Source organism: Streptomyces sp. NRRL WC-3626, from assembly GCF_000718785.1.
In the GTDB taxonomy this organism is placed as follows: domain Bacteria; phylum Actinomycetota; class Actinomycetes; order Streptomycetales; family Streptomycetaceae; genus Streptomyces; species Streptomyces edwardsiae.
Window position 1 is genome coordinate 55,598 of sequence record NZ_JOCA01000020.1, and the last position, 95,817, is coordinate 151,414.

92 protein-coding genes, 2 tRNA genes and 1 pseudogene (1 of these 95 running past the window's edge) are annotated in these 95,817 nt (G+C 71.9%); 40 read left to right on the forward strand and 55 right to left on the reverse strand.

Annotated features, from left to right (window positions below; all coding sequences use genetic code 11):
* The 4 genes from IF28_RS0126390 to IF28_RS0126405 form a co-directional block, all read right to left on the reverse strand.
* Positions 1 to 279 carry the 5' portion of an ABC transporter ATP-binding protein gene (locus tag IF28_RS0126390; protein WP_037894053.1) on the reverse strand. Its footprint begins 609 nt before the window's first position, so the window shows 279 of its 888 coding nt (coding positions 1-279); it begins with the start codon at positions 277 to 279; its stop codon lies off the left edge, out of view.
* Positions 276 to 611 carry a transcriptional regulator gene (locus IF28_RS0126395; RefSeq protein ID WP_030225029.1) on the reverse strand — a complete coding sequence of 112 codons (336 nt, stop codon included), beginning with the start codon at positions 609 to 611 and terminating at the stop codon, positions 276 to 278. The genes IF28_RS0126390 and IF28_RS0126395 overlap by 4 nt, the downstream gene beginning before the upstream one ends.
* Complete coding sequence (locus IF28_RS0126400; protein ID WP_030225031.1) at positions 608 to 1,090, reverse strand: hypothetical protein; 483 nt, start codon at positions 1,088 to 1,090, stop codon at positions 608 to 610. Before IF28_RS0126400 ends, IF28_RS0126395 begins: the two co-directional genes overlap by 4 nt.
* A gap of 99 nt (positions 1,091 to 1,189) precedes the next feature.
* Positions 1,190 to 1,702 (reverse strand): PadR family transcriptional regulator, encoded by a 513-nt coding sequence (locus tag IF28_RS0126405; RefSeq protein WP_030225033.1) that lies wholly within the window; start codon positions 1,700 to 1,702, stop codon positions 1,190 to 1,192.
* Between the two features lie 55 nt (positions 1,703 to 1,757).
* On the opposite strand from IF28_RS0126405, the gene IF28_RS0126410 reads away from it, so the two are divergent.
* Positions 1,758 to 2,417 (forward strand): cysteine hydrolase family protein, encoded by a 660-nt coding sequence (locus IF28_RS0126410; protein WP_030225034.1) that lies wholly within the window; start codon positions 1,758 to 1,760, stop codon positions 2,415 to 2,417.
* Positions 2,418 to 2,536: 119 nt separating this feature from the next.
* On the opposite strand, the gene IF28_RS0126415 is transcribed toward IF28_RS0126410, so the two are convergent.
* The 11 genes from IF28_RS0126415 to bldG all read right to left on the reverse strand — a co-directional run bounded on the left by IF28_RS0126415 (position 2,537) and on the right by bldG (position 18,647).
* A tRNA-Thr gene (locus IF28_RS0126415) sits at positions 2,537 to 2,610 on the reverse strand.
* Between the two features lie 117 nt (positions 2,611 to 2,727).
* Entirely contained in the window at positions 2,728 to 4,311 is a 1,584-nt protein-coding gene (locus tag IF28_RS0126420) for an alpha/beta hydrolase (protein WP_030225035.1), read from the reverse strand.
* A gap of 96 nt (positions 4,312 to 4,407) precedes the next feature.
* Complete coding sequence (locus IF28_RS0126425; RefSeq protein ID WP_030225036.1) at positions 4,408 to 5,613, reverse strand: DNA polymerase III subunit delta'; 1,206 nt, start codon at positions 5,611 to 5,613, stop codon at positions 4,408 to 4,410.
* Positions 5,614 to 5,702: 89 nt separating this feature from the next.
* Positions 5,703 to 8,945: a dTMP kinase gene (tmk, locus tag IF28_RS0126430; protein WP_030225038.1), complete on the reverse strand. Its 3,243-nt coding sequence runs from the start codon at positions 8,943 to 8,945 to the stop codon at positions 5,703 to 5,705.
* Positions 8,946 to 9,094: 149 nt separating this feature from the next.
* Positions 9,095 to 11,908, reverse strand: a complete 2,814-nt coding sequence (gene topA, locus IF28_RS0126435; RefSeq protein ID WP_030225040.1) for a type I DNA topoisomerase — start codon at positions 11,906 to 11,908, stop codon at positions 9,095 to 9,097.
* Positions 11,909 to 12,153: 245 nt separating this feature from the next.
* On the reverse strand, positions 12,154 to 12,351 hold the full coding sequence (locus IF28_RS0126440) for a hypothetical protein (protein WP_030225043.1): 198 nt from the start codon (positions 12,349 to 12,351) through the stop codon (positions 12,154 to 12,156).
* 319 nt (positions 12,352 to 12,670) lie between these two features.
* Positions 12,671 to 14,200 carry a DUF7059 domain-containing protein gene (locus IF28_RS0126445; RefSeq protein ID WP_030225046.1) on the reverse strand — a complete coding sequence of 510 codons (1,530 nt, stop codon included), beginning with the start codon at positions 14,198 to 14,200 and terminating at the stop codon, positions 12,671 to 12,673.
* Positions 14,201 to 14,249: 49 nt separating this feature from the next.
* Positions 14,250 to 14,840: a hypothetical protein gene (locus tag IF28_RS0126450; RefSeq protein ID WP_030225048.1), complete on the reverse strand. Its 591-nt coding sequence runs from the start codon at positions 14,838 to 14,840 to the stop codon at positions 14,250 to 14,252.
* Positions 14,841 to 15,032: 192 nt separating this feature from the next.
* Positions 15,033 to 17,438: a sodium-translocating pyrophosphatase gene (locus tag IF28_RS0126455; RefSeq protein ID WP_037894060.1), complete on the reverse strand. Its 2,406-nt coding sequence runs from the start codon at positions 17,436 to 17,438 to the stop codon at positions 15,033 to 15,035.
* A gap of 319 nt (positions 17,439 to 17,757) precedes the next feature.
* A complete protein-coding gene (locus tag IF28_RS0126460) occupies positions 17,758 to 18,195 on the reverse strand; it encodes an ATP-binding protein (RefSeq protein WP_030225052.1) in 438 nt (145 codons plus the stop codon).
* Positions 18,196 to 18,305: 110 nt separating this feature from the next.
* Positions 18,306 to 18,647: an anti-sigma factor antagonist BldG gene (gene bldG / locus IF28_RS0126465; protein ID WP_003991900.1), complete on the reverse strand. Its 342-nt coding sequence runs from the start codon at positions 18,645 to 18,647 to the stop codon at positions 18,306 to 18,308.
* 79 nt (positions 18,648 to 18,726) lie between these two features.
* On the opposite strand from bldG, the gene IF28_RS0126470 reads away from it, so the two are divergent.
* Complete coding sequence (locus IF28_RS0126470; RefSeq protein WP_078621434.1) at positions 18,727 to 21,234, forward strand: DEAD/DEAH box helicase; 2,508 nt, start codon at positions 18,727 to 18,729, stop codon at positions 21,232 to 21,234.
* Positions 21,235 to 21,258: 24 nt separating this feature from the next.
* On the opposite strand, the gene IF28_RS0126475 is transcribed toward IF28_RS0126470, so the two are convergent.
* The 7 genes from IF28_RS0126475 to ssd all read right to left on the reverse strand — a co-directional run bounded on the left by IF28_RS0126475 (position 21,259) and on the right by ssd (position 26,294).
* Entirely contained in the window at positions 21,259 to 21,627 is a 369-nt protein-coding gene (locus IF28_RS0126475; RefSeq protein ID WP_420713796.1) for an Rv3654c family TadE-like protein, read from the reverse strand.
* A gap of 68 nt (positions 21,628 to 21,695) precedes the next feature.
* Entirely contained in the window at positions 21,696 to 22,061 is a 366-nt protein-coding gene (locus IF28_RS0126480; protein ID WP_030225060.1) for a TadE family type IV pilus minor pilin, read from the reverse strand.
* A complete protein-coding gene (locus tag IF28_RS0126485; protein WP_030225062.1) occupies positions 22,048 to 22,257 on the reverse strand; it encodes a DUF4244 domain-containing protein in 210 nt (69 codons plus the stop codon). The genes IF28_RS0126480 and IF28_RS0126485 overlap by 14 nt, the downstream gene beginning before the upstream one ends.
* 68 nt (positions 22,258 to 22,325) lie before the next feature.
* A complete protein-coding gene (locus tag IF28_RS0126490) occupies positions 22,326 to 23,114 on the reverse strand; it encodes a type II secretion system F family protein (protein ID WP_030225064.1) in 789 nt (262 codons plus the stop codon).
* Positions 23,111 to 23,989, reverse strand: a complete 879-nt coding sequence (locus IF28_RS0126495; RefSeq protein WP_030225066.1) for a type II secretion system F family protein — start codon at positions 23,987 to 23,989, stop codon at positions 23,111 to 23,113. The genes IF28_RS0126490 and IF28_RS0126495 overlap by 4 nt, the downstream gene beginning before the upstream one ends.
* Positions 23,986 to 25,188 (reverse strand): TadA family conjugal transfer-associated ATPase, encoded by a 1,203-nt coding sequence (locus IF28_RS0126500; RefSeq protein ID WP_037894063.1) that lies wholly within the window; start codon positions 25,186 to 25,188, stop codon positions 23,986 to 23,988. The genes IF28_RS0126495 and IF28_RS0126500 overlap by 4 nt, the downstream gene beginning before the upstream one ends.
* Positions 25,185 to 26,294 carry a septum site-determining protein Ssd gene (gene ssd / locus IF28_RS0126505; RefSeq protein WP_030225068.1) on the reverse strand — a complete coding sequence of 370 codons (1,110 nt, stop codon included), beginning with the start codon at positions 26,292 to 26,294 and terminating at the stop codon, positions 25,185 to 25,187. The genes IF28_RS0126500 and ssd overlap by 4 nt, the downstream gene beginning before the upstream one ends.
* Positions 26,295 to 26,876: 582 nt before the next feature.
* Between ssd and IF28_RS0126510 the strand changes: the two genes are divergently transcribed.
* Positions 26,877 to 27,710, forward strand: a complete 834-nt coding sequence (locus IF28_RS0126510) for an HAD family hydrolase (RefSeq protein WP_030225070.1) — start codon at positions 26,877 to 26,879, stop codon at positions 27,708 to 27,710.
* A 413-nt stretch (positions 27,711 to 28,123) separates the two neighbouring features.
* On the opposite strand, the gene IF28_RS0126515 is transcribed toward IF28_RS0126510, so the two are convergent.
* Positions 28,124 to 28,948: a hypothetical protein gene (locus IF28_RS0126515; RefSeq protein ID WP_030225072.1), complete on the reverse strand. Its 825-nt coding sequence runs from the start codon at positions 28,946 to 28,948 to the stop codon at positions 28,124 to 28,126.
* A gap of 101 nt (positions 28,949 to 29,049) precedes the next feature.
* On the opposite strand from IF28_RS0126515, the gene IF28_RS0126520 reads away from it, so the two are divergent.
* Positions 29,050 to 30,030: an ATP-binding protein gene (locus tag IF28_RS0126520; RefSeq protein ID WP_030225074.1), complete on the forward strand. Its 981-nt coding sequence runs from the start codon at positions 29,050 to 29,052 to the stop codon at positions 30,028 to 30,030.
* A 3-nt stretch (positions 30,031 to 30,033) separates the two neighbouring features.
* On the opposite strand, the gene IF28_RS0126525 is transcribed toward IF28_RS0126520, so the two are convergent.
* Positions 30,034 to 31,296 carry a hypothetical protein gene (locus IF28_RS0126525; RefSeq protein WP_030225075.1) on the reverse strand — a complete coding sequence of 421 codons (1,263 nt, stop codon included), beginning with the start codon at positions 31,294 to 31,296 and terminating at the stop codon, positions 30,034 to 30,036.
* A gap of 248 nt (positions 31,297 to 31,544) precedes the next feature.
* Between IF28_RS0126525 and IF28_RS0126530 the strand changes: the two genes are divergently transcribed.
* From IF28_RS0126530 to IF28_RS39965, 6 genes are all read left to right on the forward strand, one after another.
* Positions 31,545 to 33,977, forward strand: coding sequence for a SulP family inorganic anion transporter (locus tag IF28_RS0126530; protein ID WP_030225076.1), 2,433 nt, complete (start codon positions 31,545 to 31,547; stop codon positions 33,975 to 33,977).
* A gap of 198 nt (positions 33,978 to 34,175) precedes the next feature.
* Positions 34,176 to 36,131, forward strand: a complete 1,956-nt coding sequence (acs, locus tag IF28_RS0126535; protein ID WP_030225077.1) for an acetate--CoA ligase — start codon at positions 34,176 to 34,178, stop codon at positions 36,129 to 36,131.
* 191 nt (positions 36,132 to 36,322) lie between these two features.
* Positions 36,323 to 37,759, forward strand: coding sequence for a Na+/H+ antiporter NhaA (nhaA, locus tag IF28_RS0126540; protein ID WP_030225078.1), 1,437 nt, complete (start codon positions 36,323 to 36,325; stop codon positions 37,757 to 37,759).
* An 84-nt stretch (positions 37,760 to 37,843) separates the two neighbouring features.
* Entirely contained in the window at positions 37,844 to 38,332 is a 489-nt protein-coding gene (locus tag IF28_RS0126545; RefSeq protein WP_030225080.1) for a phage holin family protein, read from the forward strand.
* Positions 38,329 to 39,279: an alpha/beta fold hydrolase gene (locus IF28_RS0126550; RefSeq protein ID WP_030225082.1), complete on the forward strand. Its 951-nt coding sequence runs from the start codon at positions 38,329 to 38,331 to the stop codon at positions 39,277 to 39,279. Before IF28_RS0126545 ends, IF28_RS0126550 begins: the two co-directional genes overlap by 4 nt.
* A gap of 105 nt (positions 39,280 to 39,384) precedes the next feature.
* Complete coding sequence (locus tag IF28_RS39965; RefSeq protein ID WP_078621436.1) at positions 39,385 to 39,567, forward strand: hypothetical protein; 183 nt, start codon at positions 39,385 to 39,387, stop codon at positions 39,565 to 39,567.
* 36 nt (positions 39,568 to 39,603) lie between these two features.
* Here the strand turns inward: IF28_RS39965 and IF28_RS0126555 are convergent, their stop codons facing one another.
* The 3 genes from IF28_RS0126555 to nth form a co-directional block, all read right to left on the reverse strand.
* Positions 39,604 to 40,803 carry a MarP family serine protease gene (locus IF28_RS0126555; protein WP_030225084.1) on the reverse strand — a complete coding sequence of 400 codons (1,200 nt, stop codon included), beginning with the start codon at positions 40,801 to 40,803 and terminating at the stop codon, positions 39,604 to 39,606.
* Positions 40,804 to 40,848: 45 nt separating this feature from the next.
* A complete protein-coding gene (locus IF28_RS0126560; protein ID WP_030225087.1) occupies positions 40,849 to 41,550 on the reverse strand; it encodes an NUDIX hydrolase in 702 nt (233 codons plus the stop codon).
* An 88-nt stretch (positions 41,551 to 41,638) separates the two neighbouring features.
* Entirely contained in the window at positions 41,639 to 42,601 is a 963-nt protein-coding gene (nth, locus tag IF28_RS0126565; RefSeq protein WP_051713887.1) for an endonuclease III, read from the reverse strand.
* Between the two features lie 395 nt (positions 42,602 to 42,996).
* Here nth and IF28_RS0126570 point away from each other — a divergent pair, with 395 nt between their 5' ends.
* On the forward strand, positions 42,997 to 43,671 hold the full coding sequence (locus IF28_RS0126570) for a Crp/Fnr family transcriptional regulator (RefSeq protein WP_004928297.1): 675 nt from the start codon (positions 42,997 to 42,999) through the stop codon (positions 43,669 to 43,671).
* Positions 43,672 to 43,731: 60 nt separating this feature from the next.
* Here IF28_RS0126570 and IF28_RS0126575 read toward each other — a convergent pair whose 3' ends face one another.
* The 4 genes from IF28_RS0126575 to IF28_RS38825 all read right to left on the reverse strand — a co-directional run bounded on the left by IF28_RS0126575 (position 43,732) and on the right by IF28_RS38825 (position 46,299).
* On the reverse strand, positions 43,732 to 44,562 hold the full coding sequence (locus tag IF28_RS0126575) for an MBL fold metallo-hydrolase (RefSeq protein WP_030225092.1): 831 nt from the start codon (positions 44,560 to 44,562) through the stop codon (positions 43,732 to 43,734).
* Entirely contained in the window at positions 44,559 to 45,440 is an 882-nt protein-coding gene (locus tag IF28_RS0126580) for an NUDIX hydrolase (protein WP_030225094.1), read from the reverse strand. Before IF28_RS0126580 ends, IF28_RS0126575 begins: the two co-directional genes overlap by 4 nt.
* A 236-nt stretch (positions 45,441 to 45,676) precedes the next feature.
* Positions 45,677 to 46,144 (reverse strand): RidA family protein, encoded by a 468-nt coding sequence (locus tag IF28_RS0126585; protein WP_030225095.1) that lies wholly within the window; start codon positions 46,142 to 46,144, stop codon positions 45,677 to 45,679.
* Positions 46,141 to 46,299, reverse strand: a complete 159-nt coding sequence (locus tag IF28_RS38825) for a DUF4177 domain-containing protein (RefSeq protein WP_073947089.1) — start codon at positions 46,297 to 46,299, stop codon at positions 46,141 to 46,143. The genes IF28_RS0126585 and IF28_RS38825 overlap by 4 nt, the downstream gene beginning before the upstream one ends.
* An 82-nt stretch (positions 46,300 to 46,381) precedes the next feature.
* Between IF28_RS38825 and IF28_RS0126595 the strand changes: the two genes are divergently transcribed.
* Both IF28_RS0126595 and IF28_RS0126600 read left to right on the forward strand, forming a co-directional pair.
* The gene (locus IF28_RS0126595; protein ID WP_030225097.1) at positions 46,382 to 47,359 is read left to right on the forward strand and encodes an ArsA family ATPase; all 978 of its coding nucleotides are present in this window, start codon (positions 46,382 to 46,384) and stop codon (positions 47,357 to 47,359) included.
* Positions 47,360 to 47,471: 112 nt separating this feature from the next.
* A complete protein-coding gene (locus IF28_RS0126600; protein ID WP_030225099.1) occupies positions 47,472 to 48,899 on the forward strand; it encodes an ArsA family ATPase in 1,428 nt (475 codons plus the stop codon).
* 71 nt (positions 48,900 to 48,970) lie between these two features.
* On the opposite strand, the gene wblA is transcribed toward IF28_RS0126600, so the two are convergent.
* Entirely contained in the window at positions 48,971 to 49,309 is a 339-nt protein-coding gene (wblA, locus tag IF28_RS0126605) for a transcriptional regulator WblA (protein ID WP_030225101.1), read from the reverse strand.
* 430 nt (positions 49,310 to 49,739) lie between these two features.
* On the opposite strand from wblA, the gene IF28_RS0126610 reads away from it, so the two are divergent.
* The 5 genes from IF28_RS0126610 to IF28_RS0126630 all read left to right on the forward strand — a co-directional run bounded on the left by IF28_RS0126610 (position 49,740) and on the right by IF28_RS0126630 (position 54,372).
* Complete coding sequence (locus tag IF28_RS0126610) at positions 49,740 to 52,031, forward strand: transglycosylase domain-containing protein (protein WP_030225104.1); 2,292 nt, start codon at positions 49,740 to 49,742, stop codon at positions 52,029 to 52,031.
* Positions 52,032 to 52,298: 267 nt separating this feature from the next.
* Positions 52,299 to 52,754 carry a transposase gene (locus IF28_RS36545; protein ID WP_037894085.1) on the forward strand — a complete coding sequence of 152 codons (456 nt, stop codon included), beginning with the start codon at positions 52,299 to 52,301 and terminating at the stop codon, positions 52,752 to 52,754.
* A gap of 253 nt (positions 52,755 to 53,007) precedes the next feature.
* Positions 53,008 to 53,433 (forward strand): PASTA domain-containing protein, encoded by a 426-nt coding sequence (locus IF28_RS0126620; protein WP_158713717.1) that lies wholly within the window; start codon positions 53,008 to 53,010, stop codon positions 53,431 to 53,433.
* 46 nt (positions 53,434 to 53,479) lie between these two features.
* Positions 53,480 to 53,875: a hypothetical protein gene (locus IF28_RS0126625; RefSeq protein WP_030225111.1), complete on the forward strand. Its 396-nt coding sequence runs from the start codon at positions 53,480 to 53,482 to the stop codon at positions 53,873 to 53,875.
* 62 nt (positions 53,876 to 53,937) lie between these two features.
* A complete protein-coding gene (locus IF28_RS0126630; RefSeq protein ID WP_158713718.1) occupies positions 53,938 to 54,372 on the forward strand; it encodes a hypothetical protein in 435 nt (144 codons plus the stop codon).
* Positions 54,373 to 54,475: 103 nt separating this feature from the next.
* On the opposite strand, the gene IF28_RS0126635 is transcribed toward IF28_RS0126630, so the two are convergent.
* Positions 54,476 to 54,727, reverse strand: coding sequence for a response regulator transcription factor (locus IF28_RS0126635; RefSeq protein WP_051713897.1), 252 nt, complete (start codon positions 54,725 to 54,727; stop codon positions 54,476 to 54,478).
* 138 nt (positions 54,728 to 54,865) lie between these two features.
* Positions 54,866 to 55,330: a GatB/YqeY domain-containing protein gene (locus IF28_RS0126640; RefSeq protein ID WP_030225117.1), complete on the reverse strand. Its 465-nt coding sequence runs from the start codon at positions 55,328 to 55,330 to the stop codon at positions 54,866 to 54,868.
* 103 nt (positions 55,331 to 55,433) lie between these two features.
* On the opposite strand from IF28_RS0126640, the gene IF28_RS0126645 reads away from it, so the two are divergent.
* The 3 genes from IF28_RS0126645 to IF28_RS0126655 all read left to right on the forward strand — a co-directional run bounded on the left by IF28_RS0126645 (position 55,434) and on the right by IF28_RS0126655 (position 57,368).
* Entirely contained in the window at positions 55,434 to 56,360 is a 927-nt protein-coding gene (locus IF28_RS0126645) for a metallophosphoesterase (RefSeq protein WP_030225119.1), read from the forward strand.
* A 160-nt stretch (positions 56,361 to 56,520) separates the two neighbouring features.
* A complete protein-coding gene (locus IF28_RS0126650; protein WP_030225120.1) occupies positions 56,521 to 57,261 on the forward strand; it encodes a Pr6Pr family membrane protein in 741 nt (246 codons plus the stop codon).
* A 33-nt stretch (positions 57,262 to 57,294) separates the two neighbouring features.
* Positions 57,295 to 57,368: transfer RNA gene (locus IF28_RS0126655), tRNA-Pro, on the forward strand.
* Between the two features lie 96 nt (positions 57,369 to 57,464).
* Here the strand turns inward: IF28_RS0126655 and IF28_RS38120 are convergent.
* The 6 genes and pseudogenes from IF28_RS38120 to IF28_RS0126685 form a co-directional block, all read right to left on the reverse strand.
* A pseudogene (locus IF28_RS38120) lies at positions 57,465 to 57,617 on the reverse strand (site-specific integrase); the annotation flags it as partial.
* A 38-nt stretch (positions 57,618 to 57,655) separates the two neighbouring features.
* On the reverse strand, positions 57,656 to 58,243 hold the full coding sequence (locus tag IF28_RS0126665; RefSeq protein ID WP_030225121.1) for a class IV adenylate cyclase: 588 nt from the start codon (positions 58,241 to 58,243) through the stop codon (positions 57,656 to 57,658).
* A gap of 12 nt (positions 58,244 to 58,255) precedes the next feature.
* Complete coding sequence (locus IF28_RS0126670) at positions 58,256 to 58,918, reverse strand: class I SAM-dependent methyltransferase (protein ID WP_030225122.1); 663 nt, start codon at positions 58,916 to 58,918, stop codon at positions 58,256 to 58,258.
* 145 nt (positions 58,919 to 59,063) lie between these two features.
* The gene (locus IF28_RS39970; RefSeq protein ID WP_234325347.1) at positions 59,064 to 59,477 is read right to left on the reverse strand and encodes an AAA family ATPase; all 414 of its coding nucleotides are present in this window, start codon (positions 59,475 to 59,477) and stop codon (positions 59,064 to 59,066) included.
* A complete protein-coding gene (locus IF28_RS0126680) occupies positions 59,470 to 60,372 on the reverse strand; it encodes a radical SAM protein (protein ID WP_030225123.1) in 903 nt (300 codons plus the stop codon). Before IF28_RS0126680 ends, IF28_RS39970 begins: the two co-directional genes overlap by 8 nt.
* Positions 60,373 to 60,444: 72 nt before the next feature.
* The gene (locus IF28_RS0126685; RefSeq protein WP_051713889.1) at positions 60,445 to 61,170 is read right to left on the reverse strand and encodes an HAD family hydrolase; all 726 of its coding nucleotides are present in this window, start codon (positions 61,168 to 61,170) and stop codon (positions 60,445 to 60,447) included.
* 98 nt (positions 61,171 to 61,268) lie between these two features.
* Between IF28_RS0126685 and IF28_RS0126690 the strand changes: the two genes are divergently transcribed.
* A complete protein-coding gene (locus IF28_RS0126690; RefSeq protein ID WP_030225125.1) occupies positions 61,269 to 62,042 on the forward strand; it encodes a hypothetical protein in 774 nt (257 codons plus the stop codon).
* Positions 62,029 to 62,496: an NUDIX hydrolase gene (locus tag IF28_RS0126695; RefSeq protein ID WP_030225126.1), complete on the forward strand. Its 468-nt coding sequence runs from the start codon at positions 62,029 to 62,031 to the stop codon at positions 62,494 to 62,496. Before IF28_RS0126690 ends, IF28_RS0126695 begins: the two co-directional genes overlap by 14 nt.
* Here IF28_RS0126695 and IF28_RS0126700 read toward each other — a convergent pair.
* Both IF28_RS0126700 and IF28_RS0126705 read right to left on the reverse strand, forming a co-directional pair.
* Complete coding sequence (locus tag IF28_RS0126700) at positions 62,484 to 63,047, reverse strand: HD domain-containing protein (RefSeq protein ID WP_030225127.1); 564 nt, start codon at positions 63,045 to 63,047, stop codon at positions 62,484 to 62,486. The genes IF28_RS0126695 and IF28_RS0126700 overlap by 13 nt on opposite strands.
* 570 nt (positions 63,048 to 63,617) lie before the next feature.
* Entirely contained in the window at positions 63,618 to 64,601 is a 984-nt protein-coding gene (locus tag IF28_RS0126705) for an LLM class flavin-dependent oxidoreductase (RefSeq protein WP_199809043.1), read from the reverse strand.
* A 77-nt stretch (positions 64,602 to 64,678) separates the two neighbouring features.
* Between IF28_RS0126705 and IF28_RS0126710 the strand changes: the two genes are divergently transcribed.
* Entirely contained in the window at positions 64,679 to 65,458 is a 780-nt protein-coding gene (locus IF28_RS0126710) for a helix-turn-helix domain-containing protein (RefSeq protein ID WP_030225132.1), read from the forward strand.
* On the opposite strand, the gene IF28_RS0126715 is transcribed toward IF28_RS0126710, so the two are convergent.
* A complete protein-coding gene (locus IF28_RS0126715) occupies positions 65,437 to 65,859 on the reverse strand; it encodes a hypothetical protein (protein WP_030225137.1) in 423 nt (140 codons plus the stop codon). The genes IF28_RS0126710 and IF28_RS0126715 overlap by 22 nt on opposite strands.
* 377 nt (positions 65,860 to 66,236) lie before the next feature.
* Between IF28_RS0126715 and IF28_RS0126720 the strand changes: the two genes are divergently transcribed.
* Positions 66,237 to 66,935, forward strand: a complete 699-nt coding sequence (locus IF28_RS0126720) for a hypothetical protein (RefSeq protein ID WP_030225139.1) — start codon at positions 66,237 to 66,239, stop codon at positions 66,933 to 66,935.
* Positions 66,936 to 66,955: 20 nt separating this feature from the next.
* Here the strand turns inward: IF28_RS0126720 and IF28_RS0126725 are convergent, their stop codons facing one another.
* From IF28_RS0126725 to IF28_RS0126735, 3 genes are all read right to left on the reverse strand, one after another.
* A complete protein-coding gene (locus tag IF28_RS0126725) occupies positions 66,956 to 67,501 on the reverse strand; it encodes a sigma-70 family RNA polymerase sigma factor (protein ID WP_030225141.1) in 546 nt (181 codons plus the stop codon).
* A 108-nt stretch (positions 67,502 to 67,609) separates the two neighbouring features.
* Positions 67,610 to 68,416 (reverse strand): hypothetical protein, encoded by an 807-nt coding sequence (locus IF28_RS37155; RefSeq protein WP_051713890.1) that lies wholly within the window; start codon positions 68,414 to 68,416, stop codon positions 67,610 to 67,612.
* A gap of 20 nt (positions 68,417 to 68,436) precedes the next feature.
* A complete protein-coding gene (locus tag IF28_RS0126735; RefSeq protein WP_030225145.1) occupies positions 68,437 to 69,255 on the reverse strand; it encodes a lytic transglycosylase domain-containing protein in 819 nt (272 codons plus the stop codon).
* Between the two features lie 219 nt (positions 69,256 to 69,474).
* Here IF28_RS0126735 and IF28_RS37160 point away from each other — a divergent pair, with 219 nt between their 5' ends.
* The 8 genes from IF28_RS37160 to IF28_RS0126775 all read left to right on the forward strand — a co-directional run bounded on the left by IF28_RS37160 (position 69,475) and on the right by IF28_RS0126775 (position 78,067).
* On the forward strand, positions 69,475 to 70,149 hold the full coding sequence (locus IF28_RS37160; RefSeq protein ID WP_051713891.1) for a DUF6668 family protein: 675 nt from the start codon (positions 69,475 to 69,477) through the stop codon (positions 70,147 to 70,149).
* Positions 70,146 to 70,436, forward strand: coding sequence for a hypothetical protein (locus tag IF28_RS0126745; RefSeq protein WP_030225150.1), 291 nt, complete (start codon positions 70,146 to 70,148; stop codon positions 70,434 to 70,436). Before IF28_RS37160 ends, IF28_RS0126745 begins: the two co-directional genes overlap by 4 nt.
* A 141-nt stretch (positions 70,437 to 70,577) precedes the next feature.
* Positions 70,578 to 70,862 carry a hypothetical protein gene (locus IF28_RS0126750; RefSeq protein WP_030225152.1) on the forward strand — a complete coding sequence of 95 codons (285 nt, stop codon included), beginning with the start codon at positions 70,578 to 70,580 and terminating at the stop codon, positions 70,860 to 70,862.
* A 22-nt stretch (positions 70,863 to 70,884) separates the two neighbouring features.
* Complete coding sequence (locus tag IF28_RS0126755; protein WP_030225154.1) at positions 70,885 to 71,661, forward strand: hypothetical protein; 777 nt, start codon at positions 70,885 to 70,887, stop codon at positions 71,659 to 71,661.
* 1 nt (position 71,662) lies between these two features.
* A complete protein-coding gene (locus IF28_RS0126760; protein WP_030225156.1) occupies positions 71,663 to 72,892 on the forward strand; it encodes a hypothetical protein in 1,230 nt (409 codons plus the stop codon).
* A 131-nt stretch (positions 72,893 to 73,023) separates the two neighbouring features.
* Positions 73,024 to 74,517, forward strand: a complete 1,494-nt coding sequence (locus IF28_RS0126765) for an SCO6880 family protein (RefSeq protein WP_030225157.1) — start codon at positions 73,024 to 73,026, stop codon at positions 74,515 to 74,517.
* Positions 74,514 to 76,283, forward strand: a complete 1,770-nt coding sequence (locus IF28_RS0126770) for an ATP/GTP-binding protein (protein WP_030225158.1) — start codon at positions 74,514 to 74,516, stop codon at positions 76,281 to 76,283. Before IF28_RS0126765 ends, IF28_RS0126770 begins: the two co-directional genes overlap by 4 nt.
* Entirely contained in the window at positions 76,271 to 78,067 is a 1,797-nt protein-coding gene (locus tag IF28_RS0126775) for a type IV secretory system conjugative DNA transfer family protein (protein ID WP_030225160.1), read from the forward strand. Before IF28_RS0126770 ends, IF28_RS0126775 begins: the two co-directional genes overlap by 13 nt.
* Here the strand turns inward: IF28_RS0126775 and IF28_RS0126780 are convergent.
* Both IF28_RS0126780 and IF28_RS0126785 read right to left on the reverse strand, forming a co-directional pair.
* Positions 77,991 to 79,253 (reverse strand): DUF418 domain-containing protein, encoded by a 1,263-nt coding sequence (locus tag IF28_RS0126780; protein ID WP_051713892.1) that lies wholly within the window; start codon positions 79,251 to 79,253, stop codon positions 77,991 to 77,993. The genes IF28_RS0126775 and IF28_RS0126780 overlap by 77 nt on opposite strands.
* Positions 79,250 to 79,642, reverse strand: coding sequence for a hypothetical protein (locus IF28_RS0126785; RefSeq protein WP_030225165.1), 393 nt, complete (start codon positions 79,640 to 79,642; stop codon positions 79,250 to 79,252). The genes IF28_RS0126780 and IF28_RS0126785 overlap by 4 nt, the downstream gene beginning before the upstream one ends.
* Positions 79,643 to 79,813: 171 nt before the next feature.
* Here IF28_RS0126785 and IF28_RS0126790 point away from each other — a divergent pair, with 171 nt between their 5' ends.
* Positions 79,814 to 80,848 (forward strand): C40 family peptidase, encoded by a 1,035-nt coding sequence (locus IF28_RS0126790; RefSeq protein ID WP_030225167.1) that lies wholly within the window; start codon positions 79,814 to 79,816, stop codon positions 80,846 to 80,848.
* A gap of 54 nt (positions 80,849 to 80,902) precedes the next feature.
* Here IF28_RS0126790 and IF28_RS0126795 read toward each other — a convergent pair whose 3' ends face one another.
* Entirely contained in the window at positions 80,903 to 81,802 is a 900-nt protein-coding gene (locus tag IF28_RS0126795; protein WP_158713719.1) for a hypothetical protein, read from the reverse strand.
* 171 nt (positions 81,803 to 81,973) lie between these two features.
* On the opposite strand from IF28_RS0126795, the gene IF28_RS36560 reads away from it, so the two are divergent.
* Together IF28_RS36560 and IF28_RS0126805 are read left to right on the forward strand one after the other, a co-directional pair.
* Positions 81,974 to 82,408 carry a DUF4913 domain-containing protein gene (locus IF28_RS36560; protein ID WP_051713893.1) on the forward strand — a complete coding sequence of 145 codons (435 nt, stop codon included), beginning with the start codon at positions 81,974 to 81,976 and terminating at the stop codon, positions 82,406 to 82,408.
* 86 nt (positions 82,409 to 82,494) lie between these two features.
* Positions 82,495 to 84,087: a glycosyl hydrolase gene (locus IF28_RS0126805; protein ID WP_030225171.1), complete on the forward strand. Its 1,593-nt coding sequence runs from the start codon at positions 82,495 to 82,497 to the stop codon at positions 84,085 to 84,087.
* A gap of 121 nt (positions 84,088 to 84,208) precedes the next feature.
* Here IF28_RS0126805 and IF28_RS0126810 read toward each other — a convergent pair whose 3' ends face one another.
* Entirely contained in the window at positions 84,209 to 87,208 is a 3,000-nt protein-coding gene (locus IF28_RS0126810; protein ID WP_030225172.1) for an AfsR/SARP family transcriptional regulator, read from the reverse strand.
* A 204-nt stretch (positions 87,209 to 87,412) separates the two neighbouring features.
* On the opposite strand from IF28_RS0126810, the gene IF28_RS37165 reads away from it, so the two are divergent.
* Positions 87,413 to 88,852: a hypothetical protein gene (locus tag IF28_RS37165; protein WP_051713894.1), complete on the forward strand. Its 1,440-nt coding sequence runs from the start codon at positions 87,413 to 87,415 to the stop codon at positions 88,850 to 88,852.
* 16 nt (positions 88,853 to 88,868) lie between these two features.
* On the opposite strand, the gene IF28_RS0126820 is transcribed toward IF28_RS37165, so the two are convergent.
* Entirely contained in the window at positions 88,869 to 89,858 is a 990-nt protein-coding gene (locus IF28_RS0126820; protein ID WP_030225174.1) for an NAD(P)-dependent alcohol dehydrogenase, read from the reverse strand.
* A gap of 92 nt (positions 89,859 to 89,950) precedes the next feature.
* Positions 89,951 to 90,646 (reverse strand): TetR/AcrR family transcriptional regulator, encoded by a 696-nt coding sequence (locus IF28_RS0126825; RefSeq protein ID WP_030225179.1) that lies wholly within the window; start codon positions 90,644 to 90,646, stop codon positions 89,951 to 89,953.
* Positions 90,647 to 90,836: 190 nt separating this feature from the next.
* Between IF28_RS0126825 and IF28_RS36565 the strand changes: the two genes are divergently transcribed.
* A complete protein-coding gene (locus tag IF28_RS36565; RefSeq protein WP_037894074.1) occupies positions 90,837 to 91,184 on the forward strand; it encodes a hypothetical protein in 348 nt (115 codons plus the stop codon).
* A gap of 9 nt (positions 91,185 to 91,193) precedes the next feature.
* Here the strand turns inward: IF28_RS36565 and IF28_RS0126835 are convergent, their stop codons facing one another.
* Positions 91,194 to 91,559, reverse strand: a complete 366-nt coding sequence (locus IF28_RS0126835) for a VOC family protein (protein ID WP_030225181.1) — start codon at positions 91,557 to 91,559, stop codon at positions 91,194 to 91,196.
* 243 nt (positions 91,560 to 91,802) lie between these two features.
* Between IF28_RS0126835 and IF28_RS0126840 the strand changes: the two genes are divergently transcribed.
* The gene (locus tag IF28_RS0126840; protein ID WP_030225182.1) at positions 91,803 to 92,099 is read left to right on the forward strand and encodes a zinc-ribbon domain-containing protein; all 297 of its coding nucleotides are present in this window, start codon (positions 91,803 to 91,805) and stop codon (positions 92,097 to 92,099) included.
* Positions 92,100 to 92,110: 11 nt separating this feature from the next.
* Here IF28_RS0126840 and IF28_RS0126845 read toward each other — a convergent pair whose 3' ends face one another.
* Both IF28_RS0126845 and IF28_RS0126850 read right to left on the reverse strand, forming a co-directional pair.
* The gene (locus IF28_RS0126845; RefSeq protein ID WP_030225183.1) at positions 92,111 to 92,827 is read right to left on the reverse strand and encodes a TIGR03943 family putative permease subunit; all 717 of its coding nucleotides are present in this window, start codon (positions 92,825 to 92,827) and stop codon (positions 92,111 to 92,113) included.
* 62 nt (positions 92,828 to 92,889) lie between these two features.
* Positions 92,890 to 93,918 (reverse strand): permease, encoded by a 1,029-nt coding sequence (locus IF28_RS0126850; RefSeq protein ID WP_051713895.1) that lies wholly within the window; start codon positions 93,916 to 93,918, stop codon positions 92,890 to 92,892.
* A gap of 188 nt (positions 93,919 to 94,106) precedes the next feature.
* On the opposite strand from IF28_RS0126850, the gene IF28_RS0126855 reads away from it, so the two are divergent.
* The coding region (locus IF28_RS0126855; protein ID WP_030225185.1) for an NAD-binding protein at positions 94,107 to 95,817 on the forward strand (1,711 nt) is incomplete at its 3' end.

Here is a 95,817-nt window from a genome sequence, read left to right on the forward strand (position 1 = left end):
CCAGGACTGCAGCACCAGTCCGATCCGGCCCCGCCAGACGTCGTCGCCCCGCTCGGGGTCCACGCCGAGGACGCGCACCTCGCCGGCGGACCGCCGCCGGAAGCCCTCCAGGATCTCCACGGTGGTGGTCTTCCCGGCCCCGTTGGGCCCGAGCAGCGCGAACACCTCGCCCCGGTGGATGTCCAGATCGACACCGTGGAGCACGGCGACATCGCCGTACGCCATGGTCAGATCCCGTACCTCTATGACGGGTCGGGTCGCGGAACCGGCCGCCGTCATCGCGCCGCCTCCGCCTGCTGCCGCCGCCCGTGCCCGGCCGCCGCGCCCTCGACGATCGCCCGGAGCGCCGCCACGTGCCCGTCGAAGGCGGTACGCCCCCGGTCCGTCAGCCGGACCGTCGTACGCCGCTTGCGGCCGCCGCCCTCCTTGCGGATCTCCAGATATCCGGCCTCTTCCAGGGTGTGCAGTTGTTTGGAGAGCGCGGAGTCACTGAGGGAGAGGCTGTCGCGGATGAACGCGAACTCCGCCCACTCGGTGGTGGCGAGCAGCGCGACGACCGACAGCCGGGTGGCGGGATGGATCAGCTCGTCGAAGCCGGCGGGGGTGCTCATCGGCCCGCCCGCAGCGAGCCGACCGCCCAGCGGTTGGCCGGTCCGACGCACAGGACGAACACGCCCGACGTGACGGTGGCCTGGATCAGACCGACGGCCATGGGCTCTCCGGTCAGCGACTCGGCCAGCCGTCCGGACAGGAGAACGGTCCCGCCGGTGACCACCATCCCCCCGAGGAAGGTGACGGACGTCCGCCAGTCGTAGCGGGAGTGATGCAGCCGCACCCGGTTCCCGCGGTTGAGGAACGCGACCAGCCCGACCAGCAGCACGGCGTACACCACGACGGCCACCCAGACACCCCACGTGGGCGGCTCGAGCCCCAGGCCGGCCAGAAAGATCCACATGCTCGCGGCCGTGGCGTAGGTGGCGCCCGGCTCGCCGGACGCACTCCGCTCGACCTCGTCGTACACCCGCTCCTGCGGCACCCGGATCCGCTGCAGATCCTGCCAGGCCCGCTCGGCATCGACCGACGTACTCACGTCATCGCCTCCCCCACGCTTACTTTCCTCCCGGGAAAGCTAACGCTCGACTTTCCCGGAAGGCAAGTCGACGTGCCGGCATCACGCCCCGGCGGCGTGTCAGCCCAGCACCTCCCGGAGCCAGACCCGTTCCGCGTGGCTGGTGGCGCGGGCGATCGTGAGCATGCCGCGCCGATAGGGGTCGCCGGTCTCCTCGGCGCCGAGCGGGCGGTCACCGTCGTGGAAGAAGCTCGCGGGCTGTCGCAGGAAATCCAGACGGCGGCGCAGCACCGCGTGCTGGTCGGCGATGTCCGGCAGCCGGGAGAGGAAGGCGAGCACCGTGAAGTACCGGGTGCTGTCACTGATGTCCAGACCGTCGGCATCCCGCAGCCTGCGCAGCAGCTCACGGCGGCCGGCGTCGGTCAGGCTCAGGGTGTGCCGCTGCGCGGCCGAGGCGCCCGGTTCGGTCTTCCGGCCGAGCAGTTCGGCCTCGACCAGCCGGCTGATCGCCGGATAGAGGCTGCCGTCGCTGACCGGTCGGGCATGACCGGACAAGTGGGCTATCCGGTGCCGCAGTTGGTAGCCGTGCAGGGGCCCCTCGGCCAGGAATCCCAGGATCGCGAGTTCGAGCATGCTGCTACTGTCGCACATCGAATCGAGGTACCTCGAAACGAGATGGGGGCAGGGCATGACGTACACCGAGGAATGGGTGACCGAGCGGGCGCGCGACGCCTACGAGCAGGGCCGGGCGTCGTTCGGCATACGGCCCGAACGGACGGCTCTGCTGGTCGTCGACATGCAGGACGAGTTCGTCCGCCCCGGCTGGAGTCCCCACTGGGTGCCCGCGGCCACCCGGATGGCGCCCCGGCTGCGGCGACTGGCCGAGGACTGCCGGGACGCCTCGGTCCCGGTGATCTGGACCATCTTCGACGACACCCATCTCGGTCTGGACCGGCCGCGCACCCTGCGCTCCTTCCCGCACGCCCACAGCGACTGGCACCGGCCGGGCCCCGCCGGGGTGTGGGACGCGATGGGCCGCCGCCCCGACGAGGTCCTGATCCGCAAGCCCTCCTACGGGGCGTTCTACGACACCCCGCTCGACACCGTCCTGCGCAACCTCGACCGCGACACCGTCATCGTCACGGGCACCCTCACCAACTACTGCTGCGGCACCACGGCCCGCCAGGCATACGAACGCGGATACAAGGTCGTCTTCGGCTCCGACGTCACGGCCACCGACGACGAGTCACGCCAGGAACCCGAACTCGCCGTCCTGCGCAAGGGCTTCGCACTCGTGCTGCCCGCCGAGGAGATCACCGCCCGTCTGACCACGACGAACGCCGCCTGACGGGCCACCGGGGCCGGTCCGCGGAACCGCTCGGCACCGATCACCCCGGAGCAGCCACCCGCGTCCCGAACCGGACACGAAAGAACCCCGGATCGAATCCGACCCGGGGTTCATCAATGAGCCGCCTTCGGGATTCGAACCCGAGACCTACGCATTACGAGTGCGTTGCTCTGGCCATCTGAGCTAAGGCGGCGCGCCGCGCACCTATGGTGCGATCAGCAACGTCGGTAAGTCTACACAGTTTCGGGGGGTGCTTCGTACCGGCCCCGGAGGCGGCGCGGAGGGGCCGCCTCCGGGGCGGGGGTACCGGCTAGGAGCAGCGCTTTCCGTCCGCCGACGGGGTGCCGTCGAGCAGGTAGGTGTTGATCGCGGAGTCGATGCAGGCGCTGCCGCGGCCGTAGGCGGTGTGGCCGTCGCCCTCGTAGGTGAGGAGGCGGCCCGAGGAGAGCTGGCCGGACAGGGCCTCGGCCCAGCGGTACGGGGTGGCCGGGTCCCGGGTCGTGCCGACGACGACGATCGGCGCGGCGCCCTTCGCCTCGATGCGCTGGGCCCCACCGGTCGCCTTCGCCGGCCAGTACGCGCAGTTCAGCGAGGCCCACGCGAGGCCCTCGCCGAAGACGGGGGACGCCTTCTCGAAGGCGGGGAGCGCCCGTGCCACCTCGTCCGGGGTGTCGAAGGCGGGCGGGAGGTCGAGGCAGTTCACGGCCGCGTTGGCGAACATCAGATTGCTGTACTCGCCGTCCGCGTCCCGCTCGTAGTAGCTGTCGGAGAGGACGAGGAGTCCCGCGCCGTCGCTCTCCTTCATCGCGGCCGTCAGTGCCTCGCGCAACCGCTGCCACGCGCCCTCGTCGTACATCGCGGCGATCACGCCGATCGTGGCCTGTGACTCGGTGAGCCGGCGGCCGTCGGCGTCGCCGGTGGGGATCGGGCGGGCGTCGAGCCGGTCGAAGAACGCCTTGAGGTTCCTGCCGACCTGCTCGGGGCCGGTGTCCCGGCCGCCGAGCGGGCAGTCGTCGTGCCGGACGCAGTCCTTCGCGAAGGCGGTGAACGCCGTGTCGAAGCCCTCCGTCTGTTCGAGGTTGAGCCGCCGCGCCGACAGAGAGGGGTCCATCGCCCCGTCCAGCACCAGCCGTCCCACCCGGTCCGGGTACAGCCCGGCGTAGGTGGCGCCGAGGAAGGTGCCGTACGAGGCGCCGACGTAGTGCAGCTTCGCGTCGCCCAGCGCGGCCCGCACGATGTCCATGTCACGGGCCGCCTCGACGGTGGACACATGGCGCAGCAGCTTCGGCGCGTCCGCCCCGCAGCCCTCGGCGAACTTCTTGTACGCCGCGACCAGCGTGCCGGTCTCCTTCGTGTCGTCCGGGGTGATGTCGGTCCGCGTGTACGCGTCCATCGCGGGCCCGTCCAGGCACTCGACGGGTTCGCTGCGGGCCACGCCGCGCGGGTCGACGCCCACGATGTCGTAGCGGGCGCGCACCTCGGCGGGGTAGCCGATGCCGGCGTACGCCTGGACGTAGCCGATCGCCGAGCCGCCGGGGCCGCCCGGATTCACCAGGAGGGAGCCCAGCCGCTTGCCCGGACCCGTGGCCTTCTTGCGGGTGACGGCGAGGCGGACGTCACCGGCGGACGGTTCGGTGTAGTCGAGCGGGGCCTTCAGCGTGGCGCACTGGAAGCCGGGGACGCCGCAGTCGCGCCAGGCCGGTTCCTGCTCGTAGTACGGAGTGAGAGCGGCGGGTGTGGAGCGGGGCAGGGGGGCGAGGGCTGCCGCCGCCTCCGCCGCCGAACTGGCCGTACTCGTCGAGCTCCCGGAGGAGCAGCCCGAGATCAGCAGTGCGGTGGCGGCGAGCAGGGTGGCTGCGGTGCGGGTCCCGCGGTGGGTGCGCCATGTGTGCATGCTGCGAGCGTAACTGTGTGCAATGACATGAGTGCTCTGCGCGCACGCCGTGCCTCGTACGAGTTACCGCGTCGAGCCGCCGGACGGGCGGGGCGGTCAGCCCGCTCTGAGGGCCATCGTCATCGCCTCGACCGCCAGCAGCGGGGCCACATTGCGGTCGAGGGCCTCGCCGCACGCCGCGATCGCCTCGATACGGCGCAGCGTGGACTCGGGGGAACCGGCGCGGGCCAGGCGCTGCAGTACGTCCTCCGAGTCCGCGTTGGCGATGGCGACGCGGGAGCCGAGCTGGAGGGCGAGGACGTCGCGGTAGAAGCCGGTCAGGTCGCTGAGCGCGATGTCGAGGGTGTTGCGCTGCGTACGGCGTCTGCGGCGCTTCTGGTCCTCCTCGAGTTCCTTCATCACGCCCGCCGTGCCGCGTGGCAGCCGGCCGCCCTGGGCCGCGCCCAGTGCCGCCTTCAGCTCCTCCGTCTCCTTGGTGTCCGTCTCCTCGGCGAGCTGCTTGGCGTCCTCGGCCGCCGTGTCGACGAGTTCCTGGGCCGCCTTGAGCGCGCTGCCGACGTCGTCGACCCGCAGCGGCAGCTTGAGCACGGCGGCCCGGCGGGCGCGGGCGGCCGGGTCGGTGGCGAGGCGGCGGGCCCGGTCGACATGGCCCTGGGTGGCGCGGGCCACGGAGGCGGCGACGTCCGGTTCGATGCCCTCGCGCCGGACGAGCATGTCGGCGACGGCGGCCACCGAGGGCGTGCTCAGGTTGAGGTGGCGGCAGCGGGAGCGGATCGTCGGCAGGACGTCCTCGATGGAGGGGGCGCAGAGCAGCCAGACGGTGCGGGGCGCCGGCTCCTCGACGGCCTTGAGGACGGCGTTGCCGGACTTCTCGTTCAGCCGCTCGGCCTCCTCGACGAGGATGATCTGCCAGCGGCCGTTCGCCGGTGAGGTGAACGACTTGCGGACGGTCTCCTTCATGTCCTTGAACAGGATCTCCGCGCCCATCGCGACCACCGTGCTGACGTCCGCGTGGGTGCCGACGAGCGCCGTGTGGCAGCCGTCGCAGAAGCCGCACCCGGGGGCCCCGCCGAGGGCCCGGTCCGGGCTCACGCACTGCAGGGAGGCGGCGAAGGCACGCGCCGTCCGGGTCACCCCCGCGCCGGGCGGGCCGGTGAACAGCCAGGCGTGCGTCATGCTCGACGCTCCGGGAGGCGGCCCCGCTGCCCCGACGGCGGTGACGAACGCGTCCGCGTCCCGGGCCGCGCCGGCGAGCTGTTCGCTCACCCGCTCCTGCCCGACCAGGTCGTCCCACACGGTCATGGGTCAGCCCGCCCTTCCGTCACGTCTGCCTCACCGGATCCATTGTGCGGGTGACCACTGACATCACCCGCACCCGTGGACCCCACCGGTCAGCGCCGGCGGCCCCGGCGGCCGTCCCCCTCGTCGTCCTCGTCCTCGCCGTCGCGCGCGCCCAGCAGTTCGTCGGCCAGGGTCGGCAGATCGTCCAGCGGGGTCTCCTCGGCCCAGTCGGGGCGCGGGCGGTGCCGCGCCGCGTCCTCGGGGTCGATCTGCGGCAGCTCACGCGTGCGGTCGTCGGGCGCCTCCGGGCGTTCGTCCCGGAAGTAGCCGGACGGCACCCGCCGGTCTGCCGGGCCCTGAGCGTCGCCCCGTACGGGAGGCAGTACGGCGGTGTCGTCGGCGGCGCCCGGCGGCACGGGAGGCAGCACCGCCGTCTCGTCGGCCGCGCCCGGCGGAACCGGGGGCTTCGGCAGCTCGGTCGTCACCTCTGCCTCGGACACCGGGGTCCGACCGGGCCGCCGCCCGGCGGCCTCGTCCGGCACCCGGGGCAGCACGGCCGTCTCGTCGACCGGGCCGCCCGGCGCGTCGGCCGGCTTCACCACGGGCGTCGGCACGGTCGCCGCCTCGTCGACGGGGCGCCGGCGCGCCGCCCCGGAGCCGCCGGTCGTCGCCGAGCCGGTCGCCGTCGAGCCGGTTGTCGTCGTTCCGGTCGCCGTCGGGCCGGTCGTCGCCGGGCCCGCCTCGGCGGCGGCCGCCGCCTGTTCGGCCAGCCGCCGGGCCTGCTCCGCGCGCAGCAACGCCTCCTCGGCCTTGCGCTGCTTCTCCAGGCGCAGCGCCTCGGCCTCGGCGCGCAGCCGCGCCTCCTCCTCGGCCTGCTTGCGGCGGCGCTCCTCCTCCGCCTTGCGGCGGGCCTCCTCCTCGGCGCGCGCCTTCTCCTCGGCGAGCAGCCGCTGCCGCTCCTCCTCCGCGCGCCGGTGTGCTTCCTCGGCCCGCTGCCGGGCCTCCTCCGCCTGCCGTTCGGCCTCGCGCCGCTGCGCCTCCTCCAGCTCGCGGCGCTTGCGCTCCTCCTCCTCGGCGCGCAGCCGGGCGAGCTGCTCCTGGCGCTCGCGCTCGAGTCGCTCCTCCTCGGCCTTGCGGGCCGCCTCCTCCTCCGCCTTGCGGCGGGCCTCCTCCTCGGCCTTGCGGCGGGCTTCCTCGCGGGCCTGGATCTCGGCCTCGGACAGCGGCAGCACCTGGTCGAGCCGGTGCCGGACCACCGTGGTCACGGCCTCCGGTTCCTGGCCGGCGTCGACCACCAGGTAGCGGCCGGGGTCGGCGGCGGCCAGGGTGAGGAAACCGGTCCGCACGCGCGCGTGGAACTCGGCCGGCTCGGACTCCAGCCGGTCCGGTGCCTCGGTGAAGCGCTCCCGCGCGGTCTCCGGGGCGACGTCGAGCAGCACCGTCAGATGCGGGACCAGCCCGTCGGTCGCCCACCGGTTGATGCGGGCGATCTCGGTCGGCGACAGATCGCGTCCGGCGCCCTGGTAGGCGACGGAGGAGTCGATGTACCGGTCGGTGATGACGACGGCGCCGCGCTCCAGGGCGGGCCGTACGACGGTGTCGATGTGCTCCGCGCGGTCGGCGGCGTACAGCAGTGCCTCCGCGCGGTGCGAGAGTCCGGCGCTGGAGACGTCCAGCAGGATGGACCGCAGCCGCTTGCCGACCGGGGTCGCGCCGGGCTCACGGGTGAGGACGACTTCGTGGCCCTTGGCCCGGATCCACTCGGCGAGGGCTTCGGCCTGGGTGGACTTGCCCGCGCCGTCGCCGCCCTCCAGGGCGATGAAGAAGCCGGCCCCGGCGAGCGCCGGGGCGGGATCGTCGCCGCGGAGGAGCGCGTCGCGCAGATCCTGCCGCAGCGGCACGCCGGAGCGGTCGTCGACCTTGGCCAGCACCAGCGCGGCCAACGGCAGCAGCAGCGCGCCGACCAGCATCAGGGTGAAGGCGGCTCCGCCGTGCGCGAACACGAACCGGCCGTTCTCCAGCCGGTGCGGTCCGATGCCCGCCGCGACCAGCGGGGCGATCACCGCGCCGAGCGCCACGAAGACCCGCACCACGGCGTGCAGGTGCTCGGTCGTACGGGCCCGCCGCTGGTCCTCGGTCTCCTGGTCGAGCAGGGTGTGCCCGGTGTTGGCGGCGAGTCCGGCGCCGACACCGGCCAGCGTCATGAGCAGCACCACGCTGGTGACGTCCGGCACAAGTCCGGCGGCCAGCAGCGCCACGCCTGTGAACGCGAGGGCGAGCGCGAGCAGCCGGCGCCGGGACAGGGCGGGCAGCAGGGCCGGCGCCGTACGGATGCCGACGACGACACCACCGGTCAGCGCGCCCACCAGCAGGCCGTAGAGCACGGGGCCGCCGCCGAGGTCCTTGGCGTGCAGCACCGACACGGCGACCGCGGCCGCCACGGCGGCGGCGACGGACGCGGAGGCGAGCACCAGCAGCGGCAGCGCGCCGGTGCGGCCCCGGTCGGAGCCGGCGGCGCTCTTCGGACGGCGCAGTCCCTCCAGCGGCGACCGGGCGCGCGGGGTGCGGGTTCCGGGGAGCTCCAGGAAGGTCAGCACGGACAGCGACGCGGCGAACAGTCCGGCCGCGACGTACGAGGCGAGGGCCGCCCGGTGCTCGCCGAACCAGTCGATGCCCGTGGCGAGCAGGTTGTTGAGGAGGGCCGCGACGACGAGTGTGACGGCCGCGAGCGGTATCGCGACGAAGCTCGTACGCAGTGTCAGCCGGCGCAGCGCGTCCATGTGGTCGGGCAGCGGCCGGACGGTGGCGCCCTCCGGGGGCGGGGTGGGCAGCAGCGCGGGGGCGGCGCTCTCGCGGCACACCGTCCAGAACCGCTCGGCGACACCCGTCACGAAGGCGGTGACGAGGAGCACGGCGAGCGCGTTGTCCGGCGTCCAGTCGATCCACAGCGGCGCCACGATGAGGAGCGCGGCCCGCAGTCCGTCCGCACCGACCATGGTCCAGCGGCGGTCCAGCGGGCCGTCCTGCGAGGTGAGCGACGTGAGCGGGCCGAGGAGTACGGCGCCGAACAGCAGGGTCGCCAGGATGCGCACCCCGAAAACGATCGCCACTGCGAACGCCGCGCCCCGGTAGCCGCCGCCGAAGGACTGCTCGGCGACCGCCGTCTGGAGGGTGAGGAGGACCAGCACCAGAAGGGCGAGGACATCGCCGACCCCGCCCACGAGCTGCGCACTCCACAGCCGTTTCAGCTGCGGTCGGCGCAGCAGGGCGCGGACGGCACGCTCGCGTGAGTCCGCGACAAGTGCGTCGTCGGGGGCCGTTGGTGGGGCCGTTGGCTGCTCGGCTCGCGTCATGCGTTCAGCCTATCGGCCCGCGCCGACAGCCCGGGCACGACGCGCCTGACATGCACACGCCCCGACACCGAAGTGTTGCCGGGGCGTTCGCATTCCGAACCCCCGGTGAAGATCCGTACGGACCTTTCACCGAGGGCCGACGGGCAGGCTCAGTCGTCCGCGCCGTTCGAGGCGGCCGCCTTCTTGGCCACCGTCTTCTTCGCGGTCGTGGTCTTCTTCGCCGCGGTCTTCTTCGCGGCCGCCGTCTTCTTGGCCGGGGCCTTCTTGGCCGCCGTCTTCTTGGCGGTCTTCTTTGCCGTCTTCTTGGCCGGGCCCTTCGCCCGCTTCTCGGCGAGCAGCTCGAAACCGCGCTCCGGGGTGATGTCCTCGACGCTGTCGCCGGAGCGCAGCGTCGCGTTGGTCTCCCCGTCGGTGACGTACGGACCGAAGCGGCCGTCCTTCACCACGACCGGCTTCTCGCTCACCGGGTCGGTGCCCAGCTCCTTCAGCGGCGGCTTGGCCGCGGCCCGGCCACGCTGCTTGGGCTGGGCGTAGATCGCCAGCGCCTCCTCCAGCGTGATCGTGAAGAGCTGCTCCTCGGCCTGCAGGGACCGCGAGTCGGTGCCCTTCTTCAGATACGGCCCGTAACGGCCGTTCTGCGCGGTGATCTCCTGGCCCTCGGCGTCCGCGCCGACCACGCGCGGCAGCGACATCAGCCGCAGCGCGTCGTCGAGGGTCACCGTGTCCAGCGACATCGACTTGAAGAGGGAGGCCGTACGCGGCTTGACCGCGTTCTTGCCCGTCTTCGGGGTGCCCTCCGGGAGCACCTCCGTGACGTACGGGCCGTAGCGGCCGGCCTTGGCGACGATCGCGTGCCCCGTCACCGGGTCGGCGCCCAGCTCGAAGTCGCCGCTCGGCTTGGCGAGCAGCTCCTCGGCGAACTCCACGGACAGCTCGTCCGGCGCCAGGTCGTCGGGGATGTCGGCGCGCTGGTGCTCCTCGGTGTCCTTCTCGCCGCGCTCGATGTAGGGGCCGTAGCGCCCGACCCGCAGCACGATTCCGTTGCCCACGGGGAACGACGACACCTCGCGCGCGTCGATCGCGCCCAGGTCGGTCACCAGCTCCTTGAGACCTCCGAGGTGGTCCCCGTCGCCGTTGCCCGCCTCGGCCGCGTCGCCGTTGCTCGTTCCCTCGCCGAAGTAGAACCGCTTCAGCCACGGCACGGCACGCGCCTCGCCCCGCGCGATGCGGTCGAGGTCGTCCTCCATCCGCGCGGTGAAGTCGTAGTCGACGAGCCGGCCGAAGTGCTTCTCCAGCAGGTTGACCACGGCGAAGGAGAGGAACGACGGCACCAGGGCCGTGCCCTTCTTGAACACGTAGCCGCGGTCGAGGATCGTGCCGATGATCGACGCGTACGTCGACGGACGGCCGATCTCCCGCTCCTCCAGCTCCTTGACCAGCGACGCCTCGGTGTAGCGGGCCGGGGGCTTGGTGGCGTGCCCGTCGACCGTGATCTCGTCGGCGGTCAGGGCGTCGCCCTCGGCGACCTGCGGCAGCCGGCGCTCGCGGTCGTCCAGCTCCGCGTTCGGGTCGTCGGCGCCTTCGACGTACGCCTTCAGGAAGCCGTGGAAGGTGATCGTCTTGCCGGACGCGCTGAACTCGACGTCCCGGCCGTCGGCCGCCGTGCCGCCGATCTTCACGGTGACGGAGTTACCGGTGGCGTCCTTCATCTGCGAGGCAACGGTCCGCTTCCAGATCAGCTCGTACAGCCTGAACTGGTCGCCGGTCAGCCCGGTCTCGGCGGGCGTACGGAAACGGTCGCCCGAGGGACGGATCGCCTCGTGCGCCTCCTGCGCGTTCTTCACCTTGCCCGCGTACGTACGCGGCTGCGGGGGCAGGTAGTCGGCGCCGTACAGCTGCGTGACCTGGGCGCGGGCGGCGGCGACCGCCGTCTCGCTCAGCGTCGTCGAGTCCGTACGCATGTAGGTGATGTAGCCGTTCTCGTACAGCTTCTGGGCGACCTGCATGGTCGCCTTGGCGCCGAAGCCGAGCTTCCTCGAGGCTTCCTGCTGCATCGTCGTCGTACGGAACGGGGCGTACGGCGAGCGGCGGTACGGCTTGGACTCGACGGAACGCACGGCGAACCGCGTGTTCTCCAGGGCGGCGGCGAGCGCGCGGGCGTTCGCCTCGTCGAGGTGGAGCGTGTTCGCGCTCTTCAGCTGTCCCAGGGAGTCGAAGTCGCGGCCCTGCGCGACCCGCCTGCCGTCGACGGTCTGAAGGCGGGCGACCAGCGACGACGGGTCCGAAGCGTCCCCCGCGCGGCCCGTCGCGAAGGTGCCCGTCAGGTCCCAGTACTCGGCCGAACGGAACGCGATGCGCTCGCGTTCCCGCTCCACCACGAGCCGTGTGGCGACGGACTGCACGCGGCCGGCGGACAGCCGGGGCATGACCTTCTTCCACAGGACCGGCGACACCTCGTAGCCGTAGAGACGGTCGAGGATGCGGCGGGTCTCCTGGGCGTCGACCAGCTTCTGGTTGAGCTCGCGAGGATTGGCCACGGCCGCGCGGATCGCGTCCTTGGTGATCTCGTGGAAGACCATCCGCTTGACCGGGATCTTCGGCTTGAGCACTTCCTGCAGATGCCAGGCGATGGCCTCGCCCTCGCGGTCCTCATCGGTCGCGAGGAAGAGTTCGTCGGACTCCTTCAGCAGGTCCTTGAGCTTCTTGACCTGGGCCCGCTTGTCCGCGTTGACCACATAGATCGGCTGGAAGTCGTGGTCGACGTCCACACCGAGGCGACGCACCTCGCCGGTGTACTTCTCCGGCACCTCGGCGGCACCGTTGGGAAGATCGCGAATGTGCCCGACGCTCGCCTCGACGATGTAGCCGGGGCCCAGGTAGCCCTTGATCGTCTTCGCCTTGGCAGGCGACTCGACGATGACGAGTCGGCGGCCGCCCTTCGCGGTCTCGCTGGTCGGGGACAACTTCGCTCTTCTCTCCGGTCGGCGCTCGGGGTTCCCCGGACGGTCTCCCCGGGGTCGGGTCATGGTGACGCTGCGGAGTGTGACGGTACATCCCGCCCCCGTGTCAAACGGGAAAAGCCCGCAACGGCCACTCGAACGGTAACCCGACTACCACCGTTCCTGCCGCCCGGAGTGTCCAGACTGCGCCCGCACACATGCGGAGCGCGACCTACCGGTTACCGGGAGCGGTCAGGATCACGCGCCCCTCACAGACGGGTGAGACACCACGCGCCGAGGGCCAGGAAGATCGTCGCGGCGAGTCCGGCGACGGTGGCCGACGCGACGGGGCTCACACCCTGGGCGACGGGGCGGTGCTGTCGCGCGCGGGTCACGGTCCAGGCCAGCAAACCGCCTCCGAACAGGCAGAACACCATCCCCGCGAAGATCGCCGGTCCGCTCTCCATGGTCGCCCGTCGCCCTCTTTCCCGTCCGCTGTGGCCAGCCTCCGGGTGACGCTGCCACGCCCGGGCGGCGGGCAGGCGAAGCGGAGGTGAACGCGAGGGCCACGGGGGCGGAGCGGGCGTCCGCGGGACGGCCGGATGGCCGTTCCGCGGACATTCCGGATCGGCGGGGAAAGGGCCGGGAGCGTCTGTGGCGGGGGTGCCTGATGTGACGTACGAGACCGGTGATGAGGAGGTGACGCGCGAGGCCGGCCCTCCGTGATGCCCACGGGACCGCTGTCGCCCGAACCGGCCGGGACCGGCTCCGAACCCGCCGCCCGCCTCAGCCGACGGGCTCCAGGAACCCCTGTTCCACGAGCAGCCGGATCTGGGCCGGCGTGCGGTCGCGCAGCAGGACGGGGTCCTCGCCGAGGAGCTGGGCGATGGCGTCCAGGATCCGGCCCGCGCCCATGGTGCCGTCGCAGACGCCCGCGAAGCCCGCGCCGATCGTGTCCACCCTGGTGGCGCGGCGCATCCCGCGGTTCTGCCGCAGCACGACGTGCTCCGGGTCCTCGGCGCCGGGCAGCCCGACCTGTTCCTGCACGACCTCGGCGGCCAGCGCGAAGCGCGCCTCGAGGAGCGCCGCGTCGTCGTGCGTGCGCAGATAGTCGAGCCGGTCGAAGTGCGCCCGGACCGTCTCGCCGAGCGGCTGCTCGACCGGGTGCGGCCATTCCTCCACCGTGATCGACTCCGCGGCCGAGCCCGACTTGCGCAGGGTGATCCAGCCGAAGCCGACCGCCTTCACCTTGCGCGCCTCGAACTCGTCCAGCCACGCGTCGTAGCGCGCCCGGTACTCGGCCTCGTCGCCGCGGTGGTCGCCCGCGTCCCTGAGCCACAGCTCGGCGTACTGGGTGATGTCCTGCACCTCGCGCTGCACGATCCACGCGTCGCATCCGCGGGGCACCCATGACCTGAGTCTGTCCTGCCAGTCCTCCCCTTCGACGTGCTGCCAGTTGGCGAGGAACTGTGCGAACCCGCCCGTGTTCAGACGCTCCCCCGCCTCCTGAACGATCGTGCGGCACAGATCGTCCCCGCCCATCCCGCCGTCGCGGTAGGTGAGGCGGGCACCCGGTGAGATCACGAACGGCGGGTTGGACACGATCAGGTCGTACGTCTCGTCGTCCCGGACCGGCGTGAACAGCGACCCCTCGCGCAACTCGGCGGCGGGGGCGCCGGAGAGGGCCAGGGTCAGCGCGGTGATGTGCAGCGCGCGCGGGTTCACGTCGGTGGCCGTCACGCGCGTGGCGTGCCGGGCGGCGTGCAGCGCCTGGATGCCGGAGCCGGTCCCGACATCCAGGGCAGAGGCCACGGGCGTACGGACGGTGATGCCGGCCAGGGTGGTGGACGCGCCGCCGACGCCGAGCACGACGCCCTCGTCGCGGCTGCCGATGCCCCCGGCGCCGCCGACCGCGCATCCGAGGTCGGACACGATGAACCAGTCCTCCCCACCCGGCCCGCCGTACGGCCGTACGTCCACGGTCGCGGTGAGCGCGTCCGCGCCGGCGCGCGTCAGCCACCCGCTCTCCAGACAGACGTCCACGGGCAGTACGGCGGCCGCACGCGCGTGCGGCACGGGCTGCTGCAGCAGGAACAGCCGTACGAGCGCCTCCAGCGGTGTGTCTCCGCTGGTGGCCCGCAGGGCGGGCACCGTCTCGCTGCGGGCCAGTGCCGCGTAGGCGGGGGCGCCGAGCAGTTCGAGCAGTCCGTCGGCGGTGAAGGAGGCTCCGAGCAGCGCGTCCCTCAGCCGGGCGGCGGCGTCGGGGCGGTCGGACGAGGGCAGGGGCGGCAGGCTGGCGTCACTCACGCCCTCCATTGTGGCCGCCGCCCTCACCCGGCGCGTCCCCGCGGCCGCTGCCTCCGCGTCAGCTCTTGGCCGTACCGGCCGTCGCGGTGGCCGTCTGGCAGCTCTCCTGGCGGGACATGGCCTCGCCGACCTCGCCCTCCTCCAGCGTGCTGAGGGCGTCGCTGCCGCTCTTGCCGAGCTTGTCCAGCTCGGCGGCGATGTCCTTCAGCCCGTCGGCGAACTCCGCCTGGTCGTCCGTGTCGAGACCGTCCACCTGCTTCTTCAGGGAGGCGTACGACGCGGAGATGCCGTTGAGCTCCTTGACCGCGTCGGTCTGCTTCTTCTCCCCGTTGTCGACGTCCGGCGCCCCGGCCTTGCTCACGGCGGCGCCGATCGCCTTGTAGGCGTCGGACATGTCCTGGAAGGCCTTCGAGTCGGCCTTCTGGACCTCTTCCGGGGTGCTGTTGTCCGAGGTCTCCTTCTGGATCGCGGCGTTGGCCGATTTGATCTTCGCGGCCTGTGGCTGCACGGCGTCGCAGACCTGCTTCGCCCAGGCGTCCAGCTTCTCGTTGTTGTCGTCGCCGCCGCATCCCGTCAGCGCCAGTACCAGTACCGCACCGCCGGACAGTGCGACCGCGAGCTTCTTGTTCACCGGATTGGTCCCTTCCATGGCCTTCGGCCCCGGAACATACACGCCAGATGGCCTACACCCACTCGCCGAACGTCCGGTAAGACACTTTTGAAGCCATTTGCACCAGGCGAGAGAAGGCTCACGGCGCGGCACCGGGCGCAGGGAGAGGGCGGGCGGCGCGTCAATACGCGCTGCCCGCCCGCACCTTGATCCGGTGTCCGCTCCCAGCCGCTAGGAAACCACCGCCGCACCGGCCGACTTGGGTTCCGGTTCCGAGTTGTCCTCGTCCTCCACCGCGATGCCGCGCCGCTTGGACACGTACACGGCGACGACGATGACGAGCAGCGCCAGGGCCGCGATGAGCACCCGCATCCCGACGCTCCTGTCCGCGCCGTAGGAGAACTTGATGACCGCGGGCGCGATGAGCAGCGCCACCAGGTTCATCACCTTCAGCAGGGGGTTGATGGCGGGTCCGGCCGTGTCCTTGAAGGGGTCGCCGACGGTGTCGCCGATGACGGTGGCCGCGTGGGCCTCACTGCCCTTGCCGCCGTGATGGCCGTCCTCCACGAGCTTCTTCGCGTTGTCCCACGCGCCACCGGAGTTGGCGAGGAACACCGCCATCAGGGTGCCCGCGCCGATCGCGCCCGCGAGGAACGCGCCCAGGGCGCCCACGCCGAGCGTGAACCCGATGAAGACGGGCGCCATCACGGCGAGCAGACCGGGCGTGGCGAGCTCGCGCAGGGCGTCCTTGGTACAGATGTCGACGACCTTGCCGTACTCCGGCTCCTCGCTGTAGTCCATGATCCCGGGCTTCTCGCGGAACTGCCGCCGCACCTCGAAGACGACCGAACCCGCCGACCGCGACACCGCGTTGATCGCCAGCCCCGAGAAGAGGAAGACGACCGCCGCGCCCGCGATCAGGCCGACGAGGTTGTTGGGCTGGGAGATGTCCATCATCAGGCTCATCGGCGCGCCCTCGCCGCTGAGCTTCTCGCCCACGTCCCTCGCGCCGGTGGTGATGGCGTCGCGGTACGAGCCGAACAGCGCTGCCGCCGCCAGAACGGCCGTGGCGATCGCGATGCCCTTGGTGATGGCCTTGGTCGTGTTGCCGACGGCGTCCAGGTCGGTGAGCACCTGGGCGCCCGCGCCCTCGACGTCGCCGGACATCTCGGCGATGCCCTGCGCGTTGTCGGAGACCGGGCCGAAGGTGTCCATCGCGACGATCACACCGACCGTGGTGAGCAGTCCGGTGCCGGCCAGCGCCACCGCGAACAGCGCCAGCATGATCGACGTACCGCCCAGCAGGAACGCCCCGTACACGCCGAGGCCGATCAACAGGGCCGTGTAGACCGCCGACTCGAGACCGAGGGAGACACCGGACAGGACGACGGTGGCCGGGCCGGTGAGCGAGGTCTTGCCGATGTCCCGCACGGGACGCCGGGTGGTCTCGGTGAAGTAGCCGGTGAGCTGCTGGATGAGGGCGGCGAGCACGATGCCGATGGCCACCGCGACGAGCGCGAGGATCCGCGGGTCGCCGTCCCTGCCGAGGATCGCCTCGTCGGTGACGCCGTCGAGATCGGCGTACGACGACGGCAGATAGACGTAGACGGCGATCGCGACCAGGACGAGCGAGATCAGCGCGGAGATGAAGAATCCCCGGTTGATCGCGCTCATGCCGCTGCGGTCGGTGCGCCGCGGGGCCACCGCGAAGATGCCGGCCATCGCGGTGAGGACACCGATGGCGGGCACCAGCAGCGGGAAGGCGAGCCCGGCGTCGCCGAACGCCGCCGAGCCGAGGATCAGCGCGGCCACCAGGGTCACGGCGTACGACTCGAACAGGTCGGCCGCCATGCCCGCGCAGTCGCCGACGTTGTCGCCCACGTTGTCGGCGATGGTCGCGGCATTGCGCGGATCGTCCTCCGGAATGCCCTGTTCGACCTTGCCGACCAGGTCGGCGCCGACGTCGGCGGCCTTGGTGAAGATGCCGCCGCCGACCCGCATGAACATCGCGATCAGGGCGGCCCCGAGGCCGAACCCCTCGAGCACCTTCGGGGCGTCGGCCGCGTACACCAGCACCACGCAGGAGGCGCCCAGCAGGCCGAGGCCGACGGTGAACATGCCGACGACGCCGCCCGTACGGAAAGCGATCTTCATCGCTTTGTGCGAGACGGCGGTGAGATCCTTTTCCGGCTCTCCCTCGGCCGGAGTCGCTTCACGCGCCGCCGCGGCGACCCGCACATTACTGCGTACGGCGAGCCACATACCGATATAACCGGTGGCCGCCGAGAACGCCGCTCCGATCAAGAAGAACACCGACCGCCCGGCACGCTGATTCCAGTCGTCCGCGGGCAGCAGCATGAGCAAGAAGAACACGAGAACGGCGAATACGCCGAGGGTGCGCAGCTGGCGGGCCAGATAGGCGTTCGCGCCCTCCTGGACCGCTGCCGCGATCTTCTTCATGCCGTCGGTGCCCTCGCCGGCCGCGAGAACCTGGCGCACCAGGACTCCCGCGACCGCCAGCGCCGCCAGCGCGACGACGCCGATGGCCACCACGAGCAGGCGGTTGTCATCGGTCAGCACGGCGGCTGCGAGGGATGTGGGTTGTCCCGACTCTTGTGCGATGGAAAGCCCCGCCATTCGTCCTCCTTGACGCTTGGGCTGAGCTCAAGATGTGGACGGGATTGTAGGTACCGGAACCTGATCAAAACAGAGTGCGCGAAATGTAAATATCGTGGACGCGCACATACCTAATGATCGCCGGGCGTCCTGCGGCCGGAATCGGTAATGCCTTTGGAGCATTCACGTGATCGCATTTCCATGTCGCGGCTCCGGTCGTGAACGAATTCACGCGATCAACCGCACGAGACCACTGTAAGCGCGGGCACCGACACCCGCACATGACGAAGGGCCCCACGAGGGGGCCCTTCGAAAAAACGTCGCCGTCCGGGTGAACGGGTCAGTCGAGGAGACCGGCCGGCGGCACGATGGGCCACCGCATACGGATCGATCCGCCGCTCTCGCCCGCGCTGACCTCGACGTCGTCGACGAGTCCGCTGATGACCGCGAGGCCCATCTCGTCCTCCTCGGTCTCCGCGTCGGTGTCGCCCGGCGTGTCACCGGGTGCCCGGCCGCCGGAAGCGGCGTGCGGCGCCTCGTCGCCGACCTCGATGGAGAACTGCTTCTCCTCCTCGATCAGCAGCACCTTCACGGGTGCCGAGATTCCGCCGTTCTGATGCAGTCCCACGGCGCGGGAGCACGCCTCACCGACGGCGAGGCGGACCTCGTCGAGGACGGCCTCGTCCACTCCGGCCCTGCGCGCCACCGCCGCCGCCACGAGCCGGGCGGTCCTGACGTGCTCGGGCAGCGCGCTGAAGCGAAGTTCGACGGTGGCCATGCATCCCCCTCGCGACTACGGGCGTGCGGTGGAAGGGCCGGGCCGCCGAAGGCCCGGCCCTCCTGGTTCACTTCCGCCGCCCGGGCGCGGTGGCCCGGGCGGCGGGGCGGTCAGTCGGTCGCCGCCACCGCTTCCTCGACCGAGGTGTGGATCGGGAACACCTTGGTGAGGCCGGTAATGCGGAAGATCTTGAGAATACGCTCCTGGTTGCAGACCAGTCGCAGTGAGCCCTCATGGGCACGGACGCGCTTCAGGCCGCCGACCAGCACGCCGAGTCCGGTGGAGTCGAGGAAGTCCACGCCCTCCATGTCGACGACAAGGTGGAAACTGCCGTCGTTCACCAGCTCGACCAACTGCTCGCGCAGCTTGGGCGCGGTATATACGTCGATTTCGCCACCGACCCTGACGATCGTGCGATCGCCCATGGTCTCGGTCGACAGGGACAGGTCCACGGATCCTCCAGCACCTAGCTATCGAGCGGTCGCCCTTGGGGCATCTCGGCTCAGCCCCCTGGACGGTTCGCCAGCCGCGATGGCATTCAATCACTTACCGGCAGGCGTGCACGACGCCTTGGCTCCATTGTCCGTCACGCCGGTGACACACTCGGTGCCAATGGCCAAGAATCACCGATCCGATCGACCCCCGGTGGACCGCCCTCCGGGACCGGCCCCGGGCGCGGTCCTGGACCGGCTCGCGTCCGGACCCAGCCGGGCTTCGCGCATCACTCATACGGAGCACTTGCCCCCGCGCGAGGGCCGCCATGCGCTCTGGCCGGACCGGATCCGCCCGGAGGTCCTCGCCGCCGTGCGGGCAGCGGGGATCGAACACCCCTGGGCCCACCAGGCACGCGCCGCCGAGCACGCGCTGGACGGCGAATCCGTGATCGTCGCCACCGGCACCGCGTCCGGCAAGTCCCTGGCGTACCTCATGCCGGTCCTGTCCGCACTCCTGGACGGCTCCGAGGCCCCGAACGGCCGCGGCGCGACCGCCCTCTACCTCGCCCCGACGAAGGCCCTGGCGGCGGACCAGTGCCGGTCCGTGAAGGAACTTTCACAACCACTGGGCCATTCGGTGCGCGCGGCCGTCCACGACGGCGACACTCCGTTCGAGGAACGCGAGTGGATCCGGCAGTACGCCAACTACGTACTGACCAACCCGGACATGCTGCACCGGAGCGTCCTGCCGGCTCACTCCCGCTGGTCCTCCTTCCTCAAATCGCTGAAGTACGTCGTCGTCGACGAATGCCACACCTACCGGGGCGTCTTCGGCTCCCACGTCGCCCAGGTGCTGCGCAGGCTGCGGCGGCTGTGTGCCCGCTACGGCGCCTCGCCCGTGTTCCTGCTGGCCTCCGCGACCGCCGCCGACCCCGCGGTCGCCGCCCGCCGCCTCACCGGCCTGCCGGTGGTGGAGGTGGCGGACGACGCCTCACCGCGCGGTGAACTGGTGTTCGCCCTCTGGGAACCGCCCCTGACGGAACTGCACGGCGAGAAGGGCGCGCCGGTCCGCCGTACGGCCACCGCCGAGGCCGCCGACCTGCTGACCGATCTCACCGTGCAGGGCGTGCGCTCGGTCACCTTCGTACGCTCCCGGCGTGGCGCGGAGCTGATCTCCGTGATCGCCCAGGAACGCCTCGGCGAGGTCGACCGCTCACTGGCCCGGCGTGTCGCGGCGTACCGGGGCGGCTATCTCCCCGAGGAGCGCCGCGCCCTGGAACGCGCCCTGCACTCCGGCGAACTCCTCGGCCTCGCCGCGACGAACGCGCTCGAACTGGGCGTGGACATCTCCGGTCTGGACGCCGTGGTGATCGCCGGCTATCCGGGCACCCGCGCGTCGCTGTGGCAGCAGGCCGGGCGCGCGGGCCGGTCGGGGCAGGGCGCCCTCGCCGTCCTGGTCGCCCGCGACGACCCCCTGGACACCTTCCTCGTCCACCACCCCGAGGCCCTCTTCGACCGGCCCGTGGAGTCCACCGTCCTCGACCCCGACAACCCCTACGTGCTCGCCCCGCACCTGTGCGCGGCGGCCGAGGAACTGCCGCTGACCGAGGAGGACCTGGCCCTGTTCGGCCCGGCCACCGAGGAGCTGCTTCCGCAGCTGGAGGCCGCGAAGCTGCTGCGCCGGCGGACGAGGGCCTGGCACTGGACCCGCCGGGAGCGGGCCGCCGACCTGACCGACATCCGGGGACAGGGCGGCCAGCCGGTCCAGGTCGTCGAGGCCGGTACCGGCAGACTGCTCGGCACGGTGGACGCGGGCGCCGCGCACACGAGCGTCCACGAGGGCGCCGTCCATCTGCACCAGGGCCAGACGTATCTCGTCCGCTCCCTCGACCTGGAGGACTCCGTCGCCCTGGTCGAGCGGGCGACGCCGACGTACACGACGGTGGCCAGGGACACGACGTCGATCTCCGTGCTGGAGACGGACACCGAGATCCCGTGGGGCGACGGACGCCTGTGCTACGGCTCCGTCGAGGTCACCAACCAAGTGGTCTCCTTCCTGCGCCGGCGGGTCATCACCGGCGAAGTGCTCGGCGAGACGAAACTCGACCTCCCTCCTCGTACGCTGCGCACCCGCGCGGTGTGGTGGACGGTCACCGAGGACCAGCTGGACCGGGCCCGGATCAACCCGGAGATCCTCGGCGGCGCCCTGCACGCCGCCGAGCACGCCTCGATCGGCATGCTGCCGCTCTTCGCGACCTGCGACCGCTGGGACATCGGCGGTGTCTCCGTCCCGCTGCACCCCGACACGCTGCTGCCCACGGTCTTCGTCTACGACGGCCATCCGGGCGGCGCGGGCTTCGCGGAACGGGCCTTCCACACCGCCCGGGCCTGGCTCACCGCCACCCGCCAGGCCATCGCCTCCTGCGAGTGCGACGCCGGCTGCCCTTCCTGCATCCAGTCCCCCAAGTGCGGCAACGGCAACGACCCTCTGCACAAGCGGGGCGCCGTGCGCCTCCTCACGGTGCTGCTGGAGGGGGCACCGGCGGAGAAGCCGGGGGGTGAGGAGGGCACGGACGCCGGGGCGGCGAGGGGCACCGAGGGGTAGCCGTGCCGGGGCCGCCGGCGGACCTCAGCCGGATCCGGGGGGCGGGTGGTCCCCGGCCGTCGGCGGAGCCGAAGCCGCGGGCGGAGGTCCCGCGGGTCCCGCCCGGGCCCTGATCTCCGCCGCGAACGGTCCCCGGCCCGACGCCACCGACACGTCCGACACCTCGCCGGTGAGCTCGCACCGTATGAGCCGCGTGTCCTGCGCCCGCGCCACCCGGTCCGCCCGCGCGCAGGCCGCCGTACCGCCCGCCGCCCAGTGGTCCGCCGCCGCGAGCGCGGCCAGATCCGCGCCCCCTGCCGCCCTGTGCCGGATCACGACGGCCTGCCCGAGGGCCAGGACGACGGCGAACACCACACACAGCACGGCGATCGCCCCGAGGCTCCAGACGGTCACCGACCCGCGGTCGGAGGGCCGGACCCGCCACCGGCAGAGTGCCGTCCACCGCTGCCGGCACCGGGACCTCACGTCGCCACCTCCACCGTCTCCTCGTCCGCGGCCACGGCCTCCTCCCGCAGCTCGAAGGGCAGTCCGTGCAGGACGGGCGGCCTGGCCGCCACGACCACCCGGACCTGCCCGGCCTCCCGGCTCACCGTGATCTCCGCACCGGGCGGTGCCGCCTCGCGGGCCACCTGTACGACGGCGTCGGCGGGATCCTGCCGGGCCGCCGCGCGGGCACCCGCGCGGGCCGCGTCCACGCACCGGATCTGCGCGCCCACCACCAGCAGACCCCAGACCAGCGCCATCGCGAACATCACCAGCACGGGCAGCACCATGGCCGACTCCGCCGTCACGAACCCGCGGTCCGCACGCCGCTCACATCCGGCCATCGAGTGCCTGCTGCACGATGTTCCGCAGCGCCGTACTGACCGGCCCGCTGGTGACCACCTTGTAGAGCACGACGGAGAACGCCACCGCCGCCACGATGCCCATCGCGTACTCCGAGGTCACCATTCCGGCGTCCCTCCGTGCCTTGCGCGTCCCGCACACCAGGGCACGCAGCCGTGCCCGTACCGCCTGATACATCTCAACCTCCGTATGGAGTAAATCGTCTTGATCTTGTGGGTGCCGCCGCTGCCGCGGGCCGTCTCCGGTCAGGGACCACCTCCCCCCAGGACCCCGCCGGCCAGCCCGATCACCACGGGCAGCACGCCGACCGCGATGAAGGCGGGCAGGAAGCACAGCCCGACCGGCGCGCTGACCATGACGGCCGCCCGCCGGGCGCGTGCCGTCGCCGCCCGGGCCCACTCCGCGCGGGCGTCGGCCGCGAGCCGGGCCACGGGAACGGCCAGGGGGAGCCCGGAGACATCGGCGCGTTCCAGCAGCCGGGCCAGGGGTCCGGCGCCCGGCACCGACGCCAGCCGGCGCCATGCCTCGGCCGGTTCACCGCCGAGCCGCACCTCCGCCGCGCCCCGCGCCAGCGCCTCCCCCACGGGTCCGCCCAAGGTCTCCCCGACGGCCTGCGCGGCGGGTACGGGTCCTGCCCCGGCCGCGACGCAGGCGGAGAGCAGGTCGGCGGCGAGCGGCAGTTGCCGTTCCGCTCCGGCGGTGTCGGTCCCCTGCGGGTGGGGAGCGGCGGCCGTCTGCCGCTGTCGCCACCACCACAGTCCTGCGGCGACGGCCGGGCCCGCCACCGTTCCGGCGAGTCCGCCGACCAGCACCCACCCGGCGCCCGCCACGCCCGCGTACGGCAGCCAGCGCCGCGCGCCGCGCAGCAGCGGCAGGTGTGCTGCGGCCGCCGGGCGTTCCAGGGCCAGCACCTCGGCCGCTCGCCGCCGTGCTCCGCGCTCGCGCCGCGTCCGGCTCCACCATCCCGCCAGCAGGGCGAGCGCGGACACCGTCCCCACCACCGCCCCCAGCCTGTGGACGACGTCCCCGTTCATGCCGTCGTCCCCTTCTCCGCGCCCCGCATGATCCACAGCGCCCACCACAGCCCCAGGCCCTCCAGCACCGCGCCGGCCGCCAGACAGACCAGCCCCGACGGTGTGTGCAGCAGGATGTGCAGCGGGTCGGCACCGAGCGCCGCACCGAGTCCGAGGCCCACGACGGGGAGCCCCGCGAGCAGTACCGCCGTCGCACGGGCCCCGGCCAGCTGGGCGCGCAGGTCGGCCCGCTGGTCGCGTTCGGCCCGCAGTGCCGCTTCCAGCCGGTCGAGCCCGGCCGCTAGCCCGGCTCCCTGGTCCACCGCCACCCGCCAGCAGGCGGCGAGTCCCCGCAGCCCTTCGGCGCCCGGCTGCCGTGCCGCCTGCGCGAGCGCGTCGGGCACGTCCCCGCCGAATCGCGCCGCCGCCAGTACCGCCGCCTGCAGTTCGCCGAGCCCGCCGGAGTCCCGCGCGGCCGGCAGCAGCGCCTCGCCCGGCTGCCGCCCGGCGCGCACCTCTCCGGCGAGGGCACCGCACAGCGCGATCACCGCGTCGCCGCGTCCTTCCCGGGCCCGGCGCTCGGCGGCAGCCCGCCGCACCCGTCGCAGCAGGGGCACCCCGGCCGCCCCCGCGGCGACCGGCAGCAACGACGCGCCCAGCACCGCCAGCAGCACTCCGACGGCCAACGACCACCACTCGGCCCGCAGCCGTCCGCGGATTCCCTCCCACGCGCGGGTCACCCGTGCCCATCCCGGGGGTCCGCCGCCCGCCGCTTCGCCGCCGGCCAGCAGCAGCCGCGCCCGCCGGGCTCCGGTGTGCCCACCGCCGAGCAGCCAGGCCGCGGTCCCCAGGCAGGCCACGGCAGCACCCGTCGACACCTCGGCCGCCCCGGTCACCGCCCGGCCCCCTCGCCCGGTCCGTCGGTGTTCGCGTTCCGCAGCAGCTCCCGAAGCCGCTGCCAGCCCCGCTCCTTCGTGAAGGCTCCCGAGCCCCACCGCAGCGCCGGTACCGTCCGCACCAGCCCCGACGGGTCCCGTTCCAGCACGTGCACCTCCGCGATCCGCCGCTGCCCGCTCCGGTCGCGTACGAGATGGAGGACCACCGAGACGGCGGCGGCCAGCTGACTGTGCAGCGCGTACCGGTCGAGTCCGGCCGCCGTACCGAGCGCCTCCAGCCGGGCCGGTACGTCGGTGGCGGCGTTGGCGTGGACCGTGCCCGAGCCGTCGTGGCCCGTGTTGAGGGCGGCCAGCAGATGGACCACCTCGGGGCCGCGCACCTCGCCCACGACCAGCCGGTCGGGCCGCATCCGCAGCGCCTGGCGCACCAGGTCCTCGAGGGTGACGAGGCCCGCGCCCTCCTGGTTGGCGGGCCGGGTCTCCAGGCGTACGACGTGCGGGTGATCGGGCCGCAGCTCCGCGGAGTCCTCGGCCAGGACGATGCGCTCGTCCGGCCGGACCAGTCCCAGCAGTGCGCTCAGCAGGGTCGTCTTCCCGCTGCCGGTTCCCCCGCTGACGAGGAACGACCGTCTCGCGTCCAGCAGTGCCCGCAGTACGAGGTCTCCGCCGGGCGGAATGGTCCCGGCCGCCACCAGTTCGTCGAGCGTGAAGGCACGTGGTCGTACCACCCGGAGCGACAGGCAGGAGGAACCGACCGCCACCGGCTGCAGTACGGCGTGGAGCCGGGTCCCGTCGGGCAGCCGTGCGTCGACCCAGGGCCGGGCGTCGTCCAGGCGCCGGCCGGCCACGGCGGCGAGCCGTTGCGCGAGACGCCGGACGGCCGGCTCGTCGGGAAAGGACACGTCGGTCTGTTCCAGTCCTTTGCCCCGGTCCACCCAGACCCGGTCCGGTGCCGAGACCAGCACGTCGGTCACCGAGGAGTCGGACAGGAGCCGTTCCAGCGGACCACTGCCGACCAGTTCGCAGCGCAACTGCTCGGCCGCTCCCAACACTTCGGCGTCTCCGAGCACCCGTCCCTGGTCCCGCAGCGCCTGCGCCACCCGCGCGGGCGTCGGTTCGGCGCCGCTGTCGGCCAGCCACCGCCGTACCCCGTCGAGCAGTCCGGGAGGCATCGCCGCTCCGGTCACCGTGCTCCTCATGCCGCCCTCGCCTCCACCAGCGCCCGCTCCCAGAACTCCTTGCAGAAACGGGCCAGCGGGCCCCGTCCCGACACCCCGGGCGGCCGCCCCGCCTGGTGCGGGCGTCGCAGCGCGGGCTCGACGGGCACGTCTCCCGCGAGGGGCAGCCCGAGCAGCCGGGCCACCTCCCGGTCGTCCAGTCCCGGCGTGTACGGCCCGCGTACCGCCACCCGCAGATCACGCAGGACCATGCCGACGGCGGAGGCGACGCGGCCCGCCGCCGCGACGGCGCGCAGTTCGGCGGGGACCACGAGGAGCCCGAGGTCGAGCTGGGTGAGGACTTCGGCGACCCCGTCGTCGACGCGACGCGGCAGGTCGACCACGACGATGCCGCCCCCGCGCCGGGCGGCGGCGAGCACCGCGCGAACGGCACGGGGCGGTACGGCGAGACAGTCGCCGCGGTCCCAGCTGAGCACCCGGAGCGAGTGCAGTTCCGGCAGGGACTCCTCGAGGGCGCCGCCGCCGACCCTGCCGTGTGACGCGGCGAACGCCGGCCAGCGCAGGCCCTTGGCGGTCTCCCCTCCGAGGGCCACGTCGAGTCCGCCGCCCAGGGGGTCGGCGTCCACGAGGAGGGTGCGCAGCCCTTCACGCGCGGAAGTGACGGCGAGGGCGCACGCGAGGGTGGACGCCCCGGCGCCGCCCCGGCCGCCGATGACGCCGACGGTCAGGGCCGGCCGTCCGACGCCTTCGGCGACGTCGGCGATACGGTCGACCAGCCACTGCTCGCCGTCCGGCAGCATCAGTACGTGGTCGGCGCCGATCTCGACGGCCCGCCGCCAGACCCCGGAATCGTCCTGGTCCCGGCCGACCAGCACCACCCCCGGCCTGCGCGCCGCTCCGCGCACCCGTCGCGCGGCGTCGTCCCCGACCAGCACGAGCGGTGCGGCCTCCCAGCTGCCCCTCGGTTCCGGCACCGCGTGATGGACCTCCGGCGTGGCGCCGGCCGCGGCGCACAGGCGCAGCAGATCGTCGAGGAGGCCGGCGTCCTCGGTGACGATCAGCGGTGCACCCGGCCCGCCTCCTCCCGTGGTCGGCGGCGGTGGATCGTGGGTGATGGTTCCGGACATGTTGTCCCCCTTTGCTGCGTCTTTCGCGCGGCTTCCGCAGCCCCGCGATTCCCGGTCGGGTGAAGGGCCGGCCAGCGGCCCCGCTTTGAAAACGGCCGACGAAAACCGGCCATACGCGCCCGGCAAACGAACCGGGTGTGAACTCGCGGCGAGCGGGTGCGTGGGAATCACGGTGCAGGGATCCGGAAAAACATGTGGATCTTGGTCGATATCTGTGGACGCCTCGACGGCTGTGAATATCGCGGTCACCCAAACCGGTGAGTCCCGCGCACCCCTTGTACGACTTCCGCAGAGCAGTCCGACGGCTACCGACGGTAATTAGGTCATGCCCATGACAGATGACTCCTGCAACGGCACCGGCGGCAGGTGCAGGGGGCGGGGAGGGCGACCAAAACGCGTCCGGACATGCGACGACCCCCGCCGGGGGGGAGAGCGGGGGTCGTCTCCACGGCCGACTCGGGGGGGGGGAGGAGCCGGACCGGGTTAGACACGGTCGCGAACGATCCGTGACTTCCATGGTGTACCCGAGAGCCTTCTCAGGCAAACCCACACGCCCCACCTTACGCCGAATGGGCTGCGCCTATGCTCAGGGACGTGGAAAACCACTCGATGCCCCGCACAGCCGCCTTCTTTGACCTGGACAAGACGGTCATTGCGAAGTCGAGCACGCTCACGTTCTCCAAGTCGTTCTATCAAGGCGGCCTGATCAACCGCAGGGCGGTCCTGCGTACGGCGTACTCCCAGTTCGTGTTCCTGGCCGGCGGCGCCGATCACGACCAGATGGAGCGGATGCGCAAGTACCTGTCCGCACTGTGCCGCGGATGGAACGTCCAGCAGGTCAAGGAGATCGTCGCCGAGACCCTGCACGACCTGATCGACCCGATCATCTACGACGAGGCCGCCACCCTCATCGAGCAGCACCACACCGCGGGACGCGATGTCGTGATCGTGTCCACCTCGGGCGCCGAGGTGGTCGAGCCGATCGGCGAACTGCTCGGCGCGGACCGGGTCGTGGCCACCCGTATGGTCGTGGGCGACGACGGGTGCTTCACCGGCGAGGTGGAGTACTACGCGTACGGCCCGACCAAGGCCGAAGCGGTCCGGGAGCTCGCCGAGTCGGAGGGCTACGACCTGACCCGCTGCTACGCCTACAGCGACTCGGTGACCGATGTCCCGATGCTGGAGTCCGTGGGCCACCCGCATGCCGTGAACCCGGATCGCGCGCTGCGCCGGGAGGCCGTCGCGCGGGAGTGGCCGATCCTCGACTTCCACCGGCCGGTGCGGCTCAAGCAGCGCTTCCCCGCGTTCTCCGTACCGCCGCGTCCCGCCCTGGTCGCGGCGGCCGCCCTGGGCGCCGCGGCGGCCACCGCGGGACTCGTCTGGTACGCGAGCCGGCGCCGCGCGACGGCCGCCTGACCGCCTCCCGCGCGACGGCCGCCCGACCGCCTCCCGCGCGGGCGCACCGTCGATCGCGGCGCGCGCACGCCGCATCGGCGCCGTTTAAGGCGTGTTTGAACCCAAAAGTAAAGAACGGGGGCCAGGACTTCCGCTTCCCCGGAACCCGGAGTACAAAGGACTTGACGGCCCGCGAGACCAAGGGACATCCGAGAGGATCACCTTCGCAACGCATCTGGCCCCACGGACCGAGCATGCACACCGGGCACCCACGCGACGTCGACCCGTCGATTACGGGCCAGCCGCACCAGGCCACGGGCGAAGTTCCCGGCCTGATGGGCACATATCGAGGACGCCTGGTAACGCGGTGGACATGCAGCGGCGGTACGAGTATTCGTACCGCCGCATTTCTGCGCGGCCCTTGCCGCGCCCCTTTATGCCGCTCCGCGCTGAAGCGCCTCGCACACCGCCGTCGACTCACGCGCGCCGAGCTCGACCGCGCGCCCGCAGTGGGTGATCCAGGCGGCCACGCCTTCGGGGGTGCCGGAGACATAGCCCTCCAGCGCCGTCGCGTACGCCGCCCGGCCCAGTTCGGCGTGTCCGACCTCGGCGGGGCAGACCGACTTGGGGTCGAGGCCGCTGCCGATCAGGACGATACGTTCGGCCGTCCGCGCCACCAGGCCGTTGTGCGAGGTGAAGGGACGGAGCGCGAGCAGTTCGCCGTGCACGACGGCGGCCGTCACCAGGGCCGGGGCGGAACCGCCCGCGATGATCAGCTCGGCCAGCCCTTCCAGCCGGCCGTGCGCTTCCGCCGCACTCGGCAGACCGAGCCCGATCAAGGGCTCGTCGACCGGCTCGCCCTCCTGCCGGGGACGCCCGACCTGCTCGGCCTTGTCGGCCGCCGCGACCAGGTGCAGCCTCGCCAGCACCCGCAGCGGCGACTGCCGCCAGATGGAGAGCAACTGGCCCGCCTCGGCGGTCAGCCGCAGCGCCGCACCCACCGTGCGCGCCTCGTCGTCGCCGCTGAAGTCGGTGCGACGGCGCACCTCCTCCAGGGCCCAGTCGGCCCCCGACAGGGCCGCCGAACCACGGGCGCCGCGCAGCGCCGCCTCGGAGGTGATCTCGTTGCTGCGCCGCCGCATGACCCGGTGTCCGTAGACCCGGTCCACGGCCTTGCGCACGGACTCCACGGAGCCGGCCACCGCGGGCAGGGACCCCAGGGCCGCGAGGGGGTCGGCGGACGCGCCTGTCGTACTCATGAGTACGACCCTACGCACCCCCGCCGCCCGCCCCACGATGGAGTGGTCTTCTTCACGCCCGGTCGCCACAATCAGCTACACCTCCATTACGCTTGGTGAACATGAAAATTGCTTTCGTGGGGAAGGGCGGCAGCGGCAAGACGACCCTGTCCTCCCTGTTCATCCGTCACCTCGCGACGACCGGCGCCCCCGTCGTCGCGTTCGACGCCGACATCAATCAGCACCTCGGGGCCGCGCTGGGCCTGGACGACGCGGAAGCGGCAGCGCTGCCCGCGATGGGCGAGCACCTGCCGCTGATCAAGGACTATCTGCGCGGCACCAATGTGCGCATCGTGTCCGCCGAGACCATGATCAAGACCACCCCGCCCGGAGAGGGCTCCCGGCTGCTGCGGGTGCGCGAGGACAATCCGGTCTACGACGCCTGCGCCCGGCCGGTGGAACTCGACGGCGGGACCGTCCGTTTGATGGTCACCGGCCCCTTCACCGAAGCCGACCTGGGGGTCGCCTGCTACCACTCCAAGACCGGAGCGGTGGAGCTGTGCCTGAACCACCTGGTGGACGGCCCCGACGAGTATGTCGTGGTCGACATGACGGCCGGATCGGACTCGTTCGCCTCCGGCATGTTCACCCGCTTCGACATCACGTTCCTCGTGGCCGAGCCGACCCGGAAGGGGGTCTCCGTCTATCGCCAGTACAAGGAGTACGCCCGTGACTTCGGCGTCACCCTGAAAGTCGTCGGCAACAAGGTGCAGGGGCCCGACGACCTCGACTTCCTGCGTACGGAGGTCGGGGAGGACCTGCTGGTGACGGTGGGTCACTCGGACTGGGTCCGGGCGATGGAGAAGGGCCGGCCGCCCCGGTTCGGCCTCCTCGAGGAGCCCAACCGGCACGCACTGCGCCTGCTGCGTTCCGCGGCCGACGCGACGTACGCGTCACGCGACCGTGAGCGTTACACCCGGCAGATGGCGCACTTCCATCTGAAGAACGCCCGGTCGTGGGGCGACGAGCGCACCGGGGCCGATCTGTCGGCCCAGATCGACCCCGGCTTCGTGCTCGGCGAAGACGTCACGGTGTCCGCCTGACGCTCACCGCTTCTCCGCGGGAGCGCCGGGCACCCCCTTGGGGGCCGGAGCGGGTCCGTCGGCCAGGAAGGACTTCCAGCCCTTCTTCGGCGCCTCGCCGACGTTCAGCGTGCGCAGTTTCGCCAGTGTCTCGGGGTCCTGGGCGTCCAGCCAGTCCGCGAGGCCGCGGAAGGAGACACAGCGCACGTCGGACTTGGTGCACACCTCCTCGACGACCTCCTCGACGGCCCGCATGTAGGTGCCGCCGTTCCAGGACTCGAAGTGGTTGCCGATGATCAGGGGCGCCCTGTTGCCGTCGTAGGCCCGCTCGAAGCCCTGGAGGAGGCTGTCCCGCATCTGGTCACCCCACATCTCGCGCTTGGCGGGGTCGCCCTGGGTGGTGGTGCCGGACTGGTTGACCATGAAGTTGTAGTCCATGGTCAGCTGCTCGAACGAGTGCCCGGGGAAGGGGACGAGCTGCATCGACAGGTCCCACAGCCCCTCCTTCTTCTTCGGCCACACCTGGTTGTTGACCCCGCTGGTGTCATAGCGGAAGCCGAGGTCGCGGGCGGCCTTCATGAAGTTCTTCTGCCCCTCCAGGCAGGGGGTACGGGCGCCGATCAGCTCCTTGTCGTAGTCGAAGGGCAGCGGGGCCGAGTTCTTCATGCCCGTGTTGGTCTTCCAGGCCTTCACGAAGCTTTTGGCCTGGGCGATCTCGTCCTTCCAGTCGTCCACCGACCATTCGCCGACCCCGCCGTCGCTGCCGCAGAAGTGCCCGTTGAAATGGGTGCCGATCTCATTGCCCTCGAGCCAGGCGAGGCGCAGCTGCTTCACGGTGTCGGCGATGCCCTCCGCGTCGTTGAAGCCGATGTCGGAGCGGCCCGGGGAGTGCTGTGGCGGGCGGTACAGATCACGCTTCTCCTCCGGCAGCATGTACACCCCGCTGAGGAAGTACGTCATGGTCGCGTCGTTCTCCTTGGCGACCTTGCGGAAATGGGAGAAGAGTCTCTGGCTGTCCTCGCCCGCGCCGTCCCAGGAGAAGACCACGAACTGCGGGGGCTTCTCGCCGGGCTTCAGCCGTTCGGGCCGGAAAAGGTGCGGCTGCGCCCCGGTATAGGCGGTGGAGCCGTCTCCGATCAACCGGACGACGTTCTTCGGTGCGGGGGCCGGCTCGGCCTTCCCCCTGTCCGGCGCCTGCCCGTCGGTGCCGGTGGCGCAGCCGGCAAGCGATGCGACGCAGACCGCGGCGATCACGGTGCCCGTGGCGATCCTGTGGGTGGCGGCCATCCGCCCACCTTCTTCCTTGTCTCGGGCCGAGCTCGATGAGGGCTTTGTCTGGTGCTGTTCCGGTGCACGGCGACAGCGCCGTCAAAGTCGCACGAAGGAAGAAATGAATTAATACGACAAGCCGATGAAATGGTCACTTCACTCGCTGGAGTGATTGATTCGACCATTTGCCCGGAAAGCCTATGCCAGCCCTTTACTCTCAATTACGATCCGTTTACTGATTGTTGATACTCGAGAGAGGGGAAACCGTGTCAGCCTGCGTTCCCGCGAAGGCCGCCGACTCGGATCGGACCGAGCGCGCCCACCCACCCCACAGCCCGCCGCCGGCCGGGCCTCCGCGCCTGCGCGTCGCGGGGGCCGATCTGTCGGCCGCCGTCGCGGTCTTCCTGATCGCCCTTCCGCTGTCCCTCGGTATCGCCCTCGCCACCGGCGCGCCGCTCCAGGCCGGCCTGGTCGCCGCCGCCGTGGGCGGCATCGTCGCCGGACGGATCGGCGGCTCCCCGCTCCAGGTGAGCGGCCCGGCCGCCGGACTCACCGTCGTCACGGCCGACCTGATCCTGCGCTACGGCTGGCGTACGACCTGTGCCATCACCGTCCTCGCCGGACTCGCCCAACTCGGCCTCGGCTGCCTGCGTGTGGCACGCGGCGCGCTCGCCGTCAGTCCCGCGATCGTGCACGGCATGCTCGCCGGCATCGGCATCACCATCGCGGTCGCCCAGCTGCACATCGTCCTGGGCGGTACCCCGCAGAGCTCCGTCCCCGACAACCTCCTCGCGCTTCCCGCCCAGTTGGCGAACCTGCAGCCCGAGGCCCTGGCGGTGAGCCTGCTGACCCTGGCCCTGCTGCTCCTCTGGCCCCGGCTGCCCGGCCGCGCCGGGCGCGTGCTCCGTACGGTTCCGGCAGCGCTCGTCGCCGTCACCGGAGCCACCGCGACCGCCGCCGCGGCCGGCCTCGTCCTGCCCAAGGTGGATCTGCCGTCGTGGCGCAATTACGCCCTGGCCGGGCTGCCCGACGGCCCCGTGCTCGGCCTCGCGGCCGCCGTGCTCACCACGACACTGGTGTGCAGCGTGCAGTCGCTGCTCGGCGCCGTAGCCGTGGACAAGCTGGTGTCCGGCCGCCCGGGCCCCGCCCCCGTCCCACGCTCCGATCTGGACCGTGAACTGCTCGGACAGGGCGCGGCCAACATCGTCTCCGGATCACTCGGCGGACTGCCGGTCGCCGGAGTCGCGGTCCGCAGTTCCGCTAACGTCAAAGCGGGTGCCGTGAGCCGGAACTCCACGATGCTGCACGGCGTTCTCGTAGTGATCGCCGCGCTGCTGATGGTCCCGCTCCTCGAGTTCATCCCGCTCGCCTCGCTCGCCGCCCTGGTGATGGCCGTCGGCATCCAGATGGTGTCCCTGCACCACATCCGCACGGTGACCCGCCACCGCGAAGTCCTGGTCTACGCCGTGACCACCCTCGGCGTCGTCTCCCTCGGCGTCCTGGAGGGCGTGGCGCTGGGCATCGCCGTGGCCGTCGGTGTGGCCCTGCACCGGCTCACCCGCACCCGCATCACGCACCACGAGAAGGAAGGGGTCCATCACGTACACGTCCGGGGGCAGTTGACGTTCCTCGCGGTGCCACGGCTCAGCCGGGCCCTGCATCTCGTCCCCCAAGGGGCCGGCGTGGTCCTGGCGTTGGACGGTTCCTTCATGGACCACGCCGCCTACGAGACGCTGCAGGACTGGCAGGGCACGCACACCGCGCGGGGCGGCACCGTGAAGATCACCGGTCGCCACGCGGGAGTCCGGATCGCCGAGCCCGCCGCCCTCCTCTCCGGGCACCCGCCCGACGGGAGCGAGGAGGCCGGCGCATCCGGCGCCGACTGCCGCTGCCGGCCCTGGACGGCCTGGCGCAACCACCAGTGCGACCGCCCACGCCCCCTGCCGGCCGACGACCCGCGGCCGGGCGAGTCCGCCACCGAGAAGGGAGCGGAGGGAGGCGAGGACGGCGAGCCGAAGCCGGCCGGCACCGGCGGCCACGAACTGGTACGCGGTATCAGCACGTTCCAGCGCAACACCGCTCCCCTGGTCCGCGGTGAGCTGGCCCGGCTGGCCCGTGAAGGACAGCAGCCCGCTCAGCTGTTCCTGACCTGCGCCGACTCGCGCGTGGTGACCTCGATGATCACGTCCAGTGGTCCGGGAGACCTGTTCGTGGTGCGCAACGTCGGCAATCTCGTACCGCCCCCCGGTGCGGAGAGCGGCGACGACTCGGTGGCGGCCGCGATCGAGTACGCCGTGGACGTGCTGGCGATCCGGTCCATCACCGTCTGCGGGCACTCGGGGTGCGGTGCCATGCAGGCACTGCTCGACACCGATCCGGACGGCGCCCGTACGCCGCTGAGACGGTGGCTGCGGCACGGCCGGCCGAGCCTGGAGCGCATGGCCGACGGCGGCGGCCCTCCGTCGCTGCTGGCCGGACGGGCACCCGTCGACGCGGCCGAGCGGCTCTGTCTGACGAACGTGGTGCAGCAACTGGAGCATCTGCGCGCCCATGAAGCGGTGGCCCGTGCCCTGAAGGACGGTGCTCTGGAACTCCACGGCATGTACTTCCACGTGGGTGAGGCCCAGGCGTATCTCCTCACCGAGCGGGGCGAGGAATGGGTGTTCGACCGGGTCCGGTCGGCGGACCCGACGAGGTGAGGTGACACGTCCGGGTGTGAGAGGCGTTACACACCTTGAACCGGGTTGCTCCGGGCCCCGTGGGAAAGGGTGTCGCAGGCCGCACCGACAGCCCTCGATAGGTCTAAACCAATTCGCCGTCGGCCCTTGTCAGCGCACCCCCGGGTCTGATGAGCTGTGGCCTGGGACACAACGGACACCCTGGGAAAGGCAGATGCCGTGAGCAATGAAAGCCTGGCCAACCTTCTGAAGGAGGAGCGTCGCTTCTCGCCCCCCGCCGACCTGGCCGCGAACGCCAATGTCACGGCGGAGGCGTATGAACAGGCCAAGGCTGACAGGCTCGGCTTCTGGGCCGAGCAGGCCCGCCGGCTGACCTGGGCCACCGAGCCCACGGAGACCCTGGACTGGTCGAACCCGCCGTTCGCCAAGTGGTTCAAGGACGGCGAGCTCAACGTCGCCTACAACTGCGTGGACCGGCATGTGGAGGCCGGGCACGGCGACCGGGTCGCGATCCACTTCGAGGGCGAGCCGGGCGACAGCCGCGCCATCACCTACGCCCAGCTCAAGGACGAGGTCTCCCAGGCGGCCAACGCCCTGCTGGAGCTGGGTGTCCAGAAGGGCGACCGGGTCGCCGTCTACATGCCGATGATCCCGGAGACCGCCGTCGCGATGCTGGCCTGCGCCCGCATCGGCGCCGCGCACTCCGTCGTCTTCGGCGGCTTCTCGGCGGACGCGCTCGCCACCCGGATCCAGGACGCCGACGCGCGGGTCGTCATCACGGCCGACGGCGGTTACCGGCGCGGCAAGCCGTCCGCGCTCAAGCCGGCCGTCGACGAGGCGATCGCCAAGGCGGGCACCGTGGAGCACGTCCTCGTCGTCCGCCGCACCGGCCAGGACGTCGCCTGGACCGAGGGCCGCGACGTGTGGTGGCACGACCTGGTCGCGGGGCAGAGCGCCGAGCACACTCCTGAGGCGTTCGGGGCCGAGCACCCGCTGTTCATCCTCTACACCTCCGGGACCACGGGTAAGCCGAAGGGCATCCTGCACACCTCCGGCGGCTATCTGACCCAGACGGCGTACACGCACTGGTCGGTCTTCGACCTCAAGCCCGAGACCGACGTGTACTGGTGCACGGCCGACGTCGGCTGGGTCACCGGGCACTCGTACATCGTCTACGGCCCGCTCGCCAACGGCGCCACCCAGGTCATGTACGAGGGCACGCCGGACACGCCGCACCAGGGCCGCTTCTGGGAGATCGTGGAGAAGTACGGCGTCACGATCCTCTACACGGCGCCCACCGCGATCCGCACGTTCATGAAGTGGGGCGACGACATCCCCGCGAAGTTCGACCTGTCCTCGCTGCGGGTGCTCGGCTCGGTCGGTGAGCCGATCAACCCGGAGGCCTGGATCTGGTACCGGAAGAACATCGGCGGGGACCGCACCCCCGTGGTGGACACCTGGTGGCAGACCGAGACCGGCGGCATCATGATCTCCCCGCTGCCCGGCGTGACCGACGCCAAGCCCGGCTCCGCCCAGACCCCGCTGCCCGGCATCGCGGCGACCGTCGTCGACGACGAGGCGGCCGAGGTTCCGGACGGCGGCGGTGGCTACCTGGTGCTCACCGAGCCGTGGCCGTCGATGCTGCGCACCATCTGGGGCGACGACCAGCGGTTCATCGACACGTACTGGTCGCGGTTCGAGGGCAAGTACTTCGCCGGTGACGGCGCCAAGAGGGACGACGACGGCGACATCTGGCTGCTCGGCCGGGTCGACGACGTCATGCTGGTGTCCGGGCACAACATCTCCACCACGGAGGTCGAATCCGCGCTGGTCTCGCACCCGTCGGTCGCCGAGGCGGCCGTCGTCGGCGCGGCGGACGAGACGACCGGACAGGCCATCGTCGCCTTCGTCATCCTGCGCGGCACGGCGGCGGAGAGCGAGGACCTCGTCGGCGAACTGCGCAATCACGTGGGCGCCACGCTCGGCCCGATCGCCAAGCCCAAGCGGATCCTGCCGGTGGCCGAGCTGCCGAAGACCCGCTCCGGCAAGATCATGCGCCGTCTGCTGCGTGACGTCGCCGAGAACCGCCAGCTCGGTGACGTCACCACGCTGACGGACTCCACGGTCATGGACCTCATCCAGGCCAAGCTGCCCCAGGCGCCCGGCGAGGACTGAGCGGTCGGAGACCGACCGGGGCGCACCCACGCGGCCACGCGCGGGTGCGCCCCGGACCGCTCCCGAGGCGCGCCCCGGTGCACCTCGGGAGCACCTTGGATAAGCTGAACGAAAAGCTGTCTCATGGGGCGCCGGGAAGTCTGGTCGGCACACGATTCGTGCTGCCCGCCCGACCAGAGGACTCACCCGCAGTGACCGCGCCCCGCACCCCCACCCCCCGTAAGGCCCTCGGACGTCTCTCGCTGCCCGAGCGGACGTTCGTCGCCGACGCGCTCCGCACCGAGACGGTCGGCGGTGTTCTGCTGCTCCTCGCCGCCGTCGCCGCGCTGATCTGGGCGAACATCTCCGGTCCGCACGGCAGCTACGAGACCGTCAGCCACTTCCACTTCGGTGTCGACGCCCTCGGGCTCAATCTGTCCGTGGCGCACTGGGCCGCCGACGGACTGCTCGCCGTCTTCTTCTTCGTCGCGGGCGTCGAGCTCAAGCGCGAACTCGTCGCCGGTGATCTGCGCGACCCCAAGGCGGCCATGCTGCCCGTCGTCGCCGCCCTGTGCGGCATGGCCGTACCGGCGCTGGTCTACACGCTCACCAGCGGCGTGGGCGGCGGCTCCCTGGCCGGGTGGGCCGTACCCACCGCCACCGACATCGCCTTCGCGCTCGCCGTACTGGCCGTCATCGGCACCTCCCTGCCGAGCGCGCTGCGCGCCTTCCTGCTCACCCTCGCCGTCGTCGACGACCTGTTCGCCATCCTGATCATCGCGGTCTTCTTCACCGACGACCTGGACTTCGCGGCGCTCGGCGGCGCGTTCGCGGGCCTGGCCCTCTTCTGGCTGCTGCTGCGCAAGGGGGTACGCGGCTGGTACGTGTACGTGCCGCTCGCGCTGGTCGTATGGGCGCTGATGTACAACAGCGGCATCCACGCCACCATCGCCGGTGTCGCGATGGGCCTGATGCTGCGCTGCCACCGCCACGAGGGCGAGCAGCGCTCACCGGGCGAGCGTGTCGAACACCTCGTCCGGCCGCTGTCGGCGGGCCTCGCCGTCCCGCTGTTCGCCCTGTTCAGCGCGGGTGTGGCGATCTCCGGCGAGGCACTCGCGGACGTGTTCGCGCAGCCGGAGACGCTGGGCGTCGTCCTCGGACTCGTCGTCGGCAAGACGCTCGGCATCTTCGGCGGCACCTGGCTGACGGCACGCTTCACCAGGGCGTCGCTCAGCGACGACCTCGCGTGGCCGGACGTGTTCGCGGTGGCGACGCTCGCCGGCATCGGCTTCACCGTCTCGCTGCTCATCGGGGAACTCGCCTTCGAGGGCGACGCGGCGATGACGGACAGCGTCAAGGCCGCAGTCCTCACCGGCTCGCTGATCGCCACCGCTGTCGCGACGGTGCTGCTGCGGATGAGGAACGCCAAGTACCGCAGGCTGACCGAGGACGAGGAGCGCGACGAGGACCTCAGCGGCGTCCCGGACGTCTACGAGCAGGACGACCCGGCGTACCACCTGCGGATGGCGGAGATCCACGAGCGGAAGGCCGCGGAGCACCGGCGACTCGCCCGGGAGAAGGCCGCGGAGCGTGACGCGCTTGCCGAAGTGACGGGCGGGGCAGGCGAGGAGCACCACGGTCCGGCATGATCTGACGAGACGGTACAAAAGACGGAACCGTATGTGCAGGCATGAGGAACGTACGGGGAACGTACGCAGGAGAGGGAGACCGCGATGAGCGCACCCGACGGCAGCCCGGTCGGCGCCGAACGCAGCATCGGCCAGTTGTTCGCCTCGGCGACGGCTGACATGTCGGCGCTGGTGCACGACGAGATCGCGCTGGCGAAGGCGCAGCTCAAGCAGGACGTCAAGCGGGGTGCGACCAGCGGCAGCGCGTTCACGGCGGCCGGTGTGCTGCTGCTGTTCTCCCTGCCGATGCTGAACTTCGCCCTCGCCTACGGCATCCACACCTGGAGCGACTGGAACCTCGCGCTCTGCTTCCTGCTGTCCTTCGCCGCGAACGTGCTGATCGCGCTGGTCCTCGCGCTCATCGGCGTCGTCTTCGCGAAGAAGGCGAAGAAGGGACGCGGCCCGCAGAAGGTCGCCGCCTCGGTGAAGGAGACGGCGGGCGTGCTGCAGAAGGCCAAGCCGCACCCGCGGCCCGAACTGCCCGAGGACCGGGTCCCCCAGGCCATCGAGGCTGTGGCACGCTCGTCCTCATGACGGATCCCGCCACTCCTGCGGCGCAACCCGCTTCGGTCGTACGACTCGACATCCCCGGCGGCGCCGGGCTGATCCACCGCGACGTCGCGGCCAACGGCGCCCGCTTCCACATCGCGGAGCTGGGCGACGGCCCCCTGGTGCTGCTGCTGCACGGCTTCCCGCAGTTCTGGTGGACCTGGCGACACCAGCTGACGGCGCTCGCGGACGCCGGTTTCCGGGCCGTCGCCATGGACCTGCGGGGCGTCGGCGGCAGCGACCGCACGCCGCGCGGTTACGACCCGGCCAACCTCGCGCTGGACATCACCGGCGTGATCCGTTCCCTGGGCGAACCGGACGCCGCGCTGGTCGGCCATGACCTGGGCGGATATCTGGCGTGGACGGCGGCGGCGATGCGCCCCAAGCTGGTACGGCGGCTCGCGGTCGCGTCCATGCCGCACCCGCGGCGCTGGCGCTCGGCGCTGGTCTCCGACGCCCGGCAGTCGGCCGCCCTGTCCCACATCTGGGGGTTCCAGCGGCCCTGGATCCCGGAGCGCCGGCTCACCGCTGACGACGGGGCGCTGGTGGCCGAGCTGATCCGGGACTGGTCCGGGCCGCGCCTGCCGGACGACAAGGCGCTGGAGAACTACCGGCGGGCCATGTGCATCCCGTCCACGGCGCACTGCTCGATCGAGCCGTACCGCTGGATGGTGCGCTCCCTGGCCCGCCCGGACGGCATCCAGTTCAACCGCAGGATGAAGCGGCCGGTGCGGGTGCCGACGCTGCATCTGCACGGCTCGCTGGACCCGGTCGTGCGCACGCGCAGTGCCGCGGGGTCCGGGGAGTACGTCGAGGCGCCGTACCGCTGGCGGCTGTTCGACGGGCTGGGGCACTTCCCGCACGAAGAGGATCCGGTCGCTTTCTCCACCGAACTGATCAATTGGCTGAAGGATCCGGAACCCGATCGATAGGCCGGCCGAGCACTTGTCTGACGATCGGCCAATTGCCGGGCGCATACGCCAATTGAGGGCGCGTGAGGTGGTTATCGACCATGGGGCAGGGGCAGACGTCCGGGTATGGGCTGGACGCACGACTACAGTGACGCAAGCCGCGACCGCCGCTCGGCGGGCGGTGTGGGTTCCCACCAGCGAGGCGGTGCACGACGGATGGCAGGTACGGATCTCAGGGTGGGAATTCCGCACATCCTCCGTCGCAGGGCCCGCTGGGTCTCCGTCCGTCTGCGCCATCCGCGCGGCTGACGGTCCGTACGACCGCGAGCCGGCACACCACGGGCTCTAGAGAGCGCAGTTGTCGCTGTCCACCTGCTGGTTCGCGGTACGGCCCTTGGTGATGTCGTCCTGGATCTCGTCCGCGGTGAGGGCGTACCCCGTCTCGGCGTCGTCGAGCGACTTCGCGAAGACCACGCCGTAGACCTCGCCGTCGGGCGTGAGCAGCGGGCCGCCGGAGTTCCCCTGCCGGACCGTCGCGTACAGGGAGTACACATCACGGCGGACGGTGCCGCGGTGGTAGATGTCGGGGCCGTTGGCCGTGATGCGTCCGCGCAGGCGCGCCGGGCGGACGTCGTACGCCCCGTTCTCCGGGAAGCCGGCGACGATGGCGCTGTCGCCGCTGCTCGCGTCGTCGGTCGTGAACCGCAGCGCGGGCGCGTCCAGATCGGGTACGTCGAGGACGGCGATGTCGCGCTTCCAGTCGTAGAGGACGACCGTGGCGTCGTACTTCCTGCCCTCGCCGCCTATCTGCACGGTCGGCTCGTCGACGCCGCCCACGACATGCGCGTTGGTCATGACGCGGCGGTCGCCGAAGACGAAGCCGGTGCCCTCCAGGACCTTGCCGCAACTCGGGGCGGTGCCCATCACCTTGACGATGGAGCGCTGTGCGCGCAGGGCGACGGGGCTGCCCGCCAGGGCCGGGTCGGGTGGCCGTACGTCGGTGATCGGTTCGCTGGAGAACGGACTGAAGACCTGCGGGAAGCCGTTCTGCGCGAGGACGGAGGAGAAGTCGGCGAACCAGGTGTCGGCCTGGTCGGGCAGCGCCCGGGACACGCCGAGCAGCACCTTGGAGCCGCGGACCTCCTTGCCGAGCGTCGGCAGTGTCGTACCGGCGAGGGCGGAGCCGATCAGCCAGGCGACCAGGAGCATCGCGACGACGTTGACCAGGGCGCCGCCGGTGGCGTCGAGCGCGCGGGCGGGGGACCAGGTGATGTAGCGGCGCAGTTTGTTGCCCAGATGGGTCGTCAGGGCCTGGCCGACGGAGGCGCAGACTATGACGACGACGACCGCGACGACGGCGGCCGTCGTCCCGACCTCCGACTTGTCCGTCAGGGCGTCCCAGATGACGGGCAGCGTGTACACGGCGACGAGACCGCCGCCGAGGAAGCCGATCACCGAAAGGATGCCGACGACGAAGCCCTGGCGGTAGCCGACGACGGCGAACCACACGGCGGCGACGAGCAACAGGATGTCCAGCACGTTCACCGCTTCAAGCCTCGCCTCGTCCTACCCAGCACCGCGCCCACCCTGTCATGACCCCCAGTCCAGCGGGACCCGCCTGTCGCGGTCCCAGGGGCGCTCCCACCCGGCGAAGTGCAGCAACCGGTCGATGACACCGGCGGTGAAGCCCCATACGAGGGCCGATTCGACCAGGAACGCCGGGCCCTGGAAGCCGCTGGGGTGAACCGTGGTCGCCCGGTTGTCCGGGTGGGTGAGATCCGCCACGGGGACGGTGAACACCCGCGCGGTCTCGTTCGGGTCGACGACGCCGACCGGGCTGGGGACGCGCCACCAGCCCAGGACGGGCGTGACGACGAAGCCGCTGACGGGGATGTACAGCTTCGGCAGTACGCCGAAGAGCTGAACGCCCGTCGGGTCGAGTCCGGTCTCCTCCTCGGCCTCGCGCAGGGCGGCCCGCAGCGGACCGTCGCCGTGCGGGTCGCCGTCCTCGGGGTCGAGGGCGCCGCCGGGGAAGGACGGCTGTCCGGCGTGCGACCGCAGGGAGCTCGCGCGCTCCATGAGCAGCAGCTCCGGGCCGCGCTCGCCGTCACCTTCGCCGAAGAGGATGAGGACGGCGGACTGACGTCCCGAGCCGTTCTCCGGGGGCAGGAAGCGGCTGAGCTGTCGCGGCCGTATCGTCTCCACCGCGCCTGCCACCGGGTCCAGCCAGCCGGGCAGCCCGGCCCTGCTGACCGTCACCGGACCGCCCTGGGCACCGCTTGTCCGCGTCATCGCCACCCCCGTCGTCCGGCCGCGTCCCACACGCTCAACGCCCGGCGGCCCCGAGATCGTTCCGCGGGCCGCCGCGGGTACCACCGCGTCATCCGGCGCCCAGGGGCGGGGCGGGCCTGCCGCCGGCGTCCAGATAGGCCTGCGGGGGCTTCAGACGCTGGCCGGGGAGGCCGCCCTTCTCGTACTTGAGCAGCTTCCTCGCCTTCTCCGGATCCGTCTCGCCCTCGCCGTACGCCGGGCAGAGCGGGGCGATGGGGCAGGCGCCGCAGGCGGGCTTGCGGGCGTGGCAGATGCGGCGGCCGTGCCAGATCACGTGGTGGGAGAGGTCGGTCCAGTCACTCTTGGGGAAGAGCGCGCCGACGGCCGCCTCGATCTTGTCGGGGTCGGTCTCCGCGGTCCAGCGCCAGCGGCGCACGAGGCGCTGGAAGTGGGTGTCCACGGTGATGCCGGGCCTCCCGAACGCGTTGCCGAGCACGACGAACGCGGTCTTGCGGCCGACGCCGGGCAGTTTGACGAGGTCCTCGAGCCGGCCCGGCACCTCGCCGCCGAAGTCCTCCGTCAGCGCCTTCGACAGCCCTATGACCGACTTGGTCTTGGCGCGGAAGAAGCCGGTGGGGCGCAGGATCTCCTCCACCTCCTCGGGGTTGGCGGCGGCCAGGTCCTCGGGGGTGGGGTACTTCGCGAACAGGGCGGGGGTCGTCTGGTTGACGCGCAGGTCGGTGGTCTGGGCGGACAGCACGGTGGCGACGACGAGTTGGAAGGGGTTCTCGAAGTCCAGCTCCGGGTGCGCGTAGGGGAACACCTCGGCGAGTTCACGGTTGATCCGGCGCGCACGGCGGACCAGCGCGGTGCGCGACTCGTCCTCGACCGGCTTGACGACGGTCTTCACCGGGGCGGCCCGCACGGTCGCGGTGGCCTTCTTGGGGGCGACGAGCTGCTTCTTGGGCGGCGGGGCCTTCTTGACGGCGGCGGACTTCGCGGCGCCGGCCGTCTTCTTCGCGGCGGGCGCCTTCTTGGCCGCCGCGGGACTCTTCTTCCCCGGCTTCTCCACCGGTGTGCTCGCCTCCTCGGCCGTCCCGCTCGCGCGGGGCGTCGGTCGTTCCTTCTTCAACGGCGACCTCTTTGCCGTTTTCGCCGGTTCCCTACCACCATCGGAGCCCTGTTCGCCCACAGCGGAATCGCGACGTACTGCCACCCGCGCAGCCCCCTCGGCCTGTGCTCTCACCGGCGATTTGGACACCCGGCCAGCCTACGGCCCGGCACCGACATCCGCCCCGGACCCGGAGGACCGGCGTCCAATTGGACCCCTGCCGCTCACCCCGACCGGCCCGTACGGCATCCTTGTGACAGATCACACTGTTTGGACCGTCCTGCAAAATGGGAACCACGGTCCCCTGGTACGTGGGGGTACAAGATCCCCTGAGCAGGTCGACAAGGAGAGAACTCGTGGACGACGTTCTGCGGCGGAATCCGCTCTTCGCGGCGCTCGACGACGAGCAGGCCGCCGAGCTTCGCGCCTCCATGAGTGAGGTGACCCTCGCACGGGGCGACTCCCTGTTCCACGAGGGCGACCCCGGCGACCGCCTGTACGTGGTCACCGAGGGCAAGGTCAAGCTGCACCGCACGTCCCCCGACGGCCGCGAGAACATGCTGGCCGTGGTCGGCCCGGGCGAGCTGATCGGCGAGCTGTCGCTGTTCGACCCCGGCCCGCGCACCGCGACCGCCACGGCGCTCACGGAGGTCAAGCTGCTGGCCCTCGGCCACGGCGACCTGACGCCCTGGCTGAGCGCCCGCCCCGAGGTGGCCACGGCGCTGCTGCGGGCCGTCGCGCGCCGGCTGCGCAAGACCAACGACGCCATGTCGGACCTGGTCTTCTCGGACGTCCCGGGCCGTGTCGCGCGCGCCCTGCTGGACCTCTCGCGCCGCTTCGGTGTGCAGTCCGAGGAGGGCATCCACGTCGTGCACGACCTCACGCAGGAGGAGCTGGCCCAGCTGGTCGGCGCCTCCCGCGAGACGGTCAACAAGGCCCTGGCGGACTTCGCGCAGCGCGGCTGGCTCCGCCTGGAGGCCCGCGCGGTGATCCTCCTGGACGTCGAACGCCTTGCCAAGCGCTCCCGCTGACCCCTCGCGGCCCCGTCTTCCCGGAAGGCGGGGCCGCGTCGTGTCCGCGGCCTTCCGGCCCTAGATGAGCCCGTGCTCGTGCAGGTACTCCAGTTGGGCGCGGACCGAGAGTTCCGCGGCCGGCCACAGGGAGCGGTCGACGTCGGCGTAGACGTGGGTGACGACCTCGGGCGGGGTGCGGTGCCCGTTCTCGACGGCCGTCTCGACCTGGGCGAGGCGGTGGGCGCGGTGGGCGAGGTAGAACTCGACGGCGCCCTGGGCGTCCTCCAGGACGGGACCGTGGCCGGGCAGGACCGTGTGGACGCCGTCGTCGACCGTGAGCGACCTGAGCCGGCGCAGCGTGTCCAGGTAGTCGCCGAGACGGCCGTCGGGGTGGGCCACGACGGTCGTACCCCGGCCCAGGACGGTGTCGCCCGTCAGGACCGCCCGGTCGGCCGGGAGATGGAAGCACAGGGAGTCGGCCGTGTGGCCGGGCGCCGGTACGACCCTCAGCTCCAGGCCGCCGACGGTGACGACGTCCCCGGCGGCCAGCCCCTCGTCGCCGAGCCGCAGCGCCGGGTCCAGTGCCCGTACTTTCGTGCCGGTCAGCTCGGCGAAGCGGGCGGCGCCCTCGGCGTGGTCGGGGTGACCGTGCGTCAGCAGGGTGAGGGCGACGCGCTTCCCGGCCTGCTCCGCGGTCGCTACGACGTGCCGCAGATGCCCGTCGTCCAGCGGGCCCGGGTCGACCACGACCGCGAGGTCGGAGTCCGGTTCCGACAGGATCCACGTGTTGGTGCCGTCCAGGGTCATCGCCGACGGGTTGGGGGCGAGGACGTTGACGGCACGCGCGGTGGCGGGACCGGAGAGGACTCCGCCCCGCGGTTGGCCGGGAAGGGTGCTCGCGTCCGTCATGCGGGGGCTCCCCCGGTCGGGATGTGCTTGGTGAACTCGTCGTGCCCCGGCCAGGAGAGCACGATCTCGCCCTCCACCAGGCGCGCGGTGGCCAGCACCGGCGTGAGGTCCCGCGCGGGAGCCGCGTCGAGCGCCTCCGCGGCCGCGCCGTACGCCGTGAGCTGGCGCAGGGTGGCGATGGTCGGGGGCATCATCAGCAGCTCGCCCCGGTCGTACGCGGCGGCCGCCCCGCGCGGGGTGATCCACACCGTGCGGTCGGCCTCCGTGGAGGCGTTGCGGGTGCGCTGCCCCTCGGGGAGCGCGGCGACGAAGAACCACGTGTCGTAGCGGCGCGGCTCGAACTCCGGGGTGATCCAGCGCGTCCACGCGCCGAGCAGGTCCGAGCGCAGGACCAGCCCCCGGCGGTCGAGGAACTCCGCGAACGACGTCTCCCGCGCGACCAGTGCCGCACGGTCCGCCTCCCAGTCCTCGCCCGTGGTGTCGCCGACCACCGAGTCGGGGGTGGGCCCGGCGAGCAGGACGCCCGCCTCCTCGTACGTCTCCCGTACGGCCGCGCAGACGATCGCCTGGGCGTCCGTCCCGTCGACGCCGAGCCTGTCGGCCCACCACGCGCGCGTGGGCCCCGCCCAGCGGACGTGCCGGTCGTCGTCGCGCGGGTCGACGCCACCGCCGGGGTAGGCGTACGCGCCGCCGGCGAACGCCATGGACGTACGCCGGCGCAGCATGTGTACGGCGGGTCCGTCGCCGGTGTCCTTGAGCAGCATGACGGTGGCCGCGCGCCTCGGCACGGCCGGCGTGAGGCCGCCGCCCGCCAGCGCACGGATCCGCTCCGGCCACTCGGGCGGGTACCACTGCCCGCCGGCCTGCGCATTCACCATGGCCGGAGGCTATCCCGTGACGCGCGGATGTTCGAGTGCCCGCCATCGGCGGCGGGGCCGCCACTCGACGTACGCCCCCGGGGCGCGCACCGCGCGGCCGCCCTCCGGCGTCGGACGCCGACGAGCACCTCCCACGCGGGGCGTCGGCCACCCGGGCCCGCGACACCGGCACGACCCGGGGCGAGGACCGGGAGGCGAACCCCGCCCGCACCCGCCCCGCCCCGCCCCGCCGAGGCCTACGCCTCCGTGAGTTCCACCTGGATCTCGACCTCCACCGGCGCGTCCAGCGGGAGGACCGCGACGCCCACGGCGCTGCGGGCGTGAACGCCCTTGTCGCCGAGGACCTCGCCGAGGAGTTCGCTCGCGCCGTTGAGGACGCCCGGCTGGCCGGTGAAGTCCGCGGCGGACGCCACGAAGCCGACGACCTTCACCACACGTGCCACACGGTCCAGGTCCCCGGCGACGGACTTGACCGCGGCGAGGGCGTTCAGCGCGCAGGTGCGCGCCAGCTCCTTCGCCTCCTCGGCGGTGACCTCCGCGCCGACCTTGCCGGTCAGCGGAAGCTTGCCGTCCACCATGGGCAGCTGGCCCGCGGTGAAGACGTAGCGCCCCGAGCGCACGGCCGGCTGGTACGCGGCCAGCGGCGGGACGACCTCCGGCAGGCTCAGGCCCAGCTCGGCCAGTTTCGCCTCGACGGCGCTCATCCCTGCTTCTCGCGCTTCAGGTAGGCCACCAGCTGCTCGGGGTTCGGCCCGGGTACGACCTGGACGAGCTCCCAGCCGTCCTCGCCCCAGGTGTCCAGAATCTGCTTGGTCGCGTGGACGAGCAGCGGCACAGTCGCGTATTCCCACTTGGTCATGCGGCCGACTCTAGCCGCCGTCCGCGCGCGAACCGCCACCCGGAGCCGCCGGTGCGCGCGGGGAGCATTTAGGCTCGAAGGCGTGAGCAGGCTCCAGGTCGTCAGTGGCAAGGGCGGAACCGGCAAGACCACGGTGGCCGCCGCCCTCGCGCTGGCCCTGGCCACGGAGGGGAAGCGGACGCTTCTCGTCGAGGTCGAGGGCCGGCAGGGCATCGCACAGCTCTTCGAGACGGAGGCACTGCCCTACGAGGAACGCAAGATCGCGGTCGCTCCGGACGGCGGCGAGGTGTACGCCCTCGCCATCGACGCCGAGCTGGCCCTTCTGGACTACCTCCAGATGTTCTACAAACTGGGCGGCGCGGGCCGCGCCCTCCGAAAACTCGGCGCGATCGACTTCGCCACGACCGTCGCACCCGGCGTGCGGGACGTCCTGCTCACCGGCAAGGCGTGCGAGGCGGTACGGCGCAAGGACCGCGGCGGGCGGTTCGTCTACGACTACGTCGTGATGGACGCCCCGCCGACCGGCCGCATCACCCGCTTCCTCAACGTCAACGACGAGGTCGCCGGGCTCGCCAAGATCGGCCCGATACACAATCAGGCGCAGGCCGTCATGCGGGTGCTGAAATCGCCGGAGACGGCCGTGCACCTGGTGACGCTGCTGGAGGAGATGCCGGTCCAGGAGACCGCCGACGGCATCGCGGAACTGCGCACCGCGCGGCTTCCGGTGGGGCGTGTCGTCGTGAACATGGTCCGGCCCGAGGTACTGGACGGGGACGGCCTGGAACTCACGGAGTCGGTCCCTCGTTCCTCCATCGCGCGGGCACTGTCGTCCGCCGGCCTCGGTGGCGCGCGGCGCGGGGGACACGCCGAGCGGCTGGTGGACCCGTTGCTCGCGCAGGCGCGGGAGTACGCCGAGCGGTACGCGCTGGAGACCGAGCAGCGCGCCGTGCTGGCGGACCTCGGCGTGCCGTTGCACGAACTTCCGCTGTTCGCGGAGGGCATGGACCTGGCCGGCCTGTACCAACTGGCGAGGAATCTGCGCGGCCAGGGCGTGTCATGACCGGTCACGCCCGCACGGCCCGCGACGGCGTCCGGCACCACCCCCACCCGGGCCGCCGCCATCGCCGTACCGGCCCCGTCACGAGCCGCAAGCACCGGAAGCAGGGGATGTCATGAGTCCACAACCGGCGCGGTCCCAGGACCCGGCACGTCACCGCCTCTCCCCCACTCGCACGCTCGACGTCGACCCGCTGATCGAGGACCCCGCCACCCGGATCGTGGTGTGCTGCGGCTCGGGCGGGGTCGGCAAGACGACCACCGCGGCGGCGCTGGGCCTGCGCGCGGCCGAGCGGGGACGCAAGGTGGTGGTCCTCACCATCGACCCGGCCCGCCGGCTCGCCCAGTCCATGGGCATCGACTCGCTGGACAACACCCCGCGCCGGGTGAAGGGCATCGACGACTCCGCGGGCGGTGAACTGCACGCGATGATGCTCGACATGAAGCGCACCTTCGACGAGATCGTCGAGGCGCACGCGGACTCGGAGCGGGCCTCCGCGATCCTGGGCAACCCCTTCTACCAGTCGCTCTCGGCGGGCTTCGCGGGCACGCAGGAGTACATGGCGATGGAGAAGCTGGGCCAGCTGCGGTCCAGGGACGAGTGGGACCTCATCGTGGTCGACACCCCGCCCTCGCGTTCCGCGCTGGACTTCCTGGACGCGCCCAAGCGGCTCGGGTCCTTCCTCGACGGCAAGCTGATCCGTGTCCTGCTGGCCCCCGCGAAGGTGGGCGGCCGCGCGGGGATGAAGTTCCTGAACGTCGGGATGTCGATGATGACCGGCGCCCTCGGCAAGGTGCTGGGCGGGCAGCTGCTGAAGGACGTGCAGACGTTCGTGGCGGCGATGGACTCGATGTTCGGCGGGTTCCGTACGCGCGCGGACGCCACGTACAAGCTGCTGCAGGCGCCCGGGACGGCGTTCCTGGTGGTGGCGGCCCCGGAGCGGGACGCGCTGCGCGAGGCCGCGTACTTCGTGGAGCGGCTGGCGGCGGAGGACATGCCCCTGGCCGGCCTCGTGCTCAACCGGGTCCATGGCAGCGGCGCGGACGGGCTGTCGGCCGAGCGGGCGCTGGCCGCCGCGGAAAATCTTGAGGACTCCCGCATTGTGGATCAGGAGGGCGGGAAAGCTGGACTTCGTAACTCTCCCGAAACGTACGGCAGTTCAGAACCCCTGGCGTCATCGGACGTCCCCGACGGAGGCTCCCCCGCCCCCACGGACACCGACGCCACAGACACGGACACGGACACCGATGGCGCGGACACAGACGGCACGGACGTCGACGACACCGGCCTCGACGGCACGGACGACACGGACGCGGACCGGTCCGTCGACCGGCTCACCGCTGGCCTGCTGAGGCTGCACGCCGAGCGGATGCGGCTGCTCTCACGCGAGCAGCGCACACGCGACCGCTTCACCGCGCTGCACCCCGAGGTGGCGGTGACCGAGGTGGCCGCGCTGCCCGGCGACGTGCACGACCTCGCGGGGCTGCGGGACATCGGCGACCGGCTCGCGACCGACCGGCCGGAGCTGCCCGAAACACCCTGAACCGGACGGGCGAACGCCCGGCTCCGGAGCCGAGGAACCCCCGGCCCCGGCTGAGTGCCCCCCGAGGGCCCTCAGCCCACCGCCGCGAGGTTCTCGTACACCTCGTCGTCGTCGAGCGGCACGACACCCGACCCCCGCTCGTACTCCGAGCGCGCGGTCTCCAGCAGCCTGCGCCATGAGGTCACGGTCGGCCGCCGGCGCAGCAACGCGCGGCGCTCACGCTCCGTCATGCCTCCCCATACGCCGAACTCGACGCGGTTGTCGAGCGCGTCGGCCAGGCATTCGGTACGTACCGGACATCCGGTGCACACCGCCTTGGCCCTGTTCTGCGCTGCTCCCTGAACGAACAGTTCATCCGGATCGGTAGTGCGGCAGGCAGCCTGCGCACTCCAGTCGGTAACCCAGCCCATACCGGCGCCGTCCTCTCCCGAATCGAGGCTCCCCCACGGCGGCAGCGGCATATTCACCGCCGCCAGTTGAGGACGTTACGGAAGGTGGGCACGGCGCAACACCCCCAGCGGGCCCAATCTTGAATGGCCCGAACGGACTATGGGTAAGCGGCAGATCACCCGGGGGAGTGAGGGGGCGACATGCGTGACGAAACCGGCAATCCTGGTCAATTCAGTTGCGTCACAACGGACACCGCATGACACACGAGGCGGATCCGGACACGCACTCAACATCCCTCGACGCAAACCCGTACGAAAAAAGTCGAGGAGATCCGGAACGATTCGGGGTCGCCGGACGTATTGATACGTGGCCTCACTGCTGTGACAGTTGAGAGCAGCTTAGGCCAAGGCATATACGCTTGTCCGGCGAATGAGAACGTAGGCTGCTCCCATGCCAAAGAAGCGCTCGGGCGGTGGTCTGTCCTCCACGCAGCAGGCCGCCAAGTTCCTCGGTGTCAGTGTCCTCGCGGGTGCCGTCATGGCCGGCATCGCGCTGCCCGCCGTCGGCGCGCTCGGCCTGGCGGCCAAGGGATCGGTCGAGAGCTTCGACGAGCTCCCGGCCAATCTCAAGACGCCGCCGCTGAGCCAGCGCACCAGCATCCTCGACGCGAACGGCGGCCAGATCGCCACCGTCTACTCGCGCGACCGCACGGTGGTCCCCCTCAAGAACGTCTCGCCGTATCTGCAGAAGGCGATCGTCGCGATCGAGGACTCGCGCTTCTACGAGCACGGCGCGGTCGACCTGAAGGGCGTCCTGCGCGCGCTCAACAAGAACGCGCGCAGCGGTGAGGTCTCCGAGGGCGCGTCCACGCTCACCCAGCAGTATGTGAAGAACGTCTTCGTCGAGGAGGCGGGCGACGACCCGACGAAGGTCGCGCAGGCCACCCAGCAGACCATCGGCCGCAAGATCGCGGAACTGAAGTACGCGATCCAGGTCGAGGAGGAGCTGGGCAAGAAGAAGATCCTCGAGAACTATCTGAACATCACCTTCTTCGGCCAGCAGGCGTACGGCGTCGAGGCCGCCGCCCATCGCTACTTCTCCAAGTCCGCCAAGGACCTCAACCTCCAGGAGTCCGCCCTCCTCGCCGGCATCGTCCAGTCGCCGAGCCGGTACGACCCGGTCAACGACGAGGCGGAGGCGAAGAAGCGGCGCAATGTCGTCATCGCGCGGATGGCCCAGGTCGGCGACGTCTCGCAGGCGCAGGCCGACAAGGCGGCGAAGGCCCCGCTGGGCCTGAAGATCAGCAAGCCGAAGAACGGCTGCATCACCGCGGTCGACGACGCCGGCTTCTTCTGCGACTACGTGCGCAACGTGTTCCTCAACGACCCGGTCTTCGGCAAGACCAAGGAGGACCGGGCCAAGATCTGGAACCAGGGCGGTCTGACGATCCGTACGACGCTGGACCCGCAGGCGCAGAGCTCGGTGCGGCAGTCGCTGAAGGACCACGTCAACGCCAGCGACGAGGTCTCCGCCGCGACCACCCTGGTCGAGCCCGGCACCGGCAAGATCGTCGCGATGGGGCAGTCGAAGCCGTACGGCACCAACGCCAAGCAGCACGAGACCGTGATCAACTACTCGGTCGACTACGCGATGGGGACGAGCAACGGCTTCCCGACGGGCTCGACGTTCAAGCCGTTCGTGGCCGCCGCCGCCCTCGAGGAGGGCCGCCCGGCGACCCAGGAGTACCCCTCGCCGTACGAACTGACGGTGCCGAGCCCGATCCAGACGTGCGACAAGCCGTACACCAACGAAGACGGCACCAAGATCCCGAACGAGAACGAGTCGGAGAAGGGCCCCTACCGGCTGAAGAAGGCGATGGCCCTCTCGGTCAACACCTACTTCATCGAGATGGTCGCGGACATCGGCCTCTGCCCGGTCACCAAGATGACCGACAAGCTGCACATCAAGCAGGGCACCGGCAAGAACCTCCCGCAGGTCCCCTCGATCGCCCTCGGCACCGAGTCCGTCTCCCCGCTCACCATGGCGTCCGCGTACGCCGCCTTCGCCAACCGCGGCATGTACTGCACGCCCATCGCCATCGAGGCGGTCACGCAGCGGGTGGGCGAGACGAAGAAGAGCCTCGAGGTGCCGAAGTCCACCTGCTCGCGGGCGATGTCGGAGGGCACGGCCGACACCATCAACGCGCTGCTCAAGGGCGTGGTCGACTCCGGTACCGGCCAGCAGGCCGGCCTCGGCGACCGGGACAACGCGGGCAAGACCGGTACGACCGACGAGCGCCGCAACGCCTGGTTCGTCGGCTACACGCCCAACCTCTCGGGCGCCGTCTGGGTCGGCAGCGCCACCCAGCAGGTCAAGATGCGGAACATCACCATCGGCGGTGTCTACCACGACCTGGTCTACGGCTCCGACACTCCGGGCCCGATCTGGAAGGACGCCATGACCGGCGCCCTGGTGGGCAAGGGGGCCGACTCCTTCGTGCCGGTCAACATCCCCGACCCGGACAAGGAGCGCGAGGAGCGCGAGGACCGCGCAAAGCCGGGCCGCGGCCAGGACGACGGCGGCAACGGCGACAACGAGGGCAACGGCAACGGGGGCGAAGGCCTCCTCGGCGGTCTGACCGACGGCGGCAACAACGGCGGGAACGACGGAGGCGGCGGCACCGAGCCGACGTTCCCCGAGGGCTTCTTCCGGGGCAACGACAACGGCGGCGGACGCGGGTAACGGCTCGGCCGATCCGCGCCCGTACGGCGACGAAAGCAGGGCCCGCCGGCCAACCGGCGGGCCCTGCGCCGTTCCGCACCCGGTGTCGTCTCCCGGCGGGCTGCCGGGGGGTCACGCCCTGGCACAGCACCTCTCTGACGTGACACCGCTCTGGCGTAACGCGGCTCTGGCGCAACACCGTTCCGGCGTAACGCCGCTCTGGCGTAATTGCGACAACCTGGCCTCCCCCTGTCGCCGTCTCATGTGGTGCCGACGACGATGGTGAGCATGACTGGCGATCTTTCCCGACGGCTGGTCACCGACGAGTTGTGGACGCTGACGGAGCCGCTGCTGCCGGCGTTCGCACCCCGCCGGCAGGGCGGGGGCACGGCTCCCGTGGACGAGCGGGTGGTGTTCACCGCGGTGGTCTACGTGCTGACCAGCGGATGCGCCTGGCGGTCGCTGCCGGCCTGGCTCGAGATCTCACCGGCGACCGCGCACCGCCGCTTCACCGGCTGGACGAAGGCGGGCGTGTGGCAACGGCTGCACCGCGCCGCGGTGCGTGACGGGCTCGCGGGCGCGGGCGAGGCCGACTGGGCCGCCGTGATCGCGAAGGCCGCGACACTGCGGGCCGGACAGCGGACCGGGACCGGTCCGGGCTCGCGAAGATCACCACACGAGACGCACACGAAGTCGCAGAAGCACTCAGCAAGCACCCAATTCGGGCAGCATCAAAACCCTTGACTCCCCCCATTTCCCTGGTGTTCCTTTGATCATCATGTGCATGAGGGGAGGACAGTGATTCATGGGTTTCCGGAACATCCGCGAGAGGCGAATACGCCGCTTCCTGACAAGCGCGGTGGTCACTCTGACCGTTCTGACCGGTATCACCGCGTGCGGCTCGGACACAGCCGGGGAAACGCGCGAGGAACCTGTCGCGGCATCCGACGCCAGTGAATCCCCCACCCGCCCGGCCGAGGGCCCGCTCTACACCGCCATGACGGAAAAGGCGGACGAGGGCAAGGGGTTCTCGCTCCGCGACGCGACGGGCCTGGACCGGCATGTGAGTCCGGCTCACGCGAAGAAATTCAAGGTCTGTTTCGAGAAGGAGAAACCGAACCTCAGAGCAGTGGTCCTCTACGCGGTCCGGAATTCCGAGACGTGCCCGCACGAGGTCGGCACCGGAGGCAAGGCCGACGGAACGCCGGACGTCGTGGGCACACGGCTGCGCAAGGCCACCGACCAGCTCGTACTGACGGGATACCCGCCGAAGCACATCCACGTGGACGTCGACGGCGAACCCGTGTCCGAGGCACGCAGCTGGTCGTACGAGGTCTGCCGGCAGAGCCCCGCGGCCGGCACCCCCTTCTCCTCGGACCTGGAGCCACGGCTGGTGATCTCGGCCTCCTGCGCCCAGGACTGACCCGGCAACCGACGGATCCACCACCAGAGAATGACGAGGTAATCCCATGCGCAAGATCGCACGCGCCGCCGCCATACTTCCGATCGTCGCCGCGTTCTGCGTCGGCATGACGGCGACCGCCCAGGCCGAGTCGGACTGCACCGACTACTCCGACAACGGCGGAGCCAAGGCCCAGTTCAAGGCGTACGGCGAGCATCTGCTGGTCGACGACATCTACGCCGACGGAAACTCCGCCGTCGGCGGCATCGAGATCTACGGCGACGGCCACTACTTCTACTGGAACCGGCTCAGCGCGGACGGCGGCGTACGCGACGTCAACCTCGACATCGCCGAGGGGACGACCGTCGTCATCAACGCCTGGCTCGGCAACTGGGACGGCACCGTCACGGGCGGCATCGACTTCACGTCCAACGCCGTCTCGAACTGCCACGCCGTGGCCTGATCCACCCAGCTCGCCCGCACCGATCTTCCGCCCGTAACGACCGGAACAGGAGCGTGATCACCATGCGCAGAACGTTCGCCACCGCGGCCGCCCTCGCGCTGTCGCTGACCGGCCTCGGTGTCGCCACCGCCCCGAGTGCCTCCGCCGCAACGTCGGGCGCCGCCGAGTACGGCTGTCCGGGAAGCCTCGTCGGCACGTACAACACGCCGGCGTCGGGCGAGGTGTGGGGCCAGTTGCGCGTGTACTACTCCTCCGCGAACAGCGGCACCAACTGTGCCGTGCTGCTGGCGAAGAAGTACTACGGCTCGTCCCACTACATGGAAGTGGGCATCAACATCTCCGGCCGCAGCGGCAAGCTCGACTCCGGTGCGTACAAGTACTACGCGGGGCCCGTCACCGTCACCGGTACCAACGGGCACTGCATCGACGTCGGCGGCGGCGAGGACAACGGGGGCATCTGGGCGGGCAGGTCCGTCAAGGGCGTCCACTGCGGATGACCGGACCCGGCTGACACCGCCCTGCCGCCGCCCTCGCGCTTTCCAGGAAAAGCCGCGAGGGCGGCGGCATGCCCGTGACATCACATTCCTCACGGAATGCCGCTCATCCCGTACGGCCGCCACCTGAATTCGGGGACGGGGTGATGTCGGGAATGAGCCCGAGCTCCTGCGCTTTCGCCCCCAGGGCGAAACGGCCGCTCACTCCGAGATCCGACATGATCCTCTGAACGCGACGCTGCACGGTCCGATGACTGACCCCGAGCCGTCGGGCCACGGTCGCGTCGTCGAACCCCTGATAAAGCAGCGTGAGTAAGTCGCGATCGCTTTCGTCTCCCCGGATGACCGATTCCACCATGACCCCCTTCGCCCGGCCGGCCACACGGAACCGGCCCGGCGGAAGCATTCGCCGCCGAGCCGCCTCTGATCAAGACCTCCGGCCGCAATGGCTGAGATACGGACGGGCGGGACGCCGCGGAACCGGACCGGCGGCGGGTCAGCCCGCGAGCAGCTTCTTCACCACGGCGGCGACCCGGCCGCCCTCCGCCTGCCCGGCCACCTTCGGGTTCACGATCTTCATCACGGCGCCCATGGCCCGCGGTCCCTCCGCGCCCGCCGACCTGGCCTCCTCGACGGCCTGGGCGACGATCGCGTTCAGCTCCTCGTCCGACAGCTGCTTGGGCAGGTACTGCGCCAGCACCTCGCCCTCCGCCTTCTCCCGCTCGGCCTGCTCGGGACGGCCGCCCTGCGCGAACGCCTCCGCCGCCTCCCGCCGCTTCTTCGCCTCGCGGGTGATCACCTTCTGCACCTCGTCGTCGGACAGCTCGCGCTTCTCCTTGCCCGCGACCTCCTCCTTGGTGATCGCGGTGAGGGTCAGCCGGAGCGTCGAGGAGCGGAGCTCGTCACGCGCCCTGATCGCGGCGTTGAGGTCGTCGTGCAGCTTCGACTTGAGCGTGGTCATGACTTGATTGTCGCAGGTACGGGCCCGGGCACGCCTGCCGATTTAAGGGCCCCTGGCCCATGGGGCGTTCGGCGGCACCTCGCGGGTCTGACACGATGGACGCATGCGCGCGCGATACGGAATCCCCCTGGGAATCACGGCGGCCGGCGCCGCCGGGCTGCTGTACGCGGCGGGCTTCGAAGCCCGCTCCTTCCGCCTGCGACGGGTGACCATCCCCGTCCTGCCCTCCGGGATGCGCCCCCTGCGCGTGCTCCAGGTATCCGACATCCACATGGTCGGCGGGCAGCGCAAGAAGCAGCGCTGGCTGCGCTCACTGGCCGGCCTGCGCCCCGACTTCGTCCTCAACACGGGCGACAACCTGTCCGACCCCGAGGGCGTACCGGAGGTCCTCGACGCGCTCGGCCCCCTGATGGAGTTCCCGGGGGCGTACGTCTTCGGCTCCAACGACTACTACGGCCCCACGCTCCGCAACCCGGGCCGCTACCTGGTCGAGAAGGTCCAGGGCCGCCACGGCCTGAACGGCAACGCCCCGGTGACCGGCGTCGTCCACAACCCGTGGGAGGACCTGCGGGACGGCTTCGACACGGCCGGCTGGCTGAACCTGACGAACACCAGGGGCACGCTGAAGATCGACGGCACGTCCATCGAGCTGACCGGCCTGGACGACCCCCACATCAAGCGCGACCGCTACACGGAGGTCGCGGGCGGCCCCTCGGACGCGGCGGACTTCTCCATGGGCGTCGTCCACGCCCCGTATCTGCGCGCCCTGGACGCCTTCACGGCCGACGGCTACCCCCTGGTCCTGGCCGGCCACACCCACGGCGGCCAGCTCTGCATCCCCTTCTACGGCGCCCTGGTCACCAACTGCGACCTGGACACGGACCGCGTGAAGGGCCTGTCCACGCACACCTCCGGCGGCCACACGTCCTACCTCCACGTGTCGGCGGGCTGCGGCACCAGCCGCTACACCCCGGTCCGCTTCGCCTGCCCCCCGGAGGCGACGCTGATGACACTGGTGAGCCGGGACTGACGCCCTTCGGCGGGGCGGGACCGAGGTTCCTCGGCCAGCCGGGGCTGACGCCCTCGGGCCGGCCGGAGGCCGACGCCCTCGCTGGGCCGGGTCCCCGCACGATCACCCGTCCGGCCCACCCGCATCGCCCCGGACCGGTCATCCGCCCACGCTGGGGTGCATGACCGCCCCGATACCCAGGGACCTCCCGGACATCCCCGCCCTGCCGCGCACGCACCCGGCGTCGGCCGCCCTCTACGCCCCCGCCAGAGCCGTCGTCCCCCTGGTACGCCGCCCGCTGGCAGCGGCGTACCGCCTGCTCCTGGCCCTGCTGGCGACGGCCGCCGTACTGGCCGAGGCCCTCCTCGGCAGCGCGCCCCGGATCCTGAGCTACTTCGTGATCCAGAGCACGGTCCTGCTGGCCCTGGTCATGCTGGCCTCGGCCCACCGGGCCTGGAGCGCCCGCCACCCGCTCCCGGCCGCCCTCACGGGAGCGACCCTGCTCTACGTGGCGACGGCATCCCTGGTCCACCACATCCTCGTGGCGCCCTCCACGATGACCGGCGACACCTCCCGCCTGGACTCACTCGCCGCCCACACCCTGTACACGGTGCTCCCCGTCGCGGCGGCCCTGGACTGGCTCCTCCTGACCCCGCCGGCCCGCACCCACCTCCGCCAGGCCACCACCTGGATGCTGTACCCCCTGGCCTACCTGGCCTTCACCCTGGTCCGCGGCGAACTCGCCCCCGGCTACCTCTACCCCTTCCTCGACGTCGCCCGGCACGGCTACCGCAGCGTCCTCGCCAACGCCCTCCTCCTCGGCCTCGCCTGCTACGCCCTCGCCGTCCTCCTCGTGGCCCTGGACCACGCCCGCCCCCGCCCCCGCAAAACCGGATTTCGTCCACGGCCTCCGGTGGGCTAAAGTAAACGTCGTCGCCGCGACAGCAGCGACAATCGGGGTGTAGCGCAGCTTGGCAGCGCGCTTCGTTCGGGACGAAGAGGTCGTGGGTTCAAATCCCGCCACCCCGACAGCCGAAACACCAGGTGAGGCACCTACTCAATTGAGTAGGTGCCTCACCTGTTTCGTGTGCGTGTCTATCTGCGTGACTACCGCGTCCCGCGTGTCTATGGCCGCTGCGGATCAGCACCGAAGATCCCGTCCATGACCACGGCGCCGGTCTGGATCACGGGCCGGATCTGCTTCCAGTAGACCTCCTCGGTCACGGCCGTCCCGGAGTGCCCGACGAGCCGGGAGATCACTTCCAGCGGTACGCAACGGTACGGCTTCCGTGAGCATGACTTGTCTGACCTCTTGATCAGTGGCTGCGGACAGCGGAGGCAGCGTCCTCCTGCTTCTCGGCGTCGGAGAACAGGAGGGTGGGCTCGGCGAGGATGTCGCGGCCGACCTCGCTCTTGTAGATCTCGTCGACGCTGCCGAATCGGGCTTCGGAGTAGTCGAGGTCCAGCAACGTGGCGGCCTGGCGGACCGATGCCTCGTCGGGCCCCTCGATCTCCAGGAAGGCGGGGAGATCGGGCCAGGTGTCGAAGTCGAAGGCGACCTCGCCCAGGCGCCACTCCTCGCGGTAGTTCTCCTGGTAGCGGACTTCGGTGAGGCCGACCCGGCGCAGGATGTCGGCCATGGCGTGCAGGTCGGACACCTCGGTCTCGATCTCCTTTGTGCCGTCGATCGTGGTGGCGTCGGTGACCTGCTTGAGCGTGAGCGTAGACCGGGTGCCTTCGTCCCGAAGGCGGACCCAGGCCCCGCCGTCGAGGGAGTCGTTCTCGAAGATCTTGCGGGTGAGGAGGGTGCGGGGGAACGCCTGGACGGCTCCGAGGGCGGTCAGCTTGGCCTGGAGGTCGGCGGCGTCGACGGCCAGGAACTTCGCCTCGTACTCGTGATCCATGGGGTCCTTCTCTTAGATGTGGTCGGTGAAGGGGGACGTTCGGGCTGCCATGAGCAGGCCCATGCGGTGGGTGTGGTCGTTCGGCTGGCCGACGTGGGCCCGTTCCGTGAACTCGTTCGTGCGCAGGGTGAGCAGGATTTCCCAGTCACCGATGAAGTGAGGGAGCAGGCGCTCGGGGGAGGTGTAGTGCTCGGTCATGTGGTGGCGTCTTTCGACGGGCATCATGAACTCCGCACCGAACACACCGCCCGGGCGGACCAGGCGTTGCATGCGGTCGACGAACTCGGCGAGCGGGCGGTGGTGGTTGGCACTGTAGTGCCACGAGCAGCTCGTCCAGACCGCCTCGCACTGCACGCCCAGGGGCTTGCCCTCGAGGAAGTCGTCCTCAACCACGTGGACGCGGGAATGGAGTTCTTCGAGCTTCAGCCGGTCGATCAGGCCCATCGCGTGGGCCTCGCTGTCACCCGGAAGGCGTACCTCGCCTCCGTGCAGGGCAAGCGTGTCGCGTTCGATGGCGACCACGTGGTAGCCGGCGGCGGCCAGCGGCAGGACGAACTTGCCGTCGCTCGCGCCGACGACCGCGACGGTGGCATCAGGGGCGACGCGCTCGCGCAGTGTGCCGAGGAACTGGGGGAAGAAGGTGAGGGTGTGCTCCCACAGGCTCTGGGTCTGCATGGGAGTTCGCTCCTTGCCTGTCGGTTTCTGTGATCACGCGGAGGACCTCTTCGGGGCTGCGCCCCGTGGTGTCGACGCGGCGCATCGGGAACGAGGCGTAGGCGTCGGTCATCTGGTCCGGGACGGTTTCGATCAGTGCGTCCCACTACGTCGCGGGCTTGTCCCGGGCGGCCAGACGACGGCGGCGTTCGTCGTCGCCGCAGACGAGGTAGTACGTGACGGGTGTCGGGAGCCGACGCGGCAGCGTGACGCCGAGCCGAGCCCCCATGGCCCGGTGGGTGGCGAGGCACCGGGCGAAGTAGCTCTCGACGACTACGGGGACGCCGGCGTTGAGGTGGCTCTGGATTTCCTCGGCCGCGGTGAACAGCGCGGAGAGGTAGAGGCACATTCGCGCTTCGACGTTGGTCCGCTGGTCCACGGCCGCTCTGAGGGGCTGGTACAGGGCGGGCACGGTGGGGACGAGGACGGCTTGGCGGGCGGCGGCGAGCATCGGGGCGACGGTCGACTTGCCGGTGCCTCGTAAGCCCTCCAGGCTCTCGAATCGCGGGTGATCAGGCACGGGCGTACACCACGTCCGGCACCGCGAGCGTGAGCTCGTCGCTGGCCGAGGGCTGGTGGACGATGCGGCCGGCGCTCTTCTCGTACCAGAAGGCGTGAGAGTCCTTGCCCACGGCCTTGCAGGACATGGTCAGGGCACCACGCGGGTCGGCCTCGATGCGGTCGATCTCGCGGGGCCCGCCGGTCGGGGCGCAGAGCTGTGGGGCGCCGTGCTCGGAGAGGTCCTCGTCGACGATCACCTCCAGGGGCAGGTTGGCCGCCGCGAGCTCTTCGCGGAGCCGGCCGTAGGCGGCAGGCCCGGTGACCAGTAGCTCGGGGTGGTCGGCGGCGTTGCCTACGGGCCGCAGGTGGTGGAGCTTGAGTTGCTGGACCCCGAGTCGGGCCATGATGCCGGCGAGGGGGAGTACCTCACCGATGTTCCGTGAGGTCACGGTCATGGTCGCGCCGGTCGGCACTCCGAGGTCCCGTGCCAGGCTCAGTGCGTTGAGGGCGCTCTGGTAGCTGCCGTGCCTGCGGATGCCGTCGTTGGTCGATCCGACGCCCTCCAGGGACACCCTGAGGAGGTCCAGATGCGGCGCGATCTCCTTCAAGCGTCGCTCGATCCGGTACCCGTTGGTGCAGATCTCGACGCGCTGGCCCAGTGCTTCCTTGGCGTGATGGACGACCTGCGGGAGATCCCGGTACACGAAGGGCTCCCCGCCGAGCAGGGTGACCTCCTCCGTGCCGTACTCGTCGCGCATCAGAGTGAGGAGGCAAGCGGCTTCGTCGGCGGTGAAGGCGTCCGCGTACTGAAGCCGCTTGCCGTGGAAGCAGTGCAGGCACGTGAAGTTGCAGCGGTAGAGCAGCTGCAGGTACAGCATCCGGATCTTCCTGATCCCGGTAACTTCCCTGATCACTTGGGCTCCTTCGGCTGGCTGCCTTTCGGGAACCCGATCGTGGCTGTCTGCCCGGGGACCTCGTCACCGCGTTCAGGGACGGCCCGAGGACGTCCTGGGACGTTTTCCGTCACCTGCGAACGACTCCAGGACGCTTAGAAGGCGTTGGGCGTCTGCCAGGTCCGGCAGAACCTCGGGGGCGCCAGCCGCTGCGAGCTCCGCGCGACCGTGCAGACCGGAGGCGACGGCGACGATCCCGCACCCCGTGGCCAGGGCAGCCTCCACATCGCGAGGGGTGTCCCCGACCAAGACGATGGGCGTGTCGACCCGGACGCCACGAAGCCGCCGCACTCGCTCGCGGGCGACCGAGACCAGATCGGAACGGAGATCGGCGTCCGCTCCGTAGGCGCCCACCGGCAGGTCCAGCAAGGATTCGAGGCCGAACGCGGAGAGCTTCACACGGGCGTTGGCCGCGATGTTGCCGGTCAGGACAGAGGAGACCCAGCCGCTCCGTGCCGAGGCGGCCTTCAATGCCTCATGGGCTCCTGGCAAGGCCCATCCACGCAAGCGCAGAGCGTCCCGGCGCTCATTCCCTGCCCGTTCGAGGGCGGCCTCGATGCCGGGCCAGTCGGGCACGGGCAACCCATCCCGAACGAACATGTCGCGCATGATCAGTCGGTCCGTACGCCCCTCGGTCCGTGCCGGCCCCGTCGGCTCGCGCCCCGCAAGCGCCGAGAAGGCGGCGGCGTAGATCTCCTTGCTCACCCCCGCGTTCTCGATGAGGGTGTGGTCGATGTCCCACAGGACGATGAGCTCCATGACGCCAGCGTAAGCAGCAGTCGGCGACGCTGTGGTTCCGCAACAACGTCCCACAACGTCCTTGCGCGATCACGCGTTGCACCGCTTGCATGGTTTCTGTGAACGACCGACTGCATACCGTGCTCGCCCAACGAGGGGTCTCGCCCGACGCGCTCGCGGAGATCTGCGAGGTCGACCCCAAGACGGTGAGCCGGTGGCTGGGCGGGCGGGTTCCTCACGCGCGGCATCGCTTTCGCGTGGCGGGTCACCTGCGCGTGGCGGAGACCTTCCTCTGGCCGACGCCCTCAAAGCGGCCCGGTCCACCCCGCGACGGATTAGGCACCGAACTGGTCGGCACCTACCAGAACCGAGCCAGCGTGCCGCGGGACGTATGGCTCTCGCTCCTGCGGGAGGCCCGGCAGGAGATCGGCGTCCTCGTCTTCTCCGGCACGTTCTTCGCACAGTCCAACCCGCATGTCGCCGAGATGCTCTCCGAACGCGCCGCCGAGGGCGTCCGGGTTCGCCTGTGTTTCGGTGACCCCGACGGACAGGCGGTCGCCGTCCGGGGCCGCGAAGAGGGAATCGGCGACACACTCGCCGCCAAGATCCGCGCCTCGCTGACCTACTACCGCCCCCTGCTGGGCGAGCCCGGGTGTGCGGTGCGTCTGCACGACACCACGCTCTACACGTCCATGTTCCGCTACGACGACGACCTCCTCGTCAATCCCCACATCTGGGGGCAGCCGGCCAGCGCCAACCCCCTCCTCCACCTCAAGAGAGCCGACGGCATGCGGTGGTTCGACAACTACGCACAGAGCTTCGACGCCGTCTGGGCCGCCGCACGGCCATGGGCACCCGACCAGGAGAGGACCGCCGACCATGGGCAGGACTGAGTACTACAACGACCCGGCCGCGCCGAAGGCGAACACCCTCATCCCGGCCAGCAACCTGCTCGTCGTCGACGAGACCGGCGCCATCCTCCTCCAGCGCCGCCGCGACACCGGACAGTGGGCACTCCCCGGCGGCGCCCAGGACATCGGCGAGACCGCGGCCCACTGCGCGGTTCGCGAGTGCCTGGAGGAGACCGGCATCATCGCGGAGATCACCGGCTTCCTCGGCGTCTACACCAACCCGAACCACATCGTCGCCTACACCGACGGCGAGATCCGCCAGCAGTACGAGAACACCTACATCGGCCGCCCCGTCGGCGGAGCTCCCACGATCAACGACGAGGCCGACGGCGTCCGCTTCATCCAGCCCGCAGACCTGGACCAGTACGACATCCACCCGAGCATGCGCCAGCAGATCGGCGACTACCTCGCCGGCACCTATCCCTACCTCGGCTGACTCGCCACGGCAGCTTCGACCCTCTCGACAGACGAGAAAATCTCCGGCGCCGCGCGCCGGATGAACCGACCGACCACGCTGTCCGCGCCGTAACGGTCGACGATCTCCGCAACCCGTTCCCGCGCGGTCGTCCGGCCGCCGTCGGGCGTCGTCGTCATGTCGCAATACACGAGGGCGTCCACCAACAGCGGATCGTCCAGCAACGGGAACTCCCTCGTCAACTCCTCTCGCAGCCCACGTTCTTCCGCCTCCAGCAGCGCGAACGAGTGGTTCGCTACCAGACGGGCCAGCCTCTCAACGACACCGTGCTCGTCCCGTAGGAAGCGTGCGCCATCGAGCGGATGGAACCCGGTGGTCGCCAAGCGAGGCGCATATCCCACGTCATGCAGGATCGCGGCCGAGATCAGCAGGTCAGCGTCCTTCCCCAAGATCAGGCCGACATCGGCCGCCCGGGCTGCGACTCCACAGCTGTGCGCCCACCGTCGTGGGAACACATTCCCGAGTTCAGCCGCCGCAACTCGCCTGGCCCAGCCCACCATCTCCTCGCCCATGGCCTCTACATGCCCCGCCGAGTGCCTGCCAGTCGCATTGGTCCCCGTCCCGTCTCAGTGAGCCCGTCGCTCGGCAGTGCGCTGAGCCGCCGGACGACAGGGCCGGCCAAGAGGGCGCATCTCTGCTCGAAGTCCGACGGGAGCCAGCCGCGGCTCAGCAAGCGCGGGTGGGCGGGAAACGCCGTGATCGCGGCAACAACGAAAGCGAGCGATGCCCACGGCGTGTGCACGCGCGACCTGTCTCGCCTGCAGTTGCCACACGCGTGCCGTGAGGCTCTTGCCCAGCAGCGGTCAGAGCGGATCGACGATCACACCATTGCCATACCTGCCCACTGGTGGAACTCCGAGGTAGCCGCCGCTCACCTGCCTGGTGCTCCCGTGACCGGCCCAGGCACCACGCATCTCAGCCGGGGCGACCTCTTCGCGCAGCTTCGGGCTTTCCAAGCTGATTGCGCCCGTCGCCGAGGCCGTTGCCGAGCTGGACGGTGATCTCGTGGGGCTGGAGGATTCCTCGTGGCCCGTGTGCATCGGCCGGGCCGTGATCGGCGCTTCGTGTCCGTTGGGGCAGACTCAGGGGGCTTCCGGGGTGGAGGCGTGATCAGCCGGCCCCTGGACAGCGGGGATCAGGTCTGCGAGGCGTTCGAGCTGGGTGCGTTGGGAGTGCGGGTCCAGGGCAGCGAGGCGGGCGACGATGTGCCGGGCGCCGGCGGCGACGTACCGTCCCAGGCGTTCACGCACCTGGTCTGCGGAGCCGGTGACGACTGCCTGGATCTTTTCCAGCTCCGCCAGTGGCATTCCGTAGGTGGCCCTCGCGTAGTCGTCCAGTGCCCGGCTGCCGGTCTCGATGTCGTCGTCGATCCGTACCGAGACGAACAGGGCGGGGGCGATGTCCTCGGCCGCACGTCCGGCGTCGGCCGCCGCTCTGTGGACCTCGCGGAGGCCGGACGCGTAGTCGGCGGGGTCGGGCGGGTAGGGCAGCCATCCGTCGTACAGTCGGCCGGTGCGGGCCAGAGCCGCGGGTGTCGCGCCGCCGAGCCAGACGGGTGGGCCGCCGGCGCTGGCCGGCCTGGTCGTGGGCGGGATGTCGTCGAAGCGGAGGATCTCGCCGTGGAAGGTGTCTGCGCCGTCCCACAGGGCCCGCCACAGCGCGACGGTCTCGTCCAGGCGGGCGAAGCGCCTTTCCCACGGCAGCTCGGACAGCGTGTAGAGGGGCCGCCCGAACCGGCCGGGGAAGCCGGCACCGACGGCCACGGTGAGTCGGCCACCGGACAGCAGGTCGATCGACGCGAGTGACTGCGCGGCCTGGATCGGCCGACGCAGGAATGGCATCAGTGCAGCTGTGCCCAGCGTCACGGTCTCGGTCACCGGGGCGAGTGCGGCCAGCATCGTGAGTGCCTCGATGCGCGGGCTGATCAGGGAATCGTTGGCGAAGAGCGAGGAGAAGCCCGCGCGTTCGGCGTACCGGCCGAACGCGATCAGCTCGCGGGGGTCGTCGGCCGCGCCCCACTGGGCGGTTCCCGTCGGAAGCAGTACACCGATGTCCATGTCGGCCATGTTCACGACCGGTACGAGTGGCGGCAATTCCCTGCGGGGAATGGCCCGGGACCCTCCGCTGCCGTTACAACAGGCCCGTGGACTTTCCTCGTACGCTTCGCGAACGTCGCACCCGCCGTCATGTCAGCCAGCTCGACCTGGCGCTGCGGGCGGGCACCACCCAGCGCCACCTCAGCTTCATCGAATCCGGCAGGTCCGTCCCGGGCCGGAACATGGTCGTGCGCCTGGCGGAGTCGCTGGAGATGCCGCTGCGGGAGCGCAACGAGCTGCTGCTGGCCGCCGGTTACGCGCCCGCCTACCCGGAGAGCTCACTGGACGATCCGGCGCTGGCCCCCGTGCGCACGGCGATCGACCACATCCTCCGCGGGTATCTGCCGTATCCGGCGCTGGTCGTGGACCGGGGCGGTGACCTGATCGCCGCGAACACCGCCTTCGACCTGATCACCGAGGGGGTGGCCCCCGAGCTGGTGGGTCCGGGCACGAACGTCTACCGCCTTGCGCTGCATCCCGACGGTCTGGCCCCCCGAATCCTCAACCTCGCCGAGTGGGCGCGCCACATCCTGGTGCGCCTTGGCCACCTGGAGGAGCTGCACGCCGAACTCGCCGGGTACGTCCCCGAACTGGAGCCGTCCGCCGGGCAACTCGGTTTCGCGGTGCCGCTCCGCCTGCGGTCCTCCTACGGTGAGCTGCGCCTGATGACGACGGTGACGACCTTCGCCACCGCCGTCGACGTGACGCTTGCGGAACTGAAACTGGAGGCGTTCCTGCCCGCCGACCCGGCGACGGCCGAGGCTCTCTCGGCAGCCGCCGGGGCAATGGCCTGCGCCACCCCCGGTCAGGAGCCCGGGAACATGTAATCGGTCTGGATGCGGCCGCTGTCGTCGAGTACGAGCATGTCCGAACCACCACCCACCACGTCGCCGGTCGCGGTGGACACCGCCTCCCAGCCGAACCTGACCGCGCCATTGAGACGTATCGCACCGGGGCGCGCCCGGAAGGCGAATCCCTGTTTCTCGACGAACCGCTCGTAGCTTCGGGCCACTCGGGTCTCGATGGCGTCGTATCCCTGAGCCTCCAGGGTCGTGTGGTCGAAGCCGAGTTCCGCGGCGGTCTCCCGTATCTCCGCAGGCGGGTGAAGGATGTGGGTGCCGTCCTCGGCCCAGAGTCGCTCGATGGCCGCGCGGCGCTCCGCGGCGTCGGGCAGGTTCCACTGAGCCATGTAGCGTTCGGCCAGCTGCTGCGGGTCGATCTCGATCATCTTCGTCTCCTTGCCCGGGCAGGTCTGTTCGGACCAGATCCTGCGGGGGACGGTGGAGACCGGCAATTCCTCGCAGGGAATGGGCCTTTACGCGTCAGGGACGCGCCGGCAGGACACGTCTCGCCCGGCAGAGCGATCGTTTACGGGCCAGCTCTTGGGAAGGTCACGTGACTCCGCACGCGACCCTGGGAGTTCGTCGTGCCCGCGGGCCTGAACGTCGGCGTCGGCAGCGGCCCGGCGGGATACGCTCACGCCCTTGGTGTCGGTCAACGGGGTGTTTCCCGGGGGGAATCGTGGGGTGTTCGGTGCGTCGTGCCGTGGTTGTCGGGGTGTTGGTCCTCGGGGGTGCGGTCGGGTGTGGGGGTGAGGCGGCCGAGGTGGAGCCCGCTGATGCCGTGGCGGAGGCGGCTGCCCGGGCCGAGGGGGTCGAGTCCGTGCGGTACCGGGTGGCCGGGGAGCTGCCGGAGACCGGGCGGGTGGAGGCCGACGCGGTCATGCGGTCCGAGCCCGCGGCCGTGAGCATGAAGGTGAGTACGGGTGGGAAGGGTGCGGTGCCGGTCCGGTTCGTCGATGACGTGATGTACGTCGGCAAGGCGCCGGACGGGCAGAAGTGGCTCAGGGCGGATGCGGGCGTGTGGGGTGGGCTCACCGTCGACAACAACTCCTACGGCGCGCTGCCCCGGCAGCTGGAGAGCAGCCCGCTCGTCCAGTCCACCCTCCTGACCGGGGCGAAGGACGTGCGGGAGGTCGGGAGTGAGACCGTCGACGGCACCCGGACCACGCACTACCGGGGGACGGTCACCTTCGACGGCCTGCGTGCCGCCGGCAAGGCCGCGCGGGGCGAGGCGGCCCGGGAACGGCTGACCGCGAGCCTTGATCAGTTCATGGGGCTCCGTGTCTCCGACACACTCACCATGGACCTGTGGATCGACGGCGACGACCACGCCAAGCGGTTCCGCTGGCAGGCCCAGAGCGATGGCGGGCCGCTCGACCTCACCATCACCTTCCTCGACATCGACCGGCCCGTGACCATCGAGGCCCCGCCGGCGGACGCGCAGGAGGAGCTGGGTTCGTAGGCTCACAAGAGCGGGCGGGGTCAGTGGACGCCTCGTTCCTCCAGGGCTGTTCTGAGGCTGCGCAGGGCGTAGTAGACGCGGGACTTCACCGTGCCCTGGGGGACGCCGAGGGTGGTGGCCGCCTGCTGGGTGGTGCGGTCGGCGAAGAAGGTGGCCTCCAGGACCTCGCGGTGGGCGGGGGTCAGCGCCCGCAGGGCGTCGTGCAGGACGATGGACGACAGCATGCGTTCTATGTCGTCGCCCTCGGCGCCCAGTTCGGTCAGCCAGGTCGCACCGCCGATCTCCGGCGGCCGGGCCGCCTTGGTGCGGTGTGCGTCGATCACGAGGTTGCGGGCGACACGGAACATCCAGGGGCGTACGGCCATGCCCTCTCGGTCCTTCAGGTTCCGCTTGTTCCAGCAGCGCAGCAGCGTCTCCTGGATGACGTCCTCGGTGCGGTGGGTGTCGCCGCCGAGCATGCGCAGGACGTACGCGTGGAGGGCCGGGCCGTGCTCCAGGAAGAGGTCCCTCAGCGCCCGTTCGTCAGCGGAGACGGCGGTCGCCGACCCGATCACTGTCACGTTCATCATGTGCTCCCGCTCCTCGGAGTGGCCTTGGGAGGAACGGAGTGTGCTCAGGAGGGGTCCACGTTCGTTTGACGCCCGGTCCACGGCGCGTACATCGCGCCCCGCGGGTCAGACGCAGGTGATCGGAGCCTCCAGCCGGCGGCGGACCCGGTGGGCCAGGCGCTCGTCGGCGGCGGTGAGGCGGCCGGCCTCGTGCAACCTGTCCCACATGTGCAGCAGTTCGTTGCCGTGGATCTCGATCGCCCGGTCTTCGTCCAGCCGCTGCCATGCCGCCGTCGCCCGGGCCACCGCCGCCGGTGCCTGCGGATCGCCGGCCCCGCACAGGATGCGGGCCACCGACAGGGCCAGCACGGTGGCCTCGCGGTGGTCCCCCAGCAGATGCGCGAGGTAGGCCTCCATGGCCCGTGCCTCCAACGCGTCCGGATGCTCCGTGCCCGCCGAGCGGGTCAGTGTCTCGCGCAGCGCCGTCGCCTCCGCCGACGCCTCCTCCAGCCGGCCCTCGGTCACCAGCGCGTTGATGCGCGCGACCGGCTGCGCCAGCTGCGGGGGGAGCGGGCGCGACGGCACAGGGGGCGGCGCCGTCGCCGCGGCCCGGGCACGGGCGATCGCCGTGGCCACCGCGGAGGCCGGCGCCGGGGCGGGCGTCGGGGCCGGCGCCGGGGCGGGCGTCGGGGCCGGCGTCGGCTGTCGGTCGACGAGGCGGCTGGAGCCGTCGGGAGACACCTCCAGGACGAAGTGGGCGGCGCCCGGACCGTCGGTCACCGTCGCCTCGACGGCGGTGGCGCGCTGCTGCGCGTACTGCTGCAACCGGTCGAGCACGGCGTCGTGTACGGACTGTCCCGGCTCGGCGACCAGGGGCTCTCCGTCGATCTCGGCGATGCCGTCGTCCGAGATGCGCACCGCGAACGGGGCCATGGCTGCTGTCCTCCTGTTGTTCATTCGGCGGAAGGGGCGGAAGGGGAACCCGTGGACTCCGGGACCGCTCCCGGGGTGACGCCCGGCGTCGCGCCGGGCGGCGGGGCGGCGACGCCCGCGTACTTGGCGAACTGTGCGCGGATGGCGAGGACATAGCCCTGTGCCTCGTTCGTCTGCGGCACCCCCTCGGCCGCGCGTACGGCGTCCATCCCCACGTGGTAGCCGGCCAGCGCGAGGTCGAGGACGTTGCCGGTGGCCTCGTTCGCGTCGATCATCCGCTGGGCCTCTTCGGCGAGGTGGCACAGATAGCGGCCCTGCGCCAGGATCGAGTCCGCCGCGTCCAGGGCCGAGGTCTCGTCGTTGTCGTCCTCGTCCTCGCCGTACTCGTCGAAGATCTCGGGCGGCAGCTGCGACACCCCTTTCTCGCCGTTCTCGCCGACCAGCGTCCCGTCGAAGGCCGACTCCCGTTCGATCTGCGAGGCGATGACGACCGGACCGACCGCGTCGCACAGACCGCCGGCCTCCTCGATCGGGTCCACCAGGTCCTCGGGCACGGTCGAGGCCTCCAGCTCGCCCCCGCCGTCGCCGTTGAAGACGGCGATCACCTCGTCCGCGTCGTCCGGGCCCGCGGAGCCGTCCCCGCCGCCCGAGAACAGCAGGATCAGCGCGATGAGGGGGGCCAGCAGGACCCCGAACCCGCCGATGATGACGATCACCACCAGGGCGCCGAGCAGGGCGAGCGGCGACAGCAGACAGCCGCAGCCGGTGCCGGCCGCGATGGTGTTCCTGACGGCGGTGGAGGTCCCGCCCTCCCCGCTGCCTCCCGTGCCCGCGCTCATGGGTGTCCGCCTTCTTCCTCTCGTCTTGAACCGCGACGGCCGGACGGTCCGTTGTGCTGTCCGTCGGGCTCGGGAGATCCAAACGGAGCCCGGCGCAAAGAGGTTCAAAACTGTGGAAATCAGATGATCCAGAGCAGTAGCCGAAGCACGAGCGGAGAAGGGGGCGGGCCGCCCATGGGCACTCCTGAGACACCTCCGTCGGGTCCGCCCCTGTCATGGGTGCGAGGACCGAAACCCGCACGGCAGACACAACCGGGCGAGCCCGCACAACCGGCACAACCGGCACAGCCGGCCGCGCCCGCACAGCCGGACCAGCCGGTCCGGCCGATTCAGCAGGTCCGGCCCAAGGCGCCCGCCGCCCGCCGCAAGGCCGTCCCGTCCCCCGACGGCGAGGCGCCCTGGGCGGAGCCCAGGCCACGGACGCCGGCGCACGGCAGGTCGCGGGACGAGATCGGGTGGGTCAAGGCGCACGGGGGAGCCGGCGCCTCCTCGCTCGCCGAGACGCTCGGGGGCGTGGACGTGGGCGCCCGCTGGCCGGAGCCCGCGCGAGGGGAGCCGCGCCGGATCATGCTGGTCGGCCGGACCAGTGCGCGCGGACTGCGCGCCGTGTCACGGGCGTTGGGCGCGCTGAAGGACGGAAAGGCCCCGCCGGGGATCGACCTGCTCGGTGTCGTCCTCGTCGCCGACGCCCCCGGACGGCTCCCTCTCGCTCTGCTGCGCCGCATCCGGGTCGTCCGGTCGGTCACCCACGTGCACCGGGTGCCGTGGATCCCGGCCTGGCGAACCGGCGGTCAGCCCACGTACCTGCCCCGGCAACTCGGCTCGCTGGCCGACGTCGTCGGCGTCGACACCCGCACCGACACCCCCACCGACCGCGAGAGAACCGTGTCATGACCCCTCCCCTCGTGCACCTCGCCCTCCCGCTCGGCGAGCGGCTGGCCGCCTACCAGCCCACCGCCGACGCGGGCACCATCCTCGGCGTTCTCGCCTGGTGTGCCTCGGCCGCGGGAGTCGCCGGTCTGATCATCGTCGGCATCCAGATGTCGATCCAGCTGCGCCGAGGGGAACCGGGCGAGGGCGGCGCGTTCTTCCGCGGCTTCTTCTACGTCACCCTCGGCTGTCTGCTCGCCACGACCGCCGGCCCGCTCGTCGCCTTCCTCGGCAACCTGTCCCTCCTCTGAGGACCCGGACACTCCCGAGGCCCGCAAAGCCTCCCCGGCACACAAGCCTCCCGAGGCCCTCAAGCCTCCCGGCCACCACATAGCCCACCCCCTCCCCACGCCCACCGCCCACGCCGCGGGCGCCGACCTCCCGGAGACCCCATGTCCCTGCTCCTCGAAGCCACCAACGTGCTCGCCGCCGGCGTCCCCCAGCCGGTGAGCAACGCCCCCGGCGAGCTGACCTCCAAGGTCAACACCGTGCTCGGGATCGCCGCCTGGGCCGGTACCGCCGCAGGCGTCCTCGGGGTGCTGATCACCGGCACGATGATGGCCGTCTCCCTCAAGCGGGGTGAGAGCTCGGAGCACATGAGCCGCCTCGGCATGGTGCTCGGCGGCTGTGTCCTGGTCGCCACCGCCGGTCCGCTGGTCGGCTTCGTCTTCAACTGATCAGGCGGACGGGACGGTCGAGATGTTCACACGCAGGGAGTACCGGGCGCCGCGCCGCGACCGGCCCGACCCCCAGGGTCCGTACTGGAGGCAGCGGGGCTGGCAGGTGTCGGCGGCGTTCCTCGGTGTCGTCGTCCTGCTGAGCGGGATCGTCGCGCTGACGGCCGATGAGGACGCCGACCGCACGGGTGCGGGTGCCCCGGCCTCCGAGGGACCGCTGTCCGGCACCGCCGCCATGAAGGACGGCCGGCCCGAGGGGTGCCGTACGGACGACAGCGCCGGCGACACCCTGCCCTCGGCTCCGCCCGACGACGTGGACTGGCGCGCCCTCGACGTCACCCGGGTGCCCGTCTCCGCCTCGGCGGGGCCGACCCTGGCCGAGGGGCCCGTGTGGTGGTGCTTCGCGCACACCCCGGCGGGGGCGGTGCTGGCCGCCCACGTCATCCCCTCGCAGATGAGCGGGTCCGACTGGCGGACGATCGCGCGGGAGCAGGTGGTGTCCGGCCGTGGACGGGACCTGTTCGTCTTCAAACGCTCCACGGTCGGCGACGACGGCTCCGGTGCCGGGGCGGGCAGTTCCTCCGCCGCCTCCTACGCCGGCTTCTCGGTGCCCGCGTACTCGCGCGAGGCGGCGGTCGTCGAGCTGCTGCTCAAGACCGGTCAGGGCTACGCCACCACCTCGGTCGCACTGCGCTGGAGCGGCGGTGACTGGAAGGTCCGCCCCTCCGACAACGGCGCCCTGCACACGCCCGTGAAGGCGGTCCAGGGCACCAACGGCCATCTCATGTGGGAGGTCTGACATGGCGTGCCCGACCGGCAATCCCATCGTCGACATCGCGGTCGGCTTCTTCAGCTTCCTCGGCGACCCCATCGGCACCATCGTCGAGGGCGTCGCCAACGCCGTACTCGCGGGCGCGATCGCGGTGTTCGGGGCACTGACCACGGGCATCCCGACGCTCTCGGGCACCAGGACGGCCCAGGACATCAACGGCCAGACCCAGTGGATCGTCGTCTATCTGGCGGTGGGCTCGCTGCTGTTCGCGGCCGCCCGGATGGCGATCGAGCGGCGCGGCGACGCCGGTACGACGGCGCTGAAGGGCATCCTGCGGGTCATCCTGGTCTCGGGCGCCGCCACCACCGTCGTCACGGCCGCCGCCGCCCTCTCGGACGACTACTCCACGTACCTCTTCAACGCGGGCGCGGAGAAGCAGCTGAACGCGGTGGGCGCCTGCTCCGACGGCAACGGCATCGAGTCCTTCCTGCTGCTGGTCCTCGCCTTCCTGCTGCTGATCGCCGGGATCATCCACACGATCCTGCTCTACATCCGCCTCGGCGTCATGATCCTGCTGCTGGGCACCCTTCCGCTGGCCGCCGCCGCCTCGATGACGGACTGGGGCGGCGGCTGGTGGCGCAAGCACCTCGGCTGGATGATCGCCTGGCTGTTGTACAAGCCGGCGGCCGGTCTGGTGCTGTACGCGGGCTCGGCGATGATCAGCTCGGGTCAGGACGGCGGCAGCGACATCAACGAACGCATCGCCGGCATCGGCGTGATGCTGCTGTCCGCCGTCGCGCTGCCCGCGCTGCTGAAGCTGGTCGTGCCGGCCACCGCCGCGCTCGGCGGGGCCTCCGCGATGTCGGGGGCGATGTCGACGGTGGGCGGCGGCCTGGCGTCCGGCGCCCGTTCCCTCGGCGGCAGCGTGGGCGGCAGCGGCAGCGGGGGCGCCGGCGGAGAGAGCGGGCCGCGCGGCGCGTCGGGGGCGTCCGGTGCGGGCGGCTCCAGCGGTTCGAGCGGTTCGAGCGGTTCCGCCGGCGGATCCGGCCCGGCAGGTCCGCCGCCCGGCCCGAGTCCCGCGGCAGGCGGCGGGGGCGGAGGAAGCGGCGGTTCCGCCGCCGGCGCGAGCCGGGCCGCCGCGGCGGCGGGTCCGGTCGGGGTCGCCGTCGGGGCGGCCGTGACCGCGGCGCAGGTCGTCGGCCGTACCGCCTCCGGCTCCGTGGAGGACGCCGACGGCGACAAGGGCCACAACACCTGACGGCCCCGCCCCGCCCCGAAACGGCCGCCGGACTCCCGATCCCCCCGCGGAGTCCGGCGGTCCCCTCCCTCCCGGTCCGCGCCGGCCCGTCCCCGTCATCCGATCACTCCACGAAGGGACAACGGACCCTCATGACCACGGAAGCCGTCACCCATCCGACCTACGGGAACTGGCGCCGCCCCCGGCGCCCGGGACTCGGTCCGCTCGGGCTCGTCGGCACCTTCGGTGTCTTCGGCGGGCTCGTCCTCACCCTGCTCGCGTCACTGATCTCGCTGTACGCGGCGATGATCGTGTTCACCCCCATCGCGCTGTTCCTGGTCCCGCTCGCCATCCGCACCCAGGACGGCCGGAACGTCTACCAGCTGATCGCCCTGCGTATCGGCTGGCGCCGGCGCCGGGCCAGGGGGGCGCACCTGTACGTCTCGGGGCCGCTGTCCGCCCGGCCGGGCGGCCGGTTCCGCCCGCCGGGACTGCTCAACAAGGTGACCGCGACGGAGGGCCGGGACGCCTACGACCGTCCCTTCGGCGTGCTGCACCACCCCAACCGCAACCTGTACACGATCGTCCTGGGCTGCGACCCGGACGGCGGTTCGCTCGTCGACCCCGACCAGGTCGACGTCTGGGTCGCCCTGTGGGGCGAGTGGCTGGCCCGGCTGGCCCATGAACCCGGGCTGCGCGGCGCCTCCGTGATCGTGGAGACCGCTCCCGACCCCGGTACCCGGCTCGCCCACGAGGTGCTCCCCCGCATCCGGCCGGACGCGCCCGCGGCGGCCCGCGCCGTCATGGAGGAGGTCGTCGAGCGCTACCCCACCGCGTCCTCCGAGATGCACACCTACGTCAGCCTCACCTACGGCGTCCCCGCGAACCAGAAGCGGAAGAAGGAGGACGTGATCACCGACCTCGCCATCCGCATTCCCGGTCTGCTCAGCGGTCTGGTGGCGGCCGGCGGCGGAGCGGCGTACCCGCTGTCGTCGGAGCGCATCGCGGAGGTCGTGCGGGTCGCCTACGACCCGGCGGTCGCCCCCGACGTCCTCGACGCCCGCGCCCAGCACGGGGGCACGGGCCTGGAGTGGGCCGACGCCGGTCCCGCCGCCGCCGTCGAGACCGTGGGCAGCTACCAGCACGACTCGGGGGTGTCCCGGACCTGGCTGATGACGCTGGCGCCGCGCGGCACCGTACGGTCCTCGGTGCTGCGCGGCATGCTGGAGGCGGCGCCCGGCACGCGCCGCAAGCGGGTGGCGCTGGTGTACCGGCCGATCGACCCGGCCACCTCGGCCCGGATCGTCGAGGCGGACCGGCGCAGCGCCCAGTTCATGGCGACGTCCGGCCGGGGCATGGTCCAGGCCCGCGCGGCCTCCGAGATGCGGGCGGCGGAGCAGACCGCGGCCGAGGAGGCGTCGGGTGCGGGGCTCGTGGAGTTCTCCCTGATGCTGACGGTCACCGTGGACACCATGGAGCAGCTGGCCGACGCGAGCGTCACCGTACGCAATCTGACCGCTGCCTCGCGGGTGCTGATGCGGCCCGCGGACCGGATGCAGGCGGCGGCGTTCAGCTGCACACTGCCCGCCGGGATCCTCCCCTGGGAGCAGACCCTGATCCCGCACGAGCTCCAGGAGGCGCTGTGAGCCGTCGCCGCGAGGAGAAGAAGGCCGAGCGGGCCGACCGCCTGGCCGAGCAGCGGGCCCGCGAGGAACGGGGCGCCGGGACCGGCCGCCCGGAGAAGGCCGGGCGGAAGGACCGTACGAGCCGCAAGGAACGCAAGGAGCGGGAGCGGGCCGGGCGGGGGGAGCCGTCCGGCGGGAAGAAGGACGCCGCGCGCCCGCGCGAGCTCTACGTCCCGCCGCGCGGCTGGTACGGCGCCGGAGGGGGGCGGGTCGGCTACCTGGACCCGCCCACCATGTGGCGGGCCACCACTGTGCAGGCGTGCGGCATGTGGCCCTTCGCCGCCGGTTCCGGCGCCCCCATGACGGGCGTGCCCCTGGGGCAGCATCTCTTCACCGGGGCCACGGTCTGCGGCGATCCGCTGAACTGGTTCACCCGGGCCCGCTACATCTCCAACCCGTCGCTGTTCATGCTCGGCATGCCGGGTCTGGGCAAGTCCACGCTGGTCAACCGCATGCTCATCGGGCTGTCCGCCACCGGGGTCGTCCCGCTGGTCCTCGGCGACCTCAAGCCCGACTACGCCGACACGGTCCGTGCGCTCGGTGGCCAGGTGATCTCCATCGGCCGCGGGCGGGGCGGCATCAACGTCCTCGACCCGGGCGCGATGGGCGCGGCGGCGGCCAGGATCGGCGGCGAGGCCGGCGAGGTGCTGAAGGCCGAGACGCACGGCCGGGTGCTGAACATGGTGGCCGCGCTGATCACCATCGTGCGTGGCCGGCCGATGGACGACCACGAGCAGTCCGTGCTCTCCGCCGTCCTGCACCACCTGCGCGAACGCACCCCGCCCGGCCGTACGGTGCTGCTGCCGGACGTGCTCCGGGTGCTCACCGAAGGCCCCGACCGGGTGCGCGCGGTCACCCTCGACCGGGGGGACGACGCCCGCTACCGGGACGCCGTGGACCCGTTGCACCGCTCCCTGCTCGGCATCCTGGACGGTCCGCTCGGCGACACCTTCGCCTCCGAGACGTCCACCCGCATCGACCCGGGGGCTCCCGCGGTGTGCATCGACATCTCCGGCATCGGGGAGGCCGACACCCAGCTGACCGCCGCGGCGATGCTCGCCGCCTGGTCCGACGGGCTCGGCACGGTGGCCGCCTCGCACGCCCTCGCCGACGCCGGGCTCGAACCCCGGCGCTGGTTCTTCACCGTGCTCGACGAGCTGTGGCGTCCGCTGCGCGCCGCCTCCGGCATCGTCGACCGCATCGACGCGCTGACCCGTCTGAACCGTTCCCTCGGCCTCGGCGACGCCAAGATCACCCACACGCTCAAGGACGCCGAGGCCCTGGGCACCGACGCCGACCGGGCCAAGGCCCGCGGGTTCGTGGAGCGGGCCGGCATGGTGGTGTGCGCGGGACTGCCGAAGGCGGAGATGGAGGATCTCGGCAAGGTGGTGGGGCTGTCCCGGCGGGAGATCGAGCTCGTGTCGTCGTGGTCCTCACCGCCCGGCTGGGGAGTGTCCGGGGAGCACGAGGAGCCGCCCGGCCGGGGCCGCTTCCTCATCAAGGTCGGCGGACGCCCCGGCATCCCGATCAAGGTCGCCATCACCGACGCCGAACGCCGGCTGCACAACACCAACACCCGGTGGACGCCGAACGAGGAGACCGTCCGGCGGGAGCTCGCCCGGACGTCCGAGCAGGTGGCGCGAGCGGCGCAGGAGGGGACGTACGGGATGCCGGGCGCCCCCGGCGGCCCGGCCGCCGAAGCCGGAGCCGGGAGGTGGACCGCGTGAGCGCCCCGGGCGCCGGTTCCCCGCACGAGCGGCTGCCGTGGGCGATCGTGGCGGTCGCCGGTACCGCGCTGACCGCGTTCACCGTCGCCTGGGCCGGCGGAACCCTCGGGGCGGGTCTGTCCGGTCACGGCTGGGGCGCACCCCCGTTCGCCCTGTCGACCGTGTCGCGCCTGGCCGCAGACGGTCCCTCCGGCCTGTGGCCCGGGGCGCCGACCGGCGCCCTCTACGGGGGAATGCTCGGCCTGCTGGCGCTGGTCGCCGTGCCCGGCACCCTCCTCGTACGGCTCCTCGTGGACCGGGCCGGCCGCCCCAAGGGCCTGGCCGGACGGCGCGAGCTCGCCTCCCTGTGCCCCAAGGGCATCGAGTCCCGCGCCCGTGAAATGCGCCCCACCCTGCACGGCCGCGGCCGTGTGCACCCGGACGAGACCGGCAACCTCCTCGGCGACCTCGACCCCAAGGGCCCCGAGCTGCGCAGCAGTCACGAGGACGTGGAGCTCGACCTCATGGCGCCGCGGGCCGGCAAGTCCACCGGCATCGCGGTCCCCCGGGTGCTGCGCGCCCAGGGCGCGGTGCTGCTCACCTCCAACAAGTCCGACGTGTACGCCGTCACGCGCGCGGAGCGCGAGAAGGCGGGCACGGTCTGGACGTTCGATCCGCAGGGCATCGCCCACACCCCGCGCGCCATGTGGTGGGACCTGCTCGGCGAGTGCCACACCATCGAGGGCGCCCGCCGCACCGCCGGTCACTTCGTCGCGTCCGTCAACGACGACACGGCGAAGAAGGACTTCTGGATCTCGGCCGCCCAGAACACCCTCACCGCCCTGTTCCTGGCCGCCGCCCGCAGCCGCACCCCGCTCACCGAGCTGCTCGCCTGGCTCGCCGACCCCGCGGACCGCACCCCGGTCGACCTGCTCCGGGACGCCGGACTCGTGGCGATGGCCGAGCAGTTGCAGGGCACCGTGCGCGGCGCCGTGGAGACCCGGGACGGTATCTACGAGACCGCCCGCCAGACCGTGTCCTGCCTGCTCGACCCGGAGATCCTCGCCTGGGTCTCGCCCGACCCCCGGCTGCCGGAGTTCCGTCCCGACCGGCACGTCCTCGGCCGGGACACGCTCTACCTGCTCTCCAAGGACGGCGGGGGCTCCGCGGCCGGTGTCATCGCGGGGCTCGCCGACGCGACGATGCGGGCCGGCGTGGTCGCCGCGGAACGCATGGGCGGCCGGCTCGACCCGCCGCTCACGGCGGTCCTCGACGAGGCCGCCAACGTGTGCCGCATCTCCGATCTGCCCGACCTCTACTCGCACTTCGGCTCGCGCGGCATCAACGTCGTGACGCTGCTGCAGAGTTACCGGCAGGGCGCCCGGGTGTGGGGCGAGGTCGGGATGGACGCGCTGTGGAGCGCGGCCACGATCAAGCTGCTCGGCGCGGGCCTGGACGACGCCGACTTCGTCCAGAAGATCTCCACCCTGGTCGGCCAGCACGACGTCCGTACGCCCACCGTCTCCCGCAGCGGGGACGGCACCTCACGGTCGTACTCCTACCGTCAGGAGTCCGTCCTGCCGCCGGACCGCATCCGCGCGCTGCCCAAGGGCACGGCACTGCTCCTCGCCACCGGCGTCCGGCCCGCGCTGATCCGGCTGCGCCCCTGGTACAAGGAGCCCGGCGCCGCGGCGATCTCGGCGGCCGCGAAGGCGGAGACGGCGGCCATCACGGAGCGTGCCGCACGCCGTCCGCTTCCCGGGGCGCAGCCGCCGGGTGTGCCGCTGTCGAAGCCGGTCCCCTGACCGGGGCACCGGGACGCCGGCCCAGGGTGACGGTGCGCAGCACCCGCTCGGCCGGCCCGTACCGCGTCCGCGCCGCCGGCCGGGCGCCGGCGGCGAGCTGGAGGACGTACAGGACGACGCACCCGGCCAGGACGGCGCCCGTGCCGGCCCGGTCGTACCGGCCGAGACCGTAACCGGTGAACACCCAGGCGAGGACGAGTGACTGGGTCAGGTAGTGGCTGAGCGTCATGCGCCCGGCGGCGGCCAGCGCGCCGGCCGCCGCCGGGACGCGGGTCTCGTACCGCCGGAGCAGCAGGAGCACTCCGCACGCGTACGACACCGTCAGCGCCGGGGCGGTCAGCACCGTCACCGCCTGTCCGACCAGGAACCAGCGGCTGTCCAGTGGCCCGCTCGAGCAGCAGGCGGCGGCCACACCGCCGGTGAGCCCGAGCGGCAGCCACCGCCGGGCGGTCCGGCGCAGCCACACCCGGTCCCGGCCGCGCCGCTCGACCAGCCGGGACCGCGCCGCCGCGAGCCCCGCCAGGAAGGCGGCCAGCATGGCGGGCGCGTACAGCAGACCGGTGCCGATCGCGGCGGGCAGCTCGCGCAGCCGGGCGCCGAGCACCGAACCGGCGTCGCCCCTCAGGGCCGCGACCCGCTCGGCGACGCGGGGCGCGTACGCCTGCGCGGTGACCGGCTCGGTGAGGGCGACGGTCAGCAGCCCGTACCCGAGCAGCAGCGCCGAGAGTCCCAGCAGCAGGGCCGCGGCGACCCGCAGCGCGGCCCGTACGGAGAGCCCGCGCAGCCCGTACAGCACCAGGGCCAGGACGGCGTACGTCGTCAGGACGTCGCCCGGGTACAGGAGCACCGCGTGCCCCGCCCCGAGCACGAACAGCCCTGCGGCGCGCCGCAGATGGCGCGGGGCGAACGCGGCGCCCGCCCGGCGCGCGGCCCGTTCCTGGAGGACGAAGCCGTAGCCGAACAGGAAGGAGAACAGCACGTAGAACTTGGCGGTGACCAGCGCGGTCACCAGCCACGCGGCGACCCGGTCCGCCGCGGACGCGCCCGGTCCTCCGCCGAGGGCGGTGTACGGGCCCGCCATCAACTGGGCGTTGACCACCAGGACGCCGAACAGGGCGAACCCGCGCAGCACATCGAGTTCGCCGACGCGCCGGGGACGGCCGGACGGGGCCGCGGCACGCCTCACCCCGCCACCACGACCCCGGTGCCGAACGCCACGGTGGCGGACAGGAACCAGCCGAACGACGGCGCCAGCAGATGCCGGGGCGTCCACAGCCTGGCCCGCGCGGGGCACTCCCGCTTGTACACGACGGGCACTTCGCCGCCGACCGGGGGCACGCCGTAGAACGGCCCGTACCGGCCCGGATCGAGGACGAAGTCCCTTCCGAAGTGGTCGGAGAACACGACGAGCCCGCCGCGCCGCCGGTCGGTCGCCGCACGCGGCGTCACCCGTCCCCTCGTCCGCCGCCCGCGCGCCCACAGGGCCGCGGCCGCCGCCGTCGCCCGGACCCCGGCCAGCAGAAAGCCGAGACCGCACCCCGTGCTCAGCGCGAGCAGCACCAACTGCGCGTTCATACACACCCTTTCGCCCCGGCGCCCGATCGCACAACGGCCGCCGCGGCCACCCCGGTTCATCCGGCCCTTGAACCCCCGGACGACACGGGCGCGTTGTGTGGGCGGCCCCGTGCCGTACCCCGTCCCGCCTGCCCGCCCACGCGGGCACCCATGAAAAGGAGCGACGACCCCATGAGACGGAGCCCGGGCCCCCGCGGCCGCCGTGCGACGGCCGCCGTCACCCTGGCCCTCGTACTGACGGCGGTGCCGCACGGGCCCGCCGTAGCCGAACCGGCGACCCTCCCGGAGGTGCGCGCCGAACTCGACCGCCTCTACCACGAGGCCGAGGCCGCCACGGAGAAGTACAACGCGGTCGACGCCGAGGTGACCCGGCAGAGGAAGCGCCTCGGCACGCTCCGGGGCCGGATGGCCGCCACGGAGCGGAAGCTGGACCGCCTGGGCCGACTGGCCGGGGCGGCGGCCCGCTCCCAGTACCGCGGGGGCGGGGTCCCCGCCGAGGTGCAGTTCGTCCTCGCCGGCGACCCCGCGCACGCGCTGGACAACGCGTCCCTGGCCCGGCAGGCGCACCTGGGCACCCGCCGCGTGCTGGAGGCCCTGGCCGGGACCGAGCAGGAGCTGCGCACCCGTGGCGACGAGGCGGCCGCCGAGCTGAAGCGGCTGCGCAAGAACCGCGGCAAGCTGGAGTCCCACCGCGACACGGTCCTGGCCCGCATCGGCGCGGCGGAGCGGGTGGAGTCGCGGCTGGCGGAGAAGCAGCGCCGTGAACTGGCCGCGCTGGAGAAGGAGGCCGCCGACGCGGCCCAGGCGGACTGGGTGGAGTCCGGGGTCCTCGACGGCGCCGCCACCGAGGCCGGCGACGCCGGACGCGAGGCCATCGCCTTCGCCACCCGGCAGCTCGGCAAGCCCTACGTCTGGGGCGCCGAGGGCCCCGGCTCCTACGACTGCTCCGGCCTGACCTCACAGGCGTGGCTGGCGGCCGGCGTGGCCGTCCCGCGCACCTCGCAGGAGCAGTGGCGCCGTCTCCACCGCGTGGCGGTCGCGGACATGCGCCCCGGTGATCTGATCATCTACCACGCCGACGCCGGTCATGTCGCCCTCTACATCGGCGACGGCCGGATGATCCACGCCCCGCGTCCCGGCCGTTCGGTGACGGTGGCACCGGCCGGGTCGATGGAGATCCTCGGGGTGGTGCGGCCCGACGCGTGACGCGGGGGCGGGGCGGGCCCCCTGTACGAGGACCCGCCCCGCCGGACGGAACGGCTAGCGGCCTCCGCCACCACCTCCGCCCGCGGCCCTGCGGCGGCCTCCCTGTCCGTGGCTGTGCGACGAGGAGTGCGACCCGGCGGGCCGGCGGGCCGCCGAGCTGTCACTCTGCTGGGCGGGCTGCTGGTACTGCTGCGGGTACTGCTGCTGCTGAGCGAGGTACCCCGCGACCTGCTGGTTGTACTGCGGCAGTGTGGGACCGTAGCCGCCGGTGGGCATCTGCTGCGGCCTGGGCTGCCGGGACGGATCGTGCATGGGCTGCGGTGCCGACACCGCCACGGCCGTTCCCACGGCCTGGGCCATGGCCCCGTAGCCCTGCATGCCGGCGTTGTTCATGCCGGCCCCGGCGCCGTAGACGGCCCCTCCGGCGACGGCGACCGCGGACCCCGCCATCCTGGTGTAGGAGGGGGCGGGCTGCGGCGTCTGGGGGTTGGTCCTGACGTTGCGCGCGTAGTAGAGCTGGCGGGCGACCTCGGCGGCGTTGGCGGCCGCGGTCGCGCCGACCGCGCCGCCGTAGCCCTGCACGGCGGCGGTGGGGTCGGACCCGTACTGCACGCCGAGCATGGCGGCGCCCTGACCCGCCAGCGGGGCCCCCGCCAGGGCGGCGTTGGCCCCGCGCGTCCAGGCGCTGTCGTCGGTCCGGGGGCCGGGCTGCGTGGACTGGGACGGGGAGTAGGAGTACTGCGAGTACTGGGACTGCGAGTACTGGGAGTACTGCGACTGCGACTGCGAACTGCTGGTCGTGGAGGCCGGGTAGGGCCCGGAGCCGTCGCTCTCCGGGCTGGTGCTGCGCTCCCGCTCCGACGTGCTGCTCTGGTGTGCGGTGCTGTGCCGGCTGCTTGCGCTCTGCCGACTTCGCGCGGTCCGGAAGCTGTCGTCCGAGTTGTTTCCTGACATGTGAAGCACTCACTTCCTGCGAGATCGTCACGTGCGACTCCGTCGGGGAGTCGTCAGCACAACGGGAACGGCGCGCGGCGGGTTCAGCGCCGGTGAACCGCGCGCCCCCGCACGCCCGTTGTGGTCCTCGGCCAGGACGAACCGCGAAACCCAGCCCCGAGGTACACCCGTATGAACGCTCCCGTTCCCGACCCCCAGGCCCCCGCGTCCGCGCCGCTGTTCATCCTCTACTTCGAGGGTCAGCGGTACGTCGAGGAGCTGCGCGGACTGACCCTGTGGGCACACCATGTGCTGCTGCCGGTCTACGGCCGGGAGGTCACCTCCTCCGCTCCCTGGTGCTCCCGCTGGTGGGAGCACCAGGAGGCGGTGGCACAGCTCCACGGCCTGTGGCTGGCCTGGCTGGAGCTGACCGGCACGGGGTCCGGGCCGAGCGGGCCCGCCAACTGGCACCGCGACTACCTGCTGCCGGTGATGGCGTCCCTCAGGGACCCCTCGGGGCCCTTCGCCGGCTGCAAGCCCGGCGCCCACCGCGGGAAGCAGCCTCCGCCCGTCGACGCCCTCGACCCGTTCGGACCGCCCCCGCCGTCACCCCAGGACGCCGGATGAGCACGGCCCGGCCACCCCTCCCCCACCCGACACTCCCCCAGAGAGGACGCAGATGACGTACGACGTCCCCGCCGAAGGCGCGGTCCATGCGTAGACCCCTCCTGCGCCGACGCACCTCGTTCCTGCTGGCGCTGCTCCTGGTCGCCGCCGCCGTCACCGGCACCGCGTGGCTGGTCCAGGGCCAGCGCTCGGACGACGTGAGCATCGCCGGGACACCGGCCGCCGCCGGCTCACCCGAGCACACCGTGACCTTCCGCAACTCCACCGACCACCGCGTCTGGATCGGCAGCACGGTCAACGCCGACGGTTCGGCCGCGCTGACCGGGCTTCCCACGCTCGACCCGGGCCAGTCGGCCACCGTCACGATCCCCGAGCACTCCGGCGCCGGGCACTGGCGCGGCAAGTTCTTCGCCCGCGAGGGCTGCACCGGGGAGGAGGGCAGTACGTTCCACTGCGCCGTGGGCGACTGCGGGCCCTACGCCGACCGGTGCTCGACCGGTGAACAGCCCACCGGCCTGGCCGAGTTCAACTTCGACCCCAAGGACGGACTGGCGCCCTGGTACAACGTCAGCTACGTCAACGCCGTCGCCTCGGCCGTCACGATCGCCCCGGACGGCGTGACGCCGCCCCGGTCGGGCGAGTGCGCGGCGGCGGGCTGCGCCGTGGACCTGCTGGCGGCCTGCCCCGCGGACAACCTGGTCAAGGACCCGGCCACCGGACGGCCGCTGGTGTGCGTCAACCCGAACCGGGACGCGAAGACCCCGTACAGCGACGCCCTGGCCGCGACGTGCCCGACCGCGTACAGCTGGTCCAAGCACGACGCCGAGCAGGGCAACCAGGTCGTCTACCAGTGCCGTCAGTGCACCGGCATGACCGTCACCTTCCACGGCACCGGCGCACCGGTCCCGCCCGCCCCCGCGGTCACGGAACAACCCCGTGAGAGCACCCCGGCCGTCTCCCGCAAGGGCGTCGCCCTGAACCCCGTCGCCGGCGCCTCCGAGGCCCTGGCCGACTCCGGTTCGTCCTGGTACTACGACTGGTCGTCCTCCTCGAACGGCGTCACGCGGCCCGACGGTGTCGAGTTCGTCCCGATGATCTGGGGACCCGGCTCGGTCACCGACGCAGAACTGGGGCAGGCAGCCGCCGAGGGCGAGGCGCTGCTCGGCTTCAACGAGCCGGACCATCCGGGCCAGGCGAACATGTCGCCCGAACAGGCCCTGGACCTGTGGCCCCGGCTGGAGTCCACCGGCCTGCGGCTGGGCGCACCCGCGGTCGCCTCCGGCGGCGACGTCCCGGGCGGGTGGCTGGACCGGTTCATGCGGGGGGCCGAACAGCGCGGCCTGCGCGTCGACTTCATTCCCCTGCACTGGTACGGCGCCGACTTCGGCCCCGGCGCCGCCGACCAGCTGCGCGGCTACCTCCAGGCCGTGCACGAGCGCTACGGGAAGCCGGTCTGGCTGACGGAGTACGCCCTGACCGACTTCTCCGGGGGCACCCCGCGCTACCCCGACGAGCGGCAGCAGACCGACTTCGTCCGGTCCTCGACCACCATGCTGAACGGGCTGGACTTCGTCGAGCGGTACGCCTGGTTCGCCCTGTCGAAGGAGACGAGCCCGACCGGTCTCTACGACGGGGCGGTGGCGGGTGCGAGCGGGCGCGCCTACCGCGAGGTGCCGTAGGTCCTGCGGATCAAAGGTGAGGACGGTCCGGCGGAGTTGAACCGTCCTCACCTTCCGTTCGTTGTGCGGGTGCGTGCCGGGAGTCGCCCCGCGCGCGCCTCACGATCGGGGGAGATCCATGTCAGGCGGTGCGTCGCTGCGCGGTGGCACGGGCTTCGGCCGTGCCACCGCGCAGCCGGGCGAGCCGCTCACGGATTCCCTCGGCGTCCGGATGACCGAACTCGGCGAAGATCGCCAGGGCCTGCCGCCAGCTCGTCCGGGCCGCCTCGGGCTCCCCGGCGTCGAGACGGACGTCCCCGAGGTGGCCCAGGGTGTGGCCCTCGCCCCAGCGGTTGCCGATGTCGCGGTGCGTCGCGAGCGCCCGGCGGTAGTGCTCGACGGACTCGCCGTGCCGGCCGAGCCGGTGGTGGACGGTGCCGAGGATGTCGAGCGTGACGCCCTCGACCCAGCGGTTGCCTCCGGCCCGCAGCACCACCAGCGCCCGCTCGAGGCAGCCGAGGGCGTCGTCGTAGCGGCCCATCCGCTGGTAGGCGTCGCCCAGGTTGGACAGGGCGATGCCCTCCCCCCAGACGTCCCCGGTGAGGCGGTCGACGGCCAGCCCGCGACGGCTGTACTCGACGGCCTTGTCGAGCCGGCCGGCGTGCAGGTAGGCGTCCCCCAGGTTGGAGATCACCGACGACCTGCCCTCCCGGTCCCCGAGCTCCTGCCGCAGTTCCAGTGCCTTGTGCAGGTGTGCGATGGCCTCGTCGGTCCGGCCGGCGTTGCGCAGTGCGGCCGCCGTGTCGGACAGGGCGCGGGCCTCCCCCTCCCGGCTGCCGGCGGCGCGGGCGGCGGCCAGCCCGGTACGGGAGGTGTCCAGCCAGTCGAGCACATGGCTGCGGAGGTAGAAGAACCCCCACAGGACGGCGGGCAGCCGCCACGCGATGCCCGTCTGTCCGGCCCGTTCGGCCTCGTGCACCGCGGCGACCAGGTTCGAGCGTTCGGTCTCGCACCAGTCCAGTGCCTGTTCGTGCGTGGTGAAGCGCAGCGGCCGGCACTCCTCGGGCCGCGGCTCCAGGGGGACGCGGCGGCGGTTGGGGGTGATGTGCGCGTAGGCCGCGTCGGCGGTGTGCAGGTACCAGCACAGCAGCCGCCGCAGGGCCAGTTCCCGTTCCTCCCGCGTCTCCTCGGCGCGGACGCGTTCGGCGGCGTAGACGCGCAGCAGGTCGTGCAGGGTGAAGCGGCCCGGGTAGTGCTCGGTGAGCAGGTGGGCGCGGGTCAGCTCGGCGAGGAGTCCCCGGGCCTCACGCGGAGGGAGTCCGGCGAGCGCGCCCGCCGCGGGCACGGAGATGTCCGGGCCCGCGTGCACGCCGAACAGCCGGAACAGGCGTGCCGCCGGGGCGGTCAGCGCCCTGTAGGACCAGGAGAAGACGGCCCGCACATCGGTGGTGATGTCGTCGCCGCCGGTGAAGGCGTCCAGGCTGCCGTGGCTCTCGCTCACCTCGTCGGCGATGGCCCTGAGCGGGAAGGCGGGGTGGGCGTAGGCGTGGGCGGCGACGATGGCGAGCGCCAGCGGCAGCCGGCCGCAGCGCGCGATGATCTCGTCCGCCGCCTCCGGTTCCGCGGCCAGCCGGTCGGCGCCGAGGCGCAGGGCCAGCAGGTCGTACGCCTCGGCGGGGGGCAGCTGGTCCAGCGTCAGGAGGTGCGCGCCCTCGCTCGCGACGAGTCCGGTGAGCCGGTTGCGGCTGGTGACGATGACCAGGCAGCCCGGGGAGCCGGGCAGCAGCGGACGGACCTGTTCGGCGTCACGGGCGTTGTCGAGCAGGATCAGCACTTTGCGCCCGGCGAGCAGACTGCGGTAGAGCGCCACCTGCGCGTCACGGCCGGCGGGGATGCGCATCGGGGGGACGCCGAGCGCGTCGAGGAAGGTGCGTACCGCGTCGTCCGGCGTCACCGCCGAGCCGGTCGGGTCGAAGCCGCGCAGGTTGATGTAGAGCTGCCCGCCGGGGAACCGGCCGGCCACGCAGTGGGCCCAGTGCACGGCCAGGGTCGACTTGCCGATCCCGCCCATGCCTCCGATCGCGCTGACCACCACGGTCGACGGAGGGCTGCCGTCCTGCGGCAGCAGGGCCCCGGTACGGTCCAGTTCGGTGTGCCGTCCGGCGAAGGTCGGCAGGTCGGGGGGAAGTTGGGCGGGACGGGCCGGTTCGAAGCGGCGGCCGTGCGGGTCGGTGGCCCCGGGCACGTCCGGCTCCGGCTCGCCGGACGCCGCCGGTCCGTCCGCCGGTACGGCGCCGGCCCGCGCGGGCACCGGAGCGGCGGCGGGCGCGGGACCGGCAGCGGGCTCCGGGTCCCGCGGGGGCAGCAACGTCGGGTCGGCGGCCAGGATGCGGTCGTGCAACTCCTGGATGGCGGCGCCCGGTTCGATGCCCAGTTCCTTCACCAGGGCCCCGCGGGTCCCGCGGTACGCGGCCAGTGCCTCGGCCTGCCGCCCGGACCGGTACAGGGCGAGCATGAGCAACCGGCACAGCTCCTCCCGCAGCGGGTACGTTCCGGTGAGCGGGATCAGCTCGGCGATCACTTCGTGGTGGCGTCCCCGCGCGATGTCGAGGTCGAGCCGTGCCTCCAGCGCGGTCAGCCACTCCTCGTCCAGCCAGGAGCACACCGTCTCGCTCAGCGGGCCGGGCAGTCCGGCCAGCGCGGCACCCCGCCATCCGCCGAGCGCGGTGTGCAGCAGTTCCGCGGCGCCGGACACGTCGCCCGCGGCGCGCGCCTGCTTCGCCTGTACGACCCGGCGCTGGAACACGGCGAGGTCCAGGGCGTCGTCCGGGATCCGCAGCGCGTATCCGTCCCCGACGGAGACGACCACCCGGGGCTGCCCCGCCGGGCCGCGGTCCGGCTCCAGCACCTTGCGCAGGCGCGACACATAGGTCCGCAGGACGGACACGGCGGCGGCCGGCGGTTCCTCACCCCAGACGGCGTCGAGCAGTTCGCCGAGCGGGACGGGCCTTCCGCGCCGTAACAGCAGCACCGCCAGCACCACCTTCTGCTGCGGCGAGCCGAGGTCCAGTTCACGTTCTCCGCGCCATGCCCGGACTGGACCCAGTACGGCGAAGCGAAGGGAATTCACGTAATGGTCCACGCTCGGACTCTAGTGCGACACCACTCTGTACCCGTCGGTACGGCGGAACATGCCATTCCGTCCCGTCCGTCGCCCATACCGCCGATGTCCCGTTCCGCACACCGCGGTTGAACCTTTTTCGGCCGACGCCCGTTGCGGTGGCGGGCAACGCCGATACGGCGGCCGGCCGTGCCGTGCGAACGGGAACCTCAGGGAGGAACGCTTATGAGCCGGGGCGAGGGAGAGAAGGCGCAGGAGCAGGTCACCGGTGGTGAACACGGCGCGTCCGATGGGCCGTTCCCGCACTTCACCGTGGTCATCTCCGGTGACGGCTCGGCCGCCGTCGACGGTGAACCGGTGCCGGTGGCGGACGGGACGGCGGTCGACGCCGCCGTCCTGGACCTGCTGCACGGCCACGCACGGGACCTGGACACCACCGTCACGGCGGCGATATCCGACCCCGCCGCGGGGTACGTCGCATTCGTCGAGGTCTCCCCGGACGGCTCGAGTTCGCTGCTGGAACAGGAGCCGGAGGCGGCGCCGTCCCGTGCGCCGGGTGACGCTCCCGGCGCCGTCGACGAGGCGGCGTACAGGCTGCCCGAACCGGAGAGCCCTCCGCCCCCGCCTGCGCCTGCGTCCGGCGGCCCGGACGGCCTGCCGGCGCCGGACCGCCGGGAAGCGGACCTACAGGAACCGGACCGGCAGGACCCGGACCGACGGGAACCGGACCGCCTGGAAGCGGCCCCTCTTCCCGTCCCGCCCCCACGCCCCGCCCGCAGAACCGCTTCCCGTCAGTCGGACGACGAGTTCGAGGGCCCCGGACCGCTCAGCAGGCCCCTGGTCGTCGGGCCCGTGGCACTCGGGGTGGCCGCCCTGGTGATCATCCCGCTGGTGGTCCTGGGCAGCGGCGGCTCGGACGACGGCGGGAAACAGGAACAGGCCGCCGCGAGCAGTTCGCCCTCGGCCGAGGCGTCACCGGCCCGCACCTCGACCCCCCTGCCGGTCCCGCCCCCTTCCCCCGCCTCACCGTCGGCCCGGGACAAGACCAAGGACAAAACCAAGGACAAGGACAAGCCGAAACCGAAGGACACCGCGAACGTGAAGGGCGGCGGCGTCACCGTCACCGTGACCGCCACACCGCCCGCGAGCACCACCACCGTCACGGCGAAGCCCCCGCAGGACACGGCCGCCAGTGCCGTACGGCGGCTCGCCGCGAGCGACCCCTCCGGACGGCACATCTGCTACCGCGCGTACGTCTCCGGGAAGGGCTGGCAGAAGCCGGTGTGCGACGGCACGATGGCCGGCACCACGGGCCAGAACCGGCCCATCAAGGCCCTGAACATCGCGGTGCACGGTGTCGACGGCTCGGCCGGCAACGCCTTCCGGCACGCCTCGAAGCCGGTCGACGGCCGGGGCGAGTGGCAGCCTTCGTGGACGGCCGTCACCGGGGACGGCAAGAACTTCACCATCGGCAACCCGAAGAAGGACGCCCCGGACATGCTGGGCTTCGCCCTGAACGTCGGCGGCGGCGAGATCTGCAACACCGTGCGCCTCCGCCAGCGCGACTGGGGTGGCCGCGTGTGTGCCAAGCCCCGCCCCGACTTCGTCTTCGGCGGCACCCTCGACAACGACGTCTGGCTGGAAGCCGTGAAGCTCACGGTGTGACCCCGCCCGGCGGCCGTCACCCCACCGTCAGCACGATCTTGCCGCGGGCGTGGCCGCCCTCCACCTCACGCAGCGCGGCCCCCGCCTCCCGCAAGGGGTACGCGCGGCCGGTCACCGGCGTGAGGTGGCCCGACTCGATCAGGGACGTCACGGTGAGGAGGTCCCTGTGGGTGGGCCCGGACGGGGCTGCCGGGAGGATGACCCGGAGCCGGTGACGGGTGAAGAGGTTGGCCGCCAGGAGCTTCGCCATGGACGCCATCGGGCCGAAGACATGGCCCGGGGAGCCGCCGCCGTTGGCCACCAGGGTGCCTGTCGGGGTGAGGGCGCGGCGCAGGACGCGCGTCGGGTGGTTGCCCACGTTGTCCAGGATGACGTCGTAGCGGGGGCCGGACGCCGTGAAATCCTCGCGGGTGTAGTCGATGACGTGGGCCGCGCCCAGTGAGCGGACCAGGCCGGTGTTGCGGGTGCCGCAGACCGCGGTGACCTCCGCGTCCGCGGCCGCCGCCAGCTGGACGGCGAAGGTGCCCACACCGCCGCCCGCCCCGTTGATCAGCACCCGTTGTCCCGCCCGGACCCCGCCCACCGTGTGGATGCCGCGCAGCGCCGTCACCGCGCCCATCGGTACCGCCGCCGCCTGCGCGAAGGTCAGGTTCGCCGGTTTCGGGACCAGGAGATCCGCCGCCGTCAGGGCGTACTCGGCGAAGGCGCCCGGACAGAAGCCCAGGACCTCATCGCCGGGGCGGACGCCGTCGACGCCGGGGCCGGTGGCCTCCACGCGGCCGGCCGCGTCGATACCGGCCACCCGGGACTTCGGACGGGTCAGCCCCACGCCTTTGGTCAGCCGGGCCGCGTACGGGTCGCCGCGCAGCATGTGCCAGTCGTAGGGGTTCACCGAGGCGGCGTACACCCGGACCAGTACCTGGCCGGTGCCGGGTTCGGGGCGGTCGACGTCGGCCGGTTTCAGGGTTTCGGGTGGGCCGAAGCGGTCCTGGACCATCGCTTTCATATGTTCCCCCAGCGTTCGGTGCGGACCGGCGCACACGGGTGTACGCCGTACACCACTCATCATGAGTGTACGGCGTACACCCGCGCAAGGGGTCAGGGCAGAAGCCGTTCCAGGCCGTCGAGGGTCAGGTCGAGGGCGAACTCGAACTCGAACTGGTCGTCGCAGCCCGAGCCGACCACGGACTCCTCGTCATGGGCGACCGCCATGGCCAGTTCGGTGATGTGCGGGAAGCGCGCGGCCATCTCCTGAGGCGGCAGCGCGTCCGGGTCCGGCTCACGGTCGGAGCTGTCGTCGAACAGCTCCTGCGAGAAGCCCAGCAGCCGGCTGCCCATGACGTGCATGGCGTGATGGACCAGGCCGACCGAGAAGCCCCCGGCCCGGAAGATCCCGATCATCGAGTCCAGATACGCCATCACCGCGGGCGTCGGCGCCGCCCGCTCCCTCATCCGCACCTCGATGACCCGCGACGCCCACGGATGCCGCAGCAGCATGCGCCGGGCCGACAGCACCCGCAGCCGGACGACGGTCTTCCAGCCGGCGTCGCCGGCCGGCGGGTCGATCTCGCCGACGAGGGCGTCGATCATGCCGTCCAGCAGCTCGTTCTTGTTGGCGACGTGCTTGTACAGCGCCATCGGTACGACGCCCAGCTCCTGCGCGATCCTGCGCATGCTGAGCGCGTCGACCCCGCCCTCGTCGGCCAGGGCGACGGCGGCGTCCAGCACCCGCTCCCTGCTCAGGGGGGTGCGCGCCTGCCGGACGGTGTCGGCCTGCCTGGTTATCTCCACCATCCCCTCTCGTCCGGGCCGTCCGCGGACGGAACCCGGAGCCCGGCCGTCCTCCCTTGACAGGTGTACAGCGTCCACCTACTTTGCCCACACAGGGGTGTACGCCGTACACCTCTTCCCCGGTCCCCGTCCGGGACCGCCGGAACGATCGGACTGCCTGATGCCGGAAAACGGGAAGGACGGTGCGCGAGACATGGTATCTCCCGACCTCCAGGACGAGATCTCTGTGGCATACGAGGCCCGCAAGGAGCTGGGCCCGGAGTACGAGCGGGCCGTGCTGGACTCCTTCGCCGCCGGCGCCGCCGAGGCGATCGACCGGCGGGTGGACGCGCGGCTGGCGCAGCGGGCCCCGGAGGCGGCCCGGCAGCAGCCCGACAACTCCCATGTGGCGGTGCCGGTGTTCTCGCTGCTCTTCGGCGTCGGCGGCTCGATCTGGCTGACGGCGGGCGCGGGAGCCGACTCGGACTCCGTGTTCGCCATGTGGCTCGGGATCGTGCTCCTCAACATCGTCTTCGGGCGGATCCACCGCAGGTCCCGGTGAGGACCCGCTTCACTCCAACGGGGACGCCCACTCGACGAACCGGACGACGACACCGCTCGGGTCGGTGACCTGGAAGAGGCGCTCGCCCCACGGCTCCTTGCGCAGCGGCGTCGTGATGGCGACGCCCCGGTCCCGCAGCCGCCGTTCCTCGCCCTCGATGCCGGTGACCGTGAAGGCCAGGGCGAACCCGGCGTCGTCCCGGTCCTCGGCGGCGCCGCGCAGCAGCACGATGTCGACCGCGGCGTCGCCCCGGGTCAGCGAGGCGAATCCGTCGGCGGCGGCGATCGCCTGGTAGCCGAGGTGGTCGGTGAAGAACGCCCGCGAGGCGTTCACGTCGTCGACGGTCAGTGAGACGGTGGAGACGGTGATCTGCACGGTTGCCTCTTCTCTCCGAGGGGTGGAGGGCGCTCCGAGGGTCCGGTCCCTCCGCGGTGGGCATGCCTGCGTGACGACACCCGCGTCACCACCGGCTTCGATCACGGGTTCAGGATGGCGGGGCGAGGGCCGTGCGCGCTTGTGCAGGGTGCGGCAGTGTTGTGGCCGGTGACATTGCCGACCGCTCTCACCGTCCGGTGCGGGTGGTGGTTGGGGGGCCGAGGCCCGGGAAGGATCGACGACATGATCATTTTTGGTACCAAGGGGTATCTGTACCAGCTCGCGATACTGACGCTGGTGTGCGCGCAGTGCGGGAATCCCGCCGCGCACACGCTCAGGAAGCGGGTCACCAAGTTCACCCTGTTCTTCGTGCCGCTGTTCCCGGTCTCCACGAAGTACACGACCCAGTGCACCTTCTGCGGCGCGGAACAGAAGGTGACCGGCGAGCAGGCCGAGCAGCTCCAGGCGCAGGCCCTCGGCGGCGGGCAGGGCGGGCAGGGGTACCGGCAGCAGTCCCAGCAGCAGCCGTACCAGTCCTAGCCGTACCGGTCCTAGCCGTTCCAGGCGTCGTCGTACGGGTCCGACGGGGCCGGGACGGGCTTGGCATGCGTGATCCGGAAGTACGGGACCGGGCCGTCGTTGACCGGGTCCTTCGTGCGGCGCGGGGTGTAGGTGCCCGTGATCTCCAGCCAGGTGTCCGGCTGGAGCACCGGCGGGACCTCACCGGTGAGGGCGATCTTGACCGGCTGGGCGTCCGCGGCACAGCAGTTGAGGCTCATACGGACCAGGTACGGGGCCCCGGTGCCGTCCAGCGCCACGAAACCGGTGATGCTGATGGGGCGCCCGCGCAGATGACGGCCGTGGTCGTAGACCGCGCGGGCCGCGTACTCCCCCACCCCCAGACGCAGAGGGCCCTTGTCGGGCAGGTCCGGGTAGCCGAGGGGTTTCGTGAGGGCCGTACCGGTGTGGTTCGCGCTGTACGAGCCCAGGGCCGGCGGGGCGACCAGGATCAGGGCGAAGAGGGGGAGGGTGAGGAGCCAGGAGACACGGGGCTCCCGGTGCGGCTCACCCAAGTGCCCGGAGTGCGGACGGCGGCGCCACTCGTACCAGACCGTCGCGGCGGCCGCCGCGATCAGTACCGCGCCCGACAGCAGGAGCAGCGGGCGCAGGCCGGACTTGACGTAACGCAGGTGCAGATCGGTCAGGCCGGCGTGCAGCACGGTCGCGCCGAGGAGGAACAGCAGGGCGGCCTGCGCCTGGTGGTTCAGACGCGACTTCGCGGGCTTCTCGGATTCCAGGGGCTTCTCGGGTTCCAGGGGCTTCTCGGGTTTCACAGCAGCACCGCTCCCGTCACGGCCGAGACGAGCACCGCCAGTGCGAAGGTCGCCGGGGCGAAGCGCAGGGCGAAGGTCCGGCCGAACGTGCCCGCCTGCATGGCGAAGAGCTTCAGGTCGATCATCGGCCCCACGACCAGGAAGGTGAGCCGCGCCGTCAGCGAGAACTGGGTGAGCGACGCCGCCACGAACGCGTCCGCCTCCGAGCAGATCGACAGCAGTACGGCCAGGGCCGCCAGCGCCAGCACCGACAGGACCGGGTTGCCGGCCGCCGCACGCAGCCACTCCCCCGGCACCACCGACTTCAGCGTGGCCGCCGCCATCGCGCCGACCACCAGGAAACCGCCCGCGTGCATCACGTCGTGCCGGACCGAGCCCCAGAACGCCACCCCCCTGCCCTGACCCTCGTACGACGAACGAGCGGGCGGACGCAGCCAGTCGGCGCGGCCGAGGCGCTGCCACAGCCAGCCCATCGCGCACGCCACCAGCAGGCTCGCGACGAAACGGGCGAGGACCATCTCGGGGTTGCCGGGGAACGCGACCGCCGTCGCCGTCAGCACGATCGGGTTGATCGCGGGTGCGGAGAGAAGGAACGCCAGGGCGGCCGCGGGGGCCACTCCCCTGCGTACCAGCGCGCCCGCCACCGGGACGGACGCGCACTCGCAGCCCGGCAGCACCGCGCCCGCCGCGCCGGCGACGGGGACCGCCAGCGCGGGGCGTTTCGGCAGGGCGCGGGCGAAGAACGACGGCGGGACGAACACCGCGATCGCCGCCGACAGCAGGACACCGAGCACCAGGAAGGGGAGGGCCTGGAGGACCACCGCCACGAACACCGTCATCCAGCTCTGCATCACCGGGGCGGCCAGGGCGCGGCGGACGGGGTCCTGGAACATCACCGCCGTGAGGAGGACGAGGGTGAGCAGGAGGGGGGAGGTGAGGTGGCGGGAGTCCTCGTCGGGGGCCCGCTCGTCATCGTGTCGCGGCGGTTCTTCCGTTCCGCGCGTGGGTGTGGTGGTGGTGGCCACGGGCCGGGTGCACCTCCGGATGTGCGCGCGCGAGGGGAGGGGCCCGCTCGGGCCCCTCCCCCTTCATACGCGGGGCGGGGCGCGGCCGTTCAGGGGCGGCCTGGAACCACCCGTCACGATGAGGCAGTCTCTTCCCTGTGGTGAGCCTCCTTCCCAACCCCGCCCCGCCCAGCGACCCTTCGGCGCACATGGTGGTGTGCGGCGACGACGGACTCGCCCACCGGCTCGCCGCCGAACTGCGCGAGGTGTACCGCGAACAGGTCGTCCTCGTCGTACCGCCGGCCGGGCGCCGCGTACGGGAGCCGATGGTGGGGCGCGCCCGCGCGGCCTCCGCGGCGCTGCTCGACCGGATGGTGACCGCCGTCAACCGGAACACCGGCGGATCCGACGACACCCTGGCCCCCGGCGAACGGATCGTGGAGGCCGCCGAACCGAGCGAGGCCGTGCTCGCCGAGGTGGGTGTGGACCGGGCCGCCGCGCTGGCGCTGGTGTACGACGACGACGAGACCAACATCCGTGCCGCGCTGACCGCCCGCCGGCTCAACCCCCGGCTGCGGCTCGTACTGCGGCTGTACAACCGGCGGCTGGGGCAGCACATCGAGGAACTGCTGGACCAGGCGGCGGCGCTGGGGAACGACGGTCCGGTGGAGCGCGGCGGGGCCGACATCGCCACGACCGTGCTGTCCGACGCCGACACGGCCGCGCCCGCGCTGGTCGCCACCGCGCTCGTCGGCACCAGCAAGGTCGTCGACGCGGAGGGGCTGCTGCTGCGCGCGGTGGAACGCCGGCCTCCCGCACCGGGCGAGGTGGCCGATCCGGGGCTGTGCACGCTGGCGCTGCTCTCCGCGACGAGCAACGACCCGGCCGGCGCGGAGGGTTCGGAGGACAGCGGGGACCAGGGGCCGCGACTGCTGCCCGACGCGGCGGCGGTGGCGGCCGCGACCGGGCGCGGGACGGTCGTACTGGAGCAGGTGTCGTACTCCGGGCCGCCGTTGCCGGCGCGGCGGGGCGGGCCGCCGTTCGCCTCTCTGTTCTCACGGCGGTTGCGGTGGTCGCTGGCGGGGCTGGTGGCGGCGGTGATCGCGCTCGCCGTCGCGCTGACGATCGTGAACCGGGACAATCCGCTGCACGCCACGTACGTCACTCTGCTCGACCTCTTCGCGATCAACGAGCCCGCGCACCACGAGTCCACCGGGCGGCAGGTGCTGCAACTCCTGTCCATGCTGGTGGGGTTGCTGCTGCTTCCGGTGCTGCTGGCGGCGGTGCTCGAGGCGCTGGGGACCTTCCGTACGGCGTCGGCGCTGCGGAAGCCGCCGCGCGGGCTGAGCGGGCATGTGGTGCTGCTCGGTCTCGGCAAGATCGGGACGCGGGTACTGACACGGCTGCGGGAGCTGCACATTCCCGTGGTGTGCGTCGAGGGCGATCCGGACGCGCGGGGGATGGCGGTGGCGCGGCGGCTGCGGGTGCCGGTGGTGCTGGGCGATGTGACGCAGGAGGGGGTGCTGGAGGCCGCGAAGATCCACCGGGCGGACGCGCTGCTCGCGCTGACCAGTGTGGACACCACGAATCTGGAGGCCGTGCTGTATGCGCGGTCGGTGCGGCAGGATCTGCGGACGGTGCTGAGGCTGTACGACGACGACTTCGCGAAGGCGGTGTACCGGACGTTGCGGACCGCGCATCCGGGGGCGCTGACGCGGAGCCGGAGTGTGTCGCATCTGGCTGCGCCGGCCTTCGCCGGGGCGATGATGGGGCGGCAGATTCTGGGGGCGATTCCTGTGGAGCGGCGGGTGTTGCTGTTCGCGGCGGTGGGGGTGCGGGGGCATCCGCAGTTGGAGGGGCGGACGGTGGGGGAGGCGTTTCGGGCGGGGGCGGTTCGGGTGCTGGCGCTCGATACGGCGG

Coding starts and splice junctions, on each gene's coding strand:
- IF28_RS0126515 (WP_030225072.1), bottom strand. CDS start 28,948: ATGAGTACGACAGGCGCGTCCGCCGACCCCCTCGCGGCCCTGGGGTCC.
- IF28_RS0126785 (WP_030225165.1), bottom strand. CDS start 79,642: ATGAACGCGCAGTTGGTGCTGCTCGCGCTGAGCACGGGGTGCGGTCTC.
- IF28_RS0126520 (WP_030225074.1), top strand. CDS start 29,050: ATGAAAATTGCTTTCGTGGGGAAGGGCGGCAGCGGCAAGACGACCCTG.
- IF28_RS0126840 (WP_030225182.1), top strand. CDS start 91,803: ATGATCATTTTTGGTACCAAGGGGTATCTGTACCAGCTCGCGATACTG.
- IF28_RS0126705 (WP_199809043.1), bottom strand. CDS start 64,601: ATGGCCGACATGGACATCGGTGTACTGCTTCCGACGGGAACCGCCCAG.
- IF28_RS0126625 (WP_030225111.1), top strand. CDS start 53,480: ATGCGCAAGATCGCACGCGCCGCCGCCATACTTCCGATCGTCGCCGCG.
- IF28_RS0126765 (WP_030225157.1), top strand. CDS start 73,024: ATGACCACGGAAGCCGTCACCCATCCGACCTACGGGAACTGGCGCCGC.
- IF28_RS0126735 (WP_030225145.1), bottom strand. CDS start 69,255: ATGAGCGCGGGCACGGGAGGCAGCGGGGAGGGCGGGACCTCCACCGCC.
- IF28_RS36560 (WP_051713893.1), top strand. CDS start 81,974: ATGAACGCTCCCGTTCCCGACCCCCAGGCCCCCGCGTCCGCGCCGCTG.
- IF28_RS0126460 (WP_030225052.1), bottom strand. CDS start 18,195: ATGGCCACCGTCGAACTTCGCTTCAGCGCGCTGCCCGAGCACGTCAGG.
- IF28_RS0126455 (WP_037894060.1), bottom strand. CDS start 17,438: ATGGCGGGGCTTTCCATCGCACAAGAGTCGGGACAACCCACATCCCTC.
- IF28_RS0126480 (WP_030225060.1), bottom strand. CDS start 22,061: ATGGCCGGATGTGAGCGGCGTGCGGACCGCGGGTTCGTGACGGCGGAG.
- IF28_RS0126545 (WP_030225080.1), top strand. CDS start 37,844: ATGAGCGCACCCGACGGCAGCCCGGTCGGCGCCGAACGCAGCATCGGC.
- IF28_RS0126420 (WP_030225035.1), bottom strand. CDS start 4,311: ATGCACACATGGCGCACCCACCGCGGGACCCGCACCGCAGCCACCCTG.
- IF28_RS0126490 (WP_030225064.1), bottom strand. CDS start 23,114: ATGAACGGGGACGTCGTCCACAGGCTGGGGGCGGTGGTGGGGACGGTG.
- IF28_RS0126755 (WP_030225154.1), top strand. CDS start 70,885: ATGTTCACACGCAGGGAGTACCGGGCGCCGCGCCGCGACCGGCCCGAC.
- IF28_RS0126620 (WP_158713717.1), top strand. CDS start 53,008: ATGACGGAAAAGGCGGACGAGGGCAAGGGGTTCTCGCTCCGCGACGCG.
- IF28_RS0126405 (WP_030225033.1), bottom strand. CDS start 1,702: ATGCTCGAACTCGCGATCCTGGGATTCCTGGCCGAGGGGCCCCTGCAC.
- IF28_RS0126425 (WP_030225036.1), bottom strand. CDS start 5,613: ATGACCGTGTGGGACGACCTGGTCGGGCAGGAGCGGGTGAGCGAACAG.
- IF28_RS0126600 (WP_030225099.1), top strand. CDS start 47,472: ATGAGTCCACAACCGGCGCGGTCCCAGGACCCGGCACGTCACCGCCTC.
- IF28_RS37165 (WP_051713894.1), top strand. CDS start 87,413: ATGAGCCGGGGCGAGGGAGAGAAGGCGCAGGAGCAGGTCACCGGTGGT.
- IF28_RS0126725 (WP_030225141.1), bottom strand. CDS start 67,501: ATGAACGTGACAGTGATCGGGTCGGCGACCGCCGTCTCCGCTGACGAA.
- wblA (WP_030225101.1), bottom strand. CDS start 49,309: ATGGGCTGGGTTACCGACTGGAGTGCGCAGGCTGCCTGCCGCACTACC.
- IF28_RS0126750 (WP_030225152.1), top strand. CDS start 70,578: ATGTCCCTGCTCCTCGAAGCCACCAACGTGCTCGCCGCCGGCGTCCCC.
- IF28_RS0126695 (WP_030225126.1), top strand. CDS start 62,029: ATGGGCAGGACTGAGTACTACAACGACCCGGCCGCGCCGAAGGCGAAC.
- IF28_RS0126650 (WP_030225120.1), top strand. CDS start 56,521: ATGACCGCCCCGATACCCAGGGACCTCCCGGACATCCCCGCCCTGCCG.
- IF28_RS0126825 (WP_030225179.1), bottom strand. CDS start 90,646: ATGGTGGAGATAACCAGGCAGGCCGACACCGTCCGGCAGGCGCGCACC.
- IF28_RS0126440 (WP_030225043.1), bottom strand. CDS start 12,351: ATGGAGAGCGGACCGGCGATCTTCGCGGGGATGGTGTTCTGCCTGTTC.
- IF28_RS0126510 (WP_030225070.1), top strand. CDS start 26,877: ATGCTCAGGGACGTGGAAAACCACTCGATGCCCCGCACAGCCGCCTTC.
- IF28_RS0126500 (WP_037894063.1), bottom strand. CDS start 25,188: ATGAGGAGCACGGTGACCGGAGCGGCGATGCCTCCCGGACTGCTCGAC.
- IF28_RS0126665 (WP_030225121.1), bottom strand. CDS start 58,243: ATGGATCACGAGTACGAGGCGAAGTTCCTGGCCGTCGACGCCGCCGAC.
- IF28_RS36545 (WP_037894085.1), top strand. CDS start 52,299: ATGACTGGCGATCTTTCCCGACGGCTGGTCACCGACGAGTTGTGGACG.
- IF28_RS0126585 (WP_030225095.1), bottom strand. CDS start 46,144: ATGAGCGCCGTCGAGGCGAAACTGGCCGAGCTGGGCCTGAGCCTGCCG.
- IF28_RS0126575 (WP_030225092.1), bottom strand. CDS start 44,562: ATGACGGACGCGAGCACCCTTCCCGGCCAACCGCGGGGCGGAGTCCTC.
- IF28_RS0126610 (WP_030225104.1), top strand. CDS start 49,740: ATGCCAAAGAAGCGCTCGGGCGGTGGTCTGTCCTCCACGCAGCAGGCC.
- IF28_RS0126630 (WP_158713718.1), top strand. CDS start 53,938: ATGCGCAGAACGTTCGCCACCGCGGCCGCCCTCGCGCTGTCGCTGACC.
- IF28_RS0126470 (WP_078621434.1), top strand. CDS start 18,727: ATGGCATTCAATCACTTACCGGCAGGCGTGCACGACGCCTTGGCTCCA.
- IF28_RS0126745 (WP_030225150.1), top strand. CDS start 70,146: ATGACCCCTCCCCTCGTGCACCTCGCCCTCCCGCTCGGCGAGCGGCTG.
- IF28_RS0126580 (WP_030225094.1), bottom strand. CDS start 45,440: ATGGTGAATGCGCAGGCCGGCGGGCAGTGGTACCCGCCCGAGTGGCCG.
- IF28_RS39965 (WP_078621436.1), top strand. CDS start 39,385: ATGGGCTGGACGCACGACTACAGTGACGCAAGCCGCGACCGCCGCTCG.
- IF28_RS0126550 (WP_030225082.1), top strand. CDS start 38,329: ATGACGGATCCCGCCACTCCTGCGGCGCAACCCGCTTCGGTCGTACGA.
- ssd (WP_030225068.1), bottom strand. CDS start 26,294: ATGTCCGGAACCATCACCCACGATCCACCGCCGCCGACCACGGGAGGA.
- IF28_RS0126450 (WP_030225048.1), bottom strand. CDS start 14,840: ATGGAAGGGACCAATCCGGTGAACAAGAAGCTCGCGGTCGCACTGTCC.
- IF28_RS0126395 (WP_030225029.1), bottom strand. CDS start 611: ATGAGCACCCCCGCCGGCTTCGACGAGCTGATCCATCCCGCCACCCGG.
- IF28_RS0126670 (WP_030225122.1), bottom strand. CDS start 58,918: ATGCAGACCCAGAGCCTGTGGGAGCACACCCTCACCTTCTTCCCCCAG.
- IF28_RS0126805 (WP_030225171.1), top strand. CDS start 82,495: ATGCGTAGACCCCTCCTGCGCCGACGCACCTCGTTCCTGCTGGCGCTG.
- IF28_RS37155 (WP_051713890.1), bottom strand. CDS start 68,416: ATGGCCCCGTTCGCGGTGCGCATCTCGGACGACGGCATCGCCGAGATC.
- IF28_RS0126645 (WP_030225119.1), top strand. CDS start 55,434: ATGCGCGCGCGATACGGAATCCCCCTGGGAATCACGGCGGCCGGCGCC.
- IF28_RS0126525 (WP_030225075.1), bottom strand. CDS start 31,296: ATGGCCGCCACCCACAGGATCGCCACGGGCACCGTGATCGCCGCGGTC.
- IF28_RS0126790 (WP_030225167.1), top strand. CDS start 79,814: ATGAGACGGAGCCCGGGCCCCCGCGGCCGCCGTGCGACGGCCGCCGTC.
- IF28_RS0126760 (WP_030225156.1), top strand. CDS start 71,663: ATGGCGTGCCCGACCGGCAATCCCATCGTCGACATCGCGGTCGGCTTC.
- IF28_RS0126715 (WP_030225137.1), bottom strand. CDS start 65,859: ATGATCGAGATCGACCCGCAGCAGCTGGCCGAACGCTACATGGCTCAG.
- IF28_RS38825 (WP_073947089.1), bottom strand. CDS start 46,299: ATGACCAAGTGGGAATACGCGACTGTGCCGCTGCTCGTCCACGCGACC.
- IF28_RS0126485 (WP_030225062.1), bottom strand. CDS start 22,257: ATGTATCAGGCGGTACGGGCACGGCTGCGTGCCCTGGTGTGCGGGACG.
- IF28_RS0126795 (WP_158713719.1), bottom strand. CDS start 81,802: ATGTCAGGAAACAACTCGGACGACAGCTTCCGGACCGCGCGAAGTCGG.
- IF28_RS0126700 (WP_030225127.1), bottom strand. CDS start 63,047: ATGGGCGAGGAGATGGTGGGCTGGGCCAGGCGAGTTGCGGCGGCTGAA.
- IF28_RS36565 (WP_037894074.1), top strand. CDS start 90,837: ATGGTATCTCCCGACCTCCAGGACGAGATCTCTGTGGCATACGAGGCC.
- IF28_RS0126635 (WP_051713897.1), bottom strand. CDS start 54,727: ATGGTGGAATCGGTCATCCGGGGAGACGAAAGCGATCGCGACTTACTC.
- IF28_RS0126410 (WP_030225034.1), top strand. CDS start 1,758: ATGACGTACACCGAGGAATGGGTGACCGAGCGGGCGCGCGACGCCTAC.
- IF28_RS0126640 (WP_030225117.1), bottom strand. CDS start 55,330: ATGACCACGCTCAAGTCGAAGCTGCACGACGACCTCAACGCCGCGATC.
- IF28_RS0126560 (WP_030225087.1), bottom strand. CDS start 41,550: ATGACGCGGACAAGCGGTGCCCAGGGCGGTCCGGTGACGGTCAGCAGG.
- IF28_RS0126445 (WP_030225046.1), bottom strand. CDS start 14,200: ATGGAGGGCGTGAGTGACGCCAGCCTGCCGCCCCTGCCCTCGTCCGAC.
- IF28_RS0126820 (WP_030225174.1), bottom strand. CDS start 89,858: ATGAAAGCGATGGTCCAGGACCGCTTCGGCCCACCCGAAACCCTGAAA.
- IF28_RS0126685 (WP_051713889.1), bottom strand. CDS start 61,170: ATGGAGCTCATCGTCCTGTGGGACATCGACCACACCCTCATCGAGAAC.
- tmk (WP_030225038.1), bottom strand. CDS start 8,945: ATGACGCGAGCCGAGCAGCCAACGGCCCCACCAACGGCCCCCGACGAC.